Genomic DNA, 111,244 nt, shown 5'->3' on the forward strand with positions numbered 1-111,244 from the left:
AGGTGTGGGCCACTTCGATGCCGGCCAGCACGCCGATGATGCCGTCGAAACGGCCCCCGGCCATCACGGTGTCGCAATGCGAGCCGGTGGCGATGGGCTTGCGCGCGGGATCGCGCCCGGCCAGCGTGCCTATCAGGTTGCCGCCGGCGTCCAGGCGGGTCGCCAGGCCCGCGGCCTCGAACTCGCTGCGCAGCCAGGCGCGGGCCTCGTCGAACAGCGGCGAGAATGCGCGGCGCGTCCAGGGGACGTCGGGCAGGGTGAAACGGGAAAGGGTTTCGACGCGGGCCCAGAGGCGCTCGGCGTTCAGGGGAGGAAAAGCGTGTGGCATGAGACTTCCTGAAAATACGCCAGGAATTATGGCATGCGTGCCTGCAAGGTCTGGCTGCGTGGCGCATCCAGGAACAGCGCCACCACCGCAGCGCAGGCCAGGGTGATAGCGATTAGCGCGTGCAGCAGTTGGCGGAAGGCGTCGTCATAAGCCTGGCGCAACAGGGCCGGGGCCGCGCCGGGCTGATGGACCAGGGCTTGCGCCATGTCGCCGGCTGCGAGGTATTGCGCGGCGGCGCCTGGATCCGCGCCGAGCCGGTGGGCGATCAAGAAGGTCAGCAAGGCGTTGACGCTGGCCAGCGCGATGCCTTCACCGGCCACGCGGGTGGTGCTGAAGATGCCGGCGGCCATGCCGGCCCGCTCGGGCGGCGCGACGCTCATGGACAGGCCGTCCATCAGGCCCCAGGGCAGGCCGGTGCCTGCGCCGATCAGCAGCATGGGCCAGAGCGCGGCCTGGGGCGCGTGTTCCATCCCGATGCGGCTGAGCCAGTACAGGCCCAGGGCTGCGGCCAGCAGGCCCAGCGCGCAACTGCGGCCCGCGCTCATCCAGCGCATGGTCCAGACGGCGACCGCCGGCATGAAGAGCAGCGGCGCGGACAGGGCCGCCATCGCCAATCCTGCGCTGGCTTCGCTGCGCCCCTCGATGCCGATGAAGCGGATCGGCAGCAACACCAGCAGCACCACATAGCAATAGCAGGTGGCTACGGGCAGCATCTGCACGCCGACAAAGCGCGGATAGCGCAGCAGCGTCAGGTCCAGCATCGGCCGGCGCACGCGGCGCTCGATCGCGACGAAGGCCAGCAGGCACAGCGCCGCAGCGGCCAGCAGCCTCCAGGCAAGCGCGGACGCGCCGCGCGTGGCAGGCATTTCCAGGATGCCCCAGGTCAATAGCGCCAGCGCGCCGGTGAAGGTCAGGCTGCCCGCCCAGTCCAGCGGACCCGCTTGCGGGTCCCGCGATTCCTGCATCCGGGGCAGGGCGACGGCCAGCGCCAGCGCGCCGACGGCGGCGCTCGACAAGAAGACCGAGCGCCAGCCCAGGCTGTCGATCAGCAGGCCGGCCAGCATCGGCCCCAGCGCCAGGCCCGCGCCGAAACTGGCGCCGAGCAGGCCGAAGGCGCGGGGGCGCGCCGGACCAGGGCAGGCGTGCGCCAGGGACGCCGAACCGCCGGCCAGGGCTGCGGCGGCGCCCGCGCCTTGCAGCGCGCGCAGGCCGTCCAGCCAGGCCACAGTGGGTGCGAACGCCAGCGCAACCGATACCAGCGCGAACAAGGCCACGCCAGCCACGAACAAACGCTTGCGGCCATAGGCGTCGGCCAGCGTGCCTGCCGCCATCAGCAGGCTGCCGAAGCTCAGCATGAAGGCGTTGGTGATCCAGCCGAGCGCCTGGGCGTGGCCGCCCAGATCGCGGCCGATGGCGGGGGTGGCGATGGCGCCGCCGGAAAAGCTCAAGGGCAGGATCAGGGCGGCCGTGCAGACGGCAAACATGGTCCAGCCAGGGGAAACGGGAACTGAGGTAGAGGAAGGCATCGACGAATCAGGTTGGAATAGCCGGGATAGGCGTCGATGAAGGATAAAATCGCGTCAATAAAACAAAAATGCCGCGTATTTCCTATCTAAGCGGATAAATATTCCTTAATGGAGCGGAAATGGACAGCCTGAGCGGAATACATGCCTTCGTCCACGCCGCGCAGCGCGGCAGCTACGTCGCGGCCGCCGAGCATCTGGGCCTGTCGGCCTCGGCGGTGGGCAAGAGCGTGGCGCGGCTGGAGGACAGGCTGGGCGTGCGCCTGCTCAACCGCAGTACGCGGCGCATCAGCCTGACCGAAGCGGGCGCGCTCTATCTGGAGCGCTGCCTGCGCATCGTGCACGAGCTGGATGAGGCCGAAGCCGAGGTGACGCAGGGCCGCGAAGCGCCGCGCGGGCGGTTACGGGTCAGCGTGCCGGCCATCGGCTACCGCTTGTTGCTGCCGCTGCTGCCTGAATTCACCCGCCTTTATCCGGAGATCGAACTCGACCTGGACTTCAACGACCGCATCGTCGACGTGATCGGCGAGGGGCTGGACGCAGTGATACGCAGCGGGGACTTCGCTGACTCGCGCCTCAGGGCGCGGCCGCTGGGGCCGTATCGATTTGTGGTGGCGGGCGCGCCCGCCTATCTGGCCGCGCATGGCGCGCCGCGCACGCCGGACGACCTGGATGGCCACGCCAGGCTGGCCTATCGCTATCCGGGCTCGGGCCAGGCGCAGCACTGGCAGTTCCGCGACGGGCCACTCGCGCCGCAGCCCGCGGCGTTGACCTTCAATAGTGTCGAGGCGCTGATCGGCGCGGCACAGGCCGGGCTGGGTCTGGCCTACCTGCCGGACTTCGCGCTGCGGGCGGCTTTGGACGAAGGCAGGCTCATCACTGTGTTGGACGAGCACCTCGACGCTGGCGGCCGCTTTTCCGTGTTGTGGCCCGACAGCAGGCACCCGCTGCCCAAGCTGCGCGCCTTCGTCGATTTCCTGGCCGAGCGGCTGGGCGCCTAGCGCCTGAGGCGCCAGGAAGGTTCGCGCTTTTCCAGGAACGCGCCGACGCCTTCGCGCGCTTCGTCCGTGCTGCGCACGGCCGCGATGCGTTCCACCGTGTCGGCGATGAGGGCCGCGTCGATCTCCCGGCCGGCGAAATCGCGCACCAGCCGCTTGCTGGCCTGCACCGCGCCGGGGCCGTTGTCGCACAGGGCAAGGCACAGCGCCTCGGCGCGTTGCGCCAGGTCGGCCAGGGGGGCGACGTCGTGCACCAGGCCCAGCCGGAACGCGGTCGCGGCGTCGAAGCGCTCGGCGGTCAGGAAGTAGCGGTTGGCCGCGCGCTCGCCCATGGCGCGCAGCACATAGGGGCTGATGGTGGCGGGCAGCAGCCCCAGCCGTGTTTCCGAAAGGCAGAAGTGCGCGCTGTCCGCGGCGATGGCGATGTCGCAGGCCGACACCAGGCCCATGCCGCCGGCATAGGCGTCGCCGTTGACGCAGGCCACCACCGGCTTGGGGCAGGACCAGATCGCGTGCAGCATGCGGGCCAGCTTGGCCGCGTCGGCGCGGTTTTCGGCGTCGGTCAGCGTGGCCATCTTGCGCATCCAGTTCAGGTCGCCGCCGGCGCAGAAGGCCTTGCCCGCGCCCGTCAGCAGCAGCACGCGCACGGCGGGGTCGTCCACCGCGGCCTGCACTGCGCCGGTCAGGGCGGCGATCAGCGTGTCGTCGAACGCGTTGCGCATGTCGGGGCGGTTCAGAGTCAGGCGGGCGATGGGTCCGTCGTGGGCGATGTCCAGCGGGGCGGGCGTGGTCATTCCGGGTCTCCAGTTTTCTTGATTCAGGCTCAACAAAGCGGCGGGACTAGCGGTCGATTCTAGGTTGAAATTTCTGTTCCGGCCATCGAATCGGAACAAATATTGAGTTATCCTCAAAAAAAATAATGGAGCGAGACATGAGCCAGAAAGCAGGCGGCGTGGCCGCCGGCCAACGCTACGCGTCGGTATTCCGGCCGGGGCTGTATCAGGGCAAGACCATCGTCGTGACCGGGGGCGGCAGCGGGCTGGGCCGCTGCACCGCGCACGAGCTGGCGTCGCTGGGTGCGAGCCTGGCGCTGGTAGGGCGCAAGCTCGACAAGCTGCAGGCGGCGCAGGACGAAATCTGCCGGATCTACCCCGAGGCCAGCGGCTGCATCAGTCTGCACGCCTGCGACATCCGCGACGAGGCCGGCGTGCGCGGCGCGGTTGCCGATGCGCTGGCGCGGCATGGCGCCATCGACGGCCTGTTCAATTGCGCGGGCGGCCAGTTCCCGGCGCCGCTGGACCGCATCAGCTACAACGGCTGGAACGCGGTGGTGCAGAACAATCTGCACGGCACCTTCCTGATGTCGCGCGAGGTCTACACCCAGCACATGCGCCAGCACGGCGGGGCCATCGTCAACATGCTGGCCGACATCTGGGGCGGCATGCCGGGCATGGGGCATTCGGGCGCGGCGCGCGCGGGCGTCTGGAACCTGACCGAAACCGCGGCCTGCGAATGGGCCCATGCAGGCGTGCGCGTCAACGCGGTGGCGCCGGGCTGGATCGCTTCCAGCGGCATGGACAGCTACGACGAGGACTACCGCGCCGTGCTGCGCGAATTGCGCACCAAGGTGCCGCTGCAGCGCTTCGGCACCGAGGCCGAGCTGGCGGCGGCGGTCGTGTTCCTGCTGTCGCCGGCCGCGGCCTTCATCAACGGCAGCGTCATCCGGGTGGATGGCGGCGTGCCCAATGCCCGCCATTCCTGGACCCTGGCGCCCGCCGAGCGGGGCGAAGCCTACAACGGTTTTCCTCAGTACGAGCCGCCGTCCTTGTTTTCCGACGATTGAAGCCGATGCAGGGCGTCCCGCACTTCGCCGCGGAATTGCGCCAGCGCCAGGGCGTCCTGCGCGGGCGGCTGCAGCGCCTGCCACAGGAAGCCGACCAACTGGTCGGCGGTGGCGGCCACGTTCACCCGTGCGCCGCGCAGGATGGCGTCCCACAGCACATGCTCCATCGGCCCGTAGACGGCCGAGCGCAAGAGCCGCAGCGGCATGTCGCGGCGGATGTCGCCGTCGGCCTGGCCCTGGGCCAGGATGCCCATCAGCGGCGCGGTGTAGCGGCGCTGCAGGCCCGCGTAGACATCGCCGAAATCGTCGTTGCGCGCGCGCCCTTCGGACAGGATGAAGGCGCACAGCCCGGTGCCTTCGGCCAGCAGGTGGCGCAGGTGCGCATGCACCAGGAAATGCAGCCGGGCCCGCGCGCCGTGCACGTGGGGCAGGCTGTCCTCGACCTTGGCGATGATCTCGTCGTACCAGTCGCTGATCACCCGCACGCACAGTTCGCGCTTGCCGCCGAAATAAGTGAACACCGTGGCTTCGGACACGCCCAGGCGCTGCGCGATCTCGGTGGTGGTGGCCGCCTGGAAGCCGGCTTCGGAGAAGACCTGGCGGGCGACGCGCAGGATGTCGCGGATGCGCTGTTCGGATTTGGCGCTGGCCGGCGGTCGGCGCATCGGGACGGTGGCGGCTTTTTCCATGCGGGGGGAGTGGGCTGCGGGGGGACGGGGGCTTATTATTGAGCCAGGGTCAAGTTTGAGGCAAGACGTTACATCGCTGGCGCCGGGCGCCGGCGCGTTCGACAACAACATCAGAGACAAACCATGCTGTCCAGAGCCGATTCCTACGCGCAGCTCGCGTCCCAATTCCAATGGCAGGTGCCTGCGGCCTACAACATCGGCGTCGACGCCTGCGACAAATGGGCCGACGGCAGCGGCCGGCTGGCGCTGATCTACGAGCAGAGCGACGGCGCGCAATCGCGCTACACCTTTGATCAGATCAAGACGCTGTCCAACCGCCTGGCGCACAGCCTGGAGCGCCACGGCGTCAAGTGCGGCGACCGCGTTGCCGTCTACCTGCCGCAGGCGCCCGAAACGGCGGTAACCCATATCGCGGTCTACAAGATGGGCGCGGTGGCTGTGCCCTTGTTCACGCTGTTCGGCGTGGACGCGATCCAGTACCGCCTGGCCAACAGCGGCGCGGCCGCGCTGGTGACCGACGCCGAAGGCTGCCGCAAGCTGCGCGAGATTCGCGCCGGCCTGCCCGACCTGAAGGTGGTCTATTGCATCGACCAGGACTGCCCGGACGACGCCGTGCCTTTTCACGCTGCGCTGGCCGCGGAATCCGAGGATTACACGCCGGTGGCGACGGCGGCCGACGACCCGGCCGTCATCATCTATACGTCGGGCACCACCGGCAAGCCCAAGGGCGCGCTGCACGCGCACCGGGTGCTGCTGGGCCATCTGCCGGGCGTGGAGATGTCGCACGAATTCTTCCCGGAGAATGCCGCGTTGATGTGGACGCCGGCCGACTGGGCCTGGATCGGCGGCCTGCTGGACGTGCTGCTGCCGTCCTGGCACCACGGCGTGCCGGTGCTGGCGCGCCGCTTCGAGAAGTTCGACGGCGCCAGCGCCTTCGAGCTGATGGCGCGCCATGGCGTGACCCACACCTTCCTGCCACCCACCGCGCTGAAGATGATGCGCGGCGCCGAGCTGCCGGCCGGCGCCGGCGCGCTGGCGCTGCGCTCGGTCGCCAGCGGCGGCGAGTCGCTGGGGGCGGAACTCATAGACTGGGGCCGGCGCGTGCTGGGCGTGACCATCAACGAGTTCTACGGCCAGACCGAATGCAACATGCTGGTGTCGTCCTGCTCGTCCCTGTTCGACCCCTGCATCGGCGCCATCGGCCGCGCTGCGCCGGGCCACCGCGTCGCTATTGTGGATGAGCGGGGCGTCGAAGTGGCCGATGGACAGGAGGGCAACATCGGCGTATTGCGCCCGGATCCCGTCATGTTCCTGGGCTATTGGAACAACCCCGAGGCCACCGCCGAAAAGTTCGCGGGCGACTACCTGCTGACCGGCGACCAGGGCGTGCGCGACGCGCAGGGCTTCATCCGCTTCGTCGGCCGTAACGACGACGTCATCACCAGCGCCGGCTACCGCATCGGCCCCGGCCCCATCGAGGACTGCCTGATCGGCCACCCCGCCGTGCGCATGGCCGCGGTGGTGGGCGTGCCGGACGCCCAGCGCACCGAGATCGTGATGGCCTATGTGGTGCTGAACGAAGGTTATGCAGGGGATGACGCGTTGGTGAAGGAATTGCAGGCCCACGTGCGCAAGCGCCTGGCGGCCCACGAGTATCCGCGCGCGATCCGTTTTGTAACCAGTTTGCCGACCACCGCCACCGGCAAGATCATCCGCCGCGAGCTGCGCGACGGCAGCTACGCCTGACCGGTCTCAACCGGTGACAATGTCGTCCAAGAGGATGGGTTGACGGGCAGCCAGCCGCTGCAAGTATGATGGCGCAAATTGATACGGCCCCATGCCAATTGGGGCCGTATCACCATTAGCCTTACTAGTATGGAGATAAACCCCGATGAATAAGCCTTTGGATGGGGGATTGGCAGCCTTGAACGTGCCTGCCTATGTGAAGCACCGCGGCCTGATCGACTGGGTCGCCAGCTTTGTGGCGCTGGCCAAGCCGGACCAGGTCGTGTGGTGCGACGGTTCCCAGGAAGAATATGACCGGCTGTGCGAACAGATGGTCCAGGCGGGCACCATGCGCAGGCTGAACCCCGCCAAGCGGCCTAATTCCTTCCTGGCGTGCTCGGATCCTTCCGACGTCGCCCGCGTTGAGGACCGCACCTTCATTTGCTCCGATCGCGCCGAGGATGCCGGCCCGACCAACAACTGGGCCGAACCCGCCGCCATGCGCGAGACGCTCAACGGCCTGTTCGACGGCGCCATGCGCGGCCGCACGCTGTATGTCGTGCCGTTCTCGATGGGCCCGCTGGGTTCGGACATCGCGCACATCGGCGTGGAACTGTCCGACAGCCCCTACGTAGCCGTGAACATGCGCATCATGACGCGCATGGGAAAGCAGGTCTATGACGTGCTGGGCGCCGACGGCGACTTCGTGCCCTGTGTGCATTCGGTGGGCAAGCCGCTGGCCGCAGGCGAGGCCGACGTGGCCTGGCCGTGCAACCCGACCAAGTACATCGTCCACTTCCCCAAGACCCGCGAAATCTGGAGCTTCGGCTCGGGCTACGGCGGCAACGCGCTGCTGGGCAAGAAGTGCTTCGCGCTGCGCATCGCGTCCACCATGGGCCGCGACCAGGGCTGGCTGGCCGAACACATGCTGATCCTTGGCGTGACCTCGCCCAAGGGCCGCAAGTACCACGTGGCGGCCGCCTTCCCGTCGGCCTGCGGCAAGACCAACTTCGCCATGCTGATCCCGCCCCAGGGCATGGACGGCTGGAAGGTCACCACCATCGGCGACGACATCGCCTGGATCAAACCCGGCAAGGACGGTCGCCTGCACGCCATCAACCCGGAAGCCGGCTACTTCGGCGTGGCCCCGGGCACCAGCGAGCAGACCAACTTCAACGCCATGGCCACGCTCAAGGCCAACGTCATCTTCACCAACGTGGCGCTCACCGATGACGGCGACGTCTGGTGGGAAGGCATGACGGACGAGCCGCCGGCGCACCTGATCGATTGGCAGGGCCAGGACTGGACGCCCGCCATTGCGCGCGAAACCGGCCGCAAGGCGGCGCACCCGAACGCGCGCTTCACCGCGCCGGCTGCGCAATGCCCGTCCATCGACCCCGAATGGGAGAACCCCGAAGGCGTGGTCATCGACGCCTTCATCTTCGGTGGCCGCCGCTCCACCACCGTGCCGCTGGTCACCGAAGCCCGCAACTGGGTCGAAGGCGTCTACATGGCCGCCACCATGGGCTCGGAAACCACCGCCGCCGCTGCCGGCCAGCAGGGCGTGGTGCGCCGCGATCCCTTCGCCATGCTGCCGTTCTGCGGCTACAACATGAGCGACTACTTCAGCCACTGGCTGAAGCTGGGCAAACAGCTGGAAGCCGCCGGCGCCACCTTGCCGCGCATCTACTGCGTCAACTGGTTCCGCAAGGGTCCGGACGGCAAGTTCGTCTGGCCGGGGTTCGGCGACAACATGCGCGTGCTGCGCTGGATGCTGGGCCGCATCGACGGCCAGTCCAAGGGCGTGGACCAGGTGTTCGGCATTTCGCCGAGCTACCAGGACATCGACTGGACGGGCCTGGAGTTCAGCCCGGACAAGTTCGAGCAGGTCATGTCGGTGGACGCCGCCGCCTGGCGCGACGAACTGGCATTGCACCAGGAGCTCTTCGCCCAGCTCAAGCAGGGCCTGCCCGAAGACCTGCCGGCCACCAAGGCCAGCATCGAAGGCCGCCTGGCGGCCTGAGGCCGGGCGTCGTGAGGGTGTCTGGCGCTGGCGCTCGTCAGGCGTCTGACACCCCATGGGAAGCTTGCGCAGGTTGAGACGGATCCGCCCGGTTGCCAGACGGCCGGACGGAGCCGGCTTCCGGCACGGCCGCGTGCTGTTTTTTGCGGCACAATCACCCCATGAAACTCGACGCTGAAGACCTCGCCAAGATCAGTTCGCTGACCGTCGCGCACTACCAAGAGAACGCGGATTCGTTCGAGGCCGGCACGCGCGACCACGACGTCAGCCAGAACATCGCGGCGCTCCTGCGCTACATCGAAGGCGAACCTCCCTACGACATCCTGGATTTCGGCTGCGGGCCGGGCCGTGATCTGAAAACGTTCGCGGCCCTGGGCCATCGCGCGGTCGGCCTGGACGGCACGCCGCGCTTCGTCGAGATGGCGCGGCAGGCTACTGGCTGCGAGGTCTGGCAGCAGGACTTTCTGCGCCTGGCCCTGCCGCCGGCGCGCTTCGACGGCATCTTTGCCAACGCCGCCTTGTTCCACGTGCCTGGCCAGGAGCTGCCGCAAGTGCTGCGCGCCTTGCATGGCGCGCTCAAGCCGCGCGGCGTGCTGTTCAGCTCCAACCCGCGCGGTGGCAACCAGGAAGGCTGGAACCGCGGGCGCTATGGCGCCTACCATGACCTGGAAGGCTGGAGCGCGCTGCTGACGGCGGCCGGCTTCGAGGAACTTGAACATTACTACCGGCCGCAGGGCCTGCCGCGCGAGCAGCAGCCCTGGCTGGCCAGCGTCTGGCGGCGCACGGCGTAGTTCAGGCGGCCTGGATGGTCCAGGGCGCGTCCGGCAGATCGATCACTTCGCAATCCACCGTGGGGCCTGCGCGTTCCAGCACGGCGAATTCGCCGTCCGCCAGCGCCATCAAGGGGTGATGCCAGACATCCCGGCGCAGCGTGATGCCCACGCCCGCGCCCGCCATGAAGGCGCGCAGCGTGGCCAGGTCCGGCGCCTCTGCGCCCAGCGCAACCAACACCACATAAGGCGTGCCCGCCAGCGGCAAGAAGGTCTGGCTGCCCAGCCTGTGGCGTTCCAGGATGCGGGCGGCAAAGGGCAGGGCGATCGCCTGCGCGCGGAATACCGACAGCGATGGCCGGCCGCCCGCGTCCAGCAGATCGGGCTCGCCCATTTCCACGCGCAGCGAGGTGCCCGCATTGATCGAGCGGCCGGCGCGGCCGGCGCTGCTGACGACCTCGCCATAGGGTGCGAACGCCGCAGCGGCCAGAGGCTGCGCTATCAGGGTGTGGGCAGCCATCAGAAATTGATCCCCAGCCATTCGCGCACCTGTTCATGCAGGTCGCCGGCAAAATCCTCGGGCGATCCGGAGGCGGTGATTTCGCCCAGGCTCAGCACGTAGATGTGGTTGGACATGGCCACCACGCGCCGCACGTTGTGGTCCACCAGCAGGATGCCCATGCCGGCGTCGGCGAAGGCGCGGATCCATTGGAAGACTTCGGCCGCCACGCGCGGCGCCAGCCCGATGCTGGGTTCGTCGATCAGGCAGACCTGCGGCTGCACCATATAGGCCTTGGCGAATTCCAGCGACTTCTGCTGGCCGCCGGACAGGTTGCCGGCCTGGTCCTTGAGCTTTTCCTTCAGCACCGGAAAGCGCTCCAGCGTTTCAGTAAAGCGCGGCTCCAGCACGTCGCCGTAGCGCTTGCGCCGGCCCTCCAGCGGCAGGCGCAGGTTTTCCTCCACCGTCAGGTAGGGGAACAGGCTGGATTCCTGCGGGATGTACCAGAGGCCGTCGTCGATCATGCGGTGCGGCGGCTGGCCCGAGATATCGCGTCCGGTGCGCGTGACGCGGCCGGACTTGGGTCGCAGGAAGCCGCAGATGGCTTTCATCAGCGTGGACTTGCCCGCGCCGTTCAGGCCGATCAGGCCGCTGATGCGGCCGGCCTGCACCGTGAGCGAGACGTTGCGCAGCACGTCGATGTCGCCCATGTAGCCCGCGGTCACGCCTTCCATGGCGAGCAGCGTGTCAGGCATGGTCCTGCTCCTCTTGTCCCGGTTCGCCCAGATAGGCTTCGATCACCGCGGGTTCGCGCAGCACCTGCTGCGTGGGGCCGTCGGCCAGCACGCGGCCGGCGTTCATGCACACCGAGCGCGCACATAGGTCCACCACCACCGGCATGTCGTGGCTGACCAGGATGAAGGTCTGGCCGCTCTGGTTGCGGCGGCGGATGAATTCCGACATGGTTTCCTTCATGACCGGGTGCACCGCGGCGAAGGGTTCGTCCAGCAGCGCGATGCGCGGCGGCGCCATGAAGCAGGCGCCGAACTCCAGCAGCTTTTTTTGCCCGCCCGACAACTGCCCCGCGTCCAGGTGCATGACGTGGGTCAGCTTGAGCTCGTCCAGCAGTTCCAGCGCGCGGCGGCTGGCGGCCGCCTCGTCCAGGCCCATGGCCAGCCCGCATACGATCAGGTTGTCGTAGGCGCTTACCCGGTTGAAGACGCGGGTCATCTGGAACATGCGCAGCACGCCCAGCCGCGTCAGTCGCGTGGGGTTCAGCCCCATCACGCTGCGGCCGTCCAGCAGCACCTGGCCCGCGTCCGCCGCCAGGTGGCCGGACAGCACGTTGAGCAGGGTGGTCTTGCCGGAGCCGTTGGGGCCGATCAGCCCCAGCAGTTCGCCATCGGCGACGTCCATGCCCGCGCCGTTCACGGCTAGCAGGCCGCCGAAACGCTTTTGTATTCCGGATATCTGCAGCAGTGGCATCAGGCCCCCCTGGCGCTGGCGCGGGCGTCGCCGGAGCGGCGCAGGATAGCGCGGCGCGCCAGGCCCCACAGCCCTTCACGGAAGAAGCGCGCGAAAATGATGACCAGCAGCGCGAACACGATCATCTGGATGTTGCCCGCGTCGCGCAGCAATTCCGACGCGACGTAGACCAGCACCGCGCCCAGGAGCGGCCCGACCAGCGTGCCCATTCCGCCGATCACCACCATGGCGATCACCATGCCGGTCTGCGTCACGATGCCGAGTTCCGGGCTGACCAGCTGCGCGAAGGTGCCGTACAGGCCGCCGGCAAAGCCGCAGATGGCGCAGCTGACCAGAAAGGCCAGCGTCTTGTAGCGCACCACGTCGATGCCGCGGCTGGCCGCGCCGATCTCGTCGTCGCGGATGGCCTGCAGGAAACGTCCCGGGCGCGCCCGCAGCAGCAGGAAGATCAGCAGCGTCACCGCCGCCAGCGCGGCCAGGAACAGGTAATAGTTGCCCACGCGGCTTTCCAGCAGCGCTGGCACGTGCAGCCCCTGGTCGCCCCGCGTGAAGTCAATGGAGTTGTAGATCACCAGGCGTACGATCTCGGCGAAGGACAGCGTGGTCAGCGCCAGGTAGGGGCCCGACAGCCGCAGCACGATGCGGCCCAGCACCAGGCCGATCAGCCCCGGCACCACCGCGGACAGCGGCAGGCCCAGCCACAGCGGCACCTTCCAGTGATAGGCCAGGAGACCGGTGGTGTAGCCGCCCAGCATGGCGAAGGCGGCCGGCGCCAGCGAGAACTGGCCGGCGTAGCCCGCCAGCAGGTTCCAGCCGCAAGCCAGCATGGCGAAGTACATGCTGACGATCAGCACGCCTAGCCAGTACGGCGAGGACACGCCCAGCGGCAGCAGCGCCAGCACGGCCAGGAACGCCAGCGACAGGCGCATTTCCTGGGTCAGCTTGTTGCGCAGCAGATTGGGATGGGCCAGCGGATCCATGTTCAGACCTCCCGCGCGCGTTCGCCGAACAGGCCCTTGGGCCGGAACAGCAGGATCAGGATCAGCAAGGCCAGGCCGAAGGTGTCGCGGTAGTCATAGGACAGGTAGACCGCGCCGAAGCTCTCCAGCACGCCCAGCGCCAGCGCCGCGACGATACTGCCGGGAATCGAGCCCATGCCGCCTATCACCACGATCACATAGGACTTGATGGCCGGAAACGCGCCCACGTCCGGCGCCGGATTGATGACCGGCGCCAGCAGCGCCCCGGCCAGCGCCGCCAGCACGCCGGAGGCCATGAAGATGATGCTGCTGGCGCGCGCGGTGTCGATGCCGGCAATAGAGGCGCCCAGCCGGTTCTGCGCTACCGCCTGCACCTGCCGGCCCCACAGCGAACGCTTGATGAAGAGCGCCAGCCCGATCAGCAGCACGATGGACAGGCCGGCAGTGATCAGCTTCTGCCCGCTCATCATGAAAGGACCGACCGCCATGCGCGTCACGTCCGACAGCGCCGGGCCGCGCATGGGGTAGGGGCCCACGACCTTGTCCACCAGGTTGATCAGCAGCAGCGACAGCCCGAAGGTGACCACCACCGCGTACTCGTCCTTCATCAGCCCCCAGGAGCCGTAGCCCGCGTACAGCGGACGCATCAGCCAGCGTTCCGTGGCCCAGCCCAGCAGCGCGCCGGCGGCGGCGGCCACGGGTAGCGCCAGCCACGGCGGCACGCCCAGGGCCAGCGAGACCAGGGTGTAGGTGTAGGCGCCTATCATGTAGAACTCGCCATGGGCGAAGTTCACGACCTTCAGGATGCCGAAGATCATGGTCAGGCCGACCGCCATCAGCGCGTAGTACAGGCCGATGATCAGGCCGTTGACGAACAGGTCCAATGCCAGCACTCGATTCTCCCTGGCGCCGGGGCGGGGCCCGGCGTGTTGCAGTCATGCTGTGGAGGCGATCCGGTACTTTTGCCGAGGGCGGCGCCCCCGCTTTGGGGGCGCATTCTCTTTATTTGGCCGGTTTGACCAGCTTTTCGACCTGCAGCGGCTGGCCCGTGGCCTGGATCAGCGTGGTCTTGCTCAGCGGCTGGTCGACTTCGGTCAACTGGTAGGTGACGTAGGGGATGTCGACCCACTGCTGGTAGGTGTAGCCCGGCTGCTGCGAGAAGCTGAACTTGCCGCGCACGCCTTCGAACTGCATGCCCTGCAGCGCCTTGATGATGGCGGCGCTGTCGGTGGACTTGGCCTCTTCGATCGCGCGGGCGATCAGGAGCACCGAGTCCGCGGCCTGGAAGATGAGGCGGTTGGGTTCGGTCTTGGCCTGCTTCTGGTAGGTGGCGGCCACGTCCATGCCTATCTGCGGCATGGGCATCTGCGGGTGGTACAGGCCGAAGGCCAGCATGTACTTGCCGGCTTCCTTCACGTTCTTCCAGAAGTCCGGATAGTCGGCGATGCCGGCGCCGTCGTAGAACCAGGTCTTGGCGCTGGGCGCCACGCCTTGTTCGTACAACTGGTTCATCAGGATGTAGGCGGCCGGCGGCAGCATGATGTTGACCACCAGGTCCGGCGGGCTTGCGCGCAACGGCAGCACGGCCGGCGTGAAGTCCTTGCCGGCGCGGTCCAGCGCCACGTACTTGTACTGGGTCTGCGGCGCGGCCTTCTTGAGGAATTCGCCCAGCAGCTTGGCCTGGCCGATGCCGTAGTCGGTGTTCTCGGCGAAGGCGACCACGCTTTTGACCTTCAGCGCCGCGATGGTGTCGGCCATGGCGCTTGAGACGCGGGTGTTGTAGTTGGCCGGATTGAAGACTTCCGGATAGCCCTTGGCGCGCACGTCGTCGGACCAGCAGTTGGTGTTGACGTAGGGCACCTTGTAGCGGTGCGCGACCTCGATTTCGGCCAGGCAGACCGAGCTCTGGTGACCGCCAGTGACGGCTACCACCTTGTCGCGCGAGATCAGTTTCTCGGCCGCCGCGCGGCCCTTTTCCGGAATGCCCTGGTTGTCTTCGTAGATGATCTTCAGCGGCCGGCCCAGCACGCCGCCCTTGTCGTTGATCATCTTGGCGATGATTTCCACGCCGTCCTTCACCTGGGTGCCTTGCACCACCGACCCGGGCGGGGACTGCGCGATGCTCACGCCGATGACGACGGGATCGGCGCCATGGGCGGCGGAGGCGAGTACGACCGCGGATACGGCTGCGGCTAAGCGGAGCAGTTTCATCGTGGTTTCCTTCTGGAAAGGAGGTGCGGCGATGCCGCCGCTCGCGCAGGCGAGGCGTCGGCGGGCGGGAACTCTGCTCGTTTGTAATCCTGTAGTACCGGTCTGACCAGTTAGGGCTTACCAGCATCGGGCCGGCGTTGGCGCCGGCCCGGCAGGGGGGCGTCAGGCCGCCAGCAGGTTTTCGATGCGGGCGGCGGTGTTCAGCACGCGCCAGTCGGCGCCGCGCGCGCCCGCGATCTGCAGCCCCAGCGGCAGGCCGTTGCGGCCGCTGCCGCAGGGCAGCGTCAGCGCCGGCATGCCGGTCAGGTTGAAGGGCATGGTGAGGCCGGTGACGGCCGTGTGCAGCGGCACTTCGCGGCCTGCGATGTTGACCGCGCCCGCACCGGAGCGCGGCGGCTCGATGCGCAGCGTGGGGGTGACCAGCACGTCCACCGACTGCATCGCCTGGTCGAACATATGCGCCAGCGCGGCGCGGCCGCGCTGCGCCCGCGTGTACCAGGTGGCGGGGAAGAACTGGCCGATCTCCAGGCGCACGCGCACGTCGTCGCCCAGCGTCTCGGGCTGGTCGATCAGCCGGCGCCAGTGGATGTCGGTGGCTTCGCTGCACAGGGTGGCGAATTGCAGCGCCGCGCTGTGCTCGACGCCCGGCAGGTCCAGCGGCACCAGCGTGGCGCCGTCGGCCTGCATCCGCGCCAGGGCATGGTTGACCGCCTGCGCCACGTCCTCGGCCAGCGGGTCGTAGAAGTAATTGCGCGGCACGCCCACGCGCAGGCCGGTCAGCGCGCCGGCGCTGACGGTGCGTTCGGCCTGGCCCGACATGATGGAATAGGCCAGGGCGGCGTCGGCCACGCTGGCGGCGATGGGCCCAAGGTGGTCCAGGCTTGCGCCCAGCGCCTGCGCACCGTCGCGCGAGATGGCGTCGAAGGTGGGCTTGAAGCCGACCACGCCGCAGCAGGCGGCGGGGATGCGGATGGAGCCCGCGGTGTCGGTGCCGACGGCCAGGCGGACGATGCCGGCGGCCACCGCCGCGGCCGATCCGCCGCTGGAGCCGCCCGCGGTGTAGCCCGCCCCGCGGGGATTGCCGACCCAGCCGTAATGGGGATTTTCGCTGGTGATGCCGTAGGCCAGCTCGTGCAGGTTGGTCGTGCCCACCACCAGCGCGCCGGCTTCGCGCAGCCGCGCCACGGCCAGCGCATCGTGCAGCGCGGGCGGCGGTTTCAGGCCGCCGCTGCCGTTGGTCTGGGGAAAGCCCGCGACCTGCATCAAGTCCTTGACGGCGATCGGCACGCCCATCAGCGGCATGGCCGCGCCTTCACGCAGCCGGCGCGCGGCGGCTGCCGCAGCGCCGTCCAGCGCCGGGGTGTCGGACAGGCTGATGAAGGCATTCAGGCCGGCCTGCTGCCGGGCCGCGGCCAGCGCGGCGCGGGCGGCGTCGGCGGCGCGCGCCGGGTCCTCGCGGCATTCACGGGCAATGGCGGCGATGCCGCGCGCATGGCGCGACACCGCGACGCCGCGGCCTGCCTGCGCGGCGGGCAGCCGTTCGGCGGGCGCAGCGGGCGGCGGCGCCAGGTAGCCCAGCTCGGCTTCCGGTGCCAGCGAGTCCAGCACGCTGAGTTCGGGCAGGTTGACGCGCAGCCGGTCCAGCCAGGCCTGGCGGCGTTCGGCATAGGGGTAGTCAGCCAGTCGGGCCATGGCGTCGACGGCGCGGGCGAATCGATCGTAGAGGTCGGTCATGAGCGGCGCTATGTACGAGAAAGTGCGTGGGGCCCGCGGCCATGCCGGGGCGCATTGCAGTACGGCTTTATCCTAACCGGTCAGACCAGTTGAATGTCATAATGCCCAGGCAGTATATGGCTGTCAACGCCAAACCGGGGGCGGCCGCGCACCCCTGCCTTGAGAATTCCGCGATGAACACCGTCGAACACATAGCCCAGCAGTTGCAGGCCCGCATCCGCCAGCGCGACTGGGCCGAGGCCGGCAAGCTGCCGGGGCAGCGCCAGCTGGCCGAGGAACTGGGCGTAAGCCGCGCCTCGCTGCGCGAGGCCATCACCATGCTGGAAGGGCTGGGACTGCTGCGCAGCGAAGCCGGCCGCGGCGTGTTCATCGCCCGGCCCGGCGAAAAAGGCCTGGGCAGCGCCTACGGCCGCTGGCGTTTCCAGGGCCGCTATGCCTTGCGTGATGTCTATCTGGTGCGCAACCAGCTGGAGGAGCTGGCAGCCGGCCTGGCCGCGGGCGTCGTCACCCAGGCGGGGCTGGCCCGCCTGCGCGCCACCATCACGCACATGGAACAGGCCGCCGACGCCGGCGACCTGGTGGCCATGTCGGAAGGCGACCGCGCCTTCCACGCCTGCCTGTACGAGATCGCCGGCAGCCCGATGTTGCTGGACCTGGCCGAGAACATCGCGGAAGTGGTGGACGGCAGCCGGCAGGTCGCGTTCGCCGATCCGGCGCGCGTGCGCGAGCCCATCTACGAACACGCGGCCATCATCGACGCGCTGGCTACCGGTTCGGCCGACGCCGCGCGGCGCGCCATGCGCGCCCACATCTGCAACGTGGCCGACCGCGCGGGCCTGTCGCTGACGATCCCGGGCGCCTGAGTCTCCCTACCGCTGTCCGTCGTGCACGGACACGGCTTCCTTGGTCAGCCCGCCCAGCCGCGAATGCACCCGGCCGCCCGTGCCCATGACCAGGGCGAACAGGATCTCGTTGGCGCGCGGCGCATCCTGGATGCCGATCTCGATGCTGTTGAAGTGGCTGCGCACATACGAAGCGTGGATGTAGTGCACCGGCACCATCATGCGGTAGCCGGCCACGGCCACGGCCTTGACGGCGGGCACCATGGCGCGGGGTTCGCCCAGCACGCTGCGCATGGCCCAGCCGCCGGCCTCGTGCCAGACCGCGCCGTGCTCCATTTCACCGTCCAGGCCGACGATGGCGGCCTTGCTGTAGACCTCGATCTGGTCCTTGCCGCCCAGCGTCTCGACCAGCTCGGTCGCCAGCAGCGTGCCCAGGCTGCGCAGTTCGGCCATGAAGGGCATCAGATCCGGCTCGTAGCGGCCAGCGTAGGGATTGCGGATGACGGCGCAGGACGCCGCCAGCTTGAGTGGCCTCTCGGGCGCCGGGCCGTTCTCGTGGTAGGTGGTCTCGAGGATGAGGCAGCGTTTGCGGATATCGATCAGCGACATGCGGGGAATTCCTGGTAGCAGTTGAAAGAGGACGTTCTATTGCGGCGGGATGCCGGTTTCCTTGACGATGGCCGCCCATTTGTCGATCTCGGCGCGTACGAAGCCGCCGAATTCGGCCGGGGTCTGCTGCTTGACGGTCAGGCCCTGGCGCTCATAGGTCTGCTTGAGTTCGCCGTTGGCCAGGGCCTTGCCCAGCGATTGCGACAGGCGTTCCACCACGGGCGCGGGCAGGCCGGCCGGACCCATCAAGCCGAACCACACGGTCAGATCGAAGCCGGCGGCGCCGGTTTCATTGAGCGTGGGGATGTCCGGCGCCAGCGGAAAGCGTTCGGGAGTGCTGACCCCGTAGGTCTTGACCTTGCCGGCGCGCGCCTGCTGCAGGCCATTGGCCAGATCGGTGAAGGTGAGGTCGACGGTGCCGCCGATGACGTCGGTGAGCGCCTGCGGACCGCCGCGGTAGGGCACCGGCGTAACGTTGATCTTGCCCATGGACGCCAGCTTGGCGCCGAACACCTGCGCGCTGCCCGAGCCGTAGGCGTAGGTCAGCTTGCCGGGATGCTGGGCGCCATAGGCAAACAGATCGGATACCTTGCTGCCCGGCATGCGCGGCGAACCCACCAGCAGATAGGGCGTTTCGGCGACGGCGCCGATGGGCGCGAGGTCGGTGGCGGGGTTGTAGGGCAGGTCCTTGAACAGGCTCACGCCGCTGGCCGCCGTGGACACGCCCACCACCACCAGGGTGTAGCCGTCGGGCTTGGCGCGGGCCACGTCATGGGTGCCGATGATGCCGTTGGCGCCGGGCTTGTTTTCCACCACTACCGGCTGGCCAAGATCGTCGGCCATGGCTTTGCCCAGGCTGCGGGCCACCACGTCGGTGATGCTGCCTGGCGGAAAGGGTACGACCATGCGGATGGGATGGTCGGGGTAGCCCGCGGCGCCGGCGGGCGCGAGCGGCGCGCCCAGCACCAGCGCCAGCGCAGTCGCGGCGGCGGATCGTTTCATGCTTGTCTCCTGTGGATCTCGTTATCGTTGGCGTCCGGCGCTTCAGGCGGGAGCCGGGGTTTCCAGGCGCTGCAGATAGCGGTGGATCTCGGTGTTGTCCACGCCGGCCGGCATGTCTGCAAGCGCGCGCTGCCATAGCGCCGTGCACAGCGACAGCTGCGAGGCCGGAACGCCGGCCAGGGCCTGCAGCGCATCGGCGGTGCGCAGGTCCTTGGCCATCAGCGCCAGGGCAAAGCCGCCGTTGTAGGTGCCGGGCACGATGAACTGGCGCAGCTTGGTTTCGGTGGCGACGTTGCGGCCGCTGGACGCGTTGAGCACATCGGTGAACACTTCCAGGTCCAGGTCCATGCGCTGCGCGATCAAGAGCGCTTCGCTGGCTGCCAGCAGGCCGGCCGCGTAGACGTAGTTGTTCAGCGCCTTCATCGCATGGGCGGAGCCCACGGCGCCGGTGTGGATGAGGGACGCGCCCATGCGCGAGAGCAGGGGACGCACCCGCGCCAGGCCGTCGGCATCGGCGCCCACCATGATGGCCAGCGTGCCAGCGGCCGCCTTGGCCACCGCGCCCGACACCGGCGCGTCGATGAGCGTCACGCCCGCCGCGCGCAATAGCGGCGCCAGCCGCAGCGTTTCGGCCGGGTTGGACGAACCCATGTCCAGCAGCACGGAGCCTGGGCGCATCACGCTTGCCAGTCCATGCTCGCCTTCGATCACCGCGTTGGTGATGGCGCTGTCGGGCAGCATGGTGATGACCACGTCGCAGGCGGCCAGCGCCGATAGGCCGGCGGCCGGCCTGAGCGTCTGGTTCCAGGCGGGGTGCCCGGCCAGGCGCTCCAGGCGCGCGGGATCGCGGTCATACGCCAGGATGTTGTAGCGCTCCTCGCCGCGGGCGAGGTTTTCCAGCATGGGCAGACCCATCATGCCCAGGCCCACGAATCCTACTGTGAGAGTCATGCATTCCCTTTATCGAATCGTCCTGGAAAGCGCGCCAGGAGCCATCTGGGATGCTAATGAAAGCGCCATTTCAGCGCTTATGCTAAGTTGGCCAGGGGTTATAACAAACGATTATCGGGTCAGCCATGCGATTCAAACTCAGGCAGATGGAAGCGTTCCGGGCGGTGATGCTGACCGGTTCCATGAATGGCGCGGCCAAGCTGCTGTTCGTGTCGCAGCCCGCGGTCAGCCGTCTCATCGCCCATACCGAGCAAAGCCTGGGCCTGCAGCTGTTCGAGCGCGACAAGGGCAAGCTCACGCCCACCCCTGAAGCGCAGCGCCTGTTCCAGGAAGTGGGACCGCTGTTCGACGAGGCCCTGCGCATCGACGAACTGGCGCGCGACCTGGCCGAGCGGCCGGAGGGCGCGTTGACCCTGTGTTCCAGCCCCAGCCTGGCGCTCAACTTCGTGCCGCCGGTGATCGCGCAGTACATGGAGCTCTATCCCAACGTCAGGCTCAAGTTCCACACCACGCTGCTGTCCGACATGGCGCATGAGCTGTTGGGACGCAAGGCGGAACTGGCCGTGTCGGTGCTGCCGATAGACCATCCCAATCTGGTCGTGGAGCCGCTGGCCACGGGCGAGATGGTCTGCATCCTGCCGCAAGGCCATCCGCTGGCCGCAAGGCGGGCAGTCAGCCTGGCCGAGCTGGCCGGGTGCCGGCTGATCCTCTACAACCGCAACATCCCGTTCGGGCAGTTGGTGGCAGCGGCCTTCCAGCGCGCTGGCGTCAGCTGGAATCCGGCCGTGGAAATCGTGCGCGCCGAGCTGGCCTGCGCCCTGGTCCGGGTCGGCGCGGGCGTGGCCATCGTCGACGAGTTCTCGGTCGGGCAGCAGGGTTGGCCCGGCGTGGTGACGCGGCCGCTGCGCGAGTCCATCCCGCTGTCGCTGAGCCTGGTGCGTTCGCGCTTCGAGCGCCCCAGCCGCCAGGTGCAGCGCTTCGTGCGCCTGATCAAGGAGCATGCGCGGACCTCGCGCAAGACGGGCCGCGCCCGGCCAGCGGCGTAGCCGGCATCCGCAGGGAACGGACAGCCGGCGCATTTTCCGGACACGCCTGTTGGACCTGGCGCAAGCTTGCCTCGAATAAGCGCAGTTTGCGGATAGCGTCGGCCGGATCCGGCTAACGCGGGCCAGGCGCGCCACGCCAGTATTCGCCTCACTCAATCAGCCAACGGCGAGGTGATGCGATGAAGGGTCTGGACAATAAAGTGGCCATCGTGACCGGCGGCGCCACGCTGATCGGCGCGGGCGTGGTCGCCACGCTGCGCGCCTACGGCATGCGTGTGGCGCTGTTCGATATCGACGCGGCCGGCGGCGAACGCGTGGCCGCGGCCGATCCGGCCGGCACGCGCTTCTGGCCGGTGGACATTGCTGACGACGCGCAACTGGAGCGCGGCGTGGCCGACGCCGCGGCGCATTTTGGCCGCATCGATTTCCTGGTCAACCTGGCCGCGACCTATCTGGACGACGGCGCCGCATCGGGCCGCGCCGATTGGCTGCGCGCGCTCGACGTGAACGTGGTCAGCGCCGTGATGGCCGCGCGCGCGGTCCATCCCCATCTGCTGGCCGCTGGCGGCGGGGCCATCGTCAATTTCACCAGCATTTCGTCGCGCGTCGCGCAGACCGGGCGCTGGCTCTATCCGGTGTCCAAGGCGGCGCTGCTGCAAGTCACCCGCAACATGGCGATGGACTATGCCGCCGACGGCATCCGCGTCAACTCCGTGTCGCCAGGCTGGACCTGGTCGCGCGTGATGGACGAGCTGACGCAGGGCGACCGCGCCAAGACCGACCGGGTGGCCGCGGACTACCACCTGCTGGGCCGCGCCGGCGATCCGGCCGAAGTGGCCGAGGTGGTCGCCTTCCTGCTTTCAGACCATGCCAGCTTCGTCACCGGCGCCGACTACGCGGTGGATGGCGGCTATTCCACCATGGGTCCCGAACAGGCCAAGCCCGCGATTCCGCGCCTGGCCGCCTAGCCAAACAAAGGAGAAAAAACATGCGTCGAATCGCGATCGTGGGTGGAGGGCAGGCCGGCCTGCCCCTGGCGTTGGGACTGCTGGAAAAAGGTTATGAGGTGACCGTCGTCACCAACCGCGAACCGGACGACATCCGCCGCGGCAAAGTGATGTCCAGCCAGTGCATGTTCGATGCTTCGCTGCAGGTCGAGCGTGACCTGGGCCTGAACCAGTGGGAGGCGGAATGCCCGACCGTCGACGGCATCGGCCTGGCGATCCCGCATCCGGAGCGGCCCGGCCACAAGCTGATCGATTGGGTGGCGCGCCTGGACCGGCCCGCGCAGGCGGTGGACCAGCGCATCAAGATGCCGGCCTGGATGGAGCTGTTCGCGGCACGCGGCGGCCGGCTGCTGATCCAGGACGGCGGCGTGGCCGAACTTGAACTGCTGGCCGCCTCGCATGACCTGGTGCTGCTGGCCGCGGGCAAGGGCGAGGTGGTCAAGCTGTTCGAGCGCGATGCGCTGCGGTCGCGCTTCGACCGGCCGCAGCGCGCGCTGGCGCTGACCTATGTGCACGGCATGCGCCCGGCGCCGGATCATTCTCGCGTCGCCTTCAACCTGATTCCGGGCGTGGGCGAGTACTTCGTGTTCCCGGCGCTGACCATCAGCGGTCCCTGCGAGATCATGGTGTTCGAGGGCGTGCCTGGCGGGCCGATGGATTGCTGGCGCGACATCAAGTCGCCGCAGGAGCATCTGGCGCAAAGCCTGCATATCCTGCACAGCTATCTGCCCTGGGAGGCCGAGCGCTGCAGCGCGGTGGAGCTGACCGACGCCAACGGCATCCTGGCCGGCAGCTTCGCGCCCACGGTGCGCAAGCCGGTGCTGACCCTGCCGTCGGGCCGGCTGGTGTTCGGCCTGGGCGATGCGGTGGTGACCAACGACCCTATCACGGGGCAGGGCTCGAACAACGCCACCAAGGCCTGCGCCGTGTACCTGGACGCCATTCTGGCGCATGGCGACGCTACGTTCACGGCCGAATGGATGCAGCGCACCTTCGAACGCTTCTGGGACTACGCAGGCGCGGTGGTGGAATGGACCAACTCCATGCTGCTGCCGCCGGCGCCGCACCTGCTCAAATTGCTGCAGGCCGCGGACCACACGCCGGCGATCGCCAGCACCATCGCCAACGGTTTCAACCATCCGCCGTCGCTGTACCCCTGGTGGGGCGACGCCACGGCCTGCGAGGCTTTCATCGCGGCGCAGCCGGCGCGGGCGGCGGCATGAAGCCCGATTGCGCAGCGGGCCTGCCCCTGGACTGGGGCTGCACCGATCTGCATCCCAAGGTCCTGCGCGGCGTGCTCGGCAGCTATCCGACCGGTGTGGCCATCGTCGCCACGCGCTGTCCGGACGGCCGCCGGGTCGGGCTCACCATCAACTCCTTCGCCTCGCTGTCGCTGGACCCGCCGCTGGTGTTGTGGAGCCTGGTGAACCATTCGCCCAACCTGGCGGCGTTCCGCGATTGCAGCCACTTCACCATCAGCGTGCTGGCCTGCGGCCAGGAAGAGTTGGCGCTGCGTTTTGCCAGTTCTTCTGTTCCGGACAAGTTCGCGGGAGCGCCCGTGCACGACGTGCCGGAAGGCGTGCCCGCCATCGAAGGGGCGGTGGCCACCCTGGTCTGCGCCAACGACCAGCAAAGCCCCGCGGGCGATCACCTGCTGCTGTTCGGCCGGGTGCTGCGCGTGGCCAGCGTGACGGCCACGCCGTTGGTGTTCCATGCAGGGCGCTTCACTGCGTTGAGCGCCGCATAGGGCTCGCACGCGATTCCTTTCAATGTCCACGGGCCCGGGCGGCCTGTTTTCCCATCGGAGCGCATCATGCCCCTGGAGTCAGAGGCGCAGGTCATCATCGTCGGCAGCGGCATGAATTCGCTGGTCTGCGCGGCCTTGCTGGCGCAGCGCGGCAAGTCCGTGCTGGTGCTGGAACGCAACGACAGGCTGGGTGGCTGCATCCGCACCGAGGAGCTGTTTCCCGGCTATCGCCACGACGTGCTGTCCTGCTGGTATCCGCTGTTTGTCGGCAGTCCCGCCTATGCGGCGCTCAAACCCGCGTTGCAGGAAGCCGGACTGGAATTCATGCAGGGCGAATACGCCACCGGGCTGGTGCTGCCCGACGGCTCGGGCCTGGCCTTGAAGCAGGATGTGGCGGACAGCGCGCGGCGGCTGGATGCCTGGGCGCCCGGCGATGGCGCAGCCTTCGGCGCCATGGCGCAGCGCCTGTTCGGCGAGGACGCGGCGCTGACCTTCGGCCTGCTGGGCCAGAATCCCTACGGCGCGGGCATGCTCAAGCTGCTATTCGGCGAATGGCGCAAGCGCGGCATGGACGGCCTGGCCGCCTTTGCCGCCGACTCGATGGAGAGCTTTCGCCGCTGGTCCGAACGCGCGTTGCAGTCTGATGCCGCGCGTGCACTGATCGCGCCCTGGGTACTGCACACCGGCCTGGGTCCGGACGACGCCTGTTCCGCGCTGATCGGCAAGCTGACCTTTGCCGCGGTCGTGGCCGGCGGCATGCCGGTGGTCAAGGGCGGCGGCAGCGGCGTGGTGGACGCGCTGGCCGCCGTCATCGAACGGCGCGGCGGCCGCCTGCAGACCGGCGCCGAGGTCGAACGCATCATCACAAGCGGCCAGGGCAAGCGGCGCCGCGCGGTGGGCGTGCTGGCGGGCGGACGCGAATATCGCGCGACAGTAGCGGTGGTCTGCAATGTGACGCCCGGCCAGTTGTACGGCCAGTTGCTGCCCGATGCGCCGCCCGCCGTGCGCGAACGCGCCGCTGGCTATCGCTACGGCCGCGGCGGCATGCAGATCCATTTCGCGCTGAATGCGCCGCCGGATTGGCTGACGCCGGAATTGCGCCACGTGCCGCTGGTGCATCTGACCGAGAGCATGGAACAGGTCTGCGCTTCGGTGACCGAGGCCAACAACGGCCTGCTGCCCGCGCGCCCCACGCTGGCCATCGGCCAGCCCGTCGCGGTCGACCCGACGCGCGCGCCGCCGGGCGGCTGGATCCTGTGGGTGCAGATGCAGGAACTGCCGGCGCGGATCAAGGGCGATGCCGCGGGCGAGATCGCGGCGCCTGCCGACGGCCGCTGGAACGAGGCCGTGCGCGAGGCGATGGCCGACCGGGTGCAGGCGCGCATGGAACGGGTCATGCCGGGCCTGGCGCGGCGCATCGTCGGCCGGCGGGCGTACTCGCCGGCGGACCTGGAAGGCCTGAACCGCAACCTGGTGGGCGGCGACCCCTATTCGGGCGTGTGTTCGCCCGACCAGTTCTTCTGGCTGCGGCCCTTCGCCGGAAGCCAGGGTGCGCGCGGCCACCGCACGCCGCTGCGCAATCTCTTTCACATCGGCGCCGCTACCCACCCGGGCCCCGGCCTGGGGGGCGGTTCCGGCTATCTCGTCGCACAACAAATAGGCAGGAGGGGAACATGAACGGACACCTGAAAATCCGGCGGCTTGCTGGCGCCTTGGCATTGGCGCTGGCCAGCGCGGGAGCCCAGGCCACCGAGGGCGGCGGCCTGGGCATCTATCCGGACGGCCTGGAAAACTTCATGTCGGGCGCGCTGCCGCCGCCCGGCGTGCACATGCTGGTCTATGCCGGCGGGGCGCGCTACGACACGCTGCGCGGCAACGACGGCCAGCGCGTGCCGGTGCCCGGCTTCAAGGTGGACGTCAATGTGCTGGCGCCGCGCCTGATCTGGGTTACGCAGCAGCAGGTCATGGGCGGCCAGCTGGCCTTCCACGCCATCGCGCCGCTGCTGGACGTGACCGCCAAGGCTGCTGGGCAACGCAACCGCAGCACCGGCCTGGGCGACATGACGCTGGGCGTGGCGCTGGGCTATCACCCGTCCGAAAGCCTGCACTACGTGGTGGGGTTGGACATGTACGCGCCCACCGGCGAATACGACCGCAAGGACCCGTCCAGCCTGGGCAAGAACTACTGGACCGCGCAGCCGGTGTTCGCCCTGAGCCGCATCAGCCCGGACGGCTTCAACGCCGACCTGAAAGTCATGTACGACTTCAACTTCACCAATTCCGCCACCGATACGCGTTCAGGCCAGGCCCTGCACGCCGACTACGCGCTGGGCTGGGGCGTGGGCAAGGGCTGGGTGCTGGGGGTGGGCGGCTACGCCTTCCAGCAAGTCACCGACGACAGCGGCCCGAACAGCGCCGCCGGCCGCGCCCGGGCTTTCGGCTTCGGTCCCTCGGTGCGGTACATGAATGAAAAAGGCTGGCTGTTCACGGCCAAATGGCAGCAGGACTTCAAGGTCAAGAACCGGCCCGAGGGCGCGCAGCTGTATGTGAAGCTGGGGATACCGTTCTAGGTCTGGCGGCTGCACTGGAAGGCCCTGGCTGTCCGTATCTGCGGGGCTGTCCTGCTGGTATCGTTGCGCTGTCGATGGGACGGGGCAGGGACATGAATCTGTACGAAGCGATACGCTGGGGCAACGAATCCGAGGACCCGTACACTGGCGGTCCGGATGGCGCGGATACCTGTTTCCTGGTGCGGGCGGAATCGGTCGAGGAGGCTGGACGGCTTGCGGATGCGGCATTGCGCGGCGCCCGGTGCGGGCTGGCGGACTGGACCCAGGTTCTGCACTTGCTCGGCACGGAACAGGCCACGGACAGTGAGCCTCGAATCTTGCGTGGACCCTATTTGCAGCACGCCTACCGGTACGGCTGGCGGCACTGGAGCCGGGACGAGGCGGCGGCGCCTTGGGTCGAGCAGTCTTAGGCGAGGGGCACCTCAGCGGGCGGACTGCTTGCGTTGCCCTTGAAGTTCCTGGACGGTAAATAGAACGAGTTCGGCCTTGTCGAGGGAGTCGTCGCGTTCCGCATTTTCCAGCAGATCATCGATCTGTCCACGCAGATGCCGGCAGTCGCTGGGCTCGCCTCTGGGATTGATCTTTTTGACCTCGACCCGCACTCGGGAAACCCAGTCGCGCTCGTTCTGAGCCAGTTTTTTCGCCCGCTGTTGGCGTTTGGTTGCCGCAGCGGCCGCCTCCGGAGTACGAATCGCGTCGCTGGTCGCTTTCAAGATCGCTTTGGGGTCGTAGGGGACTTGAGCAAGCGGCTTGCCTATGACCGCTTCCGCCACCGCCAGCGAAGACAGCTTATTGAGGTCGTCGATGGGAACGTCGATGGCGCAAGCGCCGGCCGCCCCAATGTGCGCGCCGGCCCGTTCGCCAAGCGGGATTTTCTGCAGTCGGGGTGAAAGCGCGGCGACGGCTGCGCGCCTGGCTTCGGCCTTCGCATCGGCCGACCGCAAGGCCTGGCTCGACGCCTCGAACGCCTTCATGTCGATATCGTCCGAGGCGAATGCCGTCCCGATGGACAGCGTCGCGCAAAGAAGAAGACTGCTTTTTAGCGTTTTCATCGAGTTTCCTTCCCCGGGGCTGCGTCGGACCAGCGGGCTTCCTGTTGCGCGAGTGTCCTGGAAATGCACCTTCCGCGCCATAGCGGTCAACGGATGAGGAAGGCATGCGTTGTTCGGATGCAACTGCAGGAATGCTTCCGTGGGCGTTTTGGGGCCTCGCGCACCATTCCGGCTGACGGTGGAATAGCATCCCGCGTGGAGATATCCGCGCCGGCGAGCGCTCACGGGGGGAGATGATGAAAAGAACGATTTCGGCGCTGGCGCTTTGCTTGTGCGGCGGACTTGCCGCAGCGCAGAACACCAGCAGCAGCTTTGAAGTACAGGAGCCGATGCGCAATTCGCTGGGTTTTGCGATGGGTAGCGACGGCCAGGAGTGGCTCGGCGACAGGGCGGTCGCGCACATGGGCTTTATTGCCGCGTGCAAGCTGTACCCGGCAGACGGGCCGGAGGTCCAGGGGATGGTGGCCATGGCCCTGGCCCAAGCGAGCCTGGGCATGGACCTGGCGCGCGCGCCGACAGACCCGGCCGCGCTGCGCGCCAGGCTCGCCCAGCGCTTGAATTCCCAGGAAGGGCGCAAGGACGCGGCGGAAAAAATCCAGGCCATGCGCAAGCGCGTCTTGGCCGAGCAGGCGCATGCGGGCAAGCTGATAGACGCCTCCGTGGCTTTTACGGGCAAGAATGCGAACCCCTGCGAGCTCGAGCGCTACTACGCGCGTCAATTCCTGACACAGCACAAGGACGGCGCCATGAAGGCCGCTCCCAGGATCAATCAAATCGCGCGGGAGGTCATGGCGCAGGACTCCTCTGCCAAGGCCAAGCCGGCTGCGCCAGCCCGACCCTGAAGCGCCGCCGCCTCACCCGCGTCGCCGCAAACTCTGGCTGGGACTCACGCCGTAGCGTTCCTTATATCCGGCGCTGAAGCGCCCCATGTGCGCGAAGCCCCAGCGCAGCGCCACCCCGGCGATGTTGCGGGTCTCGCCCGAGATCAGTTCCGCATGCGCGCGTTCCATGCGCAGGTCGCGCAGGTAATGCATGGGGCTCACGCCCAGGAATTCCTTGAACCCCGCGTACAGGCTGCGCACGCTGACGCCGGCGATGCGCGCCAGCTGCTCGGCCGTGACCGGTTCGTGCGCATGCGCCTGCAGATAGTCCTGCACGCTGCGCACGTGGCGCGGCAGCACTGCGCCACGCCGGCCGGGCAGGGCGCCGGTGTAGTTGTGGGGCTGGGCCGCCAGCAAGGTGGCGGCGACCAGCTGTTCCATCTGATGCACGATGAGTTTGTGTTCGGCCAGGTTCGCGTGCTGGGTGGAGCAGTCCAGCAGATAGCTCATCAGGCAGCGCCAGGCCGGGCATTCGCGCCAGCGGAACCCCAGCTGGAAGCGTAGCGGCCGATCCAGCGCACAGCCCAGATGGCCCATCAGGGTGCGTTCCAGCAGCGAGCGGCCCACGCGCAGCATGAACTGGTCGTTGTCGTCGGCCCAGCGCATGGCCAGGTCGTCGTCCGGGCTGACGACCGACGCGACCTCGGGCGTCGAATCCAGCTGCTGCGGGCCGCTGCTGATGCGGGCGCAGCCCGACAGCGGCATCTGCACCAGGAAGAAATCCTCCAGCGGGCCGGGCTGGATCTCGACGTTGGCGCCGTAGCGCAGGCGATTCAAGGAGACCTCGCCCAGCGGCTGGTGGTGCATGCGCGCGTCCAGGCGCTGCAGCGCGCCGACCACGCCCAGGTGGTGCGGACGCATCACGCGGCCGACCATGGAACGGGCTTCGTCCAGATCGCCGGAGGCGAACAATTGCTGCGCCGGCAGGCCCAGGACCGACTCGATCCGCGGCGCGGCCGGCGGCCAAGTCGTGCTGGTGGCGGACTGCATCGTGTCGAGCATGGGGAAACTCCACTGCCGGGGCCTTGAAGGCTTTGATAGTAAAGCTGCGCCGGACAGGGCGGACTGGTGGAAAACCCGTCCAGAGGAGGCCGGACCTATCCGATTTTGGCGTCGGCTATCCGACATGCGCAGAAAACCTCTTGCAAGCGTATATTGACAACCGGTTTCCAATGTTGGAAACTGGTTGTCAATTAGGCAATGCACAGGAGGCCAGAAATGAATCCAACCAAGGAAGAACGGCTCACCGGGGTGATCCTGACCTTGTTCCAGTTGAACGGCGCGTTGCTTGATTGGGGCGACGCCTTCGTCGCGCCCGAGGCGCTGACGAGCGCCCGCTGGCAGATGCTGGGCGCCCTGGCGCTGGCAGGGCAGCCTTTGAGCGCGCCGCAGGTCGCCGCCGCGATGGGCGTGACACGCCAGGGCGCGCAGAAGCAGCTGAACCTGCTGTCCGAGGCGCAACTGGTGGAGGTCCGCCCCAATCCGCAGCACAAACGCTCGCCGCTGTACCAGCTGACCGATGGGGGGCGGCGCGTCTATGGCGCCATCGACGCGCGCTGGAAGGAGCGCGCGCGCCAACTGGCCGGCGGCTTCAGCGCCGCTGAACTGGAAACGGCGGGGAGGGTGCTGGCGGGCCTGCTGGCCGCGCACGTTCCCGCGCCACCGGAGCAAGATCATGAAACATAGAATCCATGCCGCTGCCGCCCTGTTGACGCTGCTGTTTCTGGCGGCGTTTTGGATCTCGACAGTGGCGTCCGAACTGTTCCTGGCCGCATCCGCGGTGGCCCAGGTCAAGCTTGCCATCGCTTGTGCGCTGTTGGGTTTCGTGCCCGTCATGATGCTGACCGCCGCCAGCGGTTTCCTGATGGGCGGCAAGGGCAGGCATCCGCTGCTGTTGGCCAAGCGTAGACGCATGCCCTTCATCGCGGCCAATGGTTTGCTGATTCTGGTTCCCGCGGCGGTGTTCCTGGCGCTGCGCGCGCAGGCGGGCTTGCTGGACGGGGTGTTCTACGGGGTGCAGGTCTTGGAGCTGGCGGCAGGCGCGGCCAACCTGGCGCTGATCGGACTGAACATCCGCGACGGCCTCAGGCTGGGCCGCTTGCGGCGGGGCGCGCAAGAACAGGGCCGGTCCTAGCGTCCCGTCCCGCTGCGCGGGACGAGAGGCCAGCCGGCCCTGTTGCCTCAGTGCATCTTGCCGTAGCGTCCGGCGTTGAAGTCCTGGATCGCTTCGACGATTTCCGCCTGCGTGTTCATCACGAAGGGGCCGTAGCCGACCACCGGCTCGTCGATGGGCTCGCCGCTCAACACCAGGAACACCGCGTCGTTGTTGGCTTCGACGGTGATGTCCTCGCCCTCCAGGGAGAACAGCGCCAGCTGCGCATCACGCGCCACGGTTTCCCCGTTGACCAGCACCGTGCCGCGCAGAACGACCAGCATGCTGTTGCGGCCTTCGGCGACGGGGAAGGTCGCCGACTTGTCGGCGGCCAGCCTCACGTCCCACACGTCCATCGGCGTGAAGGTGCGCGCCGGTCCCGCGTGACCCGCGTAGTTGCCCGCGATCACGCGCAGCTTGCCCGCACCGTCCGGCAGGTCCACCGTCGGGATGTCCGCGTCGAGGATGCCCTGGTAGCCGGCCGGCGCCATCTTGTCCTTGGCGGGCAGGTTGACCCAGAGCTGCACCATTTCCAGCTCGCCGCCCTTGCGGGTGAAGGCGTGGGAATGGAATTCCTCATGCAGGATGCCCGAGGCCGCCGTCATCCATTGCACATCGCCGGGACCGATGACGCCGCCGTTGCCGGTGGAATCGCGGTGCTCGACTTCGCCGCTGTAAACGATGGTCACGGTTTCAAAGCCGCGGTGCGGATGCTGCCCGACGCCGCGCGGATGTTCGGCCGGCTCGAACTGCGCCGGGCCGGCGTAGTCCAGCAGCAGGAACGGGCTGGTGTTCTTGCCTTTGTCGTTGTAGGAGAACATGGAGCGCACCGGGAAGCCGTCGCCCACCCAGTGGGGACGGGGGCTGGCATGCAATCCGAGGATCTTCTTCATGGTCGTATTTCCTGTTGCGCGGCCCCAGCGGGGCCGTCCGTCATGATTAATAAGATAAGGGCGCCACCTCTTCGGCGGTAGTCCCTGGCATTGATAAGCACTGTTCCATGGATCGGACAGTGGAGGCGGAACTCGCGGCTGGCGTATCCTTTGGGCATGGAAGACGGCATGCGCACGGCCCAGGCGGGCGGCAATAACGATCAGGTCCAGGGCTTCGCCCCGGTGGCGGGGGCTGGCGCGCGCGTGCTGGTGCTGGGTTCGATGCCCGGCGTGGCATCGCTCAGGCAGGGCCGTTATTACGCCCATCCGCGCAACGCCTTCTGGCCCATCGCGGCCAGCGTCTTCGGCTTCGATCCCGGCCTGGACTATGCACAGCGCCTGCTGGCCCTGCAGGCTGCCGGCATCGCCTTGTGGGACGTGCTGCAGGCCTGTGAACGTCCCGGCAGCCTGGACGCCGATATCCGTGGCGACACCCTGGTCGCCAATGACTTCGCCACCTTCCTTGAACGCCACCCTGGCATCGTCCGGGTCTGCTTCAACGGCGCCAAGGCCGCGGCGATGTACCGCCGCCACGTGCTGCCCGGACTGGCCGTCCCATTGGAATACATGGATTTGCCGTCGACCAGCCCGGCGCATGCGGCGGCCTCGTTCGAGCACAAGCTGGCCGCCTGGGGCCGGGCGCTCAAGGTCGAGGATTGACGGATTGGGTTGCGGACCGGCTCCGGGTTTACGCTTATCCGTCCCCGGTTTGATCCTTATCAAGTCCCTATATAACTCCAAGTGATAAGTTAATTCCCGTAACAGAATTAACGCTTGGAGAAGCACTATGAGTACCCCCGCCAGCCCCCCGGAACCGCCACTCCCGGGTAAACGTGGCTTCCTGAAGGGCTTATTGGGGTTGGGGGCCGCGGCCACCGTTATTCCCATCCGCGCCGAGGCCACCGGCATCAACGGCCAGCCGCCGCGCCGTCCGGGCATGCCGGGCAAGCGCTACGGAATGGTGGTCGACATGCGCAAGTGCATCGGTTGCCAGTCCTGTACGGTCAGCTGCTCCATGGAGAACCTGCCTCCCATCGGGCAGTTCCGCACCACCGTCCTGCAATACGAAGTCCTGCCCGACGCCGGCGGCCCCGCCTCCATGGTGATGCTGCCGCGCCTCTGCAACCATTGCGACAACCCGCCTTGCGTGCCCGTCTGTCCGGTGCAGGCCACCTTCCAGCGTGAAGACGGCATCGTGCTGGTCGATAACGAGCGCTGCGTGGGCTGCGCCTATTGCGTGCAGGCCTGTCCCTACGACGCCCGCTTCATCAACCACGAAACGCAGACCGCCGACAAATGCACGTTCTGCGAGCACCGTCTGGAAGCCGGGCTGCTGCCGGCCTGCGTGGAAAGCTGCGTGGGCGGCGCGCGCGTCATCGGCGACATGAATGATCCCGACAGCGCCATTTCCAAGCTGCTGGTCGAGCACAAGCAGGACATCAAGGTGCTCAAGCCCGAAATGAAGACCGATCCCCACGTCTACTACATCGGCCTGCCCGATGCGTTCGTCCACCAGGTCGACGGCCAGGCCGGCGTGCGGCTGGCTGGCGGTCATTGAGCCATCGAAGGGGATGACCATGCAGATCTCTGAATTGTTGACGCCGGTCTACGACGCCGCCTGGCTGCCGTGGGCCGTGCAGTACTTCTTCCTCATCGGCATCAGCGCCACCACTGCGCTGACCGCCGCTTTCGCGGCCTTTGGCAGCGCGGGTTCGCCCGCCCGCCGGTTGCTGCCCGCGGCCGTGACGGTGCTGCTGGTCAGCGCCATCGCCGCACCCGTGTCGCTGTTGGCGGACCTGCACCAGCCGGGCCGCTTCTGGCACTTCTACGCGCATTTCACGCCCTGGTCCTGGATGTGGCTGGGCGCCTTGCTGCTGCCGGTGTTCGTGACCTTGGCGCTGCTGTTCTGCGCCGCCTGGTGGTGGGGCCGCATCGGCTGGGTGCGCGCGCTGGGCATGGCGCTGGCGGTGTCGGCGCTGTCGATCCTGGTCTATACCGGCGCCGAGGTCATGGTGCTGCGTTCGCGGCCGCTGTGGCACACGGTGTTCCTGCCGGTGAACTTTGCGCTGACCGCCTGGCTGGGCGCGCTGGGAGCCATGTTCCTGGTGGGCCGCTGGCTGCGGGGCGGCACGCAGGCCATGCCGGTGGAACTGTTGCGCAGCCTGAGCGTGACGGCGGTGGTGATGATGGCGCTGGGCGCCGGCGCCTGGGCGCTGCTGGGCCTCTTGGGCATGGACCCTTCGTTCGACGCCGCGCTGCGCCTGTTCGCCGAGTTCCCGATCTGGCGCGTCAGCCTGGCGGGCGCGGTGGCGACCGGCTTCTGCATGATCGCGCTGTTGCAGCGCCCGGCGCGCACGCTGGCCGCGCCGCTGCCTTCAGCGGCGCTGGCATTGACCATGTTGGCGGCTGCTTGGATCTTCCGCTGGGTGGTCTTCATGAGCGTGCAGGGCGTGCCGAAGTACGGCGCCGGCCTCTACCTGTACGACATGCCCTGGGGCAGCGATGGCTTGCTGGGCATGGTGGGCGTGCTGGGCCTGTGCGTGGCGCTGGTCGCCGCCGTGACCTACGCCCTGGAACTGTTCCCGGCGCGCACGCGCGGCGTGGCGGCCTGAGCGCCGTCGCCCGGGCCTGTGTGTGCGCAGGCCCTAGACGAAAGAACATGGAATGAAAGCAATGGACAAGCAACACGAAGACGACAAGCGCGGCGCCCCGCCGGACGAGGCCGCCAATCAGCCGCGCGACGAGGCGCGGCGCAAGCTGATGGTGCGCGGCGGCGTGGTCGCCGGCGGCATGGCGGCGTTCGCGGCGGGCTACGGCGAGACCGTGGTCCGGGCCGTGAAGGGCCTGGCGCAAGGCACGGCGGGCGTGCCCACGGCGCATGCCGTGCGCGGCAATTCACTGACGCCGGAATTCCGCATCGATCCCTTGACCGGCGTGCTCAGCGCTCAGCCGGGCCAGACGGTCAGCCCCTCCAGCTGCCTGGGCTGCTGGACCCAGTGCGGCGTACGCCTGCGCGTGGACACGAAGGAAAACCGCATCCTGCGCGTGGCCGGCAATCCCTACCATCCGCTGGCCACGACCCGGCCGGCCGCGATGGAAGCGCCGGTGCGCGACGTCTATGCGCAACTGGGCGGCGACAACGGCCTGGAAGGACGCGCCACGTCCTGCGCGCGCGGCTCGGCCATGCTGGAGCAGATGAACAGCCCGTTCCGCGTGCTGCAGCCGCTCAAGCGCGTGGGCAAGCGCGGCGAGGGCAAGTGGCAGACCATCTCGTTCGAACAGCTGGTTCAGGAAGTCTGCGAAGGCGGCGATCTGTTTGGCGAAGGCCAGGTGGACGGCCTGCGCGCCATCTTTGACCGCGAAACGCCGCTGGATCCGCAGAATCCCGAGTATGGCGCCAAGGTCAACCAGTTCCTGTTCACCGACGCGTCCAACGAAGGCCGTACGCCGCTGATCCAGCGCTTTGCCGGGCAATCGTTCGGCACGGTGAATTTCAGCAACCACGGTTCCTATTGCGGCCAGAGCTTCCGCGTGGGCGCGGGGGCGGCGCTGGGCGATCTGAAGGGCATGCCCCACGGCAAGCCGGATTGGGACAACGCGCGCTTCGGCCTGTTCATCGGCGCGGCGCCGGCGCAGGCCGGCAACCCGTTCCAGCGCCAGGCCCGCCAGTTGGCCGAGGCCCGCGTGCGGCCGGAAGAGACTGGCTTTACGTACGTGGTCGTGTCGCCGATGCTGCCTGCCTCGTCCAGCCTGTCGGCGGGATCGGGCAATGAATGGGTGCCGGTCAATCCGGCCGGCGACCTGGGTCTGGCCATGGGCCTGATCCGCTGGATCCTGGACAACGAACGTTACGATGCCCGCGCGCTGGCGCAGCCCGGCCCTGCGGCTATGAAGGCCGCGGGCGAGGCGGCCTGGACCAACGCCACCCATCTGGTGGTGGCGGAACCTGGTCATCCCCGCCTGGGCAGTTTCCTGCGCGGCGCCGACCTGGGCTGGCCGCGTCCGGCCGATGCCGGCGAGAAGTGGGAAGACGTGTACGTCGTGCGCCTGGAAGACGGCACGCTGGCGCCGCACACCGCGGCCGCGCCCGCCACGCTGTTCGTGGACGACGCGGTCGCCGTGCCCGGCATGGATGGCGCGCCAGAAGCGCTGCGCGTGCGCAGTTCGCTGTCGCTGCTGCGCGAGGAAGCGCGCCGCAAGACGCTGGACGAATACGCGGAACTGAGCGGCGTGCCGGCCGCCAAGATCGCGTCGCTGGCCGAGCGTTTCACCAGTTACGGCAAGCGCGCCGTGGCCGATGCGCACGGTGGCACCATGAGCGGCTCGGGCTTCTATACGGCCTATGCCATCGCCATGCTGAACACGCTGGTGGGCAACCTCAACGTGGAAGGCGGCCTGGTGCTGGACGCGGGTCCGTTCCCCCCCTATGGGCAGGGGCCGCGCTACAACATCGCCGGCTTTGCCAACCGCGCCACGCCCAAGGGCGTGGGCCTGTCGCGCAACCGCTTCCCGTACGAGAAGTCCAGCGAGTTCAAGCGCAAAAAGGCTGCCGGCCAATCGGCCTATCCGGCCGCGGCGCCCTGGTATCCGGCCACCGGCGGGCTCAGCTCGGAAATGCTGGCGTCCGCGCTGGCGGGCTATCCGTACCATGCCAAGGTCTGGTTCAACCACATGAGCAACCCGATCTACGGCATCGCCGGCCTGAAGAACGTCATCATCGACAAGATGAAGGATCCGCGCCTCTTGCCGCTGTCGGTATCGATCAACCCCTTCATCAACGAGACCAACGCGCTGGCCGACTACATCGTGCCGGATACGGTGACCTACGAAAGCTGGGGCGTCTCCGCGCCCTGGGCGGATGTGGTGGCCAAGGCGTCCACCGTGCGCTGGCCGGCCGTGCAGCCGCGCGTGGCGCGTACCGCCACGGATGAGCCGGTCTGCCTGGAAACCTTCCTGATCGCTTGCGCCAAGCGGCTGGGCATGCCGGGCTTCGGCGCGGGCGCCATCTCCGACAAGGACGGCGCCAAGTACGCGCTGGACACGCCGGAGGACTTCTTCCTGCGCGGCATCGCCAACATTGCCTTCGCGGCCGGCAAGCCCGTGCCCGAGGCCAGCGACGACGACATGGCGCTCACCGGCGTGGACCGCTATGGCGCGCTATTGCAGCAGAAGCTCAAACCGGGCGAATGGCGTCAGGTGGCCATGGTGATGAGCCGCGGTGGGCGCTTCGACAAAGTGCAGGATGCCTGGGTGGAAGAGGGCGGAACGCGGCAGACGCGCATGGCCTATGCCAAGCCGCTGCAGGTCTGGAGCGAGGAGCTGGCGGGCTTTCGCCATTCCATGACGGGCGAGCGCTACAGCGGCTGTCCGACCTGGTACCCGACGCGGCTGGCCGACGGCAGCGACATGCGCGCGCAATACACGCGGCAGGACTGGCCCTTCCTGCTCAGCTCGTTCAAGTCCAACCTGATGAGCTCCATGTCCATCGGCGTGAACCGCTTGCGCCAGGTGCATCCGCACAACCCGGTATCGATCAACCGGCAGGACGGCGAACGCCTGGGCATCCGTAACGGCGATGCGGTGCGCATCGTGACGCCGGGCGGCGCGGTGACCGGGCTGGCGCTGCTGCGCGACGGCATCCAGCCGGGCGCGGTGGGCATCGAGCACGGCTACGGCCACACTGAGTTGGGCGCCCGCGCACACGTGGTGGATGGCAAGCCCATGGCGCACGATCCGGCGCTGGCCGCGGGCGTGAACCTGAACGACCTGGGATTCGGCGACGCCACGCGCGGCGAGCACGCCAACGTCTGGATCGATTGGGTGTCCGGCGCGGCGGTGCGCCAGGGGCTGCCGGCGCGGATCGAGCGGGTCTGAGGACGCAGGCGGCCGGTATCGTGCGCCTCAGGGCACGACGGTATCGGCCACTAGCGTCAGTCCATCCGCATGGATGCCGACGCCGGATAGCGCGCCGCCCAGGTCGCCCGGCCGCGCGGCTGCGGTGCCGGACCTGCTGACGCGGATCTCCACCCGCACCTTGCTGGCGCGCGACAAGGTCGCGTCCGGCGACATGGCGCTGCTGTCGTCCAGCACGAAATCCCGCGGCAGGTCCGAGACCTGCATGCGCAGGATTGCCAGCGGCATGCGCGACCCTTCCTCGGGACGCGCAAGGATGAACACGGTGTCGGAGGGCTGGACCCGCCCGCGCAGCGCGTCGGCGATGCTGGCGCGTCCGCTGATGCGGGCGGCGGTGGCGGCGGGCGCGGACGCTGCGCCAGCGGAGGCAGGAGCCGATGCCGAGACTGGGGCGGATCCGGGGGGCGAAGCCGCGGATGCCGCGGTCGATGCGCCGGCAGTTGTACTGGCAGGTGCGGCCGCCATGGCGCGCGCCTGCGCGATGTTGGACTGGATTTGCCGCGCGGCTTCCGAGTCCGGCGGCAACTGGGCCTGCAACCGTTCCCAATGCGCCAGCGCCTCGGCGGCGTCGCCGCGGCGCAACGCCATCATGCCGGCCAGGGCCAGGGCCTTGGGCTGGTCGGGTTGTGCGGCGAGGGCTTGCGCCACTGCCGCGATGGAGGCTTCGTCGGGGTTGCCCTGGTTGGCCGACAGCAGCGCGTCGGCCAGGTCGGCCAGTACCGCGGGCTGGCCCGGGACCAGGCGCAGCACCTGCTGGTAGGCCGCCACTGCATCGACATAGCGTCCCAGGGTTTCATACGAACGCGCCAGCATGTACCAGCCGTCGGCGTCATCGGGCGCGGTCCGCAGCCGCTGGGCCAGGGCATTGATGGCCAGCGTCATGTCGGTGCCGGTATCGGCCGCGTGGGGTTCGGCGGGCTGGCCCGCGCTGGCGGTGGCCGCCGCTCGCGGGTTGCCCAATTGGCCATACAGCAGCACGGCCGCCACCGGGATCAGCACAGTCAGCAGGCAGGCGGCGGTGATGCCCGCGCGCTGCCCGGCCCAGGGTGCGCCGCGCCCGCGCCGCAAGTCCAGATCCTGCAGCAGGTCGCGCTGCAGCTCTTCTTCCGCACGCATGCCGGCGGCGGCAGTGAGGCTACCGTTGTCCATGTCGCGGCGCAACTGCTCGCGCTGCGCCAGATAGAACGCGCGCACATTGGCCTCGGATTCGGGTTGCGCGGCGGGCGCGCGCCGCAGCAAGGGCGGGACCAGGCAGAGCAGGGTCGCCAGCAGCAGGAGCACCACGATGATCCAGAGTGTGGTCATGAGCCGGTATCCAGGAAGCGCGCCGCGCGCGCGCGTTCGTCGGCGGTCAGGGGCGCGCGCGCGCCGGCGCGGCGCTTCAAGGTGCGTACCAGCACCACGAAGCCCAGCGCCAGCAGGGCGAAGGGTCCCAGCCACAGCAGCCAGGTGATGGGTTTGAAGGGCGGGTCGTAGCGCACGAAGTCGCCATAGCGGTCTTCGAAGAACTGCATGATCTGCGCGTCGCTGCGGCCTTCCGCCAATTGATCGCGGATCAGCTTGCGCATGTCCTGGGCCAATGGCGCGTTCGACTCGGCCAGGGTCTGGTTCTGGCACACCAGGCAGCGCAGTCCATGGGCCAGCTTGTCGGCGCGTTGTTCCAGGACAGGCGGCAAGGGCTGCGCGGCGCCAGCGTGGACTTGCGCGCGCGCGGCGGCGGCCAAGGCCAGCGCCAGCAGCAGGGCGCGCAGGACGGCCCGCAACAGGCTGCAAGACAGGGCAGCGGGCCGCTTCATCGCAGCGCCTCGATGGCGGGCTGGATGCGGTCGCGCCAGATCTCGGGCGTGATCAGGCCCAGCTGCTTGTAGCGGATGCGGCCGTCGCGGTCGATCACGAAGGTCTCGGGCACGCCGTACACGCCATATTCGATGCCGACGCGGCCGTCGATGTCGCTGGCGGATGCGATGTAGGGATTGCCGTTGCGCGCCAGCCAGGCTTCGGCTTCTTCCGGCTTGTCCTTGTAGTTCAAGCCGTACAGCGGAATGCCGTGGCGCCGGGCGGCTTCGCGCAGCACCGGCAGTTCGTCCTTGCATGGCCCGCACCAGGAGGCCCACACATTCAGCAGCCAGACCTGGCCGCGCAGCGATTGCACCTCCAGCTTTTTGCCGGGATCCAGCAGCACGGGCAGGCCGATGGCGGGGGCGGGCTTGTCGATCATGGCCGAGGGAACCGCCCGCGGATCGCGCGACAGGCCCATCGCCAGGAACACGGCCATGGCCAGGAAGGCGGCCAGCGGCACCAGGTAACGCAGCATCAGGCTCCCTCCCGCGTGGGTCGCGCGGCGGCGGGCATGGCCGGCTGCGGCGCACGCGCCGGCTCCTGCGCGCGGCGGTAGCGCTTGTCGCCGGCCGCCAGCAGACCACCCAGCGCCATCAGGATGCAGCCCGTCCAGATCCAGGTCATGAAGGGCTTGACCTGCAGGCGCACCGTCCAGGCCTTGTCGCCCACCGGTTCGCCCAGCGCCACGAACAGGTCGCGGGTGAAGCCGCTGTCGATGTCGGCCTGGCTCAGCGCCATGTCCTGCACCGTGTAAAGGCGCTTTTCCGGATACAGCGTCAGCACCGGCTTGCCGTCTCGGGTCACCGGGAATACGGCGCGCTGCGCGCTGTAGTTCGGCCCGGCAGCCGGGGCAATGCTGGCGAAGGTGAAGGCGTAGCCGCCCGCTTCCTGGGTGGAGCCGAGCTCCATCCGCAGCTCCTGCTTGACTTCATAGCCGTTGGCCAGGGTGACCCCGGCAATGAAGATGCCTACACCCGCGTGCGCCAGCAGCATGCCGTACCAGGAACGCGGCTGGCGGCCCAGCCGGCGCAGCCATTGGCCGTCGCCGTCCGTCAGCCGCTGCCAGGCGTGCGCCGCGGCGCTGGCGACCGACCAGGCGGCCAGCCACAGTCCCAGCATCACCATGGGCGACCCCAGCCGCGCCGGGCCCGGCATGGCCAGCGGCAGCAGCACCGCGGTCGCGACGCTGACTGCGAAGGCCACGCGCAGGCGGCGGCCCAGGTCGGGCAGCTCTGCCTGCTTCCAGCGCGCCACCGGACCGACGCCCATCAGGAAAATGGCCGGCGTCATCAGCGGCACGAAAACGGCTTCGAAATAGGGCGGACCGATGGAGATCTTGCCCCACTCCAGCACGTCCAGCACGACCGGATATAGCGTGCCCAGCAGCACCGAGCCCGCCGCCACCGTCAGCACCACATTGTTGGACAGCAGCAGGGATTCGCGCGACAGCAGCGAGAATCCGCCGCCCAGGCCTACCGTGGGGGCGCGCCAGGCATAGAGCGCCAGCGATCCACCCACGATCACCAGCATGAATCCCAGTATGTACAGGCCGCGTCCGGGATCCACGGCGAAGGCATGGACGGAGGTCAGCACGCCCGAGCGCACCAGGAACGTCCCCAGGATGCTGAGCGAAAACGTGCAGATCGCCAGCAGCACGGTCCAGCTGCGGAAAGCGCCGCGCCTCTCGGTCACGATGAGGGAATGGATCAGCGCGGTGCCCGCAAGCCAGGGCATGAAGGAGGCATTTTCCACGGGATCCCAGAACCACCATCCGCCCCAGCCCAACACGTAATAGGCCCAGGCGCTGCCCAGGAGTATGCCTATGGTCAGGAAGGTCCAGGCCGCCAGCGTCCAGGGGCGCACCCAGCGCGCCCACATGGCGTCCAGTTCGCCCGACAGCAGCGCCGCGATGGCGAAGGCGAAGGCCACGGAGAAACCGACGTAACCCATGTACAGCATGGGCGGATGCACGATCATTCCCGGATCCTGCAACAGCGGATTCAGGTCGCGTCCGGCCATGGCGGGCGGCATCAGGCGCTCGAAGGGGTTGGACAGGAACAGCAGGAACAGCAGAAAGCCCACGCTGATCCAGCCCATCACCGCCAGCACACGGCCGACGAAGGGCAGGGGCAGGCGGCGGCTGCACAGCGCCACGGCCAGGGTCCAGGCGGTCAGGAGGTACAGCCACAACAGCAGCGATCCTTCATGTCCGCCCCACACCGCCGCGAAGCGGTAGGCGGCGGGCAGGTCCGCATGCGAATTCGCGGCCACGTACAGCACGGAAAAATCGTTGTCGACGAACGCCGAGGCCAGGCAGCCTATGGCCACGGTGGTCAAGCCGAACTGGCCGATGGCGGCGGGCCGCGCCACCCTCAGCCCCGCCTGCCAGCCGGTGGCTGCGCCCACCAGCGGCAGCACGCCTTGCGCCAGCGCCACCAGCAGCGCCAGGATCAGGCTGAACAGGCCGATCTCGGGAATCATTGCGCCTCCGCGCGCATGGCGTTGGGCCCGGCGCCCGCGCGCTTGAGCGCATCGGCGGCCTCGGGCGGCATGTAGTTCTCGTCGTGCTTGGCCAGCACCTCGGTGGCGCGGAACACGCCGTCCGGCCCCAGCTTGCCGGCCACCACCACGCCCTTACCCTCGCGGAACAGGTCGGGCAGCAGTCCCTGGTAGGTCACCGGTACGATGTGCGCGGTGTCCGTCACCACGAAGCGCAGCGTCAGCCCGTCGGCCTCGCGGCGCAGCGACCCTTGCTCCACCAGGCCGCCGACGCGGAAGCTGCCGCTGGCGGGCGCTTCCTTGGCCACCACCTGCGTGGGGCTGAAGAAAAACACCAGGTTGGATTGCAGGGCATTGAGCACCAGCGCGGCGGCCGCGGCCAGAAGGCCCAGGCCGCCCAGGATGGCCAGCGCGCGGCGCTTGCGCGGGCTCATCGCGCCGTCCCGTCAGCGCGGGCGGTATTCTGCGCCGCGCGCCGGGCGCGGCTACGGCGCCATAACACCAACGCTTCCAGGCCGATCAGCGCCAGCGTCACGCCGTACGCGCCCAGCAGATAGGGGCTGTGGCCTTGCAGCGAGAACAGCGCTTGCCAGCTCATGCCGCCTCCCGCCGCGTCCGGTCCGCACGGACCGCACCCGGCTCGCGCTCGGCAATGATGCCGCGCACGCGCGCCAGCGCGGCCGCTGCGCTATAGAGCCAGAACGCCGCCACCATCAGCAGCATCGCGGTCACCATGATATGGGCCATGCTGGGCGCGGTGGTGAGATTGATCGATGCGCCCTGATGCAGCGTGCTCCACCAGCGCACCGAAAAATAGATGATGGGCACGTTGATCACGCCCGCCAGCACCAGGATGGCGCCGCCGCGGTCGGCGCGCTGCGCGTCGTCGGCAGCGGCTGCCTGCAAGGCCATGAAACCCAGGTACAGGAACAGCAGTATCAGTTCGGAGGTGAGCCGCGCGTCCCATACCCACCAGGCGCCCCAGGTCGGCTTGCCCCACAGCGCGCCGGTCCACAGGGTCAGGAAGGTGAACAGCGCGCCGGTGGGAGCCAGCGCCCGCATCATCATGAACGACAGGCGGGTATTGAAGATCAGTCCCAGCGCGGCATACAGCGCCATGACCAGGTACAGGAACATCGACATCCAGGCCGCCCCGACATGGATGAAGAGGATGCGGTAGACCTCGCCCTGCTGGCTGTCGGTGGGGGCGACGGCCAGCCCCACATACAGGCCTGCGGCCGCGAACAGCGCGGCGCCCAGCGCCAGCCACGGAATCATGCGGCCTGCCAGCGGATAGAAGGCAGCGGGCGAGGCGTAGCGCAGCCAGCCCGCGCCAGCTGCCGCGGCGGGCGGATATGCATTCAGGGCAGGGTGCTTGTGCATGGCGTCCTCAGTCCAGCGCCACGCGCAGCGCCGCCGAGGCGCTCCAGGGGCATAACAGGATGGCCAGGCACAGGCATGCGCCCAGCAATGACAATTGCGGTCCGGCGCCCATGCCGGCGTGCGAGGCCGACACCGCGCCAGCGCCGAAGATCAGCACCGGCACATACAGCGGCAGCACCAGCAGCGGCAGCAGGGCGCCGCCGCGCAGGCCCAGCGTCAGCGCCGCGCCCAACCCGCCGACCAGCGCCAGCGTCGGCGTGCCCAGCAGCAGCGACAGGACCAGGATGCCGATGGCCTGCGGCGACAGGCCGAATTGCAGGGCCAGCACCGGGCTGGCCAGGATCAGGGGCAGGCAGCTGCTGAACCAGTGCGCCGCCAGTTTGGCGCCCACCAGCAGCGGCAGCGGATGCGGCGACACCAGCAGCTGTTCCAGCGCGCCGTTGTCGTAGTCCTGGGCGAAAGGCCGGTTCAGCGTCAGCAGGATGCCGAGCAGGGCGCAGACCCACAGCACGCCCGGCCCGATGGCCAGCAGCAGCGCGGGGTCGGGACCGACCGCCAGGGGGAACAGCGTGCCGGCCACGATGAAAAACAGGGTGGCGTCCAGCGTGTCCGCGGGCCGTCTCCAGGCCAGGCGGATTTCACGCAATGCCAACTGCGACAGCGTAGCCAGCATCCGCGTAGTCATCCATGTCCAGGGTTTGAGTATGCGCGGCGGCGGTGCCAGGTTCGCGGTGCGAGGCGAGCACGGCGGCGCCGCCAGCCGCGAGGTGGGCTTCCAGCGCCAGGCGCAATTGCTCCAGGCTGGCAGTGTCCAGCCCGGCGTCGGGTTCATCCAGCAGCCACAGGGGCTTGGCGCCGAGCACGACCGCCGCCAGCGCCAGCCGCCGGCCCTGTCCCTGGGACAGGCGCAGGGCGGGCATGTCGGCGCAGGATTCCAGGCGCCATGCGCACAAGGTGTCCGATAAACGAGTTTCTGCCTGCGGCGTGCCGGCGACGTGCAGGGCGTAACGCAGGTTCTCGGCGGCGCTCAGTTCGCCGCACAGGCCGTTGCCATGCCCCAGGTAGGCCATGCAGGCACGGTAGCCGGCGGGGTCGTGGCGTGCGTCGCCGCCGCGCCACAGCACGCTGCCGGCCAGCGGCCGCAGCAAGCCCGCGAGCATGCGCAGAAGACTGGTCTTGCCGCTGCCGTTGGCGCCGCGCACATGCAGCAGTTGGCCGCCATGCAGCTCGAAATCCACGGGCGCGGAATAGCCGCGGCGGCTGGTCAGGCCGCGCGCGCAAAGCATGGGCGGCGGCGCATCAGCGGGCCGCATGCGCCACTTCCTTGCCCGGGCCCGTGGGCTCGGGCGCCATGGAGGTCGGGCCCGGTCCCATGTTCGGCAGTTTGTGGGCGATGCCCTTGTGGCAATCGATGCAGGTCTTGCTCTTGTCCGCCAGATAGGTGGAGTGCATGTTCTGCGCGCGCGGACTCTGGCGCGTGAAGTCCATGTACTCGTAATTGTGGCAGTTGCGGCATTCCAGCGAATCGTTGGCCTTGAAGCGCGCCCATTCGTGCTGGGCCAGCTCCAGGCGCTTTTCAACGAACTTTTCGCGCGTGTCGATGGTGCCGAAGATCTTGCCCCAGACTTCCTTGGACGCCTGCATCTTGCGCGCGATCTTGTCGGTCCAGTTGTGCGGCACGTGGCAGTCCGAGCACAGCGCGCGCACGCCGGAGCGGTTGGTGAAGTGGATGGTGCCTTTCAGCTCGGCGTACACGTTGTCGCGCATTTCGTGGCAGCCGGTGCAGAACTTCTCGGTGTTGGTGAGTTCCATGGCGGTGTTGAAGGCGCCCCAGAACAGGATGCCGCCGATGAAACCGCCGACCGTCAGGAAGCCCAGGCTGAAATGCACGCTGGGCCGTCGGATGATGTTCCAGTAGCGCTTGATGAGTCCGAGCATGGCTGCCTCCGGTCGCTTACTTCTTGGCGGGCGCCGGGGCGGACAGGCGCTTGAGGATCACATCGATGTCCTGATAAGTATTGGACACCAGAGGCTTGGCCTCGGTCTGCGGCACGTGGCACTGCACACAGAAGTAGCGGCGCGGCGAGACTTCCGCCAGCACGTTGCTGTCGCGGTCCATGTAGTGGGTCACGCTCAGGGGCGGGGCCTGGGTTTCCTCGGTGTTCACGCGGGCGTGACAGGCCAGGCAGCGGTTGAAGTCCTTGTCGACCTGGTAGCCGTCGATCTTGTGCGGAATGGTGGGCGGCTGCATGGAATACGTGCGCATGCGGCGGATGTCCTTGTTTTCGACCGGACTGATGAGCGGCGGGTCGGTTTCCTGCGCGACCGGGGTGGGGCCGCGCATGGGGTCTTCGACCTCCAGCGGCGGCGCCGCCCAGGCGGCCGAACCAAGGATGACGCATGTCGCGAGAGTAAGGGCGCGTAGGTTCATGGCTGTCTCCGGTTCGCCTTTCAGACCTTGACGATCTTGACCGCGCACTTCTTGAAGTCGGTCTGGAACGAGATCGGATCGGTGGCGTCCAGCGTGACCTTGTTGATCAACTGGCCAGCGTCGAACCAGGGCACGAACACCAGGCCGCGCGGCGGCTTGTCGCGCCCGCGGGTTTCCAGGCGCGTGCGCATCTTGCCGCGCCGCGACACGACCTCCACCTCGACGCCGCGCCGCAGGCCCATTTCCTGGGCGTCATCGGGGTGCATGAAACAGACCGCGTTGGGGAAGGCCCGGTACAGCTCCGGCACCCGCCGCGTCATCGAGCCCGAATGCCAGTGTTCCAGGACGCGTCCGGTGGACAGCCAGAACGGGTATTCCTTGTCCGGCGATTCCGCGGGCGGTTCATAGGGCAGGGCGTAGATCACGGCGCGGCCGTCGGCGTTGCCGTAGAACTCGAAACCGGCTCCTGGTTTGACGTAGGGGTCGCTGCCTTCTCGGTAGCGCCACAGCGTTTCCTTGCCCTTGACCACGGGCCAGCGCAGGCCGCGCACTTCATGGTAGGTATCGAACGGCGCCAGGTCGTGGCCATGGCCGCGGCCAAATTCGGCGTATTCCTCGAACAGCCCCTTCTGCGCATAGAAGCCGAAAGCCTCGGCTTCCTGGTTGGCGTAGTCCTTGTCGCGCTCGGTGTTGGGATAGCGGTTGACCTTGCCGTTGGCGAACAGCACGTCGAACAGCGTCTTGCCGCGGTATTCGGGCTTCTTGGCCAGCAGATCCGCGGGCCAGACGTCCTCGACCTTGAAGCGCTTGGAAAACTCCATCAGTTGCCACAGGTCCGAGCGCGCCTCGCCCGGCGCGTTGACCAGCTGGTGCCAGAACTGGGTGCGGCGTTCCGCGTTGCCGTAGGCGCCTTCCTTTTCGACCCACATGGCGGCCGGCAGGATCAGGTCGGCCGAAATAGTGGTGACGGTGGGGTAGGCGTCCGACACCACGATGAAGTTGTCGGGGTTGCGGTAGCCGGGCAGGCCTTCATTCATCAGGTTGGCCGCGGCCTGCATGTTGTTGTTGACCATCACCCAATAGGCGTTGATCTTGCCGTCCTTGAGCATGCGGTTCTGCAGGACCGCATGCGCACCCACCTTGCTGGGGATCGTGCCGTCGGGTAGCTGCCAGATTTCCTCGGCGTGCGCGCGGTGCTTGGGATTGGTCACCACCAGGTCGGCCGGCAGGCGGTGCGAGAAGGTGCCCACCTCGCGGGCGGTGCCACAGGCCGAGGGCTGGCCGGTCAACGAGAACGGGCTGTTGCCCGGCGTGGAGATTTTGCCGGTCAGCAGATGGATGTTGTAGACCATGTTATTGGCCCATACGCCGCGGGTGTGCTGGTTGAAACCCATGGTCCAGAAGGATGTGACGCGCACCTTCGGGTCGGCATAGAGTTCGGCCAGCTCTTCCAGCTGCTTCTTGGGCAGGCCGCTCAGCTTGGCGGTGTAGTCCAGGTCGTACTTGGCAACGAACTTGGCGAAATCGTCGAACGTGATGGGCTTGGAGCCGCCGGCGTCGCCCGCGTTCTTGGCGGCCTTCTGCAGCGGATGATCGGGCCGCAGGCCGTAGCCGATGTCGGCATTGCCTTCGCGGAAAGTCGTGTGCTTGTCCACGAAATCCCGGTTCACGCGCTTGGTCTGGATGATGTGGTTGGCGATGTAGTTCAGGATCGCCAGGTCCGTCTGCGGCGTGAAGGTCAGCGCGATGTCGGCCAGCTCGTAGGAACGGTGCTCGAAGGTGGACAGCACGACGACCTTGGTCTTGGGCGCGGACAGTCGGCGATCGGTCACGCGGGTCCACAGGATCGGGTGCATCTCCGCCATGTTGGAGCCCCACAGTACGAAAGCATCGGCGTTCTCGATGTCGTCGTAACAGCCCATGGGCTCGTCAGCGCCGAAGGTGCGCATGAAGCCCACCGCGGCCGAGGCCATGCAGTGGCGCGCGTTCGGGTCCAGGTTGTTGCTGCGAAAGCCCGCCTTCATCAGCTTGAGCGCGGCATACCCTTCCCAGACGGTCCATTGGCCCGAGCCGAACATGCCCACGGCCTCGGGACCCTTGTCCTTCAGTACGCGCTTGAACTGCTCGGCCATGACGTCGAAGGCCTGGTCCCAGGACACTGGGGCAAATTCACCGTCCTTGGCGTACTTGCCGTCCTTCATGCGCAAGAGCGGCGTGGTCAGCCGGTCGTTGCCGTACATGATCTTGGACAGGAAATAACCTTTGACGCAGTTCAGGCCCTTGTTCACCTCGGCGTTGAAATCGCCGTGCGTGGCCACGACCTGGTTGTCCTTCACGGCGACGTTCACGCCGCAGCCGGTCCCGCAGAACCTACAGGGCGCCTTGGACCACTTGAGCTTGGCGGCCTCGGATTCGGTGACGATGTTCTGCGTGTAGCCGACGATGGGTATGCCAGCCACAGTCGCGGCCGCGGCCGCGGCAGATTGCTTGATGAAGTCTCTACGAGCCATTGCCATCGTCAATCTCCTCGTTCATCGCGTCCAGCGAGTCGGCGTGCTGGTAGACCAGCGCCGAAGCCAGCACGCCATCCAGGCGCTGGATCTCTGAGATCCGGGCCATCATGTCGTCGGTGGAGGGGGCTTCCAGGGTGACCACCAGCTTTCCGGTGTCGGAAGCGCCATGGATTTCCGCTCCGGCAATTGCAAGAATCGCCTGGCGGACGTCGGGCAAGCGGCGCGGCGCGGCGTGCACCACCATGCTGGCGATGTGCAGCTCTGGCGGCGCCGCAGGCGGCGCGGAGTGGGGGAGCGCGGACATGGGAGGGGTTCCGTCGCGTCGCATCAGCTACCGGGAGGGCCGGCAATCAGCTGATAGAACCAGACGAGGAAACCGTAGCCTGCCACGATGATGACCGACAGGACGGGGGCCATGACGGCCGTCAGGAACAGGAAACTTCGTAGTTCCTGAGGCTTGGTGTAGCCATCGGACTCGTTTTGCACACAGCACCTCACTACGACAGTTGGGGCATTGCGTTTAACGTGCGGATACCGAAGCTTTTAGCAGATGGCTTTGAAGGGCGTCAATGTTGCACCACGGCGTAACAATGTGCTGGGACCGATGGGCGGTTCAAGCAGCTGGCGGGAGCAGCGCTGGAATGTCCCGCTTCAACAGGTCCAGGACCGCCCGCACGCGCTGCGGCATCGGACGCAGGGGCGGAATCAGCGCATTGAGCGGAAGCGGCGGAACGCGATAGCCGTCCAGCAGTTCGACGAGGCGTCCTTGCGCCAGTGCCTTGGCGCACGCGGGATGCTGCAGGATGCCGATGCCGCCGCCGCAGAGGATCAGATCGTACATGGGGCGCCAGTGGCTGACCGTCATGGCGGTCTTGATGCGCGTCTGGACCACCGGCCCGTTTTCGCGCGAGAGCGGCACCTGGTCGTTCGCGAAAATGGCCTTCAAACGAATGAACGGATGGAAGGCCAAGTCCGCCGGCGTTTCTATGGGGCCGTGAGCCGCAAGGTAACAAGGTGCCGCGACCAGCTTGCGGGCCACCCAGCCAAGCGGGAAAGCTATATAGCCTCCGTTTTCATTGAGGCGGCCCAGCCGCAGCGAAATGTCGAGGCCCTCGGTGACCGGGTCGGCGATGGTGTCGTTCAGCATGAGATCCACGTGCAGATCGGGGTGTGCCGTGCGCACGTTCATCAGGGCCTTGGGAACCACGATCTCGCCCAGGCACTGCGGCGCGGCGAGTCTCAGGCTTCCTTGTATCTTGACGTTACTTAATGATACGGAATTTATTGTCAATTCCGCCGCGTCCAGCAGCTGCTTGCCCTGTTCGTAGAACGTCCGGCCTTCAGCCGTGCAGCTCAGCTTGCGCGAACTGCGCACCAAGAGGCGGGCGCTTAGGAAACGCTCCAGCTTGTCGATGCGTTCGCTCACGGATGGTTGGCTCATGTCGAGATCGCGCGCCGCGCCCGAGATGGTTCCGCGTTCCACCACGCGGAGAAAAATGCGTATCGCTGCCAACAAATCCACGGAACGCTCCTCATGAAACCAATGCCCCGATTCTGAGACGGATGAGCGGTCCATTTGTTTAGTGGGTGGAATGGCGGAAATGTTGGTTTCCGCTGTTACCTACCTGCGGCCAGCCGGCATAGGAAGGCTGCGCCGATACGTCCCATAGGCCCAAGTGCAATGTGCGATTGCAATTGCGCGCCGTAGTCTTGGCCTCAATGCATCACCCGATGCAGTCGCTGCGGGACTCCTCCGCCGGCAAGCGAGGCGTCCCGCGTTGGTCCTGGCGCATTTCCTTTTCCATCTCCATCAATAGATCGACCGCTTGCGTGGCGCAGTTGGCGAGAGCCCGGCCGCTTGCATAGCGGGTGGCGTTAGTCGCCGCAGCGTGTTCCGGGTGCCGTTTGAGTCACACGTAATGGCTGCGTAGACGAGAACTTCCCTAGAGTTTTTGAACTGGAGCATCCATTCATGAACAAGATACTCAGGAACGTTTGGATCGATGCGGACGAAGACGCGGCGGGAGGCCGGCAGTCCATTCGGAAGCGCCTGAAGCTGAACATGCGGCTGGATATCGCAGCGGGGCTTGCGATACTTGCCGGTCTGGCGGGTACGGGTCCGCAGGTTCATGCATCAACGTACAACCCGAATGGTTGCGCCTCTCCCAAGGCGACGGGACCCGACGGCGTAGCCTATCCTGCGGGCAAGACTCCGAGCGATGGATCCGGCCTGTGGTCCAACGTTATCGGATGCGATGCTGATGGCGGCGGCTACACCGGCGTGCAGGTCCTGGGCTTTCAAGCGACGGCGACGGGCAATGCCGCGACCGCCCTGGGGTTTGCGGCTACGGCGGCAATTCGGAGCACCGCTGTAGGCATGCAGGCCGGAGCCCTTGCCCTGGGTTCGACCGCTCTTGGTCAATGGGCGCGTGCCACGGCCGTCGGCAGCGTCGCGATCGGCGGCAATAATTCCTCCAATTCGGCGGCGGCGGGTGCGCAGGCATCGGGGCTCAACGCCGTTGCGGTCGCAGGAGAATCGCGTGCCATGGGGGCGGATTCCGTTGCGATAGGCACGCGTGCGCAGGCACGGCGCGATGGCGATGTGGCCTTGGGCATTGGCAGCGTGGCTGATGGCGCAACAGGAAACTTCTCCGCGGTGGCTATCGGTCGCGGCAGCTCGGCGATCGGTGAAAACTCGGTGGCGTTGGGCAATGCCAATCGGGCCTCGGGACCAGGCGCCGTCGCGCTGGGCAATAGCTCGGCGGCTGCGGGCGCCGCGGCGTTGGCCGTAGGCAACGATGCCAACGCGCTGGCGGCGCGGAGCATGGCGTTGGGGTTCGATTCGGTCGCAACCAACTCGGACGACGTCGCGCTGGGGGCGGGGTCCGCGACTGCTGCCGCCGTCGGCACGTCTGGCGCCGCGATCGCGGGGCGGTCTTATTCGTTCGCCGGGTCGGCGCCCGCCAGCACGGTCAGCGTGGGCAGCACGGGTGCGGAGCGCTCCATCACGAACGTTGCGGCGGGGCGGCTTGGCGCCCTTAGCACGGATGCCGTCAACGGCTCGCAGCTCAATGCGACGAATCAGGCGGTGAATGCCCTGGGCGACCGGGCGGTGACGTATGACGGCAACGAAGGTGATCCCAAGAGCCTGGTCACGCTGGCGGGATCGGCATCCACGGACGGCGGCATGACGGGCGGCACCAGGCTCACCAACCTGGCGCGCGGGGCCGTGTCGGCCACCAGCACCGATGCGGTGAACGGTGCGCAACTGCACGAGACGAACCAGGACGTGCAGCGCGTGGGCGACAGGGTGACGACCATGGGCGACACGGTGACCAGCATGGGCAATACCGTCACGACCCTGGGCGACACCGTGACGAATCTCGGCGATACGGTCACGACCATCGGCGGTACGGTCACGACCTTGGGCGATACGCTCACCAACCTGGGCGGCTCGCTGGCGAATCTCACCGGGGACACGAGCGCAACGTACACGGACGCCAACGGCCTGGGCATCCGCTATGCGCGGACCAACGAACGCGGGCTGGCACCCAGCGATGCCTACGCGCAGAACCCCGGCAGCACGGCGCTGGGCTACAACGCGCGGGCCACGGCCGACGACGCGCTGGCGCTGGGCCGCGAGGCCCAGGCAGGCCACGCCGGTAGCGTGGCGCTGGGCGCGAATGCGGTCGCCAATGGCGCAACGCTGGGCGCGGCGGCGTACCGCTCAGGTACGGCGGCGGTGGCGGGCGCTGCGCCAGTCGGCGAAGTGAGCATAGGCTCGGCGGGCGCGGAACGCCGCCTCAGCCACCTGGCCGCGGGCGCGTCCGACACGGATGCGGTGAACGTAAGCCAGCTCAAGTCCGTGGCCGAGAACGTGGGCAGCCTGGGCGACCGGGCGGTGACCTATGACGGCAACGCGGGCGATCCCAAGAGCCTGGTCACGCTGGCGGGATCGGCATCCACGGACGGCGGCATGACGGGCGGAACCAGGCTCACCAACCTCGCGCGCGGGACCTTGTCAGCCACCAGCACCGATGCGGTGAACGGCGCGCAACTGCACGAGACGAACCAGGAGGTGAAGCGCGTGGGCGACAAGGTCACGACCATGGGCGATACGGTGACCAGCATGGGCACCACCGTCACGACCCTGGGCGACACCGTGACGAATCTCGGCGATACGGTCACGACCATCGGCGGTACGGTCACGACCTTGGGCGATACGCTCACCAACCTCGGCGGCTCGCTGGCGAATCTCACCGGGGACACGAACGCGACATACACCGACGCCAACGGCCTGGGCATCCGCTATGCGCGGACCAACGAGCGCGGGTTGACGCCCAGCGACGCCTATGCGCAGAACCCCGGCAGCACGGCGCTGGGCTACAACGCGCGGGCCACGGCCGACAACGCGCTGGCGCTGGGACGCGAGGCCCAGGCAGGCCATGCCGGCAGCGTGGCGTTGGGCGCGAATGCGGTCGCCAATGGCGCGACGCTGGGCGCGGCGGCGTACCGCTCAGGTACGGCGGCGGTGGCGGGCGCTGCCCCGGTGGGCGAAGTGAGCATAGGTTCGGCCGGTGCGGAGCGCCGCCTCAGCCACCTGGCCGCGGGCGCGTCCGACACGGATGCGGTGAACGTAAGCCAGCTCAAGTCCGTGGCCGAGAATGTGGGCAGCCTGGGCGACCGGGCGGTGACCTATGACGGCAACGCGGGCGATCCCAAGAGCCTGATCACGCTGGCGGGATCGGCATCCACGGACGGCGGCATGACGGGCGGCACCAGGCTGACCAACCTGGCGCGCGGGGCCGTGACGGCCACCAGCACCGATGCAGTGAACGGCGCGCAACTGCATGAGACGAACCAGGACGTACAGCGCGTGGGCGACAGGCTGACGGGCATGGGCGATACCTTGACGGGCATGGGCGATACCTTGACGACCATGGGCGACACGTACACACACCTGACGGGGAACCCTAGCCTGATCAGCAAGGCCGACAATGGGCTGGGCTTGCGTTATGCGCGGACCAACGAGTTGGGGCTGGCGGAAGATGATGCCTACGCGCAGGGCGTGGGCAGCACGGCGCTGGGCTACAACGCGCGGACGTCAGCCGGCGACGCGCTGGCGTTGGGACGCGATGCCCAGGCGAGCCAGGAGGGGAGCGTGGCGCTGGGTTCAGGCTCCGTGTCCGCCCGGGCGCTGACGCCGACCACGGGCAGCCTTGCGGTCGGCAGCGGTGGCGCCCTGGTGCCGTTCAACACGGCGGATCTCACCTTGCTGGGAGCGGTATCCGTGGGTCGCGATGGCGCGTACCGCCAGATTACCAACGTGGCGGACGGGACCGAGGAGCATGATGCCGTGACTTTGCGCCAACTGACCGGCGCGATCGGCTCCTTGACGACCACTGGGACCCAGTACTTCCATGTCAACTCGACGACTTCCGATTCGCTGGCGGTAGGGCTTGAGTCGATCGCGGTCGGCCCGCAGGCCGTGGTCAATGGGGACCGCGGCCTGGGGATCGGGGATCGGGCGGTAGTGGACCAGGGGGCGCCCGGCGGCATCGCCCTGGGACAGCAGGCGCGTACCACGTCAGCGGATAGCATTGCGGCGGGAACGCAGGCCCTGGCTGATGCCGTCCAGGGGGTGGCCCTGGGCGCCGGCAGCCAGGTTGTCGCGGGCGGTGGCGTAGCGCTGGGTGCGAGATCGGTCGCCAAGACGGTGGCCGGGGCAGCAGGATATGTGCCCCTGGGCGCCAATGGCGCGTCCGTGAACGCCACGCGCAGCACCTTGGCCGCGTTGTCTGTGGGTGACGCCGATGCCGGCATGTATCGGCAGATCAACGGGGTGGCTGCGGGTACTGTGGATTCCGACGCCGTGAACGTCAGCCAGTTGAAGGCGCTGGCCTCGAATGTGAGCGGGCTCGACGCGGGAGGGGTGAAATACGACCTCAATGCGGACGGCACCAGCAACTACGGCATGGTGACGTTTAATCCCGGCGGGGCGGCCACCGTGCTGAGGAATGTGGCGCGGGGCACGCTGTCGGCGGACAGCACGGATGCGGTCAATGGTTCGCAGTTGTTCGAGACCAACCAGTACGTGAAGGCTATAGGCGATACGGTTGACAACTTCACCAAGGGCGGCGCCGGAATCAAGTACTTCCATGCCAACGGCGGGGCGTCGGCGGCGCTGCCGGATTCACAGGCCAATGGTCCAGGCAGTATCGCGGTCGGACCGGGTGCGGCCGCCAATGGGGTGAACTCGGTGGCCTTGGGCAACGGCGCGGTCGCAGGGAAGGATGGCGACGTGGCGTTGGGCGGAGGCGCCGTGGCGGACCGGGGAGCGCAGAGCTATGCCGGCAAGTATTCGGAGGCGCAAAACAAGTCGGCCGGCACGGTGTCGGTGGGCTCGTCGGGCGCGGAACGCACGCTCAGCAATCTGGCCGACGGCCGCGAGGCCACGGACGCCGTGAATCTGCGGCAGCTGGACGGCGCGCTCAAGCAGGCCAACGACTATACCGACAAACGCTTGCAGGACGTGGCAGGCAATGTGCTCCAGGTCGGCGACCAACTCACCGCGCTGGACGAACGCATGACCGGCATCGAAGGCGATGTGACGAACATCGGCAATGGCGCCGCGGGCATGTTCCAGACCAGCCAGGAAGTAAAGGCGGCCAAGCCGCCCAAGGCCAGCGGCGGCAACTCGGCGGCGGGCGGCGCGGGCGCCGTGGCCTCGGGTAAGAACAGCACCGCGATCGGCAATGGCGCGCAGGCGTCCGGCGCGGGAGCCACGGCGTTGGGCAACGGCAGCAAGGCGTCGGGCAGTAATGCCGTGGCGCTGGGCGCGGGGTCTGTCGCCGACCGCGACGACACGGTTTCGGTCGGCGCGGCCGGAGCCGAACGCCAGATCACGAACGTGGCCCGCGGCGCTGCGGGAACCGACGCGGTGAACGTGAGCCAGTTGCGAGAAGTAGAAAGCGGCCTGAGCAAGCAGGTGGCGGGCTTGCGCAAGAACGTGCAAGGGCTGGACAACCGGTTGAGCGCCGGCGTGGCTTCCGCCATGGCGATGTCGGCGCTGCCGCAGGCCTATCTGCCCGGCAGGAGCATGTTCAGCATGGGCGGCGGTACGTGGCGCGGAGAAAGCGGCTTTGCCATGGGGCTGTCCACGGTGTCCGACAGCGGAAGATGGGTGGTGAAGGGCCTGGCCAGCAGCAGTTCGCGCGGCGACTACGGCGCTAGCGTGGGAGTGGGATATCAATGGTGAATACATGTGGCACGAACGCAGGCTCGCGGCCCGCAGCTGCGGCCTCAATGATTCATGAGAGGTATACAGCCATGACACGTCGCATCATTCTTCCGGCTTTGATTGCATCGAGCGCATTGCTGGCGGCTTGCCAGCCCATGGTGGCTCAGAAGGGCGCGAATGCCGCGCCCCGCGCCGCCCAGCCTGCGCCGCAAGACACCGCGGCGCGGGCGCGGATGGCCATCCCGGCGGTCGAGTTCCGCCTGGCGCAGGACCAGCCGGGCGCCGATCTGCGCGAGCTGCGCATGTCCGACAAGACCTACTACTTCCTGCTGGCGCCCGCGCTTACCCGGGCAGACCTGAATACCGCCACGCCCATGAAGACCCGGGAGGGGCAGCCTTTTGTCAGCTTGCGATTCACGCCGCCAGGCGCGCGCAAGCTGGCGCAGATCGGCCGCCAGTACCCCGGGAAGTGGCTGGTGTTCACGATAGACGGCAGGCTGGTGGGCGTGCCGCGCATCGCAGGCCCCATGGAGGAGGGCATCCTGAACCTGACGATGAACTCGGAGGAGCAGGCAATCAGCGTTGCGCAAGCGATAGAAGGGGCGGCGCAGTAGCGCCGCCCAGGCGGAGTCAGCCGATCGCCCCGTAGATGCGGCGCGCGTCGGCGGCCGTGGCCAGCGGGCGGCCCAACGCCTGCGCGCCTTGCGCGGCCTGCAATACCAGCGCCGAGTTGCCCGGCGCGGTGCTGCCATCTCGCAGCTTCAGGTTGTTCTCGAAACCCACGCGCATGTGGCCGCCGAACGCTGCGGCCGTGGTGACGCAGGCGTTTTCCTCGGGGCCGAAGGCGCATACCGCCCACGGCAGGGACTGGTCGTACGCGGCCAGGAAGGGCAGCAGGTCATAGGCCGAAGAGGTCTGGCCCGCGCTGTAGCGGCCCAGCACGAACAGCACCGACCACGCTCCTGGCGGCACCAGGCCGCGCGCGCGCAGGGACAGCCAGCGGCGCACGTCGCCTTCGTCGTACAGGATGATCTGGGTCATGATGCGGCGCTCGGCGATCCAGGCGAGGAAAGCCGCCAGCTCGCTTTCCGGGATCTCCGGCACGGCGATCTCGCGCAGCCCGATGGACACGGCCTCGGGTTGCAGCTCGCGCACCAGGGCGATCTGTTCCGCCGCCTTGTAGACGCCGGCGGCTTCGCTGGTCACCTGCACCAGCAGTTCGTCGCCCACGGCGCCGCGCACCGCGGCCAGGGCGTCACGGTAGGCCTGGGCGTCCAGCAGGTGGCTGCCGTCAGGCTTGCGCACGTGCATGTGCATCATGGCGGCGCCGGCGTCCAGGCAGGCGCGCGCTTCGTGCGCCAGAGCCTCGGCGGTAAGCGGCACGGCCGGATGGTCGGCGGCCTTTTTGTAGGCGCCATTGGGCGCCACGGTAATGATGACGGGCGAGTCGGCCAGCGCGGCGCGGGGCAGGGGGGTGTTGCTCACGGCTTGATCTCCGGCAGTTCGGGTGCAATCAGGTCCAGGCCGGCGCGTAACAGGCGGTCGTAGCGCGCGCGCTCGGCAGCAATGGTTTCGGGCGTCCAGGTGTAGAAACCTTCGCCCGTCTTCATGCCGTGGCGTCCGTCCTGGGCGCGTTCGGTCAGGCAGCGCGCCGGCTCGCTGGCGTTGCAGAAGGTGGGGTACATGGTGGCGCCGGCGGCGGCATGCACATCGATGCCGGCATGGTCGCGCTGCATCACCGGGCCGGCCGCCAGGAAGCGGAAGCCGAAGCCGAAACGCACTGCCGCGTCCACGTCTTCCGGCGAGGCGATGCCGCGGTCGATCAGGTCGAAGGCTTCGCGCGACAGCGCGTGCTGCAGGCGGTTGGCCAGAAAGCCAGGCAGGTCCTGGCGCACCTTCACCGGCACGCTGCCGCAGCGCCGCATGAATTCGATCAGCGTGTCGGCGCAGGCGTTGTCGCTGGCTTCGCCCAGCACCACTTCCACCAGCGGCACCAGATGCGCGGGCATGAAGAAGTGCAGGCCCAGCATGCGGCCGCGGGTAGCCAGGCCCTGGCTGATGGCGCTGATCGGGAAGCTGGAGCTGTTGCTGGCCAGGATGGCATCGGGCCGGGCGCGTTGCGCCAGGTCCGCAAACAGCGCCTGCTTGATGTTCAGGCGTTCGGGTATGCACTCGATGACCAGGTCCACGCCGGACCAGTCCACCTCGTCCAGGCTGGCGGCGGTGGACAGCAGGGCGGCGTTCGCTTCCCGGCCTATGGTCTTGAGGTTTTCCGCGACACGGGCGGGTACGCCCGCCGCGCGCTCGGCATTCGATTCGATCACCGTGGTCCGGCAGGCCGCGCGGGTCAATACCACGGCCACGTCGGCGCCCATGGTGCCGCCGCCCACCACCACCGCATGCGCCGCGCCCGGATTGGGCAGCGCGATCGCGTCCGTCTGCATGGTTTGCTCCTTTATCTGAAACTACGCTGCGGGCGAGTGTAGAGAACCTGTTTTGATTGATGAATCAGATTTTTTGGATAGAATGATCTTATATTTAGATCAATAGAGGGACCGCGCCAGGCATGCAGATCAATCTTTCGATGCGCGATATCGATACCACGCTGGTGCTGGGCCGCACGCTCAACTTCCGCCAGGCCGCCGCGCAGTTGCACCTGTCGCAATCGGCTCTGTCCACGCAGATCCAGCGCATCGAAGAGGCGCTGGGCGTGCGCCTGTTCGACCGCACCACGCGCACCGTCCGCCTCACCGCCGCCGGCGAGGTCTTCATGCAGCAGGCTGCTGCGCTGCAAGTGGCCTTCCGCGACGCCATTGCCGCGGTCAGCGGCATCGTCAACGCGGAACAGGGGCAGGTGTCGGTGGCTGCCTTGCCCTCGATCGCGGCCCGCCTGCTGCCGCGGGTGCTCATGACCTATCGCCAGGCCCATCCGCTGGTCGCCCTGAAAGTACGCGATACCTTGTCCGGGCCGGCTTTCGATCTGGTGCGCGCGGGCGAAGTCGACTTCGCCCTGACCGCGGCGGACCCGCAGCATGCGGATCTGCACTACGTGCCGCTGATGTCCGACAGTTTCCTGCTGTTGATCCCCGAAGCCCATCCACTGGCGCGCGCCCGCGGTCCGCTGCGTTGGGCCGATACGGCGGATGCGGCGCACGTGTCCATGGTGCAGCCCAGCAGCGTGCGGCAGTACACGGAATGGGCTTTCCTGCAGAACCGGATACGCTTTACGCCGGCCTTCGAGGCCGAGCATCTGACCACCATCGTCGCCATGGTCGAATGCGGATTCGGCGTTGCCGCGCTGCCCGAAATCGCCGCCGCGGCGGTAGCGCAAAATGGCATCGTCCAGCGTCCGCTGATCGGACCGGTGGCCGAGCGTTCGATCGGGCTGGTCACGGCCCGCAACCGCAGCCTGTCGCCCGCCGCGGCGGCGTTGGTGCAGACCTTGAAGGAGTATCTGGCGCAGCAGGCGCGCCAAGCCGGGCCGGTGGTATTATCCTCAGTACACTAACTAAACTGGAGCTGCCTCAACGTGCCGGATGTACAGAAAAAGACGACGTCCCAGAAGCGCGTCGCAACTCATAAGACAGACACCAAGATCTTCGATCCGGCCAAGCAGGTGCTTTGGTCGCGTCCGGGATATCTGGTGCGGCGCCTGAACCAGATCCACTACGCCATGTTCTACGAGGAGTGCAAGACGCAGAACGTGACGCCGGTGCAGTATGGCGTGCTGACCGCGCTGTCGCTCAGTCCCTGGCTGGACCAGACCGCCATCGGCATGGAGCTGGGGCTGGATCGCACCACCACCGCAGACGTGGTCAAGCGCCTGCAGGAGCGCGGCCTGGTGGAACGGCGCATCAATCCCAACGACAAGCGCTCGCGCCAGGCCGTCATCACCCAGGAAGGCCTGCGCATCATGGGCATCCTGCAGGAAGGCATGGCGCGCGCCCAGCAGCGCCTGCTGGAGCCGCTGTCCACGCGCAATCAGGAAATCTTCATGAAGCTGCTTTCCACCCTGGTGGAAGCCAATAACCAGTACAGCCGCACCACGCTCAAACCCATGTAGGGCCGAGGCCGGCTGCCTGGCTCAGCCTTGCAGCGCGCTGGTCTGCGGCGCGCTGCGGGCGGCTTCGCCGTCGCCCAGCGTGTTGCGCACCCAGATCAGTTCGGCCGCGATCGCCACGGCGATCTCGGCCGGCGTCTTGCTGGCGATGCGCAGGCCCACCGGGCCGTGCAGGCGGGCGATCTGGCTGTCGTCCAGGTCGAACAGCCGCAGCCGCTCGCGGCGCTTCTGCTGGTTGGCGCGCGAACCCAGCGCGCCCACATAGAAGGCCCGCGATTTCAATGCTTCCAGCAAAGCCATGTCGTCGAGCTTGGGATCGTGGGTGACCGCCACGATGGCGGTCCGCTCGTCGGTGCCGATTTCCAGCACGGCGTCGTCGGGCATGCTGGTGAGCAAGGTAGCCTGGGACTGGTTCCAGTCGCCGTAGAACTCCTCGCGGGGGTCGCAGACCGTGACGTGGAAATCCAGCGTGGCGGCGATGTTGGCCAGCACCTGGGCGGTCTGGTTGGCGCCGATGATGAGCAGCCGCCAGCGCGGGCCGTACACGCTGCGGAAGATGCGGCCGTCGAAGTCCGGGCCGTCGGCCGGACCGGCGGGAGACACCGAGCTGCTGCCGTCCTGCAGGTCCACCGTGCGTTGGATCAGGCCATGGCCGCGTATGGATTGCAGCACCAGGTCCAGCCATTGCGTGTCGCGCAGCGGTTCGCTGATCAGGCGCAACGTGCCGCCGCAAGGCAGGCCGAAGCGCGCGGCCTCGTCGCGGGTGACGCCGTAGGTCAGGCGCGCCGGGGCGTCCTCGAGCGTGCCTTCGCGGGCGCGCAGCATCAGGTCGTCTTCGATACAGCCGCCGGAAACCGACCCGACCATGCGGCCGTCCTCGCGCAGCGCCAGCATGGCCCCGGCCTGGCGCGGGGCCGATCCCCAGGTCTGCACCACGGTCACCAGGTGCACGCGGCTGCCCGCGGCTACCCAGTCCCGCGCATGTTGCAATACGTCCAGATCCAGAGCGTTCATCGGCTTCTCACAGTGAAAGGCCGCGGCGCTGCCACGGCTTATATTCACTATACTGATCATCATGGCGACTGTCTCTAGTGTCTATCCCTACCCGATCCCCGCGCGCGTCGGCATCCTGTTGGCTGCGGGGCGGGGCTCGCGCTACGCCGCGCAGCGGCCCGGCGCCGACAAGCTGCTGGCGCCGCTGCCGCAGGGCGCGCGCGTGGCGGCGGCCAGCGCGCGCACGCTGCGCGCGGCGGTGGAGATGGTCGTCGCCGTGGTGCGGCCCGGCAGCGCCGCGTTGGCCGGATTGCTGCGGGCCGAAGACTGCGTGGTGTTGGAGACCGACCGGGCAGAGGAGGGCATGGGCGCCAGTCTGGCCGCGGCGGCGCAGTATTTGCAGGGCCTGCCCGGCACGCCTGCCACGGTGCTGGTCGCGCTGGCCGACATGCCCTGGATCCAGCGCGCCAGCCTGGCGAGCGTGCTGGAGGCGCTGCGCGATGCGCCCATGGCCGCGCCCTCGTACCAGGGGCAGCGCGGCCACCCGGTGGGATTCCGCGGAGACCTGCTGGCGCAACTCGCCGCGCTGAGCGGGGACGAAGGCGCGCGGCGGCTGCTCAAAGGGCCAGGCCTGCAATTGGTCCCCGTCGATGATCCCGGGGTGTTGCGCGATGTCGACACGCCTGCCGACCTGGACGAAGACGGCTGAACGCCGCCTGCGGGCAAGGCCGCCGCGGCGGCCTTTTTTTGCGCTTCGGGATTTCCCTAATTTGTCAGTACGCTGACTATAAAGTCAGTATACTGACGTAAATTCGGAAGCCCTCGCAGGGCTTTTCCCAATGGGAAAGCGGCTGCGCGCGATTCCGGTTGTTCCGATGTAATAGTCAGTGTACTGATAAACAATGCTGACGCGCCGTGGCAGGACAGGGTCCGCGCCATCAAACTGGGAGTAGGGGAATGAGCAAAGTACGCAAGATCGCGTTTGAGGAGCACTACACCGCGGTCGGATTCAAGGACTATTCGAAGAGCTTCGCGCAGCACATCGATCCCGCCGTGCTGGCCGACCTGGCCGCGCGCCTGGTGGATTTCGACGAAGTCCGGCTGGGCGAAATGGACCGCGGCGGCATCGACTATGTCATCCTGTCGCAGACCGGGCCGGGCGTGCAGGCCGAAGCCGACGCCGCCGTCGCGCTGCGCCGCGCCAAGGAGAACAACGATTTCCTGGTCGAGCAGGTGGCCCGCCACCCGACGCGCTACGGCGCCTTCGCCACCGTGCCCATGCACGATCCTCTGGTCGCCGCCGCAGAACTGGAGCGCTGCGTCAAACAGCTGGGCTTCAAGGGCGCGCTGATCAACGGCCACACCAATGGCGTGTACTACGACGGCCGCGCCTATGACCCGTTCTGGGAAAAGGTGCAGGAGCTGGACGTGCCCGTCTACCTGCACCCGTCCGATCCCTACGTCATTCCGCAGGCCTACTCGGGCCACCCCGAGCTGGTGGGGGCATGCTGGGGCTGGGGCGTCGAAACCGCCACCCATGCGCTGCGTTTGCTGTTCGGCGGCGTGTTCGACCGGTTCCCCGCCGTCAAGCTGATCCTGGGCCACATGGGCGAAGGCCTGCCGTTCCTGCGCTGGCGCTTCGACAGCCGCTTCGCGGTCTATTCGCACGGCATCAAGCTGGCGCGCGCGCCTTCCGAATACCTGGGCAGCAACATCCTCATCACCACGTCCGGGGTCTGTTCGCCTCCCACGCTGATGGCCGCCATCGCCGAAATGGGCCGCGAGGCGGTGATGTTCTCGGTCGACTATCCCTACGAATCGACCGCGCTCGCCGTGGAATTCATCGAGCAGACGCCGATGGACGACGCGACCCGCGAACTGATCTGCAACGGCAACGCGCGACGCCTGTTCAAACTCTGAGTCCAGCCCGGGAGACCGACATGAGCAACTTCCTGTACGGCGGCAACGTCCATGCCAACGGCATCCGCCAGCATTACCTGCGCTACGGCGGCGAACGTGGGGCGGGGCGCGATCCGGTCATCATCGTGCCGGGTATCACCAGCCCGGCGGTCACCTGGGGCTTCGTCGGCGAGCGCTTCGGGGCCGCCTTCGACACCTATGTGCTGGACGTGCGCGGTCGCGGCCTGTCCGCAGCCGGCGCGACGCTGGACTACAGCCTGGACGCGCAAGCCGCCGACGTGCTGGCCTTCGCAGAGGCGCTGGGCCTGGCGCGCTACAGCGTAGTCGGCCATTCGATGGGCGGACGCATCGGCGTGCGCGCCGGGCGCGGCAAGCCGGCAGGACTGAGCCGCCTGGTCCTGGTGGACCCGCCGGTGTCTGGTCCCGGCCGCCGGCCGTATCCCGCCAAACTGCCCTGGTACGTCGATTCCATGGCGCAGGCGCGCCACGGCATGGACGCCGAGGCCATGCGCGCGTTCTGCCCGACCTGGACCGAGGAGCAGCGCCAGCTGCGCGCCGAATGGCTGCACACCTGCGACGAGCGCGCCATCATCCAGAGCTTCGAGGCCTTCCAGAGCGACGACATCCATGCCGACCTGCCGCGCCTGGACGTGCCGGTGCTGCTGATCACGGCGGAGCGGGGCGACGTGGTGCTGGACGCCGACGTGGCCGAGATCCAACGGCTGGCGCCCGGCACGCAACACCACCGCGTGCCCGCCGCCGGCCACATGATTCCGTGGGACAACGAGGAAGGCTTCTATGCCGCCTTTGGCGATTTCCTGGGCGCGCCGCTGGCGCGCGGCTGAAGCGCGCGACCGTCAAGCAAGGAGGGCATCATGCCTATAAGCGACTATGAAATGGTGAAGGCCTGGCAGCAGGTGCTGACCCTGTCCAAGCTGCAAGCGGGGCAGACCGTCACGGTGCTGACCAGCGCGGCCACCCATCCGCAAACCCTGGCGACGGCGCTGATCGCGACGCAGGCCATGGGCGCCATCGTGAACCGCCTGGACCTGCCGCCCGTCAATGGCGAGCGGGCGCTGAGCCGGGACTCGCTGGCCTACCTGGGCACCACGCCGCTGACCGGCAACAAGGCCGCCATTGCGGCCTTGAAGGAAAGCGACCTGGTACTGGACCTGATGACGCTGCTGTTCTCTCCGGAACAGCACGAGATCCTGGCGACTGGCACCAAGATCCTGCTGGCGGTGGAGCCGCCGGAAGTGCTGGCGCGGCTGGTGCCGACCGAGGCCGACCGTGCGCGGGTCAAGGCGGCCGCCGCGCGCATCGGCGCGGCGCGCGAGATGAGCGTGGTATCCGAGGCGGGTACGGACCTGCGCTGCCCGCTGGGCGAGTTCCCGGCCATCAGCGAATACGGCTTCGTCGACGAACCCGGGCGCTGGGACCATTGGCCCAGCGGCTTCGTGCTGACCTGGCCGAACGAAGGCGGCGCCAACGGCAAGATCGTGATCGACGTCGGCGACATCCTGCTGCCGCAGAAGCTCTACGTGCGCTCGGCCATCGAGCTGACGGTCGAGAACGGCTACGCCACGCGCATCGACGGCGGCGTGGACGCGGAACTGCTGCGCGAGTACGTGGCCTCGTTCAAGGACCCGGAAGCCTACGCGATTTCGCACATAGGCTGGGGCCTGCAACCGCGCGCGCACTGGACCACGCTGGGGCTGTACGACCGCGAGGCCACCATAGGCATGGACGCGCGCGCCTACGAGGGCAATTTCCTGTTCTCGCTGGGTCCCAACAACGAGGCCGGCGGCAACCGGACCACCACCTGCCACATCGACATCCCCCTGCGCGCCTGCACGGTGCGGTTGGACGGGGAGGACGTGGTGCGCCAGGGCAAGGTGCTGGACGGTGCCGGCCTCCAGGCTTAGCACGCAATCACCGTACTAGGAGTTCCCTACATGAATGACGATATCTCGGCCTACGCGCGCCAGGGTTTCGGCACGGCGATGGCGCCCAAGGCGCCCTATGGCCTGCTGATCGTGGACCTGGTCAACGGCTTTGCCGATCCGGCTGTGTTCGGCGGCGGCAACATCCCCCAGGCCATCGAGCAGACCGTAGGCCTGCTGGCGCATGCGCGCAAGCAGGGCTGGCCGGTGGCGCACAGCCGCATCGTGTTCGCCGACGACGACGCGGACCACAACATCTTCACCTTGAAGGTGCCGGGCATGCTGACCCTGAAGGAAGCGGACCATAACAGCGCCATCGTGCCGCAGCTTGCGCCCGCGGCCGGCGAACTGGTGGTGCGCAAGACGGTGCCTTCGGCGTTCTTCGGCACCAGCCTGGCGGCCTGGCTGTCGCAACGCGGCGTGCAGACGCTGCTGGTGGCGGGCGCGGTCACCAGCGGCTGCGTGCGGGCCAGCGTGGTGGACGCCATGCAGTACGGCTTCCGGCCGCTGGTGGTGTCGGATTGCGTGGGCGACCGCGCCATCGGCCCGCATGATGCCAACCTCTTCGACATGCAGCAGAAGTACGCCACCGTGTTGACGCGGGACGAAGCCATGCGCGCTACGCAGGCCTGAGCTGGCGCCGCAGACCGGCACAAAAAAAGGGTTGCGCCCCGTGGCGCAACCCTTTTTTTGCATTGCTCTTCCGCGTTCTAGACGGGATAGACCAGGTCGTTGGCCAGGATGGTGGTGTCATACACCACCTGCCGTTCCTTCAGCTTGAGCACGCCGTCCTGCCGCGTGTAGCGGTCGTAGTAGGTGCCGGCCAGGTGCAGGGTGGTGGGACCTTCCACCAGCGTCTGCATCAGCATGAATGCCGCCTGGGACTCGATCTCGCCATCCGCGGATTCGCTGATGACGCGGGTGTTGCTGACCAGATGCAGCATGTAGCGCGGGGCGAACATCTGGGTGCGAGAAATGGCCACGGCGCGGTCATGCATCATGGCGCGGCCTTCGGAGTACACCAGGCCGACGGGCAGGCCCAGTTCGGCGTTCTCGCGCGCGGTGACGCGGTACAGGCCGTCCTCGGTGAAGAAGTCTGGCCAGGCCTCGACCTGGCCCGCGTCCAGGGCGGCGCAGTAGTCGGCGTGGAATTCCTCGATCTCCAGTCGCAGCGCGATGGCGCGCGCGGGATCGATCTTGCGGGGGGAGTATTCGAATCGGGTTCTCATGTTTCCTGGTTCCTGCCTCAGAAGCCCATCACGCTGCGGTAATAGCTGTACATGGAGCGGATCGCAGCTTCCGAGATCAGCGTGTTGGAGGTGCCTTGCTTGCCGGACTCCAGCTTCAGCACGTTGACGTCGGTGCTGGCGCGGCGCACGCCTTCCTGCACGAACTTCATGGCTTCGTTGTCTTCCAGGCCGAGGAAGCCCGCCGGCCCCATCAGGTTGCCCTGGCGCAGGCGGTGGCGCTCCATCTCGGGCGTGTCGTCCTCGTAGCCGAACATGGTCCATTGCATGATCATGCTGTCGGGCCCGTTGGGCACGATCTGGCGCACGCCCAGCGTGTTCATTTCACGTTGCACGATCAGGTTGGGCCAGACGGTCTGCATGGTGACCGACCAGGGCGAGTCGAATTCCTTGACGAACTCCAGGAAGCGGTCGTCCTGCAGGTGCAGGCCGTCGTGGAAGGAGCGCATTTCCTTCTTGTTCTCTTCGCTGACGTTGGCGTACTTGTCCTCGCTCTTGGCTGAAGCCATGGTGCCATGGCGGCCATGCACCGGATCGACCAGCATGGCGGACTTGTTGCCCGCCACCAGCAGCCCGAACACCACCAGGAACGAATGCAGCAGGGTTGCGTGGTACGGATCCTTCAGGTTCTCGTGATACATCTTCCAGTTGCACGGCAGCTCGTTGCGGTAGTAGCCGTGGATCTTGAGCTTCTTGCCCGGGAAGACGGTGTCGAAATCGGCCAGGATTTCGGGTGTCAGGTATTCCTCGATGGGTTCGACCTCATCGCTGTAGGACGCGAAGATGACGCCGTTGCGCGTGGTGACGCGCAGCTTGCGCAGGCCGTGGTCTTCGTTCTTGAAGTCCTTGGGCATGCCGCCCTCGCGGTTCACGCCGCGCTTGAAGGGGATGCCCTGCAGATTGCCCTTCAGGTCGTAGGACCACTGGTGGTAGGGGCAGACGAATTCCTTGGCGTTGCCCTGGCTGTGGCGGCAGAACTCCGCGCCGCGGTGGGCGCAGCGGTTCTCGAACACATTGACCGAGCCGTCTTCGGCGCGCGACACCACCACCGGGGTCGGCCCCACGTAGGACCGCTTGTAGTCGCCCGGGTTCGGCAGCTCGGCTTCCAGGGCCACGTAGTTCCAGGTCTTGCCGTGGAAGATCTTTTCCACTTCCTGGTCGTAGACGGCGCGGCTGGTGTAGACCCAGTCGGGGATGTAGTGCAGCGCGTCTTCCGGCCAGACACAGTCGGCCAGGGCGGTGTCCTTGGACGCCATCGTAAGGCCGATGACGGTTTGCGATTGATACATGAAAAGCTCCTGTCGATGCGGGGGCGGTAATGGTGGGGTCAGGACGCGGCGGCGTTCTGCTGGCAGGCTTTCACCAGCGGCTTGAGCGCCACGGTCTCGTCGGCATAGCGCTCGGGATCGATGGCGATGCCTTGTTCGAACAGCACGCGCAGCTGGCGCAGGTCGCCGCCGGCGTTGATGGCGATGGCATGCACCGGCACGCCGTCGCGGTGGCCAAGCCAGATGAACTTGGGCGCCTCGGCCTGCGCCTGGGGCACGCCGCGGCAGGCATAGACCAGGTCCGGCTGGGGCAGGCCCAACATCTGTACGTTGCAGCCATACTGGTCCGTCCAGAACCACGGATAGGGCTCGGCCGGCGCGGGCTGGTCCAGCATGCCGGCCGCGGCCGCGCGCGCCTGTTCGTTGGCGTTCTGCCAGGATTCCAGCCGCAGCGCCATGTTCAGGTGACGCCGGTGCTGGCTGGCGCAATCGCCGGCCGCATATATATTTGGGTCGCTGCTGCGGCAGGCGGCGTCCACCGCGATGCCGCCATTGGCGGGATCCAGCGCCAGACCGGCTTGTGCGGCCAGCGATACGTCGGGCACCAGGCCGATGGCCACCACCACGACGTCGGCCTCGATAGAGGAAGCGTCTTGCAGTTCTATATTGAAGCGCGCCTGATGCCGCACAGCGGCATCAGCATGGGGCTGCCAGTCGGTGCGCGCGATGCGCGCGTCCAGGCGCAGGTCCACGCCGGCGTGGCGGGCGCGTTCGGCCAGCCAATCCGACAGGGCCGCGGGCAGCACGCGTTCCAGCAAGCGGGGCGCGCTTTCCAGCACGGTGACTGCGGCGCCCAGGACGCGCGCAGTGGACGCCACCTCCAGGCCCAGGAAGCCGCCGCCGATGACGGCCACGCGCGACTGCGGCGCGAGGGCGGCGCGCAGCGCCGCGGCATCGTCCAGCGTCCTGATGTAATGCACGCCCGGCGTGCCGCGCGGCAGGCTGGGCAGTTCACGCGCCCGCCCGCCGGTGGCGAGCAGGCAGCGGCTATAGGGGAGGCTGCGGCCGTCGGCCAGTTCGACCAGACGGTTGGCAGCGTCTATCCGCAAGGCCTGCATGCCGGTCAGCAGGGTGACGCCTTGCTGCGCATAGAAGTCTTGGGGGTGCACAGCGGTCTGGCCATGCGCGCCGGGGCTTTGCAGCACGTCCTTGGACAGGGGCGGGCGCTCATAGGGCGCGTGCGCTTCCTGGCCGATCAGCGTGATGGGGCCGGCATGGCCCAGGCCGCGCAGCGTGGCCGCCGCCACCGCGCCGGTCTGGCCGGCGCCGATGATGAGGATCGGATCTGCGTCAGCCATGGTCAGCCTTGCAGGTTGGCATAGATGTCCTGGCCTTCGACCTTGACCGGATAGATGCGGATGCCAGTGGTGGCGGGTGCGCACATGGCCTGGCCGGTGCGGATGTCGAATTTGGCCTGGTGGAGCGGGCATTCGATGCAGCCGTCTTCCAGATAGCCGTCGGACAGCAGCGCGTAGGCGTGGGTACAGACATTGTCGGAGGCGTGGAACTCGCCTTCGATGCGATACAGCGCAAGCTGCTTTTCGCCGGCGGCGACGGGGATCACCTCGTCGTCTTCGGTCAGTTGGTCGGTAGAGGCAATGCGGATCCAGTTCATATCAACTCGCTCGTCAGTATGCTGAGTAATTGTCGTCAGTGTACTGCCTAAAAAAACAAGTCAGGAGCTAGGGATTTCCCCGACAGGCGGCGGGTCGAAGGGCGGCGGCGCGGGCCTATTATGCACGGCGTTCGCGGTGCGCAATCGCGACCGTCCGCTATATGTAAGGAGTACCCGCAAATAGCCCTCGGACCCGTGAAAAAAAACCGCCGGAATGAGTGGAAACCCAGGCGTTTCGCGGGCGTCGGCAGTGGGGATTTACCTTGTTGACACTCAAAATTACTGTCAGTATGCTGATCAACAATTCAGTGTGCTAACGTTTTTTTCGGATGTACGCGAGTGGCGTTGGCATGAGTTGAGGCGGGTCCAAGGGGACTCAATCGAACCAGATCGGGAGCAATGAATGCAACGACGCCGTTTCCTCGCACAAGCCGCCGGCGCAGCCGGCGCGGGCCTCGCCACCGTGGGCATGCCCGCCGTCGCGCAATCCGCGCCGTCGGTGCGCTGGCGCATGTCCACCAGCTGGCCCAAGAGCCTGGACACTATCTACGGCTCGGCCGAAGAACTCTGCAAGCGCGTGGCGCAGCTGACCGACGGCAAGTTCGAGATCCGCGCCTTTCCCGGCGGCGAACTGGTGCCCGCGGCGCAGAACATGGACGCGGTCAGCAATGGCACGGTGGAATGCAACCACGTGCTGAGCACGGCCTACATCGGCAAGAACACCGCCCTGACCTTCGACACCGGCCTGTCCTTCGGCCTGAGCGCGCGCCAGCACAACGCCTGGATCGCCTACGGCGGCGGCTTGAAGATGCTGCGCGCGCTCTATAAGAAGTACAACATCGTCAATCACGTCTGTGGCAACGTGGGCGTGCAGATGGGCGGCTGGTACCGCAAGGAAATCAAGTCGGTCGCCGACCTGAAGGGCCTGAACATGCGTATCGGCGGCATCGGCGGCATGGTGCTGTCCAAGCTGGGCGCGGTGCCGCAGCAGATCCCGCCGGGCGACATCTATCCCGCGCTGGAAAAGGGCACCATCGACGCGGCCGAATGGATCGGCCCCTACGACGACGAGAAGCTGGGCTTCAACAAGGTGGCGCCGTACTACTACTCGCCGGGCTGGTTCGAAGGCAGCGCCTCGATCACCAGCATGGTGCACGACAAGGCATGGGAAGCCCTGCCGCCGGCCTACCAGGCAGCGTTCGAGGCGGCGGCCGGCGAGCAGACCATGCGCATGCTGGCCAACTACGATGCGCGCAATCCGCTGGCGCTGCGCAAGCTGATCGCCGGCGGCGCCAAGGTCAGTTTCTTTCCCAAGGAAGTGATGGACGCGGCGTACAACGCCTCGCAGGAACTGTGGGCCGAACTCTCGGCCAAGAACCCGGACTTCGCCGCCATCTTCCCCGATTGGAAGAAATTCCAGGCCGAGCAGGCGGCTTGGTTCCGTGTGGCTGAAAGCCCGCTGGACAACTACACCTTCGCCGCCGTGGCGAAGGCCCAGGCCAAGTAACCAGTGTCCTGCCCCGCAGATACGCCCGCACGAAATCCCCCCATGAACGTCAGGGCGTCGTTGCAAATCCTCGCGATACCTTCGGGTATCGCTGCGGTTTGCGCCTAGCCCCGACGCTCGTGGAGGAATTTCGCCAGGCGGACGCATCTACGGGACAGGACACTAACAGGAGATAAAGGGTAGTCATGACGACAGCAAACGCCGATACGCACGGCCGGCCAGGCAAGCCGCAGGGAGTGGGCGCGCGGGTGCCGCGCAAGGAGGACGCGCGCCATCTGCACGGCAAGGGCAATTTCGTGGCCGACATGGCCATGCCCGGTCTCTGCGAGGTGGCCTTCCTGCGCAGTCCGCTGGCGCATGCGCGCATCGCTTCGGTGCGCGTGGCCGAGCAGATCGCGGACAAGGCGTTTGTGCGTCAGGCCATGGCCGATGCGCGCGACATCGTGGCGGATTCCACCTTGCCCAGCTACCAGGTGTCGGCCCAGCCGCCGCTGGCCTCGGGCAAGGTGCGCTTCGTGGGCGAGCCCGTGGCCATGGTGTTCGCGCCGACCCGCGCCGAAGCCGAGGACTACGCCGAGATGATCGAGGTCGACTACGACGACCTGCCGGTGTATGCGGACGTCGTCAGCGCCCAGGCGGCCCAGGGCGATTTCGTGCACGAGCAGTGGCGCGACAACGTCTTCGTCACCCTCAATGTCGACAAGCAGTTCGATGAGCTGGCAGCGCAGGCGGACGTGGTCGTGCGCCGCAAGATCGACCTGTCGCGGCAATGCATGGTGCCGATGGAAGGCAAGGCGGTGCTGGCCTACTGGGACCACCAGGCCGACCAGCTGGTGGTGGTCAGCGCGACCCAGGTGCCTCATATGATCCGCAGCGTGCTGGCCCAGTGCCTGGACCTGGAGCAGGGCCGGGTGCGGGTGGTGTCGCCGGACGTGGGCGGCGCCTTCGGCTACAAGTGCGTGCTGCAGCAGGAAGAGCTGTGCGTGGCCTGGCTGGCCAAGACCTTCAAGAAGCCGTTCCGCTTCATCGAAGACCGCCGCGAACACCTGACCGCGGGCGCCAATTCGCGCGAGCACCATTATGAAATGGTGGCCTACGCGGATCGCCGCGGCAAGCTGCTGGCGTTGGACGCCAAGATCACCATCGACGGCGGGGCCTATTCGGTCTGGCCGTTCACCATCGGCCTGGAACCGGGCCAGGCCATCGGCAACCTGCCGGGACCGTATGCATTCAAGGGCTATCGCTGCGTGACGCGGGCGGTGGCCACCAACAAGCCGGGCTTCGTGCCGTATCGCGGCGTGGCGCGCACGGGCGTGTGCTTCGCCATGGAATTGACGATGGACGCGATCGCCCGCGAGGTCGGACGCGAGCCTTGGGAAATCCGCCAGGAAAACCTGGTGCAGGGCGAGCAGATGCCCTACGTCAACGTCACCGGCAAGCACCTGGACAGCGGCGATTATCCCGCCAGCCTGCAACAGGCCATGGACATGATAGGGGTGGACGCGATCCGCGAACGCCAGCGCCAGGGCGAGGCCGACGGCCGCCTCATTGGCGTGGGGCTGGCGACGTACACCGAACAGGCCGCGCACGGCACCTCGGTGTTCGCGGCCTGGGGCACGCCCGTGATACCGGGCTTTGACCAAGCCACCGCGCGGGTCACGCCGGACGGCGGGCTGGAACTGCGGGTCGGCGTGCATTCGCACGGGCAGGGCATGGAGACCACCTTCGCCCAGATCGCCAATGAAATCCTGGGCGTGGACGTGGCCAGCATCAAGCTGCTGCATGGCGACACCGGTCAGACGCCGTTCTCCACCGGCACCTACGCCTCGCGTTCGCTGGTGATGTCCGGCGGCGCCGTGTCGCAGGCCTGCAAACGCCTGCTGCCGCGGCTCACGCATATCGGCGCGCATCTGCTGCAGGCCGATCCCGCCAGTGTGACCTGGAACGGCGACCGGCTGGAAGCCGGCGGCAAGTCGGTGTCGGTCAAGGACGTGGCCGACGCCTGGTACTTGCGGCCGCAATTGTTGCCGCCCGACGTGGACGCCGCTGGCCTGGAAGTCACCGTGGGCTACAAGCCCAAGGTCGACACCGGCTGTTTCACCTATGCGACCCATGCGGCGGTGGTGGCGGTGGACCCGGGCACGGGCGGCGTGGAAATTCTGGATTATGTGGTGGTGGAGGACTGCGGGACCATGATCAATCCCATGGTGGTCGAAGGCCAGACCATAGGCGGCGTGGCCCAGGGCATAGGCACCGCGTTCTACGAGGAAACACCTTACGACGACAACGGCCAGCCGCTGGCCTCGACCCTGGCGGACTACATGCTGCCAGGCGCCACCGAGGTTCCGAACATGCGCCTGCACCACTTCGAGACGCCGTCGCCGCATACGGAGTTCGGCGCCAAGGGCATGGGCGAGGGCGGCGCCATCGCGCCGCCGGCGGTGCTGTTCAACGCGGTCAACGACGCGCTGCGGCCATTGGGCGCAGTCGAACTGCTGCGCACGCCGCTGTCTCCAACCCGGGTGTTGGCCGCCATCGCTCAGGGCAGCCGCAAGACCGCAACCGTCGCCACGGAGGTGACGGCATGAAGGCCGCTGCATTCGAATACTCCCGCCCGGACACCCTGCAGGACGCCTTGCGGGCGCTGCGTGGACACGAGGGCCGCGCCAAGCTCATGGCCGGCGGCCAATCGCTGGGCCCTATGTTGAACCTGCGCCTGGCGCGTCCGCCCGTCGTCATCGACATCTCCGGCCTGTCCGAACTGCGCACGGTTTCGCGCCAGAACGGCAAGCTGCGCGTCGGCGCGGCCGTGACCCATGCCGAGATCGAGGACGGCGTGCACGAACTGCTGCGCGGCACGCCCATGCAGCAGGTGGCGCCGGGCATCGCCTATCGCGCCATCCGCAACCGCGGCACGCTGGGCGGCAGCCTGGCGCATGCCGATCCGGCGGCCGACTGGGTGCTGACCGTGGTCGGCCTGGGCGCGACGCTGGAGATCGCGGGGCCGGACGGCGTGCGCATGCTGCCGGCGGAAGACTACATGCAGGGCGCCTATACCACCGGGCTGCGCGAAGACGAGCTGATCGCCGCCGTGCACATCCCGGAAGCCGGGCCGCAGGCGCGCTGGGGCTACTACAAGTTCTGCCGCAAGACCGGCGAGTTCGCCGAGGCCAGCTGCGCCGCGTGGTTCGATCCGTCCTCGAAGACGGCGCGCATCGCGGTGGGGGCCCTGGACGGCGCGCCCAGATTGCTGCCCCAACTGGCCGCGCGCATCGCGCAGCAGGGGCTGGCGGGCCTGGATGAAGCGCTGCTGGCCAGCGAGCTGGCCGGGGTCATGCAGGACAAGGATGAACACCATCGCAAGCTGCACGGGACCGCGGTGACGCGCTGCCTGGCGCAGGCCTTGGGTTGACAGGAATGAGCATGGTTCAGGTGACATTGGAAGTAAACGGCAAGCGCGTATCGCACGAGGCGCCCGCGCGCATGCATCTGGGGGATTTCCTGCGGGATCAGGCACGCCTGACCGGCACCCATCTTGGCTGCGAGCACGGGGTCTGCGGCGCCTGCACGGTGCTGGTGGATGGCGCGCCGGTGCGCTCCTGTATCTCGTTCGCGGTGGCCTGCGAAGGCCGGCAGGTGACCACCATCGAAGGCTATGACGCCGATCCGGTGATGCAGCGGCTGCGCGCCGCCTTTACCAAACACCACGCCCTGCAATGCGGCTATTGCACCCCGGGCATGCTGGCGACCTCGCGCGATATCGTGCTGCGCCTGCCGGATGCGGACGAAGGCCGGGTGCGTGTGGAGCTGTCCGGCAATCTGTGCCGCTGCACCGGATACATGGGCATCGTCGCCGCCGTCATGTCGGTGCTGGCCGAACTCAGGGAACAGCCCGACCCCGCGGTAGAGGCGCTGCGCGCCGCTCAGGCGCAGGGCCGGGGCGCCGCGCCAGCAGCGGAAAAGCCGGTGGCGTTCGCGGGGTTCACGCCAGCGGCGGCCAGCCAGCCGGCCGCAAGCGCCGCTGCGGCGCCGGCTCCGGCTGCCGCCCCGGCCGGTAAGAAGGAAGGCAAGAAAGAGGGCCGTGGCAGCCAGATCGACGGCGGCTTCAAGGTGCCTTTCCCGGCTGCGGACGTCTGGGCCTTCATGGTGGACCTGCCAGCCCTGGCCAGCTGCCTGCCGGGCGCCTCGATCGAGGAACACGAAGGCGACCGGGTCAAGGGCAAGATCGCGATCAAGTTCGGCCCCATGTCCGCCGCCTTCAATGGCGCGGCGCGCCTGGAACGCGACGACGCGGCCATGCAGGCGGTGTTCCGCGGCGCGGGGCAGGACTCGCTCAGCCAGTCGCGCGCCAACGGCGACATCACGTATCGCCTGGAGGCGCTGTCGGCCAACGAGACGCAGGTCCACGTGAACCTGTTGTATTCGCTGCAAGGTCCGCTGGCGCAGTTTTCGCGTTCGGGCCTGGTGCAGGACTTCGTGCGCCGCATGATCGCGGACTTCGGCAACAACGTCACGGCCAGACTGCGCCGACCCGCTGCCGCGGGTGAGGCGCCGGTCCAGGCCAGCTTCAATCCCACGGCCATGTTCTTCAGCGTGCTGTGGGCGCGCATCAAGCGGTGGTTCGGCCGCGGCGGCTGAACACGCGGGGTACCAGCGGCCGCGGGGCGCGGCCGCGCTGTGTCGGCACATAACGGGGAAAATCATGCTCGCGGTATTCGCAAGAAACTGGCGCAACGCGTTGTTGGGCCTGGCTGCTGTCGCGCTCAGCGCGCCCGCCTGGTCCCAGGCTTTGGAGCCTTTGAAGGTGCGGCTGGACTGGACGCCCTGGGGCGTGCACGGCGCATTCCATCTGGCGCAGCAGAAGGGCTGGTACAAGCAGGCCGGCCTGGACGTGACGCTGGAGGACGGCAATGGATCCGTGACGACGGTGCAGATCGTTGGCGCCGGCGACAGCTTCGATCTGGGGCATGCCGCCCTGGCCTCGGCCATGATCGCCCGCGAGAAAGGCATGCCGGTCAAGGCCGTGGCTGTGTTCGCCAGGCAGAGCGACATCGGGCTGCTGGTGCCGTCCGATGCCGGCATCACCGGCCCGGCGCAGCTCAAGGGCAAGAAGGTCGCCTATACGGCGGGCTCCTTGGAAGCGCCGTTCATCGATGCCTTCCTGGCCGCGGGCAAGCTCAAGAAGAGCGACCTGGAACTGATCAACGTGGACGCCGCCAGCAAGGCGTCGACCTATGCCGTGGGGCGGGCCGACGCGGCATTCTCCACCATTCCGTTCTTCCTGCCCGTGGTGTCGCAGAATCGCCCGTCCAGCGCGGTGCGCTTCGCCGATTTCGGCCTGAACATGCCCAGTTTCGGCCTGTTCGCCAATGAGTCCAAGCTGGCGCAGCGGCGCGACGCCATCGCGCGCTTTGCGAGCGTCAGCGCGCGGGCCTGGGAGTACATCTACGCCGGTCACCAGGACGAGGCGGTCGCCGCCATCCTGGCGCAGCGGCCGCAGGCCCGGTTGGACAAGAAGGTGCTGCGCGGGCAGATCGACGCCTTGCAGCCGTATTTCGGCCAGCCGGCGGCGGGCGCGCGGCTGGGCGCCATCGTGCCGCAGGACTGGACGCAGGCCGTCGCCACCTTGTCGACGGTCGGGCTGATCAGCGCCGGCGCGCAGCCCGCCACGTTCTATGCGCCCGACCTGGTGCATCCGGAACGCTACGACAGCCTGGTGCAACCATGACGCAGTGGGCCGTGTCCGCAACGGACGTGCGCAAGCGCTACCCCGGCGCGGCGGGGGTGGAAGCGCTGGCGTCGGTGTCGGTCGATGTGCCGCGCGGCCGCTTCGTCAGCATCCTGGGACCCAGCGGCTGCGGCAAGAGCACCTTTCTGCGTTGCGTGGCCGGGCTGGAGACCGTTTCCAGCGGCGAGCTGCGGGTGGAGGGCGTGCCCGTGCAGGGACCGCCGGACGGCATGGGCATGGTGTTCCAGCGCGACGCGCTGCTGGAGTGGCGCAACGTGCGCCGCAACATCCTGCTGCCGGTGGAGTTTGCGCACAAGCCGGTGGCCGCCTATGCCGACAAGGTGCGCGCGCTGCTGGCCCTGACCGGGCTGGAAAAGTTTGCCGAAAGCTATCCGCGCGAACTGTCCGGCGGCATGCGGCAGCGCGCCGCCATCTGCCGGGCGCTGGTGGACGATCCGAAGCTGCTGCTCATGGACGAACCGTTCGGCGCGCTGGACGCGCTGACGCGCGACCAGATGAACGTCGAGCTGCAGCGGATCTGGATGGAAACGCGCAACACGGTGTTGTTCGTGACGCACGGCATCGCCGAGGCGGTATTCCTGGGCGACGTGGTGATGGTGTTCTCGCCGCGCCCGGGCCGGATCCTCGAAACCATAGAAATCGACCTGCCGCGGCCCCGGCCGCTGGCGTTGCGCGAGACGCCGCAATTCGGCGAATACGTGCGGCACATCCGCGGCATGTTCCAGAGCATGGGCCTGATAGATGAGGGCGCGCGCGCCGCGTCCGGACTGGAGTCCGTCCAATGAGCGCGCTCTTGAAAGGGGCGGGCCGGCGCATGGCCGGGCTGGTGTCGGTGCTGGTCTTCCTGCTGCTGTGGGAAGCCGCCGCGCGGATTTTCCATGTGCGCGCCATCATGCTGCCGCTGCCCGGCCAGGTGGCGCTGGAGCTGGCCGCGGAATGGAGCTGGTATGCCGGCCACGCTGCCTACACACTGATGACCACGCTGGCGGGCTTTGCGCTGGCAGTGGTGGCCGGGGTGGCGATTGCCGTCATGCTGGTGGGGTCGCGCTGGTTCGAACGCTTCATCTATCCCCTGATCGTGGCGCTGAACAGCGTGCCCAAGGTCGCCATCGCGCCGCTGTTCGTGATCTGGATGGGCACGGGCGCGGAACCCAAGATCGCCATCGCCTTCCTGATCGCCGTGTTCGCGATGATCGTGGACACCGTCCATGGCCTGCGCTCGGTGCCGCAGGACGTGCTGGACCTGGGGCGCGTGCTGAAGGGTTCGCGGCGCGATTTCTTCTTCAAGGTGCGGCTGCCCAGCGCGTTGCCTTCGATCCTGGCGGGCATGAAGGTCTCGATTTCGCTGGCGCTGGTGGGCGCCATCGTGGGCGAGTTCGTGTCCTCGCAGCGCGGTTTGGGCTACGTGATCATGAGTGCCCAGGGCACCTTCGACACGGTGCGGGTGTTCGCCGCGATCTTCGTGCTGGCCCTGATGGGCATGCTGCTGTTTGCCTTGCTGGTGTGGCTGGAACGGCGCCTGACGCCCTGGCTGCGGCACCACCGCGAAGACGATTGACAGGTTCTAGCCCGGGGCACCACGGGCTGAATGTGGGGCAGGTGCGTGATTAGAAACGATTCTGGGGAAAACAGATGCAAGCACTACTCGCCTTGTCGCGTGGCATAGACGCGATCAATCTACGCATGGGCCGGGCCGTGTCCTGGGTCACGCTGCTGGTTGTGCTGGTCAGCGCCGGCAACGCCATCATGCGCAAGATATTCCACGACAGCTCCAACGCCTGGCTGGAGCTGCAGTGGTACATGTTCGGCGCCATGTTCCTGCTGACCGCAGGCTACACCCTGCTGAAAAACGACCACGTCAGGGTGGACATCATTGCGTCGCGGCTGTCGCGCCGCGCGCAGATCGGGATCGAGATCTTCGGCGTGCTGTTCTTCCTGATGCCGGCCTGCCTGCTGATCATGTACCTGTCCTGGCCGGTGTTCATGGATTCGTACCTCAGCAACGAATATTCCTCCAATTCGGGCGGACTGATCCGCTGGCCGGTGAAGCTGCTGATTCCGGTGGGCTTCGCGCTGCTGGTGCTGGCCGGGCTGTCGCATCTGATCAAGTGCGTGGGCTTCCTGATGGGACGTTGCCGCGACCCGCGCGAACGCGAGGGAGCCAAGAGCGCGGAAGAAGAACTGGCCGAGGAAATCGCCCGCGAAGCGCAGGCGCGCGAGGCGGCCGCGCAGAACGAACTGAACAACAAGGGTCGCTGATCATGGAGTTTCTCATTGCCAATCTGGCGCCGATCATGTTCGCGACGCTGATCATCTTTCTACTGTTGGGCTTTCCAGTGGCGTTCGCGCTGGCGGCCAACGGCATCCTGTTCGGCCTGGTCGGCATGGAGCTGGGCCTGCTCAACTCCTCGCTGTTCCAGGCGCTGCCGCAGCGCGTGTTCGGCATCATTTCCAACGACACGCTGCTGGCGGTGCCGTTCTTCACGCTGATGGGCCTGGTACTGGAGCGATCCGGCATGGCCGAGGACCTGTTGGAGACCATAGGCCAGCTGTTCGGCTCGATCCGCGGCGGCCTGGCCATCGCGGTGGTGTTCGTGGGCGCGATGCTGGCCGCGACCACGGGCGTGGTGTCGGCGTCGGTCATTTCCATGGGCTTGATATCGCTGCCGATCATGTTGCGCAACGGCTATGACCGCAAGCTGGCCAGCGGCGTGATCGCCGCGTCCGGCACCTTGTCGCAGATCATTCCGCCTTCGCTCGTGCTCATCATCCTGGCGGACCAGCTTGGACGTTCCATTGGCGACATCTACCGCGCCGCCATGGTGCCGGGCTTCATCCTGGCCGGCCTGTACATCGTCTACATTGTCATCATGAGCCTGCTGAAGCCGGATTCGGCGCCCGCGCTGCCAGAAGAGGCACGCCGCTTCCAGGAGCCGAACGGCGGCCGCGGCGGACGGTCGCTGCTGGTGCTGATGACGATTTCCGCCGTGTCCGCTTACTTCCTGGGCCTCTGGGTCGAGAACAACACGGCGCCGATGGACGAGCGCATCGTGGTGGCGCTGCTGTTCTGGGGCGCGACCGCCTTCGTCATCGCGCTGGTGAACAAGGCGCTGGGCCTGGGCCTGCTGTCGGCCCTGGCCGAGCGCGTGACCTTCGTGATGATCCCGCCGCTGGCGCTGATCTTCCTGGTGCTGGGCACTATCTTCATCGGCGTGGCCACGCCGACCGAAGGCGGCGCCATGGGCGCGGTGGGCGCCATCCTGATGGCGGTGGCGCGCCGCCGCCTGTCGCTGGACCTGCTCAAGCAGGCGATGGATACGACTACCAAGCTGTCTTGCTTCGTCGTGTTCATCCTGGTGGGTTCCACCGTGTTCGGCCTGACCTTCCGCGCCGTCAACGGCGACCTGTGGGTCGAGCATCTGCTGACCGGCTTGCCGGGCGGACAGTGGGGCTTCCTGATCGTGGTCAGCATCCTGACCTTCGTGCTGGCATTCTTCCTGGACTTCTTCGAACTGGCGTTCATCATCGTGCCGCTGCTGGGGCCGGTGGCCGACAAGCTGGGTATCGACCTGATCTGGTTCGGCGTGATCCTGGCCGTCAACATGCAGACCTCGTTCATGCATCCGCCGTTCGGCTTTGCGCTGTTCTATCTGCGGTCGGTAGCGCCACGGGACCGCTACAAGGACAGGGTCACGGGCAAGATGATCGAGCCGGTCACCACCGGGCAGATCTATTGGGGTTCGGTGCCGTTCATCGTGATCCAGCTGCTGATGGTGGCCGCGGTGATGGCGTTCCCGGGGATGGTGATGCACTACAAGGGCACGGACGCGGTGGTCGACCCGAGTTCGGTCTCGCTGGAGGTCGGAGGCAGCGGCTACGGGGGCAGCGCCTACGGCGCGGATGCCAATCCGTTCAAGTGATGCGGCAGGGGCGTCCAGGGGACGCCCCTTGATCTTTAGGGCTTGACCGCGTGTGTGGCGAGGAACGTCGGCAGGAAGCGGTCGATCAGGAAGCGCGGCTGGGGCTGTTCATCTTCATAAAACCCCTTCAGCAGGAATCCGGCTTCCAGCTGGCCGCCGATCTGTTCGTCCAGGCTGTGCCCGAACACCAGCGCGTCGCCCCGGCCCTGCTTTTCCGCCAGTTCCGATGCGCTCAGGTCGCGCAGGTCCGAGTAGGGCAGCCGGAAGCGCGGCCGGATCAGGCCCTGCTCGGCCAGTTCCGGCGCGCGGTCGCCGACGAACACGACCGGGTTGTAGAAGCTGCTGAGCAGCCTGCCGCCATGCTTCAGCACCCTGAAGCACTCCCGCCAAACAGGCCGCACGTCGGGCACGTACAGGTTGGAGATCGGATGCACGATGCAGTCGAAGGACGCGTCGCCGAACGCCGAGAGATCCCGCATGTCTCCCTGCACGGTTGCGAGCGCCAGGCTGTCGCGGCGCGCGACCATGTCGTCCTGGGCCAGTTGCAGCGGAGAAGCGTCGAACACGGTCACGTCCGCGCCGGCCGCGGCCAGCACGGGCGCCTGTTGGCCGCCGGCGGAGGCCAGGCACAGGATGCGCGGAACCGGATACATCGCCGGCAGCCAATCCGCGGGCAGGGCGCGCGGCGTGATGTGCACCTGCCAGTCTCCGCGGCGCGCGGCGTCGATCGTTTCGGGGCCGACCGGTTGCGACCAGGCGCATTGCTGCGCGGCCTGGCGGTCCCAGGCGGCGCGGTTGTGTTCATAGATATCGATGGTGTCAGTCGCAGGCATTGCGTTTTCCTTCTGTCAAAAAGGGGAAAACTGCCGATGGACACGCGATCCGCGAGCCTGTGCCTGAAGGGAGCAGGACGCGGCGCGCCGATAGGGGCCAGGTCCTGCAAGACATCAGAATCGAACAAGCAATGCGGCTCGCGCGCCAGGCAGCGAGGGGGGCAAGATGCGTGGGCATCCCGGCATTTACTTGTTCACTCTGAGTGCTCCGGTGGAAGGAGAGAAGGTTGCAAGCTTAACCGGGACGGCGCGGTGGGACAAACGGCCGCCCGCCGCCGGTTCATCGCGCGGCCGTCGCGCAGCTATGCGCCGCGCGGCGCCGTGATCACATGCGCCTGGATCTTTCCTGCGATGGGCCCCGCGCCATAGCGCGCACGCAGCGCATCGGTCGCGGCATGGACCGCCTGCCCCAGCATGTCCGCGCCGCGGGCCTCGATCTCGTTGCGCAGCGGCGTGCCCTGGCAATAGGCGATTGCAGCCGTCTGCGGCGTGTCGGCGCGGCTTTCGAATGCAATGGTTTCCAGCGTCTGGCGGCCGGTGAATCCGGCGCGGGCCAGGTCGGCTCTGATGACGGCCGCGTCGTAATAACCATGCGGAATCCGGCTCATGAACCTGGGAGGATCACCGGGGAACAGCCGCGCCAGGGCCTGTTCCACCGTATCGGCAAACGCGTTGTCCTCGATGCGGTCCCAGACGTTGAACAGGAAGGCGCCGCCCGGCCGCAAGACCCGACGCGCTTCGGCGTAGGCCGCAGCCTTGTCCGGCAGGAACATGTAGCCGAACTGGCACACCACGGCATCGAAGGCCTGATCCTCAAAAGGCAGTTGCAGGGCGTCGGCCTGGCGCCAGGTGATGGCGCGGCTTGCGCCCAGCGTCTGGGCTTGTTCCAGCATGGCCGGGTTCAGATCGGTGGCGACGATGGCCGCGCCGGCGGGCAACTGCTCCGCGAGTTGGCGCGTCACTACGCCTGTGCCTGCGGCGATCTCCAGCACGGCCGCAGGATGCAGCGCCGCCGTTCGCGCGGCGATGTCTGCGGCATAGGGCTGGAAGACGAGAGGAACCATGTACCGCTGGTAGAACTGCGGGATGGATCCGGAGAAAACACGATCACTAGGAGCAGTGTTCATGATGTTCGACTCCAAAGCGGCCGCGCGGGGCGGTCTTCAGATTCAACGCAGCCGCGTCCTGCGGCTGGGAACACCATTTTAGGCGCGGCGCGGTCGCCTGGCGACTGGCGCCGGGTGTGGGCTCATGCCCCCAGCCGCGCCTGTTCCGCCGCCAGATAAGCGTCCCGCGACGGCAGCAGATGCTCCCGGCACAGCGCCATCAACCCCTCCCGGTCGCCATCCCGCAGTGCGTGGATCATGGCCCAGTGTTCCTGGCGGGCGCGTTCGCGGTAGCCGGCCGCGGCCAGCGAACCGAAGCGGATGGGGTGGGTGCGGCGGGCGTATTCCTCGATGGCCTGGCCCAGCACCGCGTTGTCCAGCAAACCGAAGAACTCGCGATGAAAGCGCTGGTTGCTGCGGAACACGCGGCGCGCGTCGCCATCGGCTACCGCCGCATCGTGTTCGCGCTGCACGGCCACCAGCGCCGCCAGCCGCGCCTGCGGCACGGGCAGCGGGATCTGGCTGGCGGCATGCACTTCCAGCATTTGGCGCAGCGCGTACAGCTCCATGACTTCGCGCACCGCGTATGCGCGCACGACCGCGCCGATGTTGCGCTTTTTTTCCACTACGCCCAGCGCCTCGAGGTCGGCCAGGACCTGGCGCACCACATGGCGCTTGAGCGAAAAGCGCGCCATGAGTTCATCTTCGGTCAGGCGCTGGCGCGGGTGCAGCCGGCCGAAGACAATGTCTTCTTCCAGGATGGCGACCGCGGCCTGCGCGGCGTCCGGGGCCGGCATCGGCATGGAGTCGGGTGCGATGGCGTCCATGGGCTTGCCGCCTACTTTTTCGGCACGGTGTCGCGCGTGACGGCGGCGCGCAGGAAGTCGAAGTCGACGCCCTGGTCGGCCTGGGTCACGGTCTGCAGGAACAGCTTGCGGTAGCCGCGTTCGGCGACGGGGCGGACGATGGGCTGGGCCGCGGCGCGGCGCGCCAGTTCGGCGTCGTCCACCAGCAGCGCGATCTCGCGGTTGGCCACCGACAGGCGGATGCGGTCGCCGTTCTGCACGTAGGCCAGCGGGCCGCCGATGGCGGCTTCGGGCGTGACGTGCAGCACGATGGTGCCGGCGGCGGTGCCGCTCATGCGGCCATCGGAGATGCGCACCATGTCCTTCACGCCGGCGCGCGCCAGCTTCCTGGGGATGGGCATGTAGCCGGCTTCGGGCATGCCGGGCGCGCCGGTCGGGCCGATGCGCTTGAGCACCAGGATGTCTTCGGCGGTGACATCCAGCGCCTCGTCGTCGATGCGCCGCGCCATGTCCTCGGCGTCCTCGAACACGACGGCGCGGCCCTCGTGCTCCATCAGCTTGGGATTGGCGGCGGATTGCTTGATGATGGCGCCGCCCGGCGCCAGATTGCCGCGCAGCACGGCCAGGCCGCCCACCGGGTAGATGGGCGAGGCCGCGGTGCGGATCACGTCCTGCGCAAAGGCGGGCGGGGCGTCGTCGAGTTCCTCGCCCAGCGTGCGGCCCGACACGGTCAGCGCGTCCAGGTGCAGGTAGGGGCGCAGCTCGCGCAACAGGGCTGGCATGCCGCCGGCGTGGTGGAAGTCTTCCATGTAGTGCTGGCCGGAGGGCTTCAGGTCGACCAGCACGGGCGTTTCGCGGCTGATGCGGTCCAGGCCGGCCAGGTCGATGTCTATGCCCAGGCGGCCGGCGATGGCCGTCAGGTGCACGATGCCGTTGGTGGAGCCGCCGATGGCCAGCAGCACGCGCAGGGCGTTCTCGATGGATTTGCCGGTAAGGATGCGGTCGGGCGTCAGGCGCGACGCGGCCATGGCGACCGCCGTGGCGCCGGTCTTCTCGGCGACGCGCACGCGGTCGGCGGTGACGGCCGGGGCCGACGCGCCGCCGGCCACCATCATGCCCAGGGCTTCGGTGATGCAGGCCATGGTGCTGGCCGTGCCCATCACGGAACAGGTGCCCACGCTGGCGACCAGCTGGTTGTTCACGTCCGAGATCTCGGCCGCGTCGATCTCTTCGGCGCGGTAGCGGCCCCAGTAGCGGCGGCAGTCGGTGCAGGCGCCCACGCGCTCGCCGCGGTGCGAGCCGGTCAGCATGGACCCCGTGACCAGCTGGATGGCGGGCACGCCGGCAGACGCCGCGCCCATCAGCTGGGCCGGCACGGTCTTGTCGCAGCCGCCGATCAATACCACCGCGTCCATGGGCTGGGCCCGGATCATTTCCTCCGTGTCCATGGACATGAGGTTGCGCAGGTACATGCTGGTGGGCTGGGAGAAGCTCTCGTGCACCGAAATGGTGGGAAAGTCCATGGGCAGGCCGCCGGCCAGCATGACGCCGCGCTTGACCGCTTCGACCAGTTGCGGCGCGTTGCCATGGCAGGGGTTGTAGCTGCTGCCCGTATTGACGATGCCTATGATGGGGCGCGACAAGGCGTCGTCGGTCAAGCCCGCGCCCTTGATGAAGGCCTTGCGCAGGAACAGCGAAAAGCCGGTGTCGCCGTAGTTGGTGAGCCCGCGGGCCACGCCTCGCGCGGTGGCGCCGTCACTGCTGAAAGGGCCCGGCGCGGCTGCGTCCTTCTTGATCTCGTCCTTCATTTTTTATCTCGATAATATTATTGATAATCTGATGGCGGCATCATATCCAGCCTTTGAAAGTGGCTGCAAGCGATTTATCGGCGCCTTTTAATTGATCCTGTATGTAGATCAGTCGATAGAAAAATTCTGATTCTTCAATCAAGAAGGTGAACCTACACTGGCGCGGTTGACGAGCCGGGCGTCCGTTTCATTCCTATACTCATCCCGGCAGGAGACCTACATGTCAGACCTGCGTCTGCGGCCGCGCCGCGCCGTGTTGTTTTCCCTGCTGGCCTTGTGCGCCGGCGTGTCCGCTCCCGCCCTGGCCGCCGACGCCTACCCCGACAAGCCCATCCGCATGATCGTGCCGTACCCGCCCGGAGGCGCGACCGACGTGATCGGCCGCGTGCTGGCGCAGGAGCTGACCGGCGCGCTGGGCCAGTCGGTGATCGTGGAGAACCGGGCGGGCGCCGCCGGCAACATCGGCGCCGACCAGGTCGCCAAGGCGCAGCCCGATGGCTACACGCTGCTGATGGGCGCGCTGACCAGCCATTCCATCAACGCCGCCTTGTACCGCGGCCGCGTCACCTATGACGTGGAGAAGAGCTTCGCGCCGGTGTCCATCGTGGGCACGGTGCCGCTGGTGTTCGTGGTGAATCCGTCGGTGCAGGCGAAAACGCTGGCCGAGTTCATCGCCCTGGCCAAGTCCAAGCCCGGGTACATCACCATGGGTTCGGCCGGCAACGGCTCGCCGCAGCATCTGGCCGCCGAAATGTTCAAGCGCACCGCCGGCGTGGACGTACTGCACGTACCCTACAAGGGCAGCGGCCCGGCGATGACCGACCTGATGGGCGGGCAGGTGCTCAGCATGATCGAGACCGTGCCCGCGGCACAGGGCAACATCAAGGCCGGCAAGCTGCGCGCGCTGGCGGTGACGTCGGCGCAACGCGTGGACGCGCTGCCGGACGTGCCGACCGCGGCCGAAGCCGGCCTGAAGGATTTCGAGGTCAGTTCGATGTTCGGCATCGTGGCGCCCGCCAATACTCCGGCGCCCGTGATCCAGCGCTTGAATGGCGAACTGAAGAAGATCCTGGCCAAGCCTGAGGTCCAGGCCTCGCTGCTGAACCAGGGCGCCATCGCCACCTGGACCACGCCGGCCGACGCCAGCGCCCGCGTGTCGGCCGAACTGGCGCGTTGGACCAAAGTCATCGACGACGCGGGCGTGAAGGGGGATTAATACCCCTAAAGTTGTGGCTATACGTCACACGCCGGAAGTTCCGCCTGGAACCTCCGGCGATTTTGTTTGTGCATGCGCTCGTGAAAGACGCAACAAGGCTTGCGCGCAAACTGGGGAATACGCACTGAAAAAAGGGTGGATGCAAACTTTTGCGCTATGAACCGCCAAAGGGGACGCAATAAACCGCAATAAAACCCTCGCGAGATTGTATACAGTGGTTGACCCCGAATAGACTAGGCCGTAATGTAGTTTGCGGGCCTTCCCGGGACGGCAGAAGGGGGATAACAATGACAGACGACCAGGACGAAAAGTCGATTCTGTACACGCATTTCGGAACGCACAGTCCGTATTGGCGTCTGTCCGCCGATAGCGACGCGTTCGAACTTGCAGCAGTCAAGGGCGCAGCCAATATCGCAATGGCATTGCGCCCGGAACAAGCCGAGACGATACGCAGCCTGACGGGCATCACTTCCAGCGTGCGCATCGACATCTCGTTGTACGGCGACATGCTCCGGCTCCATCTGGTGGGCCGCAAGATCAATCCCAACGAATGGGCCGGCACCGCGTCCGCCCATTCCGATACCGAATCCGTGGCCAAGGATCTGGTCGAAGGCCTGTCCTTCGCCGAGACCGTCGTGTCCGAGGCCAACTCGGTCATCGTCATCGTGGACCAGAACGGCCGGGTGCAACGCTTCAACAAGCTCAGCGAGGAATACACCGGCAAGCGCGAGCAGGACATCATCGGCCGCAGCGTGTTCGAGATGTTCATGACGCGCGAAGAGGCGATCGCCTCGCGCCGCAATATCGCCGAGTTCTACAAGCGCGGACAATCCTACGAGGCCGAGCGCCTCATCAATACGGTCAAGGGACCGCGCCTCTTCCTGTTCCGCAACAAGTTCGTCACCAGCGGCAGCGGCGAAAAGCGCGTCTACCTGATCTGCTCGGGCACCGACATCACCGAGGAACGCCAGGCGCAGGAGCGCCTGCGGGTGCTGGCCAACACCGACATGCTGACCAACCTGCCCAACCGCCACGCGATCACCACGCGGCTGAAGACGGCGTTGGCGGCGGGCCAGGATGGGCGCGGCGGCGTGCTGTTCCTGGACCTGGACAATTTCAAGCGCATCAACGACCACTACGGCCACGGCTTCGGCGATCGGCTGTTGAAGTCGGTCGCGGTCGCGATTTCCTCCTGCCTCTCCGAAGGCCAGACCCTGGCGCGGTTGGGCGGCGACGAATTCATCGTGCTGCACGAGGCCGCGCAGACCTGGGAATTGGAGGCGACCGCCCAGCGCATCATCGAACGGCTGCGCGAGCCTTTCCGCCAGGGGCTGATCGAGGTCTACACCAGTTGCTCCATCGGCATCGCCATGTATCCCGACCACGGCGCCGACCTGGACAGCGTGGTGCGCAGCGCCGACATCGCCATGTATGTGGCCAAGGAAGCGGGACGCCATACCTACCGCGTATTCCAACCCGAGATGGACCGCCGCAACGCGGACTACGTCTGGCTGGACACCAACCTGCGCAAGGCGCTGGCCGAAGACCATCTGATGCTGTACTACCAGCCCAAGCTGGCCGGCCGCAACGGCGAGGTCGACGGGGTCGAAGCCCTGGTGCGCTGGCGCTCGCCGGAGCGCGGCATGGTCGGCCCCGCCGTCTTCATTCCGTACGCCGAGGAGTCGGGCCTGATCTCGCCGCTGGGCGTGTGGGTCATGCGCGAAGCGGCCCGGCAGGCCGCGGCCTGGAAGCGCGACGGCCTGAATATCCGCGTTGCCATCAACGTGTCGCCGCGGCAGTTGAACGACAAGGGCGTGGTCAGCGACTTCATGCGCGCCATCAACGACGCCAGCCTGGATCCCTGCCTGCTGGACATCGAACTGACCGAAAGCTGCCTGATCGACGACGAAGGCGCCGCCATCGAACTGATCAAGCAGTTCCGCCAACTTGGCGCGCGAGTCCATCTGGACGACTTCGGCACCGGCTATTCCTCGCTGTCGCAGCTTGCCCGCATTCCGCTGGACGCGATCAAGCTGGACGCCAGCTTCGTGCGCGGCGTCAACGAGAACCCCGTGTCGCAGGCGCTGGCGCGCGCCATCGTCGCGGTGGCGCGCACGCTGGAGTTGAAGGTGATCGCCGAGGGCGTGGAAACGACCGAAGAGGCCGTGTTCGTCGACACCCTGGGCGTGGACGCCAAACAGGGCTACCTGTACGCCAAGCCCATGCCGGCGGCGGAGTTCACCGCTTGGCTGGCTCAGCGCCGCCGGCTGCATCTCATTGCCTGACGCAGCCGGCAGCGCCTTACCGCATCAATGCATGGTGGCTTCCAGCGCGGACTCCGCGCTGGAAGAACTGCGGCGGTTCTGCGCCATCACCAGGCGTTCCATGTAGGCGCGGTCCTTCGGGTCGATCGAGAACGCGGCCTCGACCCAATCTTCGGTAATGTCCATCAGCTCCGAGCGCGACAAGCTCAGCACGCGCTGGCGCGCGCGCAGCATGGCGCGCATTCCGTTGAGCTTGGGCCGCATCACGTCGATGAAGGTGCGGGTGGCCTTGTAGGCGTCGCCCGGCTCGAACAGCACGTCGACCAGGCCGCGGCCATGGAACCATTCGGCAGTGTGGGATTCGCCCGTGCCTATCAGTTCCTCGGCCAGCTTCATGCCCGAGCGCCGCGCCACCAGCGAGTAGCCGCCCATGCCAGGGAAGAGGTTGAACGCCATTTCAGGAAAGCCCATGCGGGCGGTGTTCTGCGCCAGCACGAAGTGGTGCGCCAACGCGGCCTCGAAGCCGCCGCCCAGGGCGGTGCCTTCGATCATCGCCAGCGAGATCGCGCCGGTGTCGAAGCCGCGGGTGGCGGCATGCACGCAATCCACGCAAGCCCGGGCGTACGCCCGCAGCGCTTCGCGCTTGCCGGTGCGTATGGCTTCCGCGAAGAAATTCAGATCGCCGCCCACGTTGTAGATCTGAGGAACGAGCGAGCCGGTGACCCAGAAATCGATGGGCAGGCCGGAGTCCTTGGCGGCGCGCGCCAAAGTCATGATCTCGTCGATCAGTTCATGGTTGAAGCACGGACGCGGTTGAGCGCGCAGCATCATCCACATGACCCGACGTCCCTCCTCGTAGAACGCCGAGAGCTGCTTCAGGTTGCCTGCGGCGGTGAAGGGGTGGCAATCCGGATGAATGAGTTGATTCATTTACTTTCGTCCAATTGATCAAGGTGAGTCGGAGTACTACGGGATCAGCCTAATACAGACCTTCCGGCTCTCGTCTCATGCAAACCTCGTCCAGCTGGCCAGACTTGTCCGTAAGTCAAAGGCCCGAGTGATCAACGGAGAAACGCGATGAGCGGACGCAACCGCTCAACCCATCAGGCGATGGGGGCATGGGTAAAACGGATGAGGGATACACGCAAATTCGCGGCTATCGGGGCGATGCGCCGCGCGCGCGCCAAAGGCTGCGCGCTCATGCGTAGGGATGAGGGATGGCGCGGCCGAGCGGCCGCGCGCGGACTTGCGTTTTGCGGTTCTGGGATGGGCCGGGTCAGGCGACGCCGCCGTTGGCGCGCAGGATCTGGCCGTTGACCCAGCCTGCCTCGGGGCCTGCCAGGAACGACACCACGTTGGCAATGTCATCGGGCTGGCCCAGACGTTCGAGTGGCGGCATCTTGGCGTAGTGCTCGATCAGCTCGGGGCTCTTGCCGTTCAGGAAGAGGTCGGTGGCGACGGGGCCGGGCGCCACCGCGTTGACCGTGATGCGGCGGCCGCGCAATTCCTTGGCGAACACCTGTGTCAGGCTTTCCACCGCTGCCTTGCTGGCAATGTAGACGGAGTAGTTCGGCAGGTTGAGCGCGATGGTGGTGCTGGACACGTTGACGATGCTGCCGCCGTCGGCCAAGCGCGTGGCAGCTTCGCGCAGCGTGTTGAAGGTGCCGCGGGTGTTGATGCCGAAGGTCTGCTCGTAGAGCTCGTCGCTGGTCTCGGCCAGCGGCACCATCTTCAGGATGCCGGCGCTGTTGACCAGGACGTCGATGCGGCCCAGTCCCGCTTCCACCTGGTCGAACATGGCGCGCACCTGGTCCGCCCGGGACACGTCGGCGCGCACTGCCAGGGCGCGGCCGCCCGCGGCGCGGATTTCGTCGGCAAGCGCCTCGGCCTCGGCGGCGCTGGAGGCGTAGTTGATGGCGACGGCGTGGCCGTCGCGCGCCAGGCGGCGGACGATGGCGGCGCCTATGCCGCGCGATCCGCCGGTGACGAGCGCGATGCGTTGCGTGGCCTGGGTGTTCATGTCGTATCTCCGGTTGGATGGGGGTGAGGCGTATCTTGAACTATTCCAGAAAAAAGATAATTACTCTATATTCGCTAACATAATTTCATCTGTATTAATAATGGGCGAGTGACAATGGACCGGTTCCAGGAAATGCAGGTGTTCGTGCGCATCGCCGAAAGGCGTAGCTTTTCCAAGGCGGCAGAGGACCTGCAGATTCCGCGGCCCACGGTCACCAATCTGGTCAAGCGGATGGAAGCGCGCCTGGGGGCGCGGCTGCTTGAACGCACCACGCGCCAGGTACGGCTGACCCATGATGGCGAGGCCCACTACCAGCGCTGCGTGCGGCTCCTGGCGGATCTGGAAGAGGCCGACGGCGCCTTCCTGGACACCTCGCCCAAGGGCCTGTTGCGCGTCAATGCGCAGGGCACGCTGGCCAGGTTCTTCGTCATGCCCGGCCTGCCGGCCTTTCTGGAACGCTATCCCGACATCGTGCTGCAACTGGGCGAGGACGACCGGCTGGTGGACCTGGTGCGCGAAGGCGTGGACTGCGTGCTGCGCACCGGCACGCTGCAGGATTCCTCGCTGGTGGGACGCCAGATCGCGCTGATGCCGCAAGTCACGGTGGCCAGCCCCGCCTATCTGGCGCGCCACGGCGAGCCGCGGCGGCTGGAAGATCTGGAAGGCCATCGGGCGGTGGACTACCTGTCCAGCGCCACTGGGCGCAGCCTGCCGCTCGATTTCATGGTCGACGGCAAGAACGTGCAGGTACGCCCCAGGGCCGTGGTCAGCGTGACTGGCGCGGAGCTCTACACCGGTGCGGCGCTGGCCGGCCTGGGATTGGTGCAGGTGCCGCGCTACCGCGTCGAGCGCGAGCTGGCGGCGGGCGAGTTGAAGATCGTGCTGCCCGGCGCGCCGCCCGCGCCCATGCCTGTGTCGGTGCTGTATCCGCAGAACCGCCAGGTGTCGGCGCGGGTGCGAGTCTTCACGCAATGGCTGGCGGAGGTCATCGCCGCCGGCCTGGCTCAGACAATGCCGGTCAGGTAGTACACCGCGATCGCCAGGAAGACCGAAGTGGTCGATATCAGCGTGATGGCGAAGATGTCGCCGTAGGACTGCCGGTGCGTCAAGCCCGTGACCGCCAGCAACGTGATCACCGCGCCGTTGTGCGGCAGCGTGTCCATGCCGCCGCTGGCCATGGCGGCGATCCGGTGCAGCACTTCCATCGGGATGCCCGCCGCGTGGGCGCTGTCGATGAAGGTCTGCGCCATGGCCGCCAACGCGATGCTCATGCCGCCCGAGGCGGAACCCGTGATGCCGGCCAGCGAGGTCACGGCCACCGCCTCGCCCACCAACGGGTCGGGGATGGCCTTGAGCGCGTCGGCCACCAGCAGGAAGCCGGGCAGGGCGGCGATGACGCCGCCAAAGCCGTATTCCGCTGCGGTGTTCATCGAGGCCAGCAACGCGCCCGACACCGCGCTCTTGCTGCCTTCGGCGAAATGCGCCTTGATGCCGCGGAACGAGAACAGCAGGATGGTGACGATGCCCGCGATCAGCGCGCCCATCACCGCCCACAGCGCCACCTGGTCCTCGGCGTTGACGGGCATGGGCTTGGGCAGGCCCGGCAGCGCGACTTCGGAGCCGGCCGGATACCAGCCCGGTATCCAGCGCGTCAGCAGGTAGTTGGCGACGCCCACCACCACCAGCGGCAGCAGCGCGATCAGCGGATGGTGCTCGCGTTCATTGGGCGGCGTGACCGGTTCGTTGCGCAGGTCGGTGCCGTAGGTCTCGCCCGCGGCTGCCGCGCGCTTGCGCCGCCACTCCAGGTAGGCGATGCCGGCGGTCAGCGTGAAGCAGGCGCCGATCAGGCCCAGCCACGGCGCGGCCCAGGTGGTGGTTTCGAAGAAAGTGGTGGGGATGATGTTCTGGATCTGCGGCGTGCCGGGCAGCGCGGTCATGGTGAACGTGAACGCGCCCAGCGCGATCGCGCCCGGCATCAGCCGTTTCGGGATGCCGCCCTGGCGGAACATCTCGGCCGCGAACGGATACACCGCGAACACCACCACGAATAGCGAGACGCCGCCGTAGGTCAGCACCGCGCAGACCAGCACGATGGCCATGATGGCGCGTTCGGCGCCGATCAGGCGCAGCACTGCCTGCACGATGGCGCGCGAAAAGCCCGACAGCTCGATCAGCTTGCCGAACACGGCGCCCAGCAAAAACACGGGGAAGTAGAGCTTGGCGAAGCCCGCCATGCGCTCCATGAAGATGCCCGAGAACACGGGCGCCAGCGCCGACGGGTCGGTCAGCAGCACCGCGCCCATGGCCGCGATGGGCGCGCACAGGATCACGCTATAGCCTCGATACGCCGCCAGCATCAGGAACGCCAGCGCCGCCACCACGATGAACAATCCGGTCATTCGGTACTCCGGGAATGAAGAGATAAGGGGTGTGGGGCTACACCTTACCGCATCGAGCCGAATGCCTTGTTTACAGCGGCGGCGATTCAGCGTTCCAGCAGCGCGTGCGCCTGGCGGGCGATGTCCAGGTCGATCGCGGCGTCTTCGCCGCCGCCCATGAACCAGGCGGCGGAGAGTCCGCACCAGGCCAGGATCCATTGCAGCAGCCTGCGGCGCTCCAGGCCCGACTGAGCAACGATGAGCTCCAGCCGCCGCTCGAAGCGCCCAGGCACGATGGCGACGGGCGGAACGGGATCCGCCAGGTCCGGGTTGCAGAAGATGTTGGCGTAGTCGAAGGCGCGCTCGCCATGCAGGCGCTTGGGGTCGATGACCAGCCAGCCGCGTTCGCCGAAGTCCAGGATGTTGTCGTGGTGTACGTCGCCGTGCAGCACCGTCAGGTCGCGCGGACTGTCGAGCAGGGCGCGGGCGTGGCGCGCGCTGTGCGCCAGGATGCCGCCTTGCGCCTGCGCCATGGGCCACAGTTCCTCGAACCATTCTTCCAGCGGACGCAGCGCGGGCAGCGGCTGGGCACGTGGGGCATGCAGGTCCCGCAGCACGCTGCAGATGATGCGGGTGGCCTCGTCGTCGCGCCCGTTGCGGGCGTAGTCCGCCAGCGAGCGCGTGCCGGTGGCCCGCTCCAGCAGGATGGCTGCGTCGTCGTGAGCCAGCACGCGCGCCGCGCCCTGGCCGTCCCACCAGCGCATCAGCACGCCGCCTTGCTTTTCGTCTTCCTCGTGCGAGACCTTGAGCATGGCGGGCAGGCCGCGATGGCGCACGGGCAGCAACTGGGCGGCGTGCGTGATGACGGGAGCGCCGTCGGGAGTGAGTTGCCAGCGGGAAAGGTAGGTGTCGAACATGGGGCGCCGGAAGTGCCTGGATGGACCCCTATAGTAGAGCTGGGCGCGGCGCGGCCTGCGTCGCGCCTTGCCGCGGCAGGAGTGCCGTGATCGCCGCCGCCAAAGCGTTGCCCGCCGCACTGGCGACGATGGGCAGCAGATAGGAGCCGCTGAGGTCGTACGCATGGCCCGCCGCCACCGGACCGATCAGCGTTCCGAACGCCACGCTGGTGTAGAGCGCGCCGATGATGCCGCTGACGTGGCGGCCGCCGAAGTAATCCATGACCACCGCCGGCATCAGCGCCACCCAGCCGCCGTAGAACGCGCCGAACACCAGGGCGAACAAAGCCAGCGTCCAGAACTGGCCGCAAGCGCCCCATAGCGCCAGCGACGCCGCCATGCCGCCATACATCGTGGCGAGCGAGGCGCGCCGGCCCAGGCGGTCGGCCAGCGTGCCCAGCAGGAATCGGCCGGCCGTGCTGCCCACGCCGACCAAGCCCAGCAGCAGCACGGCCAGCCCCGGCGCGATCCCATGATCCAGGGCGTACGGGATGAGATGCACGAAAGGCACGAAGACGCCAAAGGCGCCGGCCATGGCTGCCAGGTACAGCAGCAGGAAGACCCTGCTGCGGATGGCGGTGAGCACCGGCACGCCGGCGGGCGGGGAGGCCGGCGCTGCGCGGACGGCGGAGGCTGCGTCGCCATCGGGTTGCAGTCCGCGGTCTTGCGGCGAATTTTCAACCCAGCGCGCCGCGGCGCAGCCCAGGACAGCCACCGCCGCGGCCAGCGCCAGATACGCGGCGCGCCAGCCCCACAGTTCGATCAGCGCCGACGCCAGCGGCGGCACCAGCAGCGTGCCCACGCCGATGCCGCTGACGGCCAGCCCCGAGGCCAGCCCGCGGCGGCGCAGGAACCAACGCTGCACCGCGCCCACCACCGGCACATAGGCGCAGCCCACGCCCAACCCGACGCCCAGGCCGTAGGCCAGGTAGATCTGCATCATGCTCTGCGCGGCGCTGGCAAGCGCCAGGCCCAGCGCCACCAGCAGCATGCCTATCCAGGCCATGCGACGCGAGCCGTAGCGGTCCGCCAGCGGACCGCTGACCACACCGAAACCGAAGTAGAGAAAGCCCGCCAGCGAGAACACCAGCGACACCGCGCCGCGCGTGGCGGAGAAGTCGCGTTGCAAGGCGTCGACGAAGGCGCTGAAGGAATAGGCGCTGCCAAAGCCGAGCAAGGTGATGGCGAAGGCCGCGGCCACCACCCGCCAGCCGTGGAAGATCCGGCTGGCGCCGTGCCGCGCATGCGTGTTCATCTTCGGCCTCACAGTGCCGGCCGGCGCAGATGCCAGCTTGTCGCCGCCTGGAAAGCGGCGCCCAAGCGGAACAGCACGGGCTCGCCCAGGTGGGCCGCCACCAGTTGCAGGCCCATGGGCATGCCGGCTTCGCACTGCCCGGCGGGCAGCGTCAGGCAGGGATGCCCGGTCATGTCGAACACGCAGGTATAGCGTTGCAGCGCTTCGACCAGCCCGGGCTGTAGTCCCAGGACGCTGATGGCTTCGAGCGTGAGCGGCGCCATGGGCTGCACTGGCGTCAGCAGTGCATCGACGCGGCCGAACAAGGCGTCGACCTTGCCTCGCATGGCCATGCGACGCAACAGGATGCGCTGGTAGTCGAGGCCGGATAGCGAGCGTCCCGCTTCGATCACGCCGGCCAGCACCGGTCCGTACTCCGCCTTGCGGGATGGATAGGTGCTGGCGTGCGCCACCGCCGCTTCGACCGCGCAGAGCGGCGCCCAGTCGCGCACGGCCTGCGCCGCGTCTTCGATGGGGAACTGCAGCGGCACCAGGGTTGCGCCCAGCTGTTCGAAGGCCTGCATTGCCGATTCCATCATGCGTTGGGTCTGCGCATCGACGTTGCGGTGGTTCCAGTTCATATCCACGCCGATCCGCAGGCCGGCAGCGGGAACGGCGGCCTCCAAGGCGTAGCGCGGCACGGGCGCTTGCAGCGTGGTCGGATCCTTCGCGTCGGGTCCGGCAATCGCTTCCAGCAGCGCCGCGGCGTCGGCCGCGCTGCGCGCGATGACGCCGGCGTGATCCAGCGAGGCCGCCAGTTCGAACATGCCGTGGCGGCTGACACGGCCCCAGGTCGGCTTGATGCCGGTCAGCCCCGCGGCCGCGCAAGGCCAGCGGATAGAACCGCCGGTGTCCGAGGCGGTCGCGCCGAAGCACAAGCCCGCGGCCGTCGCCGCCGCCGATCCGCTGGATGAGATGCCGATCCAGTAATCCGCGTGCCAGGGGTTGCGCGGCGGCGCGACGTCGGGGTGATGGTCGGAGTACGCGCCTTCGGTCATTTGCAGCTGCCCCAGCAGCACGGCGCCCGCGTCGCGCAGGCGGCTGGCTACCGTGGCGTCATGGTCGGCGGGCACGCCCCGGTGGATCGCGGCGCCGGCAGCCGTCGGCACGCCCTTGCGCCGGAACAGGTCCTTCAGCGCGAGGGGGACGCCATGCAGGGGGCCGCGGTAGCGCCCCTGGCGTATTTCGATTTCGGCGGCCTGGGCTTCCTGCAGCGCAGAGGCCGCGGTCACATGGGCGTAGCTGCGCAGGTCGCCGTCCAGCGCTTCGATGCGCCGCAGTTGCGCGCGCGTGATCTCCACGGGCGAGACCTCGCCCGCCCGGATCAGGGCGGCGAGCGCCAGCAGATCGAGTTGGTGCAGGTCGGCGGCCTTGATGTCTTCCGTATAGTTCATCTATTCTTTATCCATCTTCTATTCGTCACAGATCCGATCAAGTTAATGTCTGCTGGACCAGCGTACAAACCATGATTTCTATTCGATTTGAATTAGAAAAACTAAATCATTGAACTCTTCGGAAATGACCGCTCCACGACTGCCTCCGCTCAACGCGTTGCGCGCCTTTGAAGCCGCGGCCCGCCATCTGTCGGTGAAGGACGCGGCGCAGGAGCTATGCGTGACGCCCGGCGCGGTCAGCCAGATGATCAAGTCGCTGGAACAGCATCTGGGCGTGGCGCTGTTTCTACGCGTGAACCGCGGCATTCAGTTGACGGATGCCGGCCACGGTTACCTGCCGCCGGTGCGCAATGCCTTCCGCCAGATCCTGGCCGCGTCCGCCCGTGTCGCCCAGCCGCCCGAGAGCCGCGTGCTCACCCTCAGCACCACCGCGTTCTTCGCGTCGGCCTGGCTGATCCCTCGATTGCATGACTTCCATGCCCGCCATCCGGAGATCGACCTGCAGCTCGTCACCAGCAACGCGCTGGCGGCCTTCGGCCGGGACGGCGCGGACATCGCGATCCGCCACGGACTGGGCCGCTATGCGGGATTGCAAAGCGAACACCTGCTGACCGTGGAAGTCGTGCCGGTGGCATCGGCCGGCTTGGTGGCGAAGCTGGGGATGCCGGCTGGCGCGCGGGAACTGCTGCGCTGGCCGCGCGTGCATGACGAAGCGCGCAACGGCTGGCAACTGTGGTTTGCGGCGCAGGGCGTGGAGGACGCGGGCATGCCGCGTGGGCCCGCGTTCGATGATGGCAGCCTGCTGCTGCAGGCCGTGGCCGCTGGCCAGGGCGCAGGACTGCTGCCCGTGGCGATGGTGCAGGATGACGTGGCTGCTGGACGCCTGGTCCGGCTGGCCGGCGACGCCTGGCTGGAGGAGTTTGGCTACTACCTCGTGTGGCCGGGCAGGGGCGCCATGCCGGAAAAGGCGCGGGTGTTTCGCGATTGGCTGCTGGAAAGCGGCCTGGGGGAGCCAGCCTGAAACGCTACGGCTCGGCCGATGATAGCGCCGCCGCCTTGCGCGCCAGTTCGGCCACGCCGAAGCTGGTCGCGAGCGAATGATTGTCCAATGCTTCCAGCGGCACCCAGCGGGCGTCGGCGGCATCGTCGCCCGCCACCGGCTCGCCGGATTGCCAGCGGCACAGCACCGCGATCAGGATGAAGTGGCGGCGCAGTGCGCCCGCGTCGTCGCGGTCGTAGACGTCCACCGCGTCGAACACGTGCAGCGGTTGCGCACGCACGCCGGTTTCTTCCAGCAGTTCACGCACGGCGGCGGCAAGCACGCCTTCGCCCGCGTCGATCTTGCCGCCGGGAAAGGCCCAGCGGCCCTGGTCAGGCGGGTTGGCGCGTTGCACCAGCAGCACGCGGCCGTCGCGCACGACTGCTGCGATGGTGGCGGCGACGGGACGCTGGGGCGGGGACGCGGTCATGCGAGGTTCCTTTTCGTGGCGGAGGCCTGGGTATGCCAGGGTACGCCAACCCGGCCTTAGCGCAAATCCCCGTAGTGCCGGACCGGTCGCTGGTGCACACTGTCAACCGCGCCAGCATGAGCGCATCGAAAAGGGGGCGGGAGGGCAGCATGGATACACCGGACCGGCAGTTGCGCTATTTCTTGCGCATCGCGGAACTCAAATCGCTATCGCGTGCTGCGGAGGACCTGGACCAGACCCAGTCCGGGCTGAGCCGGCAACTGGCGGCGCTGGAGGCCCACGTGGGCAAGCCGCTGTTCGTGCGCACAGGCCGCGGCGTCGAATTGACCGAGGCCGGCGCGCGGCTGCTCGACGGCATCCAGCCCGCCTATCGGAACATCGACCGGGTACTGGAGGCCGTGCGCCAGCGCGAAGGCGTGACGCAGGGAACGGTCCGGCTCGCCACCGTGCACACGCTCAGCTACTACTTCATGGCCGAGGTGGTGGCCAGTTTCGTCAGCAGCCATGAACACGTGAACCTGTCCGTGATGGGCCGCAGTTCGCCCGAGGTGGTGGCGCTGGTCGAAAGCGGCAAGGCGGACGTGGGCTTCGTCTATGACGCGGCGGTCGCCTCGGACAACCTGGCGTCGGCCACGCTGTTTGACGACGACATGTGCCTGATCGTGCGCGGCGAGGTGCAACTGCCGGACGACGTCGACCTGGCCGGCATGGACCTGCGGCTGGTGGGCTTTCCGCCGCATTACGCGCTGCGCAAGATGATCCATAGCGCGGGGCTGGAGCCGGAGTTCGTGGCCGAGGCCGAAACCATAGACGCCATGCTCAAGCTGGTGTCCTCGGGCGTGGGCGCCTGTATCCTGCCGTCCCGCATCCCCGACAAGCTGCTGACCGAGTACGGCCTGCGCAAGGTCCGGGTCCAGAGCCCCATCTTGCGGCGGCGCGTGGTCGCCATCACGCTGGCCAACCGCCAGCCCCTGCCGCTGGTGAGCGAGCTGCTGGCCGTCGCCCACCGCATCGCGGCGCAATAGCCGGCCTGGCGGGTCGAATAGCAGCTATGACCGTGGCTGCATGGCTGTATTGCGCATGGCTTTCCATACTGTGCATACCTCGCGCGGCGTCCGGTGGCGCCGATGGCGCGGGCATTACACAGGGGAAGACATGAGCACCGCATTACGAGAGAAATCCTATTTCGACACCCGCGCCACGCAGGAAATGGCGCACCATCTGCGCGCCGTGCCGCGCAGCATCCAGGAAACCATGGCCTATGCCTGTCGCATCCTGGCCATGACCGAGCAGGAAGCCGGGCTCGCCGGCCAGATCAGCGTGCGTTCGCAGCGCCCGGGGGCCTACTGGACCCTGCGCTTCGGGCTGGGCTTTGACGAAGCCACGCCGGCCGATTTCATCGAAGTGGACCGCGACCTGCACACGCTGACGGGCGAGGGCATGGCCAACCCGGCCACCCGCTTTCACCTGTGGGTATACGAAGCGCGGCCCGACGTGCAATCCATCATCCACACGCATTCGCCGTGGGCCTCGGCGCTGGCCGCGGCGCGCCAGCCGCTGGTGATCTCGCAGATGGACATGACGCCCTTGCACGACGACTGCGCCTTCCTGGGGGAATGGCCAGGCGTGCCGATCGCTGACCAGGAAGGGGTGATCATCTCCGGCGCGCTGGGCAAGAAGCGCGCCATCATCCTGGCGCATCACGGCTACCTGACGGCCGGCGTGTCTTGCGAAGAGGCGACCTACCTGTCGGTCTACCTGGAACGCGCGGCGCGCATGCAGATCCGCGCGCAGGCCTTCGGCCCGCTGACGCCGGTGGACGACGCGCTGGCGCGCGAAGCGCACGACTATCTGCTCAAGCCCTCGATCGTCAATGCGACGTTCAATTACTGGGCCCGGCAGACGCATGGCATTGCGCCCTTGCCGCTGCCCGCCGCCTGATACCGCGCAGCCCCATTCCTCCAGAACTTTTTTCGGGGAGTCATGATGATGACGACCAAGCCTGCGGCTGCGCGCTCGCGCCGCGATTACGTGACGGCCGGACTGGCCAGCATGATGGGCACCACCATCGAGTGGTACGACTTTTTCCTTTACGGCACCGCTGCCGCGCTGATTTTCAACAAGATCTTCTTTCCTTCCTTCGATCCGCTGACGGGCACGCTGGCGGCGTTCGCCACCTATTCCGTGGGCTTTTTCGCGCGGCCGCTGGGCGGCGTGATCTTCGGCCACTACGGCGACAAGATCGGCCGTAAATCCATGCTGCTGATCACCCTGTTGCTGATGGGCGTGCCCACCATCCTGATCGGACTGATCCCTTCCTATGAACAGATCGGCTACTGGGCCGCGGTGCTGCTGGTGCTGATGCGCTTCCTGCAAGGCATCGCGGTCGGCGGCGAATGGGGCGGGGCAGTGCTGATGGCGGTGGAGCATGCGCCGGATGGCAAGAAGGGCTTTTTCGGCAGCCTGCCGCAAGCCGGCGTGGCGCCGGGCCTGATCCTGTCGTCGCTGGCGATGGGGGCGGTCGCGACCTTGCCCGAGGCCGACATGCTGGCCTGGGGCTGGCGCCTGCCTTTCCTGGCCAGCGTGGTTCTGCTGCTGGTGGGCTGGTTCATCCGGGTCAAGGTGGCCGAGTCGCCAGACTTCGAGCAGATGAAGGAGAAGGGCGCCAAGGTCGAAGTGCCGGTGGCGGAAGTCCTGAAGCACCATCGCCGCGCGCTGCTGGTGGTGGTGGGCGCACGGCTGGCGGAAGTGACCTGGTTCTATACCGTGGTGACGTTCTCGCTGGCCTACGCCACGGGCACGCTGGGCATTGCGCGTTCCGTGATGCTGGACGCCACGATCTGGGGCGCGGCCGTGGCGCTGTTCACCATGCCGCTGTTCGGCATGCTGGGCGACAAGATCGGGCACAAGTGGGTGTTCATGGCCGGCACCCTGGGCATCCTGGCGTGCGCGCCGGTGTTCTTCCATCTGCTGGGCACGCGGGACACGGGCTGGATCATCCTGGCGGTTTGCCTGGCGGTCGGCCTGGTCTACGCTTGCCTCTATGGGCCGGAAGGCACCTTGTTCTCCAGCCAGTTCCCGGCCGAGGTGCGCTACACGGGCATATCGCTGGCGGTACAGGTGTCCGGCGCCATCGGCGGCGGCCTGGCGCCCATCGTGGCGACCTGGCTGCTGGCCAAGGGCGGGGGCGATCCCCAGTACGTGGTGTGGTACCTGAGCATCCTGGGTGTGATCGCCCTGTTCAGCGCCTGGCTGATGCGCAGCGAGGCGCCTGCGGTTGCGGCCTTGCGGGTGCCGGCCCGCGCCAACCTGAGGACGCCATGATTGTGGACGCCATGAAGACCATCGACTATTACTTCTGGATGAACTCCGACTGGGCCTACCTCGGCGCCGACAGGCTGGAGGCGCTGGCGGCGCGCCAGCAGGCGGTGATCCGCTACCTGCCGGTGGACCTGCCCGAGGTCTACGCCCGCACCGGCGGCATCCTGCTGGGCCTGCGCGCACCTGAGCGCCAGGCTTACCGCGTGACGGAGCTGGCGCGCTGGTGCCGCAAGCTGGACATCCGCGTCAATCCGCAACCGGCCTATATGTGCCCGGATGCTAGCCTGGCTTCGCGCATCGTCATCGCGGCGGACCATGCCGGCCTGCCGGTGGCGGCGCTGTACAAGGCGATCCTGAAAGCGGAGTGGTGCGACGAGCAGGACATCTCCGACGAGGCCACCCTGCGCGCCATCCTGGCACAGCAGGGGCTGGATGCTCCGGCGCTACTGGCCGCGGCGGCCGAGCCCGGCATCGAGGCCGTCTACCGCCGCAACACCAACGACGCGGTCGCGGCCGGGGTGTTCGGATCGCCGTCGTATGTGTACCGGGGCGAGGTGTTCTGGGGGCAGGACCGGCTGGAGATGCTGGAGGAGGCGGTGGCGGCGTAGGCTGGGAGGCGTCAGCGCGCCGTAGAGGCCGCTGCCGGCTACTGCTGCCTGGCGTGAGCCAGGAAATTGGCCGCAACGACGATGTCTTCGTCGTTGCGGCGGTCTTCCTTCATGTAGGGGACGCGCTCGCGGAAGTCATGCCGCAACGCGCCAGTGCCTGTCCCGACGGCGAAATCGGGATGCTTGGCGACGCGCAAGTCCACCGCCTGGGCGGCGTGCATCAGTTCCACCGCGAGCAGGGTGGTCAGCCGGTCGATCTGAGCGGCCACTCTGCGGCCCGTGGCGGGGGCATTGGTCCCCACGTCTTCGATATTGCCGGCCTGGGGCTGCACATCGGTGGCGATCGGCAGCGCCAGTACCCGTATCTCGGCGGCAAGCGACGAGACGGTTTTCTGGATCGGGCCATATCCGATCGAGCCATTGCCCGGGCTGAGAAACCGCGGCAGCCCGGTGAACGCCGTATCGGTCAACCGAAGCGTGCGCTGCGCCGACAACTGGGCCACCTGTGACAAGGCCACGCCCATGCTCTGCAAGGGCAGCGCCCAGGCACTGGGATCGAATCCGGCGTTGGGAATCACGGCGCCCTGGACTGGACCCTGCGTGACGTAGAACTGCAATTCATAAGGCTGGGCATCGCTTGCGGGCCGGGCATCCAGCGCCACGGTAGGGTTGTCGTCGGAACTGTTGATCTGCAGCAGCAGTTGTCGCTGCAGCAGCTCCAGCATGTCCCGGGCGGCCCCATGGGCCTGGCTCACCGTGCGAAAGCTCAACGGATCCTGCAGCGCGCGTTTCGGGTCCTGCCGCCACAGCGAGCTGCCACGCAACAGCGTGAGGATATGTTGGGCCGTGCTTACCTGCCCGTCATACGGGCGTTGGGCCTGGGACGCGGACAACAGCGGAGCGAGGTTGCCGTCCAGCCCTTCAAGCGACAGCGCGGCGACCGCATCGGCCTGGGAAAGCAGCCTGGCGGCATCCAACGCCGCCAGCGACGCGACGGCGGCGCCATAGGCATTGGAACTGACGATGGCCAGCGCGTCTTTGCCGAAGGGTTGTATCGGCGTCAGCCCCGCCTGACGCAATGCCTGCGACGCGGGCAGGCGCTGACCGCCGTAGTAGGCCTGGCCTTCGCCCATCATCGCCAGTCCGATCTGCGGAAGAATCGTAATGTCGGCCTGCCCGACCGAGCCCTCGCCGAACATGACGGGGGTCACGCCGCGATTGAGAAACTCGGCGTACTGGCGCAGCACGGCAGGCTGCAATCCGGCGCCGCCGAACAGGGCCGTGTTCAGCCGGATGAGCATCGCGGCCCGCGTGACTTCCTGGGGCGCCTCGCTGCCGTAGGCGGCGCTGTGCGAGCGCAGCAGGTTGCGGTTGAACTGCTCCGACAGCTTGCGGACCTCGGGCGAAATCGCGCCGCCCTGGAATATGGTCTGGTCCTTGTTCAGACCCACGCCCCGGTTCAATCCGTACACCGGGCGGTCCAACCGGGCATACGCCAGCAGCAGCTCATAGGAGCGTTCCGCCCGCTGCATTGCGTCATCGGCCACCGTCACGCGGCAGCCTTGCCTGGCCACGGATTCGATCTGCGCCAGGGTCAGCGAGCGGCCGTCCAGCTCGACTGGCGCGCAGGCGGCTGCGGTGGCGGCCAATGGCCAGAGCAAGGCGCCGAGCAGGGCGGCGCCCAGTGAACGGCGGATGAGTGCGCCATGGAGGCGGGTAGGGGAGAACGGTGAGTTCAGCGTGGGCATTGCGACTCCTGGCATGACGGAAGCTACGGATGCTGTGGATGCGGCGCGCCCCGCGGACCGACTGGCGGTCCGCGGAGGAAAGCGTGCAAATGGGGGTGGGTCGGGCGTTAGGGACCGAGGGGCAGGCGCAGCAGGTCCTGTCCCAGCACTACCGGTCCCTGGAAGGTCTGCCGTGCCTGGAGCCAATGCTCCGCCGGGGCGTCGCCCGGGACCAGGTGGGACAGCACCAGCGTCTTGACGCCAGCGCGGGTGGCGACTTCGCCGACCTGTTGCGGCGTGGTGTGGGCTTCCAGCAGTTGGCGGGCCAACGCTTGCTGGCGGGCATCCCAGGGCTTGGCGCCGACGATGTGGTCGACCCAGGCCGGATCGATCGCCTCGTGCACCAGGAAGTCCGCGCCGCGGGCCAGCTTGATCAGGTTTTCGCTGACCGCGGTATCGCCGGAGAACACCACGGAACCCGCCTTGGTGTCGAAACGGTAGGCGAAATTGGGATACACCAGCCCGTGCGGAACCAGGATGGCGCTGACCTTGACGCGCTCGTCCTGCCAGACGGGGAACGGGTCCATCGGCGGGGCGGGGTCGGTGTTGGGGTCCTTGACCACGCCGTCCGGAACCTCGATGTCGTGCGCCTGGAAGAACTGCCGGATGTCCGGCACGCCTTCGCTGCGCACCCGGATGTTCAGATCGGCCGACATGCCGGCAATGACCGATTCGACCAGGTCGCGAGTCCCCGCGGAAGGATTCTCCGAGTGGATCACGGGGGCGTCCTTCATGCCAGGCGCGAGCGGCGGCAGCGCGCCGCGCCGGCCAGGCCCGTAAATCTGCATCGATGCCTTGGCGCGGCGGCGGGCGCTGGGGTCATACATGAGCAGGTTGGCCAGATCGATGATGTGGTCGGTATGCAGATGCGTCAGGAAGACGGCCTGCTCCGAGCCGGGCTTGACGCCCGCGCGGCGCAACTGGCGATAGGCGCCCGAGCCCAGGTCGACGACGTAGGCCTTGCCATCCACCAGTACGGCCGAGGATATTCCGTGCGGCGAGTCATCCCCGTACCAGGTCGGGCCGCCGGCGACCCCCAGGAGCACCAGCTCGGCCGAGCCGGGCGGTTCAGCCGCGAACGGCGCCGAACAAAAGCCGGCCAAGGTCAGGGCGGCGGCTGCGATCCATGTCTTGCGCGCGTCAAACATGGCGGCCCTGCGGAAGAAGGGTCAGCGCCACCAGTGCGACCACGCAGGCGCCCATCACGTAGAGCGCGGGCGCGAACGCCACGCCCGTGGTGTAGGTGATCCAGGTAAGAATGGCGGGCGCGAATCCGCCCAGCACCGTGACCGCCGTGTTGTACGACAGGGACATGCCCGAAGACCGGACTGCCGTGGGAAACACTTCCGACAAGGCCGCGGGGGCCACGCCCACGTACATCGCCACCATCAGGCAGAACAGCGATTGCACCACGATGAGTGCGCCCAGGGTGTGTGTCGCCTTCAGCCACATCATCAGCGGGTAGACGGCGATCAGCAGGATCAGCGCCGCTGCGCGCAGAACGGTGCGGCGCCCGTAGCGGTCCGACAGCGTGCCGGAAAATACGCAACCGCCGATCAGAAACAGATTGCCCACGAGCGCCGCCGTGAAGGCCTGTGAACTGGAGAAGCCCAGCGATTTCTGCACATAAATGGGCATGAAGATGATCAGCGCGTAGGGGCCGACCGCCCACAGCACCGACATGCACAGGCCGGTCAGAAGCTCCTTGGGGTAGTTGCGCAGGACCGCCAGCAGCGGCGCCTTGACGTGGTCGCCCTGGCGCTCCTGGCGCGCCTGTTCCTCGCGGAAATGCGGCGTTTCGTCCAGCGCCCGCCGCATCCACAGACCCACCGGCGCGATCGCCAGCCCGATGATGAACGGCACGCGCCAGCCCCATTCGCCCACCTGTTGTTCGGTCAGCAGCGTGGTGACCAAGGTCGCCACCAGCGCGCCCAGCAGGTTGGAGATGCCCATGCTGGCCTGCAGCCACGAGGCATACTGGCCGCGTTTGCCCTCTGGCGCATGTTCGACCAGGAAGGCGGTGGCGCCGCCGACCTCGCCGCCGGCAGAGAAACCTTGCAGCACGCGGCCGCAGACGATCAGCAGCGGGGCTCCCACGCCGATCGCGGCATACGGCGGAGCTGCCGCGATCAGCAGCGTGCCCACGGCCATCAGCATGATGGTCAGGGTCAATGCCGCCTTGCGGCCGGCGCGGTCGCCATAGGAACCCAGCACCAGCGCGCCCAGGGGACGCACCACGAAGCCCAGGCCGAAGGCCAGGAACGAGGCCATCAGTTGCACGGTGGGATCGGAGTTGTGGAAAAAGTTCTGTCCGATGTAGACAGCGAAGAGGGCATAGACGGTGAAGTCATACCATTCGAGGGCATTGCCGGCCGACGCGGCAATCACTGCCTTGCGGCCGCTGCGCTCCTGCGCCGTGGCCTGATGCGCCGGACGGCCGGGTGGAGCCCCGGCTCCCGGATTGATCGTGATGTCTTTCATTGCTTTCCCCTGGAATCATGCGTGCTTGGAGCACGCTCTGAATAAACTGAAAATGAACCGCCGCCCCTTGGCCCTGCGGCGGCACACGCACGCCTTCAAGCATCGTGCCGCCCACGGTCGCTAGTCGCTCTGTCCAGGGCTGTTGTGGCTGTATCGGGTGGTGTCGATTCGTGCGATGTTCTTCTTGCGCACTTCGTCCAGCGCGTCTTCGTAGCCCGCATCCGCATAGCGCAGCACGCCGCTGGCCGTGTCGTTGGTCATCGACAGGCGCAGGCGCTGGTCGGCGGCCTCGGTGCCGTCGGCCACCACTGTGACGCCGGCGCTGGTCATGTAGCCGCTGTATCCGCCGCCGCCCGAATGGATCGCCACCAGGTCGGCGCTGGACGAGCAATTGATCATGGCATTGAGCAACGGCCAGTCGGCGATGGCGTCGGAGCCGTCGCGCATGTTTTCCGTCATGATGTTCGGATGGGCCATGGCGCCGGCGTCCAGGTGGTCGCGTGTGAAGGCCACGGGCCCGCTCAGCACGCCTTCGCGCACCATCCGGTTCACTTCCAGCGCCAGCTCGGTACGCTCGCCGTGGCCGAGCCAGGCGATGCGCGCGGGCAGGCCCTCGAACGGCACTTCCTTGCGCGCCAGCCGGATCCAGTTGGACACGATGAAGTTGTCCGGGAAACGTTGCAGCAGGAAGTCATCGATCTTGCGGATGTCGTCCGCGTCGTTGGACAGCGCGATCCAGCGGAACGGACCGATGGCGCGCGCGAACAGGGGCCGCAGGAACGCCTCGGTGAAAACCGGGATTTCGAACGCGCGCTCGACGCCGCCCTGTTTCGCATGGGTGCGGATCAGGTTGCCGTTGTCGAAGACGATCGAACCGCGGTCCTTGAATCCCAGCATCGCGGTGACGTGGCGGACGATGGAGGCGCGGCTGGCGTCCATCAGCCCAGGCACGTCGTTGCGGCGCATGTCGGCCACCTGTTCCAGCGTATGCCCGGCGGGAATGTAGCCGTAGACCAGGTCGTGCGCCGAGGTCTGGTCGGTGACGATATCGGGCACGATGCCGCGGGCCAGGATTTCGGGGTAGACGTCCGCGGCATTGCCCAACAGGCCGACCGAAACGGGTTCGCGGCGGGCCTGTGCCGCCTGGATCAGCTCCAGGGCTTCGTCCAGGGTGTCGGCGCGCCGTTCAAGAAAGCCTGCCTTGATGCGTTTTTCGATGCGCTCGGGGTTGATCTCCACCGTTAGGATGGCGGCATTCGCCATGCGGCCGGCCAGCGGCTGCGCGCCGCCCATGCCGCCCATGCCCGCCGTCAGGATGAAGCGTCCCCGCAGATCGTTGTCGAAGTGGCGTTCAGCGATGCGCGAGAAGATCTCATAGGTGCCCTGGATCACGCCTTGCGAGCCGATGTACTGCCAGTCGCCCGCCGTCAGTCCGCCCCAGCAGATCAGGTTGTCGCGTTCCATCTGGTAGAAGTTCTCGGCATGCGCCCACTGGCCGACCATGTTGCAGTTAGCCATGATCACGATTGGCGCTTGCGGATGCGTGCGCAGCACGCCTATGGGTTTGCCCGACTGGACGATGAGGGTCTGGTCCTCCTCCAGTTCCATCAGGGCCTGCACCATGGCGTCATGCGCGGGCCAGTCGCGCGCGGCCCGGCCCAGCGCGGCGTAGACCACCAGGTTGGCCGGGTCTTCGCCCACCGCCAGCACGTTTTCCAGCAGGCGCAGCAGCGCTTCCTGGCGCCAGCCTTTGCAGCGCAGGGTGTTGCCGCCGGGGATGTTGAATTCTCGTTTCACGCCGTTTACCTCAGGATGCCAATGCGTAGTCGGTGAAGTTCATGCCCAGCGCCTTTTCCACGATGGGATAGACGGAAGGATCCGTCACACTGGAAGACAGGGGGATGTGTTGCTTCTGCACGTGCAGCACGCTGACTTGCAGGCCCTCGCGCAGCTTGCCCGCGCTGACGGGGTTGCCGTCGCTGTCCAGCGTGGTGATCACATCCGGATAGCAGGCCACCCGTTCTCCCTGGCCGTCGGTCACCGCCATGTGTTCGTTCATCACATGGATGACGCGCTTGGAGGCGCCTTCGCCGATTTCGACGGTGCCGATGTCGAAGGCTTCGTCGGTGTAGCGCAGCGTATTGCGCACCACCTTGCCGGAAGCGATGATCTCGCCCTGCGTGGCTTTGCAGATCGCGTCGATGACCGCGCTGCCGCCGCGCGCTTGTGCGGCGATGATGGCCTCGCCCAGCGCCAGGGCCTTGCTGATGCCGCCCAGCGCTGCATGGCGGCGCACATAGGAAGCGCGTATGGGGTTGCGGCAGCTGGCGATGAAGCCGCCCGCCATGTCGGCCGCCTTGCGCAGCACCGGCGATACCTTGCCGGTGGCGCCATGGACGGTCAGCTCCATATAGGAATTGCTGGCGCGGTTGCCACCCACCGCGCACTGGATCATCGGTTCCGGGCTGCCCGCCAATCCCAGCGAACCCATGTCGCCGGTGGGGTGGGCGCGGATGTCGCCGACGGCGTCGACGACCTTGGTTCCCAGCACGGCCGAAGGCAGCCAGCCGTTCAGCGTGCTGGACATGCCGTTCTGGCCGATGATCAGCCCGTAGATCCGCTCTCCGAGCGCGTCCTGCAGCCGTTGCGCGGCCTTGACGTAGTCGATGCCCAGCATTTGCCAGTCGGTGAGCCCGCCCGGCGCGCCAATCGCGGCCGCCGTGGCGATCCAGGCGTCGTCCGGCACCTCATCCATGGTTACCAGTTCAGGGCGGCCTATGGTGACGGCAAGCGAGCCCAGCTCACGCCCATGCTCGGCCCAGCCGCCTCCGCCGCAGGCGAATACCGACCCGCCCCGAACCGCAGCCTCGACATCTTGCATCGTCAAAATTCTTCCCATGACGCCTTTCCTCCCGGTTGCTCATTTCAATGATTCCCGCAACGGTTGCGGGATGGACGGGGGGATCATAGGAAGCAGCCCTGATAATGTCGTATTACCTTTTATGCTTTGTACATAACATGATGTTAATTGCTGGACGCGCTCATAGCGGAGCGGTTGGGCAGCGGGAAAAGGGTCTGAGGGATATCCCCTAGGCGCGTGATCGAGGCGCCGGGCTGATTCAGCCGCGCTGGTCGAGCTTGTGGAGCACGTCGATGAAGGCTAGCGCCAGCCGGGACAGGGGCTGGAGCGCGAGATGAAACACATTGACCGGCGCGTTCACGGTGCCGATGATCGGCAGGGTCACCACTTCCGACCAGATCGGCCCGGCTACCGTAATCTCGTCCACCAGCGCCACGCCTGCGCCAGCTTGGACCAGGGCGCAGGCGACGTGCGCCTGCTGGACCTCGATGCGCGGTTCGGGTTGTGCATGTTCGCCGCCGAACAGCTTGTTGATCAACATGCCGAAGGGAATGTCCGCGCTGTAACCGATCAGCGGCTCTTCGGCCAGATCGTGCACCGTCACGCGGCCGCGCGCCGCCAGCGGATGCCCTTTTGGCAGCACCGCCACGATCTGGTTTTCATACAGCGGCTGCCACGCCAGGCTGGGGTGTTCCACCGGCATGTAGGCCACGCCCAGTTCCACCTGTTGCGTCAACAGCGATTGCTGCATCACCGTGGGGATCAAGGTTTGCAGGACAATGCGCACTTCCGGGAATTGCCGTCGGAACAGCGCGATGGCGCGGGGCAGCAAGGACTGGCCCAGGCTGGGGCTGCAGGACAGGCGCAGTTGCCCCTCGCGGTTTTCGGCGAGATTGTCGGCGACCTCGTTCACGCGCTGCACGTTCTGGTACAGCGCCGTGACCTCCACGAACAGCCGGTGGGCCTCAGGGGTGGGGTACAGCCGGCCCTTGATGCGCTGGAACAGCATCAAGCCCAGGCGCTGCTCCGTATAGGCGATCAGCCGGCTGACCGCGGGCTGCGAAACAAACAGCAGCTTGGATGCGCCGCTGATGGAGCCGCTGAGCATGATGGCCCGGAAGACTTCGATCTGCCGCAGATTCAATTTCATATGCTTAACCTGATGTTAATTCTCACGCACATATAAGCATAAGACGTTTTGGATGGCCGCTCCTACACTGCTTGCACTCAACACAGGATGGAAGCGGTCATGAGCGATTTCGATTTGGTGGTGCGCGGCAACATCGTCGACCCGGATGGCGTGGTGATGGACGGCTGGCTGGCGGTCAGGGACGGCAAGGTCGCGGCGCGCGGCGCTGGCGAGGCCCCCGCGGGCCGCGACAGCGTGGATGCGCGGGGCCAGTGGATCGTGCCCGGCGTGGTCGACGGCCAGGTGCATTCGGGCAGCCAGCTGAACCAGGAAGGACTGGGCTGGGCATCGCGCGCGGCTGCCGCCGGCGGGGTGACGGTCATGGTCGACATGCCCTACGACGATCCGGAACCCGTGGCTTCGCGTCCGCAGCTCGACGCCAAGATCGCCGAGGTGGAGCGCGATTGCCATGTGGACGTGGCGCTGTTCGGCACCCTGAACACCCAGCACGGCCTGGCGGCCGCGGCGGGGCTAATCGAAGGCGGCGTATGCGCCTTCAAGTTTTCGACCTTCGAAGCGACCCCGGGCCGATTTCCCCGCATCGAGGAAGACGATCTGTACGAAGCCTTCCGCCTGATCGCTCCATCCGGACTGGTTTGCGGCGTGCACAACCAGATGCAGGAACTGACCCGCAAGAACATCGCGCGGCTGGTCGAGGCCGACGACACCGGCTGGGACGCGTTCATGCGCGCGCATACGCCGCTGATCGAGAACCTGGCGACGGCGCTGATCTATGAGATCGGCGCCGAAACCGGCGCGCGCGCCCATGCGGTACACGTGTCGACTTCCCGCGGTTTCGAGATCTGCAATATGTACCGCCGCAACGGCCATCGCGCCAGCATCGAAACCTGCGTGCAGTATCTGATGCTGAACCACGAAGAGCACACCCGCCGCTTCGGCGCGAAGACCAAGCACTATCCGCCGATCCGTCCCAAGGCCGAGGTCGACCTGCTCTGGACCCATATCGCCAAGGACGAATGCACCTTCGTGTCGTCGGACCATGTCAGCTGGGGCCTGGAGCGCAAGCAGAATCCGAACGTATTCAAGAACTCGTCCGGCGGCCCGGGCCTGGAAACGCTGTTGCCCGCTTTCTGGACCGGCTGCGAAGAGCATGGCATCGCGCCGTCCATGGTGGTGCGCCAACTGAGCCGCAACCCCGCGCAGCACTTCCTGCTGGATGACCGCAAGGGTTCGTTGGAGGTGGGCAAGGACGCCGACATCGTCATCCTCAAGCCGGAACGTTATGCCTTCGATCCGTCTACCAGCCTGTCGGCGGTGCAATGGAGTTCGTTCGAAGGCCGCGAGTTCACCGTGCGCGTCGCGGGCACCTGGTGCCGCGGCCAGCAGGTCTACGATGGCAAGGGCATCGTCAATCAGAAGGGCGACGGCCGCTTCCTGCGTCCGCGCCAGGCCTGAGGGAAACGGCAATGTCTGTGCAGTTTCCTCCCCTGAACGCCGAGCGCCTCTGGGCCCGCGTCGAAACCCTTTCCCGTTTCACCCTGCCCGACGTCCCCTGGACCCGCCGTGCATTCTCGCCGTTGTTCGACGAGGCCCGCGCCTGGCTGCGCGGCGAATTCGAGGCCGCGGGCCTGGCGACCCGCCTGGACGCTGGCGGCAACCTGATAGGCACGCTGGCCGGGCGCGATCCCGCGCGCAAGCCCATCGCCACCGGCTCGCATTGCGACACCGTGATGGCAGGGGGCCGTTTCGACGGCATCATCGGCGTGCTGGCCGGCATCGAAGTGGCCCACACCC

The 111,244-nt window shown here is 67.5% G+C and carries 102 protein-coding genes and 3 pseudogenes; 49 read left to right on the plus strand and 56 right to left on the minus strand.

The window, feature by feature from the left end; genetic code table 11:
• Nucleotides 1-328: pseudogene (locus tag HV793_RS30035) on the minus strand (Zn-dependent hydrolase); the annotation flags it as partial.
• A 26-nt stretch (nt 329-354) separates the two neighbouring features.
• Nucleotides 355-1,812 carry an MFS transporter gene (locus tag HV793_RS30040; protein WP_244958711.1) on the minus strand — a complete coding sequence of 486 codons (1,458 nt, stop codon included), beginning with the start codon at nt 1,810-1,812 and terminating at the stop codon, nt 355-357.
• A gap of 161 nt (nt 1,813-1,973) precedes the next feature.
• Here HV793_RS30040 and HV793_RS30045 point away from each other — a divergent pair, with 161 nt between their 5' ends.
• Entirely contained in the window at nt 1,974-2,852 is an 879-nt protein-coding gene (locus tag HV793_RS30045) for a LysR family transcriptional regulator (protein WP_119449099.1), read from the plus strand.
• Here HV793_RS30045 and HV793_RS30050 read toward each other — a convergent pair.
• Entirely contained in the window at nt 2,849-3,643 is a 795-nt protein-coding gene (locus HV793_RS30050) for an enoyl-CoA hydratase/isomerase family protein (protein ID WP_054459131.1), read from the minus strand. The two genes, HV793_RS30045 and HV793_RS30050, sit on opposite strands and share 4 nt — an antisense overlap.
• A gap of 137 nt (nt 3,644-3,780) precedes the next feature.
• On the opposite strand from HV793_RS30050, the gene HV793_RS30055 reads away from it, so the two are divergent.
• Complete coding sequence (locus tag HV793_RS30055; protein ID WP_175214410.1) at nt 3,781-4,692, plus strand: SDR family oxidoreductase; 912 nt, start codon at nt 3,781-3,783, stop codon at nt 4,690-4,692.
• Here the strand turns inward: HV793_RS30055 and HV793_RS30060 are convergent.
• Nucleotides 4,656-5,381: a TetR/AcrR family transcriptional regulator gene (locus HV793_RS30060; RefSeq protein WP_125473651.1), complete on the minus strand. Its 726-nt coding sequence runs from the start codon at nt 5,379-5,381 to the stop codon at nt 4,656-4,658. The two genes, HV793_RS30055 and HV793_RS30060, sit on opposite strands and share 37 nt — an antisense overlap.
• A gap of 123 nt (nt 5,382-5,504) precedes the next feature.
• Between HV793_RS30060 and HV793_RS30065 the strand changes: the two genes are divergently transcribed.
• From HV793_RS30065 to HV793_RS30075, 3 genes are all read left to right on the plus strand, one after another.
• The gene (locus HV793_RS30065; protein ID WP_175214411.1) at nt 5,505-7,127 is read left to right on the plus strand and encodes an acyl-CoA synthetase; all 1,623 of its coding nucleotides are present in this window, start codon (nt 5,505-5,507) and stop codon (nt 7,125-7,127) included.
• A gap of 145 nt (nt 7,128-7,272) precedes the next feature.
• The gene (locus tag HV793_RS30070; protein WP_054459137.1) at nt 7,273-9,129 is read left to right on the plus strand and encodes a phosphoenolpyruvate carboxykinase (GTP); all 1,857 of its coding nucleotides are present in this window, start codon (nt 7,273-7,275) and stop codon (nt 9,127-9,129) included.
• A gap of 161 nt (nt 9,130-9,290) precedes the next feature.
• Nucleotides 9,291-9,920 carry a class I SAM-dependent methyltransferase gene (locus HV793_RS30075; RefSeq protein ID WP_175214412.1) on the plus strand — a complete coding sequence of 210 codons (630 nt, stop codon included), beginning with the start codon at nt 9,291-9,293 and terminating at the stop codon, nt 9,918-9,920.
• 1 nt (nt 9,921) lies between these two features.
• Here HV793_RS30075 and HV793_RS30080 read toward each other — a convergent pair whose 3' ends face one another.
• The 7 genes from HV793_RS30080 to HV793_RS30110 form a co-directional block, all read right to left on the minus strand.
• Nucleotides 9,922-10,419 carry an ureidoglycolate lyase gene (locus HV793_RS30080; RefSeq protein WP_175214413.1) on the minus strand — a complete coding sequence of 166 codons (498 nt, stop codon included), beginning with the start codon at nt 10,417-10,419 and terminating at the stop codon, nt 9,922-9,924.
• Nucleotides 10,419-11,153, minus strand: coding sequence for an ABC transporter ATP-binding protein (locus HV793_RS30085; RefSeq protein WP_175214414.1), 735 nt, complete (start codon nt 11,151-11,153; stop codon nt 10,419-10,421). The genes HV793_RS30080 and HV793_RS30085 overlap by 1 nt, the downstream gene beginning before the upstream one ends.
• Nucleotides 11,146-11,883: an ABC transporter ATP-binding protein gene (locus HV793_RS30090; RefSeq protein ID WP_054459145.1), complete on the minus strand. Its 738-nt coding sequence runs from the start codon at nt 11,881-11,883 to the stop codon at nt 11,146-11,148. Before HV793_RS30090 ends, HV793_RS30085 begins: the two co-directional genes overlap by 8 nt.
• Nucleotides 11,883-12,863, minus strand: a complete 981-nt coding sequence (locus HV793_RS30095) for a branched-chain amino acid ABC transporter permease (RefSeq protein WP_054459151.1) — start codon at nt 12,861-12,863, stop codon at nt 11,883-11,885. The genes HV793_RS30090 and HV793_RS30095 overlap by 1 nt, the downstream gene beginning before the upstream one ends.
• Before the next feature lie 2 nt (nt 12,864-12,865).
• On the minus strand, nt 12,866-13,756 hold the full coding sequence (locus tag HV793_RS30100; protein WP_054459153.1) for a branched-chain amino acid ABC transporter permease: 891 nt from the start codon (nt 13,754-13,756) through the stop codon (nt 12,866-12,868).
• Between the two features lie 109 nt (nt 13,757-13,865).
• The gene (locus HV793_RS30105; RefSeq protein ID WP_054459154.1) at nt 13,866-15,074 is read right to left on the minus strand and encodes an ABC transporter substrate-binding protein; all 1,209 of its coding nucleotides are present in this window, start codon (nt 15,072-15,074) and stop codon (nt 13,866-13,868) included.
• 162 nt (nt 15,075-15,236) lie between these two features.
• Entirely contained in the window at nt 15,237-16,808 is a 1,572-nt protein-coding gene (locus HV793_RS30110) for an amidase (RefSeq protein ID WP_175214415.1), read from the minus strand.
• A gap of 173 nt (nt 16,809-16,981) precedes the next feature.
• Here HV793_RS30110 and HV793_RS30115 point away from each other — a divergent pair, with 173 nt between their 5' ends.
• Nucleotides 16,982-17,671: a FadR/GntR family transcriptional regulator gene (locus tag HV793_RS30115; protein WP_054459156.1), complete on the plus strand. Its 690-nt coding sequence runs from the start codon at nt 16,982-16,984 to the stop codon at nt 17,669-17,671.
• A 6-nt stretch (nt 17,672-17,677) separates the two neighbouring features.
• Here the strand turns inward: HV793_RS30115 and HV793_RS30120 are convergent, their stop codons facing one another.
• The 3 genes from HV793_RS30120 to HV793_RS30130 are packed head-to-tail and all read right to left on the minus strand — an operon-like array spanning nt 17,678 to nt 20,212.
• On the minus strand, nt 17,678-18,259 hold the full coding sequence (locus HV793_RS30120; RefSeq protein ID WP_054459160.1) for an amino acid synthesis family protein: 582 nt from the start codon (nt 18,257-18,259) through the stop codon (nt 17,678-17,680).
• Between the two features lie 36 nt (nt 18,260-18,295).
• On the minus strand, nt 18,296-19,261 hold the full coding sequence (locus HV793_RS30125; protein WP_175214416.1) for a Bug family tripartite tricarboxylate transporter substrate binding protein: 966 nt from the start codon (nt 19,259-19,261) through the stop codon (nt 18,296-18,298).
• A 42-nt stretch (nt 19,262-19,303) separates the two neighbouring features.
• Nucleotides 19,304-20,212 (minus strand): NAD(P)-dependent oxidoreductase, encoded by a 909-nt coding sequence (locus HV793_RS30130; protein ID WP_054459162.1) that lies wholly within the window; start codon nt 20,210-20,212, stop codon nt 19,304-19,306.
• A 125-nt stretch (nt 20,213-20,337) separates the two neighbouring features.
• Between HV793_RS30130 and HV793_RS30135 the strand changes: the two genes are divergently transcribed.
• The 7 genes from HV793_RS30135 to HV793_RS30165 all read left to right on the plus strand — a co-directional run bounded on the left by HV793_RS30135 (nt 20,338) and on the right by HV793_RS30165 (nt 26,992).
• Nucleotides 20,338-21,258: a LysR family transcriptional regulator gene (locus HV793_RS30135; RefSeq protein ID WP_119451831.1), complete on the plus strand. Its 921-nt coding sequence runs from the start codon at nt 20,338-20,340 to the stop codon at nt 21,256-21,258.
• A 179-nt stretch (nt 21,259-21,437) separates the two neighbouring features.
• Nucleotides 21,438-22,226, plus strand: coding sequence for an SDR family oxidoreductase (locus HV793_RS30140; protein ID WP_175214417.1), 789 nt, complete (start codon nt 21,438-21,440; stop codon nt 22,224-22,226).
• A gap of 20 nt (nt 22,227-22,246) precedes the next feature.
• Nucleotides 22,247-23,488 (plus strand): styrene monooxygenase/indole monooxygenase family protein, encoded by a 1,242-nt coding sequence (locus tag HV793_RS30145; protein ID WP_054459171.1) that lies wholly within the window; start codon nt 22,247-22,249, stop codon nt 23,486-23,488.
• Nucleotides 23,485-24,012, plus strand: coding sequence for a flavin reductase family protein (locus tag HV793_RS30150; protein WP_054459173.1), 528 nt, complete (start codon nt 23,485-23,487; stop codon nt 24,010-24,012). The genes HV793_RS30145 and HV793_RS30150 overlap by 4 nt, the downstream gene beginning before the upstream one ends.
• 66 nt (nt 24,013-24,078) lie before the next feature.
• The gene (locus HV793_RS30155; protein ID WP_175214418.1) at nt 24,079-25,689 is read left to right on the plus strand and encodes a phytoene desaturase family protein; all 1,611 of its coding nucleotides are present in this window, start codon (nt 24,079-24,081) and stop codon (nt 25,687-25,689) included.
• A complete protein-coding gene (locus HV793_RS30160; RefSeq protein WP_175214419.1) occupies nt 25,686-26,582 on the plus strand; it encodes a SphA family protein in 897 nt (298 codons plus the stop codon). Before HV793_RS30155 ends, HV793_RS30160 begins: the two co-directional genes overlap by 4 nt.
• A gap of 92 nt (nt 26,583-26,674) precedes the next feature.
• Nucleotides 26,675-26,992 (plus strand): hypothetical protein, encoded by a 318-nt coding sequence (locus tag HV793_RS30165; RefSeq protein WP_175214420.1) that lies wholly within the window; start codon nt 26,675-26,677, stop codon nt 26,990-26,992.
• 12 nt (nt 26,993-27,004) lie between these two features.
• Here the strand turns inward: HV793_RS30165 and HV793_RS30170 are convergent, their stop codons facing one another.
• On the minus strand, nt 27,005-27,634 hold the full coding sequence (locus HV793_RS30170; protein WP_175214421.1) for a hypothetical protein: 630 nt from the start codon (nt 27,632-27,634) through the stop codon (nt 27,005-27,007).
• A 329-nt stretch (nt 27,635-27,963) separates the two neighbouring features.
• Here HV793_RS30170 and HV793_RS30175 point away from each other — a divergent pair, with 329 nt between their 5' ends.
• Nucleotides 27,964-28,476: a hypothetical protein gene (locus tag HV793_RS30175; RefSeq protein ID WP_175214422.1), complete on the plus strand. Its 513-nt coding sequence runs from the start codon at nt 27,964-27,966 to the stop codon at nt 28,474-28,476.
• Nucleotides 28,477-28,488: 12 nt separating this feature from the next.
• On the opposite strand, the gene HV793_RS30180 is transcribed toward HV793_RS30175, so the two are convergent.
• Nucleotides 28,489-29,517, minus strand: a complete 1,029-nt coding sequence (locus HV793_RS30180) for an AraC family transcriptional regulator (RefSeq protein ID WP_175214423.1) — start codon at nt 29,515-29,517, stop codon at nt 28,489-28,491.
• A gap of 216 nt (nt 29,518-29,733) precedes the next feature.
• On the opposite strand from HV793_RS30180, the gene HV793_RS30185 reads away from it, so the two are divergent.
• A complete protein-coding gene (locus HV793_RS30185) occupies nt 29,734-30,201 on the plus strand; it encodes a MarR family winged helix-turn-helix transcriptional regulator (protein ID WP_054459184.1) in 468 nt (155 codons plus the stop codon).
• Nucleotides 30,191-30,649 carry a hypothetical protein gene (locus HV793_RS30190; RefSeq protein ID WP_175214424.1) on the plus strand — a complete coding sequence of 153 codons (459 nt, stop codon included), beginning with the start codon at nt 30,191-30,193 and terminating at the stop codon, nt 30,647-30,649. The genes HV793_RS30185 and HV793_RS30190 overlap by 11 nt, the downstream gene beginning before the upstream one ends.
• Nucleotides 30,650-30,696: 47 nt before the next feature.
• On the opposite strand, the gene HV793_RS30195 is transcribed toward HV793_RS30190, so the two are convergent.
• Nucleotides 30,697-31,560: a pirin family protein gene (locus HV793_RS30195; protein ID WP_175214425.1), complete on the minus strand. Its 864-nt coding sequence runs from the start codon at nt 31,558-31,560 to the stop codon at nt 30,697-30,699.
• Between the two features lie 168 nt (nt 31,561-31,728).
• Between HV793_RS30195 and HV793_RS30200 the strand changes: the two genes are divergently transcribed.
• The 4 genes from HV793_RS30200 (at nt 31,729) to HV793_RS30215 (ending at nt 37,473) form a co-directional block, all read left to right on the plus strand.
• Nucleotides 31,729-32,259, plus strand: a complete 531-nt coding sequence (locus tag HV793_RS30200; RefSeq protein ID WP_119451840.1) for a DNA-deoxyinosine glycosylase — start codon at nt 31,729-31,731, stop codon at nt 32,257-32,259.
• 127 nt (nt 32,260-32,386) lie between these two features.
• Entirely contained in the window at nt 32,387-33,157 is a 771-nt protein-coding gene (dsrO, locus tag HV793_RS30205) for a sulfate reduction electron transfer complex DsrMKJOP subunit DsrO (RefSeq protein ID WP_054459191.1), read from the plus strand.
• A 19-nt stretch (nt 33,158-33,176) separates the two neighbouring features.
• Nucleotides 33,177-34,211: an NrfD/PsrC family molybdoenzyme membrane anchor subunit gene (gene nrfD, locus HV793_RS30210; protein ID WP_054459218.1), complete on the plus strand. Its 1,035-nt coding sequence runs from the start codon at nt 33,177-33,179 to the stop codon at nt 34,209-34,211.
• Between the two features lie 61 nt (nt 34,212-34,272).
• Complete coding sequence (locus tag HV793_RS30215) at nt 34,273-37,473, plus strand: tetrathionate reductase subunit A (RefSeq protein ID WP_175214426.1); 3,201 nt, start codon at nt 34,273-34,275, stop codon at nt 37,471-37,473.
• Between the two features lie 27 nt (nt 37,474-37,500).
• On the opposite strand, the gene ccmI is transcribed toward HV793_RS30215, so the two are convergent.
• From ccmI to HV793_RS30290, 15 genes are all read right to left on the minus strand, one after another.
• Nucleotides 37,501-38,817 carry a c-type cytochrome biogenesis protein CcmI gene (gene ccmI, locus HV793_RS30220; protein ID WP_175214427.1) on the minus strand — a complete coding sequence of 439 codons (1,317 nt, stop codon included), beginning with the start codon at nt 38,815-38,817 and terminating at the stop codon, nt 37,501-37,503.
• Entirely contained in the window at nt 38,814-39,308 is a 495-nt protein-coding gene (locus tag HV793_RS30225) for a cytochrome c-type biogenesis protein (protein ID WP_175214428.1), read from the minus strand. Before HV793_RS30225 ends, ccmI begins: the two co-directional genes overlap by 4 nt.
• Complete coding sequence (locus HV793_RS30230; protein ID WP_054459197.1) at nt 39,305-39,826, minus strand: DsbE family thiol:disulfide interchange protein; 522 nt, start codon at nt 39,824-39,826, stop codon at nt 39,305-39,307. Before HV793_RS30230 ends, HV793_RS30225 begins: the two co-directional genes overlap by 4 nt.
• Nucleotides 39,826-41,832 carry a heme lyase CcmF/NrfE family subunit gene (locus HV793_RS30235; protein ID WP_175214429.1) on the minus strand — a complete coding sequence of 669 codons (2,007 nt, stop codon included), beginning with the start codon at nt 41,830-41,832 and terminating at the stop codon, nt 39,826-39,828. Before HV793_RS30235 ends, HV793_RS30230 begins: the two co-directional genes overlap by 1 nt.
• Complete coding sequence (gene ccmE, locus HV793_RS30240; RefSeq protein WP_175214430.1) at nt 41,829-42,284, minus strand: cytochrome c maturation protein CcmE; 456 nt, start codon at nt 42,282-42,284, stop codon at nt 41,829-41,831. Before ccmE ends, HV793_RS30235 begins: the two co-directional genes overlap by 4 nt.
• Nucleotides 42,281-42,448, minus strand: coding sequence for a heme exporter protein CcmD (gene ccmD, locus HV793_RS30245; protein WP_054459202.1), 168 nt, complete (start codon nt 42,446-42,448; stop codon nt 42,281-42,283). Before ccmD ends, ccmE begins: the two co-directional genes overlap by 4 nt.
• Nucleotides 42,445-43,233 carry a heme ABC transporter permease CcmC gene (gene ccmC, locus HV793_RS30250; protein WP_118933960.1) on the minus strand — a complete coding sequence of 263 codons (789 nt, stop codon included), beginning with the start codon at nt 43,231-43,233 and terminating at the stop codon, nt 42,445-42,447. Before ccmC ends, ccmD begins: the two co-directional genes overlap by 4 nt.
• A gap of 7 nt (nt 43,234-43,240) precedes the next feature.
• A complete protein-coding gene (ccmB, locus tag HV793_RS30255; RefSeq protein ID WP_175214443.1) occupies nt 43,241-43,906 on the minus strand; it encodes a heme exporter protein CcmB in 666 nt (221 codons plus the stop codon).
• Nucleotides 43,872-44,546, minus strand: coding sequence for a heme ABC exporter ATP-binding protein CcmA (gene ccmA / locus HV793_RS30260; protein ID WP_119451821.1), 675 nt, complete (start codon nt 44,544-44,546; stop codon nt 43,872-43,874). Before ccmA ends, ccmB begins: the two co-directional genes overlap by 35 nt.
• A complete protein-coding gene (locus HV793_RS30265; protein ID WP_054459208.1) occupies nt 44,533-45,171 on the minus strand; it encodes a cytochrome c3 family protein in 639 nt (212 codons plus the stop codon). Before HV793_RS30265 ends, ccmA begins: the two co-directional genes overlap by 14 nt.
• Before the next feature lie 16 nt (nt 45,172-45,187).
• The gene (locus tag HV793_RS30270) at nt 45,188-45,664 is read right to left on the minus strand and encodes a nitrate reductase cytochrome c-type subunit (protein WP_054459211.1); all 477 of its coding nucleotides are present in this window, start codon (nt 45,662-45,664) and stop codon (nt 45,188-45,190) included.
• A 20-nt stretch (nt 45,665-45,684) separates the two neighbouring features.
• Nucleotides 45,685-48,180 carry a periplasmic nitrate reductase subunit alpha gene (gene napA, locus HV793_RS30275; protein WP_054459212.1) on the minus strand — a complete coding sequence of 832 codons (2,496 nt, stop codon included), beginning with the start codon at nt 48,178-48,180 and terminating at the stop codon, nt 45,685-45,687.
• Nucleotides 48,164-48,481: a chaperone NapD gene (locus tag HV793_RS30280; RefSeq protein WP_054459214.1), complete on the minus strand. Its 318-nt coding sequence runs from the start codon at nt 48,479-48,481 to the stop codon at nt 48,164-48,166. The genes napA and HV793_RS30280 overlap by 17 nt, the downstream gene beginning before the upstream one ends.
• Nucleotides 48,482-48,504: 23 nt before the next feature.
• Nucleotides 48,505-48,663, minus strand: a complete 159-nt coding sequence (gene napE / locus HV793_RS30285; protein WP_013393095.1) for a periplasmic nitrate reductase, NapE protein — start codon at nt 48,661-48,663, stop codon at nt 48,505-48,507.
• 127 nt (nt 48,664-48,790) lie between these two features.
• Nucleotides 48,791-49,699 carry a LysR family transcriptional regulator gene (locus HV793_RS30290; RefSeq protein ID WP_175214431.1) on the minus strand — a complete coding sequence of 303 codons (909 nt, stop codon included), beginning with the start codon at nt 49,697-49,699 and terminating at the stop codon, nt 48,791-48,793.
• Between the two features lie 855 nt (nt 49,700-50,554).
• Here HV793_RS30290 and HV793_RS31325 point away from each other — a divergent pair.
• The 3 genes and pseudogenes from HV793_RS31325 to HV793_RS30300 all read left to right on the plus strand — a co-directional run.
• Nucleotides 50,555-53,353: pseudogene (locus tag HV793_RS31325) on the plus strand (hypothetical protein); the annotation flags it as partial.
• Between the two features lie 150 nt (nt 53,354-53,503).
• Nucleotides 53,504-55,435: a YadA-like family protein gene (locus HV793_RS31330; protein ID WP_483396369.1), complete on the plus strand. Its 1,932-nt coding sequence runs from the start codon at nt 53,504-53,506 to the stop codon at nt 55,433-55,435.
• A gap of 71 nt (nt 55,436-55,506) precedes the next feature.
• The gene (locus HV793_RS30300; RefSeq protein ID WP_156337482.1) at nt 55,507-56,031 is read left to right on the plus strand and encodes a SecDF P1 head subdomain-containing protein; all 525 of its coding nucleotides are present in this window, start codon (nt 55,507-55,509) and stop codon (nt 56,029-56,031) included.
• A gap of 16 nt (nt 56,032-56,047) precedes the next feature.
• On the opposite strand, the gene HV793_RS30305 is transcribed toward HV793_RS30300, so the two are convergent.
• Nucleotides 56,048-56,902 (minus strand): beta-keto acid cleavage family enzyme, encoded by an 855-nt coding sequence (locus tag HV793_RS30305; RefSeq protein WP_175182201.1) that lies wholly within the window; start codon nt 56,900-56,902, stop codon nt 56,048-56,050.
• Nucleotides 56,899-57,861, minus strand: coding sequence for a 3-hydroxyacyl-CoA dehydrogenase family protein (locus HV793_RS30310; RefSeq protein ID WP_054459020.1), 963 nt, complete (start codon nt 57,859-57,861; stop codon nt 56,899-56,901). Before HV793_RS30310 ends, HV793_RS30305 begins: the two co-directional genes overlap by 4 nt.
• Nucleotides 57,862-57,983: 122 nt before the next feature.
• Between HV793_RS30310 and HV793_RS30315 the strand changes: the two genes are divergently transcribed.
• On the plus strand, nt 57,984-58,925 hold the full coding sequence (locus HV793_RS30315) for a LysR family transcriptional regulator (RefSeq protein ID WP_175163839.1): 942 nt from the start codon (nt 57,984-57,986) through the stop codon (nt 58,923-58,925).
• 87 nt (nt 58,926-59,012) lie between these two features.
• Nucleotides 59,013-59,480 (plus strand): MarR family winged helix-turn-helix transcriptional regulator, encoded by a 468-nt coding sequence (locus tag HV793_RS30320; protein WP_370127811.1) that lies wholly within the window; start codon nt 59,013-59,015, stop codon nt 59,478-59,480.
• A 21-nt stretch (nt 59,481-59,501) separates the two neighbouring features.
• Here the strand turns inward: HV793_RS30320 and HV793_RS30325 are convergent, their stop codons facing one another.
• Nucleotides 59,502-60,491 (minus strand): XdhC family protein, encoded by a 990-nt coding sequence (locus HV793_RS30325; protein WP_175163841.1) that lies wholly within the window; start codon nt 60,489-60,491, stop codon nt 59,502-59,504.
• Between the two features lie 61 nt (nt 60,492-60,552).
• Between HV793_RS30325 and HV793_RS30330 the strand changes: the two genes are divergently transcribed.
• From HV793_RS30330 to HV793_RS30350, 5 genes are all read left to right on the plus strand, one after another.
• Nucleotides 60,553-61,179, plus strand: coding sequence for a nucleotidyltransferase family protein (locus HV793_RS30330; RefSeq protein WP_175182204.1), 627 nt, complete (start codon nt 60,553-60,555; stop codon nt 61,177-61,179).
• Nucleotides 61,180-61,427: 248 nt separating this feature from the next.
• Nucleotides 61,428-62,390, plus strand: a complete 963-nt coding sequence (locus HV793_RS30335) for an amidohydrolase family protein (RefSeq protein WP_059378445.1) — start codon at nt 61,428-61,430, stop codon at nt 62,388-62,390.
• Between the two features lie 20 nt (nt 62,391-62,410).
• A complete protein-coding gene (locus tag HV793_RS30340; RefSeq protein ID WP_054459033.1) occupies nt 62,411-63,235 on the plus strand; it encodes an alpha/beta fold hydrolase in 825 nt (274 codons plus the stop codon).
• A gap of 30 nt (nt 63,236-63,265) precedes the next feature.
• Nucleotides 63,266-64,315, plus strand: coding sequence for a 2,5-dihydroxypyridine 5,6-dioxygenase NicX family protein (locus HV793_RS30345; RefSeq protein WP_054459034.1), 1,050 nt, complete (start codon nt 63,266-63,268; stop codon nt 64,313-64,315).
• Nucleotides 64,316-64,345: 30 nt separating this feature from the next.
• Nucleotides 64,346-64,966: an N-carbamoylsarcosine amidohydrolase gene (locus tag HV793_RS30350; RefSeq protein ID WP_119451813.1), complete on the plus strand. Its 621-nt coding sequence runs from the start codon at nt 64,346-64,348 to the stop codon at nt 64,964-64,966.
• Between the two features lie 77 nt (nt 64,967-65,043).
• Here HV793_RS30350 and HV793_RS30355 read toward each other — a convergent pair whose 3' ends face one another.
• From HV793_RS30355 to HV793_RS30370, 4 genes are read right to left on the minus strand one after another with little or no spacing between them, the layout of a single operon-like run.
• A complete protein-coding gene (locus tag HV793_RS30355; protein WP_054459037.1) occupies nt 65,044-65,562 on the minus strand; it encodes an aromatic-ring-hydroxylating dioxygenase subunit beta in 519 nt (172 codons plus the stop codon).
• A 17-nt stretch (nt 65,563-65,579) separates the two neighbouring features.
• Nucleotides 65,580-66,869, minus strand: a complete 1,290-nt coding sequence (locus tag HV793_RS30360; RefSeq protein WP_119451812.1) for an aromatic ring-hydroxylating dioxygenase subunit alpha — start codon at nt 66,867-66,869, stop codon at nt 65,580-65,582.
• Nucleotides 66,870-66,907: 38 nt separating this feature from the next.
• Nucleotides 66,908-68,206 (minus strand): NAD(P)/FAD-dependent oxidoreductase, encoded by a 1,299-nt coding sequence (locus HV793_RS30365; RefSeq protein ID WP_175214433.1) that lies wholly within the window; start codon nt 68,204-68,206, stop codon nt 66,908-66,910.
• Between the two features lie 2 nt (nt 68,207-68,208).
• Nucleotides 68,209-68,523 carry a non-heme iron oxygenase ferredoxin subunit gene (locus tag HV793_RS30370; protein WP_054459045.1) on the minus strand — a complete coding sequence of 105 codons (315 nt, stop codon included), beginning with the start codon at nt 68,521-68,523 and terminating at the stop codon, nt 68,209-68,211.
• Between the two features lie 403 nt (nt 68,524-68,926).
• Here HV793_RS30370 and HV793_RS30375 point away from each other — a divergent pair, with 403 nt between their 5' ends.
• From HV793_RS30375 to HV793_RS30415, 9 genes are all read left to right on the plus strand, one after another.
• The gene (locus HV793_RS30375) at nt 68,927-70,030 is read left to right on the plus strand and encodes a TRAP transporter substrate-binding protein (RefSeq protein ID WP_054459047.1); all 1,104 of its coding nucleotides are present in this window, start codon (nt 68,927-68,929) and stop codon (nt 70,028-70,030) included.
• A 185-nt stretch (nt 70,031-70,215) separates the two neighbouring features.
• Nucleotides 70,216-72,618 carry a xanthine dehydrogenase family protein molybdopterin-binding subunit gene (locus HV793_RS30380; protein WP_175163642.1) on the plus strand — a complete coding sequence of 801 codons (2,403 nt, stop codon included), beginning with the start codon at nt 70,216-70,218 and terminating at the stop codon, nt 72,616-72,618.
• Complete coding sequence (locus HV793_RS30385; protein ID WP_119451809.1) at nt 72,615-73,442, plus strand: FAD binding domain-containing protein; 828 nt, start codon at nt 72,615-72,617, stop codon at nt 73,440-73,442. The genes HV793_RS30380 and HV793_RS30385 overlap by 4 nt, the downstream gene beginning before the upstream one ends.
• A 5-nt stretch (nt 73,443-73,447) precedes the next feature.
• Complete coding sequence (locus HV793_RS30390; protein WP_054459058.1) at nt 73,448-74,668, plus strand: xanthine dehydrogenase family Fe-S subunit; 1,221 nt, start codon at nt 73,448-73,450, stop codon at nt 74,666-74,668.
• Between the two features lie 64 nt (nt 74,669-74,732).
• A complete protein-coding gene (locus tag HV793_RS30395) occupies nt 74,733-75,758 on the plus strand; it encodes an ABC transporter substrate-binding protein (RefSeq protein ID WP_054459060.1) in 1,026 nt (341 codons plus the stop codon).
• Nucleotides 75,755-76,564, plus strand: a complete 810-nt coding sequence (locus tag HV793_RS30400; RefSeq protein WP_054459062.1) for an ABC transporter ATP-binding protein — start codon at nt 75,755-75,757, stop codon at nt 76,562-76,564. Before HV793_RS30395 ends, HV793_RS30400 begins: the two co-directional genes overlap by 4 nt.
• Nucleotides 76,561-77,337, plus strand: coding sequence for an ABC transporter permease (locus tag HV793_RS30405; RefSeq protein ID WP_054459065.1), 777 nt, complete (start codon nt 76,561-76,563; stop codon nt 77,335-77,337). The genes HV793_RS30400 and HV793_RS30405 overlap by 4 nt, the downstream gene beginning before the upstream one ends.
• Before the next feature lie 74 nt (nt 77,338-77,411).
• Complete coding sequence (locus HV793_RS30410; protein ID WP_054459069.1) at nt 77,412-78,038, plus strand: TRAP transporter small permease subunit; 627 nt, start codon at nt 77,412-77,414, stop codon at nt 78,036-78,038.
• 2 nt (nt 78,039-78,040) lie between these two features.
• Nucleotides 78,041-79,699 (plus strand): TRAP transporter large permease, encoded by a 1,659-nt coding sequence (locus HV793_RS30415; protein WP_175214434.1) that lies wholly within the window; start codon nt 78,041-78,043, stop codon nt 79,697-79,699.
• Between the two features lie 35 nt (nt 79,700-79,734).
• Here HV793_RS30415 and HV793_RS30420 read toward each other — a convergent pair whose 3' ends face one another.
• From HV793_RS30420 to HV793_RS30435, 4 genes are all read right to left on the minus strand, one after another.
• The gene (locus HV793_RS30420) at nt 79,735-80,532 is read right to left on the minus strand and encodes a class I SAM-dependent methyltransferase (protein WP_175214435.1); all 798 of its coding nucleotides are present in this window, start codon (nt 80,530-80,532) and stop codon (nt 79,735-79,737) included.
• A gap of 302 nt (nt 80,533-80,834) precedes the next feature.
• Complete coding sequence (locus HV793_RS30425; protein WP_119451805.1) at nt 80,835-81,659, minus strand: class I SAM-dependent methyltransferase; 825 nt, start codon at nt 81,657-81,659, stop codon at nt 80,835-80,837.
• Between the two features lie 122 nt (nt 81,660-81,781).
• Nucleotides 81,782-82,465: a GntR family transcriptional regulator gene (locus HV793_RS30430; RefSeq protein ID WP_125471616.1), complete on the minus strand. Its 684-nt coding sequence runs from the start codon at nt 82,463-82,465 to the stop codon at nt 81,782-81,784.
• A gap of 11 nt (nt 82,466-82,476) precedes the next feature.
• Nucleotides 82,477-84,252: an IlvD/Edd family dehydratase gene (locus tag HV793_RS30435; RefSeq protein WP_175214436.1), complete on the minus strand. Its 1,776-nt coding sequence runs from the start codon at nt 84,250-84,252 to the stop codon at nt 82,477-82,479.
• 220 nt (nt 84,253-84,472) lie between these two features.
• Between HV793_RS30435 and HV793_RS30440 the strand changes: the two genes are divergently transcribed.
• On the plus strand, nt 84,473-85,468 hold the full coding sequence (locus HV793_RS30440; protein ID WP_175214437.1) for a Bug family tripartite tricarboxylate transporter substrate binding protein: 996 nt from the start codon (nt 84,473-84,475) through the stop codon (nt 85,466-85,468).
• Between the two features lie 287 nt (nt 85,469-85,755).
• The gene (gene pdeR, locus HV793_RS30445; protein WP_054459084.1) at nt 85,756-87,753 is read left to right on the plus strand and encodes a cyclic di-GMP phosphodiesterase; all 1,998 of its coding nucleotides are present in this window, start codon (nt 85,756-85,758) and stop codon (nt 87,751-87,753) included.
• A gap of 24 nt (nt 87,754-87,777) precedes the next feature.
• Here the strand turns inward: pdeR and HV793_RS30450 are convergent, their stop codons facing one another.
• Together HV793_RS30450 and HV793_RS30455 are read right to left on the minus strand one after the other, a co-directional pair.
• Complete coding sequence (locus HV793_RS30450) at nt 87,778-88,662, minus strand: crotonase/enoyl-CoA hydratase family protein (protein WP_054459094.1); 885 nt, start codon at nt 88,660-88,662, stop codon at nt 87,778-87,780.
• A gap of 346 nt (nt 88,663-89,008) precedes the next feature.
• Nucleotides 89,009-89,752, minus strand: a complete 744-nt coding sequence (locus HV793_RS30455) for an SDR family oxidoreductase (RefSeq protein WP_119451801.1) — start codon at nt 89,750-89,752, stop codon at nt 89,009-89,011.
• Between the two features lie 114 nt (nt 89,753-89,866).
• On the opposite strand from HV793_RS30455, the gene HV793_RS30460 reads away from it, so the two are divergent.
• Nucleotides 89,867-90,778 carry a LysR family transcriptional regulator gene (locus HV793_RS30460; protein WP_054459096.1) on the plus strand — a complete coding sequence of 304 codons (912 nt, stop codon included), beginning with the start codon at nt 89,867-89,869 and terminating at the stop codon, nt 90,776-90,778.
• On the opposite strand, the gene HV793_RS30465 is transcribed toward HV793_RS30460, so the two are convergent.
• The 4 genes from HV793_RS30465 to HV793_RS30480 form a co-directional block, all read right to left on the minus strand.
• Nucleotides 90,757-92,151: a GntP family permease gene (locus tag HV793_RS30465; RefSeq protein ID WP_119451800.1), complete on the minus strand. Its 1,395-nt coding sequence runs from the start codon at nt 92,149-92,151 to the stop codon at nt 90,757-90,759. The genes HV793_RS30460 and HV793_RS30465 overlap by 22 nt on opposite strands.
• Before the next feature lie 86 nt (nt 92,152-92,237).
• Nucleotides 92,238-93,047: an aminoglycoside phosphotransferase family protein gene (locus HV793_RS30470; RefSeq protein ID WP_175163624.1), complete on the minus strand. Its 810-nt coding sequence runs from the start codon at nt 93,045-93,047 to the stop codon at nt 92,238-92,240.
• A gap of 28 nt (nt 93,048-93,075) precedes the next feature.
• A complete protein-coding gene (locus HV793_RS30475; protein WP_175214438.1) occupies nt 93,076-94,341 on the minus strand; it encodes an MFS transporter in 1,266 nt (421 codons plus the stop codon).
• Nucleotides 94,342-94,349: 8 nt separating this feature from the next.
• Nucleotides 94,350-95,774 (minus strand): amidase, encoded by a 1,425-nt coding sequence (locus tag HV793_RS30480; protein ID WP_175214439.1) that lies wholly within the window; start codon nt 95,772-95,774, stop codon nt 94,350-94,352.
• Nucleotides 95,775-95,898: 124 nt separating this feature from the next.
• Here HV793_RS30480 and gcvA point away from each other — a divergent pair, with 124 nt between their 5' ends.
• Entirely contained in the window at nt 95,899-96,795 is an 897-nt protein-coding gene (gene gcvA, locus HV793_RS30485) for a transcriptional regulator GcvA (protein ID WP_054459106.1), read from the plus strand.
• 4 nt (nt 96,796-96,799) lie between these two features.
• Here the strand turns inward: gcvA and HV793_RS30490 are convergent, their stop codons facing one another.
• The gene (locus tag HV793_RS30490; protein WP_175214440.1) at nt 96,800-97,243 is read right to left on the minus strand and encodes an NUDIX hydrolase; all 444 of its coding nucleotides are present in this window, start codon (nt 97,241-97,243) and stop codon (nt 96,800-96,802) included.
• A 149-nt stretch (nt 97,244-97,392) separates the two neighbouring features.
• Between HV793_RS30490 and HV793_RS30495 the strand changes: the two genes are divergently transcribed.
• The 4 genes from HV793_RS30495 (at nt 97,393) to HV793_RS30510 (ending at nt 101,172) form a co-directional block, all read left to right on the plus strand.
• Nucleotides 97,393-98,268: a LysR family transcriptional regulator gene (locus HV793_RS30495; RefSeq protein WP_175163616.1), complete on the plus strand. Its 876-nt coding sequence runs from the start codon at nt 97,393-97,395 to the stop codon at nt 98,266-98,268.
• A 130-nt stretch (nt 98,269-98,398) separates the two neighbouring features.
• Nucleotides 98,399-99,184, plus strand: coding sequence for an aldolase (locus HV793_RS30500; protein WP_054459111.1), 786 nt, complete (start codon nt 98,399-98,401; stop codon nt 99,182-99,184).
• 45 nt (nt 99,185-99,229) lie between these two features.
• A complete protein-coding gene (locus tag HV793_RS30505) occupies nt 99,230-100,567 on the plus strand; it encodes an MFS transporter (protein WP_082401350.1) in 1,338 nt (445 codons plus the stop codon).
• Between the two features lie 11 nt (nt 100,568-100,578).
• Nucleotides 100,579-101,172 carry a 2-hydroxychromene-2-carboxylate isomerase gene (locus tag HV793_RS30510; protein ID WP_119451794.1) on the plus strand — a complete coding sequence of 198 codons (594 nt, stop codon included), beginning with the start codon at nt 100,579-100,581 and terminating at the stop codon, nt 101,170-101,172.
• 38 nt (nt 101,173-101,210) lie between these two features.
• On the opposite strand, the gene HV793_RS30515 is transcribed toward HV793_RS30510, so the two are convergent.
• From HV793_RS30515 to HV793_RS30540, 6 genes are all read right to left on the minus strand, one after another.
• The gene (locus tag HV793_RS30515) at nt 101,211-102,920 is read right to left on the minus strand and encodes an HAL/PAL/TAL family ammonia-lyase (protein ID WP_175163612.1); all 1,710 of its coding nucleotides are present in this window, start codon (nt 102,918-102,920) and stop codon (nt 101,211-101,213) included.
• A 107-nt stretch (nt 102,921-103,027) separates the two neighbouring features.
• Nucleotides 103,028-104,107 carry an MBL fold metallo-hydrolase gene (locus HV793_RS30520; protein WP_175182220.1) on the minus strand — a complete coding sequence of 360 codons (1,080 nt, stop codon included), beginning with the start codon at nt 104,105-104,107 and terminating at the stop codon, nt 103,028-103,030.
• Nucleotides 104,100-105,440, minus strand: a complete 1,341-nt coding sequence (locus tag HV793_RS30525) for an MFS transporter (protein WP_054459118.1) — start codon at nt 105,438-105,440, stop codon at nt 104,100-104,102. The genes HV793_RS30520 and HV793_RS30525 overlap by 8 nt, the downstream gene beginning before the upstream one ends.
• A 120-nt stretch (nt 105,441-105,560) precedes the next feature.
• Nucleotides 105,561-107,237 carry a thiourocanate hydratase gene (locus tag HV793_RS30530; protein ID WP_175214441.1) on the minus strand — a complete coding sequence of 559 codons (1,677 nt, stop codon included), beginning with the start codon at nt 107,235-107,237 and terminating at the stop codon, nt 105,561-105,563.
• Between the two features lie 10 nt (nt 107,238-107,247).
• Nucleotides 107,248-108,339: a thiohydantoin desulfurase gene (locus tag HV793_RS30535; protein ID WP_175182222.1), complete on the minus strand. Its 1,092-nt coding sequence runs from the start codon at nt 108,337-108,339 to the stop codon at nt 107,248-107,250.
• Between the two features lie 220 nt (nt 108,340-108,559).
• Complete coding sequence (locus tag HV793_RS30540) at nt 108,560-109,450, minus strand: LysR family transcriptional regulator (protein WP_175214442.1); 891 nt, start codon at nt 109,448-109,450, stop codon at nt 108,560-108,562.
• A 99-nt stretch (nt 109,451-109,549) separates the two neighbouring features.
• Here HV793_RS30540 and HV793_RS30545 point away from each other — a divergent pair, with 99 nt between their 5' ends.
• Complete coding sequence (locus HV793_RS30545) at nt 109,550-110,905, plus strand: hydantoin-5-propionate amidohydrolase (RefSeq protein WP_175163603.1); 1,356 nt, start codon at nt 109,550-109,552, stop codon at nt 110,903-110,905.
• An 11-nt stretch (nt 110,906-110,916) separates the two neighbouring features.
• A pseudogene (locus tag HV793_RS30550) lies at nt 110,917-111,244 on the plus strand (Zn-dependent hydrolase); the annotation flags it as partial.

This window comes from Achromobacter aegrifaciens (assembly GCF_902859965.1).
Taxonomy (GTDB): Bacteria; Pseudomonadota; Gammaproteobacteria; order Burkholderiales; family Burkholderiaceae_B; genus Achromobacter; species Achromobacter aegrifaciens.

Excerpts from the sequence above, each read along its gene's own strand:
- HV793_RS30105 (WP_054459154.1), bottom strand. The coding sequence starts at position 15,074 with ATGAAACTGCTCCGCTTAGCCGCAGCCGTATCCGCGGTCGTACTCGCC.
- HV793_RS30435 (WP_175214436.1), bottom strand. The coding sequence starts at position 84,252 with ATGAAGGACGAGATCAAGAAGGACGCAGCCGCGCCGGGCCCTTTCAGC.
- HV793_RS30385 (WP_119451809.1), top strand. The coding sequence starts at position 72,615 with ATGAAGGCCGCTGCATTCGAATACTCCCGCCCGGACACCCTGCAGGAC.
- pdeR (WP_054459084.1), top strand. The coding sequence starts at position 85,756 with ATGACAGACGACCAGGACGAAAAGTCGATTCTGTACACGCATTTCGGA.
- HV793_RS30110 (WP_175214415.1), bottom strand. The coding sequence starts at position 16,808 with ATGACCGACCTCTACGATCGATTCGCCCGCGCCGTCGACGCCATGGCC.
- HV793_RS30050 (WP_054459131.1), bottom strand. The coding sequence starts at position 3,643 with ATGACCACGCCCGCCCCGCTGGACATCGCCCACGACGGACCCATCGCC.
- HV793_RS30120 (WP_054459160.1), bottom strand. The coding sequence starts at position 18,259 with ATGTCGCTGATCGATATCCGCAAACGCTGCCTCATCCTCGAGACCACC.
- HV793_RS30095 (WP_054459151.1), bottom strand. The coding sequence starts at position 12,863 with ATGGATCCGCTGGCCCATCCCAATCTGCTGCGCAACAAGCTGACCCAG.
- ccmA (WP_119451821.1), bottom strand. The coding sequence starts at position 44,546 with ATGCGGCCCGCTGATGCGCCGCCGCCCATGCTTTGCGCGCGCGGCCTG.
- HV793_RS30135 (WP_119451831.1), top strand. The coding sequence starts at position 20,338 with ATGCGATTCAAACTCAGGCAGATGGAAGCGTTCCGGGCGGTGATGCTG.
- HV793_RS30280 (WP_054459214.1), bottom strand. The coding sequence starts at position 48,481 with ATGTCCGCGCTCCCCCACTCCGCGCCGCCTGCGGCGCCGCCAGAGCTG.
- ccmD (WP_054459202.1), bottom strand. The coding sequence starts at position 42,448 with ATGAGCTGGCAAGCGCTGTTCTCGCTGCAAGGCCACAGCCCCTATCTG.
- HV793_RS30400 (WP_054459062.1), top strand. The coding sequence starts at position 75,755 with ATGACGCAGTGGGCCGTGTCCGCAACGGACGTGCGCAAGCGCTACCCC.
- HV793_RS30165 (WP_175214420.1), top strand. The coding sequence starts at position 26,675 with ATGAATCTGTACGAAGCGATACGCTGGGGCAACGAATCCGAGGACCCG.
- HV793_RS30155 (WP_175214418.1), top strand. The coding sequence starts at position 24,079 with ATGCCCCTGGAGTCAGAGGCGCAGGTCATCATCGTCGGCAGCGGCATG.
- HV793_RS30265 (WP_054459208.1), bottom strand. The coding sequence starts at position 45,171 with ATGCTCGGACTCATCAAGCGCTACTGGAACATCATCCGACGGCCCAGC.
- HV793_RS30235 (WP_175214429.1), bottom strand. The coding sequence starts at position 41,832 with ATGATTCCCGAGATCGGCCTGTTCAGCCTGATCCTGGCGCTGCTGGTG.
- HV793_RS30510 (WP_119451794.1), top strand. The coding sequence starts at position 100,579 with ATGAAGACCATCGACTATTACTTCTGGATGAACTCCGACTGGGCCTAC.
- HV793_RS30185 (WP_054459184.1), top strand. The coding sequence starts at position 29,734 with ATGAATCCAACCAAGGAAGAACGGCTCACCGGGGTGATCCTGACCTTG.
- HV793_RS30480 (WP_175214439.1), bottom strand. The coding sequence starts at position 95,774 with ATGAACTATACGGAAGACATCAAGGCCGCCGACCTGCACCAACTCGAT.
- HV793_RS30130 (WP_054459162.1), bottom strand. The coding sequence starts at position 20,212 with ATGACTCTCACAGTAGGATTCGTGGGCCTGGGCATGATGGGTCTGCCC.
- HV793_RS30370 (WP_054459045.1), bottom strand. The coding sequence starts at position 68,523 with ATGAACTGGATCCGCATTGCCTCTACCGACCAACTGACCGAAGACGAC.
- HV793_RS30350 (WP_119451813.1), top strand. The coding sequence starts at position 64,346 with ATGAATGACGATATCTCGGCCTACGCGCGCCAGGGTTTCGGCACGGCG.
- HV793_RS30140 (WP_175214417.1), top strand. The coding sequence starts at position 21,438 with ATGAAGGGTCTGGACAATAAAGTGGCCATCGTGACCGGCGGCGCCACG.
- HV793_RS30345 (WP_054459034.1), top strand. The coding sequence starts at position 63,266 with ATGCCTATAAGCGACTATGAAATGGTGAAGGCCTGGCAGCAGGTGCTG.
- HV793_RS30160 (WP_175214419.1), top strand. The coding sequence starts at position 25,686 with ATGAACGGACACCTGAAAATCCGGCGGCTTGCTGGCGCCTTGGCATTG.
- HV793_RS30525 (WP_054459118.1), bottom strand. The coding sequence starts at position 105,440 with ATGAAAGACATCACGATCAATCCGGGAGCCGGGGCTCCACCCGGCCGT.
- HV793_RS30195 (WP_175214425.1), bottom strand. The coding sequence starts at position 31,560 with ATGAAGAAGATCCTCGGATTGCATGCCAGCCCCCGTCCCCACTGGGTG.
- HV793_RS30270 (WP_054459211.1), bottom strand. The coding sequence starts at position 45,664 with ATGAACCTACGCGCCCTTACTCTCGCGACATGCGTCATCCTTGGTTCG.
- HV793_RS30045 (WP_119449099.1), top strand. The coding sequence starts at position 1,974 with ATGGACAGCCTGAGCGGAATACATGCCTTCGTCCACGCCGCGCAGCGC.
- HV793_RS30390 (WP_054459058.1), top strand. The coding sequence starts at position 73,448 with ATGAGCATGGTTCAGGTGACATTGGAAGTAAACGGCAAGCGCGTATCG.
- nrfD (WP_054459218.1), top strand. The coding sequence starts at position 33,177 with ATGCAGATCTCTGAATTGTTGACGCCGGTCTACGACGCCGCCTGGCTG.
- HV793_RS30450 (WP_054459094.1), bottom strand. The coding sequence starts at position 88,662 with ATGAATCAACTCATTCATCCGGATTGCCACCCCTTCACCGCCGCAGGC.
- HV793_RS30225 (WP_175214428.1), bottom strand. The coding sequence starts at position 39,308 with ATGAAGCGGCCCGCTGCCCTGTCTTGCAGCCTGTTGCGGGCCGTCCTG.
- HV793_RS30470 (WP_175163624.1), bottom strand. The coding sequence starts at position 93,047 with ATGTTCGACACCTACCTTTCCCGCTGGCAACTCACTCCCGACGGCGCT.
- HV793_RS30375 (WP_054459047.1), top strand. The coding sequence starts at position 68,927 with ATGCAACGACGCCGTTTCCTCGCACAAGCCGCCGGCGCAGCCGGCGCG.
- HV793_RS30500 (WP_054459111.1), top strand. The coding sequence starts at position 98,399 with ATGAGCACCGCATTACGAGAGAAATCCTATTTCGACACCCGCGCCACG.
- HV793_RS30405 (WP_054459065.1), top strand. The coding sequence starts at position 76,561 with ATGAGCGCGCTCTTGAAAGGGGCGGGCCGGCGCATGGCCGGGCTGGTG.
- HV793_RS30070 (WP_054459137.1), top strand. The coding sequence starts at position 7,273 with ATGAATAAGCCTTTGGATGGGGGATTGGCAGCCTTGAACGTGCCTGCC.
- HV793_RS30200 (WP_119451840.1), top strand. The coding sequence starts at position 31,729 with ATGCGCACGGCCCAGGCGGGCGGCAATAACGATCAGGTCCAGGGCTTC.
- HV793_RS30465 (WP_119451800.1), bottom strand. The coding sequence starts at position 92,151 with ATGACCGGATTGTTCATCGTGGTGGCGGCGCTGGCGTTCCTGATGCTG.
- HV793_RS30125 (WP_175214416.1), bottom strand. The coding sequence starts at position 19,261 with ATGAAACGATCCGCCGCCGCGACTGCGCTGGCGCTGGTGCTGGGCGCG.
- ccmI (WP_175214427.1), bottom strand. The coding sequence starts at position 38,817 with ATGACCACACTCTGGATCATCGTGGTGCTCCTGCTGCTGGCGACCCTG.
- HV793_RS30215 (WP_175214426.1), top strand. The coding sequence starts at position 34,273 with ATGGACAAGCAACACGAAGACGACAAGCGCGGCGCCCCGCCGGACGAG.
- HV793_RS30355 (WP_054459037.1), bottom strand. The coding sequence starts at position 65,562 with ATGAGAACCCGATTCGAATACTCCCCCCGCAAGATCGATCCCGCGCGC.
- HV793_RS30380 (WP_175163642.1), top strand. The coding sequence starts at position 70,216 with ATGACGACAGCAAACGCCGATACGCACGGCCGGCCAGGCAAGCCGCAG.
- HV793_RS30340 (WP_054459033.1), top strand. The coding sequence starts at position 62,411 with ATGAGCAACTTCCTGTACGGCGGCAACGTCCATGCCAACGGCATCCGC.
- ccmC (WP_118933960.1), bottom strand. The coding sequence starts at position 43,233 with ATGCACAAGCACCCTGCCCTGAATGCATATCCGCCCGCCGCGGCAGCT.
- HV793_RS30365 (WP_175214433.1), bottom strand. The coding sequence starts at position 68,206 with ATGGCTGACGCAGATCCGATCCTCATCATCGGCGCCGGCCAGACCGGC.
- HV793_RS30425 (WP_119451805.1), bottom strand. The coding sequence starts at position 81,659 with ATGAACACTGCTCCTAGTGATCGTGTTTTCTCCGGATCCATCCCGCAG.
- HV793_RS30545 (WP_175163603.1), top strand. The coding sequence starts at position 109,550 with ATGAGCGATTTCGATTTGGTGGTGCGCGGCAACATCGTCGACCCGGAT.
- HV793_RS30175 (WP_175214422.1), top strand. The coding sequence starts at position 27,964 with ATGCGCAATTCGCTGGGTTTTGCGATGGGTAGCGACGGCCAGGAGTGG.
- HV793_RS30430 (WP_125471616.1), bottom strand. The coding sequence starts at position 82,465 with ATGGACGCCATCGCACCCGACTCCATGCCGATGCCGGCCCCGGACGCC.
- HV793_RS30180 (WP_175214423.1), bottom strand. The coding sequence starts at position 29,517 with ATGCTCGACACGATGCAGTCCGCCACCAGCACGACTTGGCCGCCGGCC.
- HV793_RS30360 (WP_119451812.1), bottom strand. The coding sequence starts at position 66,869 with ATGTATCAATCGCAAACCGTCATCGGCCTTACGATGGCGTCCAAGGAC.
- HV793_RS30335 (WP_059378445.1), top strand. The coding sequence starts at position 61,428 with ATGAGCAAAGTACGCAAGATCGCGTTTGAGGAGCACTACACCGCGGTC.
- HV793_RS30420 (WP_175214435.1), bottom strand. The coding sequence starts at position 80,532 with ATGCCTGCGACTGACACCATCGATATCTATGAACACAACCGCGCCGCC.
- HV793_RS30040 (WP_244958711.1), bottom strand. The coding sequence starts at position 1,812 with ATGTTTGCCGTCTGCACGGCCGCCCTGATCCTGCCCTTGAGCTTTTCC.
- HV793_RS30540 (WP_175214442.1), bottom strand. The coding sequence starts at position 109,450 with ATGAAATTGAATCTGCGGCAGATCGAAGTCTTCCGGGCCATCATGCTC.
- HV793_RS30505 (WP_082401350.1), top strand. The coding sequence starts at position 99,230 with ATGATGACGACCAAGCCTGCGGCTGCGCGCTCGCGCCGCGATTACGTG.
- HV793_RS30440 (WP_175214437.1), top strand. The coding sequence starts at position 84,473 with ATGTCAGACCTGCGTCTGCGGCCGCGCCGCGCCGTGTTGTTTTCCCTG.
- dsrO (WP_054459191.1), top strand. The coding sequence starts at position 32,387 with ATGAGTACCCCCGCCAGCCCCCCGGAACCGCCACTCCCGGGTAAACGT.
- HV793_RS30300 (WP_156337482.1), top strand. The coding sequence starts at position 55,507 with ATGACACGTCGCATCATTCTTCCGGCTTTGATTGCATCGAGCGCATTG.
- HV793_RS30535 (WP_175182222.1), bottom strand. The coding sequence starts at position 108,339 with ATGGGAAGAATTTTGACGATGCAAGATGTCGAGGCTGCGGTTCGGGGC.
- HV793_RS30150 (WP_054459173.1), top strand. The coding sequence starts at position 23,485 with ATGAAGCCCGATTGCGCAGCGGGCCTGCCCCTGGACTGGGGCTGCACC.
- ccmB (WP_175214443.1), bottom strand. The coding sequence starts at position 43,906 with ATGCTGGCTACGCTGTCGCAGTTGGCATTGCGTGAAATCCGCCTGGCC.
- HV793_RS30170 (WP_175214421.1), bottom strand. The coding sequence starts at position 27,634 with ATGAAAACGCTAAAAAGCAGTCTTCTTCTTTGCGCGACGCTGTCCATC.
- HV793_RS30460 (WP_054459096.1), top strand. The coding sequence starts at position 89,867 with ATGGACCGGTTCCAGGAAATGCAGGTGTTCGTGCGCATCGCCGAAAGG.
- HV793_RS30080 (WP_175214413.1), bottom strand. The coding sequence starts at position 10,419 with ATGGCTGCCCACACCCTGATAGCGCAGCCTCTGGCCGCTGCGGCGTTC.
- HV793_RS30065 (WP_175214411.1), top strand. The coding sequence starts at position 5,505 with ATGCTGTCCAGAGCCGATTCCTACGCGCAGCTCGCGTCCCAATTCCAA.
- HV793_RS30075 (WP_175214412.1), top strand. The coding sequence starts at position 9,291 with ATGAAACTCGACGCTGAAGACCTCGCCAAGATCAGTTCGCTGACCGTC.
- HV793_RS30495 (WP_175163616.1), top strand. The coding sequence starts at position 97,393 with ATGGATACACCGGACCGGCAGTTGCGCTATTTCTTGCGCATCGCGGAA.
- HV793_RS30190 (WP_175214424.1), top strand. The coding sequence starts at position 30,191 with ATGAAACATAGAATCCATGCCGCTGCCGCCCTGTTGACGCTGCTGTTT.
- HV793_RS30410 (WP_054459069.1), top strand. The coding sequence starts at position 77,412 with ATGCAAGCACTACTCGCCTTGTCGCGTGGCATAGACGCGATCAATCTA.
- HV793_RS30055 (WP_175214410.1), top strand. The coding sequence starts at position 3,781 with ATGAGCCAGAAAGCAGGCGGCGTGGCCGCCGGCCAACGCTACGCGTCG.
- HV793_RS30490 (WP_175214440.1), bottom strand. The coding sequence starts at position 97,243 with ATGACCGCGTCCCCGCCCCAGCGTCCCGTCGCCGCCACCATCGCAGCA.
- HV793_RS30395 (WP_054459060.1), top strand. The coding sequence starts at position 74,733 with ATGCTCGCGGTATTCGCAAGAAACTGGCGCAACGCGTTGTTGGGCCTG.
- HV793_RS30090 (WP_054459145.1), bottom strand. The coding sequence starts at position 11,883 with ATGCCACTGCTGCAGATATCCGGAATACAAAAGCGTTTCGGCGGCCTG.
- gcvA (WP_054459106.1), top strand. The coding sequence starts at position 95,899 with ATGACCGCTCCACGACTGCCTCCGCTCAACGCGTTGCGCGCCTTTGAA.
- HV793_RS30115 (WP_054459156.1), top strand. The coding sequence starts at position 16,982 with ATGAACACCGTCGAACACATAGCCCAGCAGTTGCAGGCCCGCATCCGC.
- HV793_RS30315 (WP_175163839.1), top strand. The coding sequence starts at position 57,984 with ATGCAGATCAATCTTTCGATGCGCGATATCGATACCACGCTGGTGCTG.
- HV793_RS30230 (WP_054459197.1), bottom strand. The coding sequence starts at position 39,826 with ATGCTGCGTTACCTGGTGCCGCTGGCCGCCTTCCTGGCCATGGCCGTG.
- HV793_RS30310 (WP_054459020.1), bottom strand. The coding sequence starts at position 57,861 with ATGCAGACGGACGCGATCGCGCTGCCCAATCCGGGCGCGGCGCATGCG.
- HV793_RS30325 (WP_175163841.1), bottom strand. The coding sequence starts at position 60,491 with ATGAACGCTCTGGATCTGGACGTATTGCAACATGCGCGGGACTGGGTA.
- HV793_RS30330 (WP_175182204.1), top strand. The coding sequence starts at position 60,553 with ATGGCGACTGTCTCTAGTGTCTATCCCTACCCGATCCCCGCGCGCGTC.
- HV793_RS30415 (WP_175214434.1), top strand. The coding sequence starts at position 78,041 with ATGGAGTTTCTCATTGCCAATCTGGCGCCGATCATGTTCGCGACGCTG.
- HV793_RS30455 (WP_119451801.1), bottom strand. The coding sequence starts at position 89,752 with ATGAACACCCAGGCCACGCAACGCATCGCGCTCGTCACCGGCGGATCG.
- HV793_RS30475 (WP_175214438.1), bottom strand. The coding sequence starts at position 94,341 with ATGAACACGCATGCGCGGCACGGCGCCAGCCGGATCTTCCACGGCTGG.
- napA (WP_054459212.1), bottom strand. The coding sequence starts at position 48,180 with ATGGCAATGGCTCGTAGAGACTTCATCAAGCAATCTGCCGCGGCCGCG.
- HV793_RS30145 (WP_054459171.1), top strand. The coding sequence starts at position 22,247 with ATGCGTCGAATCGCGATCGTGGGTGGAGGGCAGGCCGGCCTGCCCCTG.
- ccmE (WP_175214430.1), bottom strand. The coding sequence starts at position 42,284 with ATGAGCCCGCGCAAGCGCCGCGCGCTGGCCATCCTGGGCGGCCTGGGC.
- HV793_RS30515 (WP_175163612.1), bottom strand. The coding sequence starts at position 102,920 with ATGCCCACGCTGAACTCACCGTTCTCCCCTACCCGCCTCCATGGCGCA.
- HV793_RS30085 (WP_175214414.1), bottom strand. The coding sequence starts at position 11,153 with ATGCCTGACACGCTGCTCGCCATGGAAGGCGTGACCGCGGGCTACATG.
- HV793_RS30060 (WP_125473651.1), bottom strand. The coding sequence starts at position 5,381 with ATGGAAAAAGCCGCCACCGTCCCGATGCGCCGACCGCCGGCCAGCGCC.
- HV793_RS30520 (WP_175182220.1), bottom strand. The coding sequence starts at position 104,107 with ATGTTTGACGCGCGCAAGACATGGATCGCAGCCGCCGCCCTGACCTTG.